General features: G+C 62.9%; 113 protein-coding genes, 2 pseudogenes and 1 riboswitch (1 of these 116 running past the window's edge). Of the genes and pseudogenes, 53 read left to right on the plus strand and 62 right to left on the minus strand.

Annotation, left to right across the window (positions count from 1 at the left end; all coding sequences use genetic code 11):
• The first annotated feature begins 733 nt into the window (after window positions 1-733).
• Window positions 734-1,051 (plus strand): hypothetical protein, encoded by a 318-nt coding sequence (locus AC0QUY_RS15000; protein ID WP_475387401.1) that lies wholly within the window; start codon window positions 734-736, stop codon window positions 1,049-1,051.
• Between the two features lie 370 nt (window positions 1,052-1,421).
• On the opposite strand, the gene AC0QUY_RS15005 is transcribed toward AC0QUY_RS15000, so the two are convergent.
• Entirely contained in the window at window positions 1,422-1,682 is a 261-nt protein-coding gene (locus AC0QUY_RS15005; protein ID WP_161850546.1) for a DUF1488 family protein, read from the minus strand.
• A gap of 491 nt (window positions 1,683-2,173) precedes the next feature.
• Here AC0QUY_RS15005 and AC0QUY_RS15010 point away from each other — a divergent pair, with 491 nt between their 5' ends.
• From AC0QUY_RS15010 to AC0QUY_RS15025, 4 genes are all read left to right on the plus strand, one after another.
• Entirely contained in the window at window positions 2,174-2,407 is a 234-nt protein-coding gene (locus tag AC0QUY_RS15010; RefSeq protein ID WP_475387402.1) for a hypothetical protein, read from the plus strand.
• Window positions 2,408-2,485: 78 nt separating this feature from the next.
• The gene (locus AC0QUY_RS15015; RefSeq protein WP_371419375.1) at window positions 2,486-2,872 is read left to right on the plus strand and encodes a response regulator; all 387 of its coding nucleotides are present in this window, start codon (window positions 2,486-2,488) and stop codon (window positions 2,870-2,872) included.
• 87 nt (window positions 2,873-2,959) lie between these two features.
• On the plus strand, window positions 2,960-3,748 hold the full coding sequence (locus tag AC0QUY_RS15020; protein WP_475387403.1) for a sensor histidine kinase: 789 nt from the start codon (window positions 2,960-2,962) through the stop codon (window positions 3,746-3,748).
• 259 nt (window positions 3,749-4,007) lie between these two features.
• Window positions 4,008-4,607, plus strand: coding sequence for a hypothetical protein (locus AC0QUY_RS15025; RefSeq protein WP_475387535.1), 600 nt, complete (start codon window positions 4,008-4,010; stop codon window positions 4,605-4,607).
• A gap of 257 nt (window positions 4,608-4,864) precedes the next feature.
• Here the strand turns inward: AC0QUY_RS15025 and AC0QUY_RS15030 are convergent, their stop codons facing one another.
• On the minus strand, window positions 4,865-5,065 hold the full coding sequence (locus AC0QUY_RS15030; protein WP_161850548.1) for a hypothetical protein: 201 nt from the start codon (window positions 5,063-5,065) through the stop codon (window positions 4,865-4,867).
• Window positions 5,066-5,201: 136 nt separating this feature from the next.
• Window positions 5,202-5,333 carry a hypothetical protein gene (locus tag AC0QUY_RS15035; protein WP_475387404.1) on the minus strand — a complete coding sequence of 44 codons (132 nt, stop codon included), beginning with the start codon at window positions 5,331-5,333 and terminating at the stop codon, window positions 5,202-5,204.
• Between the two features lie 423 nt (window positions 5,334-5,756).
• On the opposite strand from AC0QUY_RS15035, the gene AC0QUY_RS15040 reads away from it, so the two are divergent.
• Window positions 5,757-6,437, plus strand: a complete 681-nt coding sequence (locus AC0QUY_RS15040) for a Crp/Fnr family transcriptional regulator (protein WP_475387405.1) — start codon at window positions 5,757-5,759, stop codon at window positions 6,435-6,437.
• A gap of 76 nt (window positions 6,438-6,513) precedes the next feature.
• On the opposite strand, the gene AC0QUY_RS15045 is transcribed toward AC0QUY_RS15040, so the two are convergent.
• Window positions 6,514-6,807 (minus strand): GlsB/YeaQ/YmgE family stress response membrane protein, encoded by a 294-nt coding sequence (locus tag AC0QUY_RS15045; RefSeq protein WP_475387406.1) that lies wholly within the window; start codon window positions 6,805-6,807, stop codon window positions 6,514-6,516.
• A 282-nt stretch (window positions 6,808-7,089) separates the two neighbouring features.
• Here AC0QUY_RS15045 and AC0QUY_RS15050 point away from each other — a divergent pair, with 282 nt between their 5' ends.
• On the plus strand, window positions 7,090-7,230 hold the full coding sequence (locus AC0QUY_RS15050; protein WP_246738468.1) for a hypothetical protein: 141 nt from the start codon (window positions 7,090-7,092) through the stop codon (window positions 7,228-7,230).
• Window positions 7,231-7,240: 10 nt separating this feature from the next.
• Here AC0QUY_RS15050 and AC0QUY_RS15055 read toward each other — a convergent pair whose 3' ends face one another.
• The gene (locus AC0QUY_RS15055) at window positions 7,241-7,387 is read right to left on the minus strand and encodes a hypothetical protein (protein WP_475387407.1); all 147 of its coding nucleotides are present in this window, start codon (window positions 7,385-7,387) and stop codon (window positions 7,241-7,243) included.
• A 719-nt stretch (window positions 7,388-8,106) separates the two neighbouring features.
• Here AC0QUY_RS15055 and AC0QUY_RS15060 point away from each other — a divergent pair.
• Window positions 8,107-8,478, plus strand: a complete 372-nt coding sequence (locus AC0QUY_RS15060; RefSeq protein ID WP_161856270.1) for a signal transduction histidine kinase — start codon at window positions 8,107-8,109, stop codon at window positions 8,476-8,478.
• A gap of 136 nt (window positions 8,479-8,614) precedes the next feature.
• Complete coding sequence (locus tag AC0QUY_RS15065) at window positions 8,615-8,842, plus strand: hypothetical protein (protein ID WP_161850552.1); 228 nt, start codon at window positions 8,615-8,617, stop codon at window positions 8,840-8,842.
• 47 nt (window positions 8,843-8,889) lie between these two features.
• Here AC0QUY_RS15065 and AC0QUY_RS15070 read toward each other — a convergent pair whose 3' ends face one another.
• The 3 genes from AC0QUY_RS15070 to AC0QUY_RS15080 all read right to left on the minus strand — a co-directional run bounded on the left by AC0QUY_RS15070 (window position 8,890) and on the right by AC0QUY_RS15080 (window position 12,235).
• On the minus strand, window positions 8,890-9,885 hold the full coding sequence (locus AC0QUY_RS15070; protein ID WP_475387408.1) for an Hsp33 family molecular chaperone: 996 nt from the start codon (window positions 9,883-9,885) through the stop codon (window positions 8,890-8,892).
• 215 nt (window positions 9,886-10,100) lie between these two features.
• A complete protein-coding gene (gene argF, locus AC0QUY_RS15075) occupies window positions 10,101-11,027 on the minus strand; it encodes an ornithine carbamoyltransferase (RefSeq protein WP_161850554.1) in 927 nt (308 codons plus the stop codon).
• Entirely contained in the window at window positions 11,027-12,235 is a 1,209-nt protein-coding gene (locus AC0QUY_RS15080) for an acetylornithine transaminase (RefSeq protein WP_475387409.1), read from the minus strand. Before AC0QUY_RS15080 ends, argF begins: the two co-directional genes overlap by 1 nt.
• Window positions 12,236-12,734: 499 nt before the next feature.
• Here AC0QUY_RS15080 and AC0QUY_RS15085 point away from each other — a divergent pair, with 499 nt between their 5' ends.
• Window positions 12,735-13,247 (plus strand): GcrA family cell cycle regulator, encoded by a 513-nt coding sequence (locus tag AC0QUY_RS15085; RefSeq protein ID WP_161850556.1) that lies wholly within the window; start codon window positions 12,735-12,737, stop codon window positions 13,245-13,247.
• Window positions 13,248-13,601: 354 nt separating this feature from the next.
• On the opposite strand, the gene phoB is transcribed toward AC0QUY_RS15085, so the two are convergent.
• The 10 genes from phoB to AC0QUY_RS15135 all read right to left on the minus strand — a co-directional run bounded on the left by phoB (window position 13,602) and on the right by AC0QUY_RS15135 (window position 23,447).
• The gene (gene phoB, locus AC0QUY_RS15090; protein WP_028351834.1) at window positions 13,602-14,306 is read right to left on the minus strand and encodes a phosphate regulon transcriptional regulator PhoB; all 705 of its coding nucleotides are present in this window, start codon (window positions 14,304-14,306) and stop codon (window positions 13,602-13,604) included.
• 73 nt (window positions 14,307-14,379) lie between these two features.
• The gene (phoU, locus tag AC0QUY_RS15095; RefSeq protein ID WP_161850557.1) at window positions 14,380-15,096 is read right to left on the minus strand and encodes a phosphate signaling complex protein PhoU; all 717 of its coding nucleotides are present in this window, start codon (window positions 15,094-15,096) and stop codon (window positions 14,380-14,382) included.
• Window positions 15,097-15,107: 11 nt separating this feature from the next.
• Entirely contained in the window at window positions 15,108-15,929 is an 822-nt protein-coding gene (gene pstB / locus AC0QUY_RS15100; protein ID WP_161850558.1) for a phosphate ABC transporter ATP-binding protein PstB, read from the minus strand.
• Window positions 15,926-16,771 (minus strand): phosphate ABC transporter permease PstA, encoded by an 846-nt coding sequence (gene pstA, locus AC0QUY_RS15105; protein ID WP_475387410.1) that lies wholly within the window; start codon window positions 16,769-16,771, stop codon window positions 15,926-15,928. The genes pstB and pstA overlap by 4 nt, the downstream gene beginning before the upstream one ends.
• A 4-nt stretch (window positions 16,772-16,775) precedes the next feature.
• On the minus strand, window positions 16,776-17,765 hold the full coding sequence (gene pstC, locus AC0QUY_RS15110; RefSeq protein ID WP_475387411.1) for a phosphate ABC transporter permease subunit PstC: 990 nt from the start codon (window positions 17,763-17,765) through the stop codon (window positions 16,776-16,778).
• A 159-nt stretch (window positions 17,766-17,924) separates the two neighbouring features.
• Window positions 17,925-18,935 (minus strand): phosphate ABC transporter substrate-binding protein PstS, encoded by a 1,011-nt coding sequence (gene pstS, locus AC0QUY_RS15115; protein ID WP_161850561.1) that lies wholly within the window; start codon window positions 18,933-18,935, stop codon window positions 17,925-17,927.
• 141 nt (window positions 18,936-19,076) lie between these two features.
• Window positions 19,077-20,375, minus strand: coding sequence for an ATP-binding protein (locus AC0QUY_RS15120; RefSeq protein ID WP_475387412.1), 1,299 nt, complete (start codon window positions 20,373-20,375; stop codon window positions 19,077-19,079).
• A 42-nt stretch (window positions 20,376-20,417) separates the two neighbouring features.
• Window positions 20,418-21,476 carry a lysylphosphatidylglycerol synthase domain-containing protein gene (locus tag AC0QUY_RS15125; protein WP_475387413.1) on the minus strand — a complete coding sequence of 353 codons (1,059 nt, stop codon included), beginning with the start codon at window positions 21,474-21,476 and terminating at the stop codon, window positions 20,418-20,420.
• A gap of 277 nt (window positions 21,477-21,753) precedes the next feature.
• Window positions 21,754-22,050 carry a hypothetical protein gene (locus AC0QUY_RS15130; RefSeq protein ID WP_161850564.1) on the minus strand — a complete coding sequence of 99 codons (297 nt, stop codon included), beginning with the start codon at window positions 22,048-22,050 and terminating at the stop codon, window positions 21,754-21,756.
• A gap of 2 nt (window positions 22,051-22,052) precedes the next feature.
• Window positions 22,053-23,447, minus strand: coding sequence for an OmpA family protein (locus tag AC0QUY_RS15135; RefSeq protein WP_475387414.1), 1,395 nt, complete (start codon window positions 23,445-23,447; stop codon window positions 22,053-22,055).
• A 173-nt stretch (window positions 23,448-23,620) separates the two neighbouring features.
• Here AC0QUY_RS15135 and AC0QUY_RS15140 point away from each other — a divergent pair, with 173 nt between their 5' ends.
• Together AC0QUY_RS15140 and AC0QUY_RS15145 are read left to right on the plus strand one after the other, a co-directional pair.
• The gene (locus AC0QUY_RS15140) at window positions 23,621-24,679 is read left to right on the plus strand and encodes a polysaccharide deacetylase family protein (protein ID WP_475387415.1); all 1,059 of its coding nucleotides are present in this window, start codon (window positions 23,621-23,623) and stop codon (window positions 24,677-24,679) included.
• Window positions 24,680-24,854: 175 nt separating this feature from the next.
• Window positions 24,855-25,655, plus strand: a complete 801-nt coding sequence (locus tag AC0QUY_RS15145) for an SDR family NAD(P)-dependent oxidoreductase (protein WP_475387416.1) — start codon at window positions 24,855-24,857, stop codon at window positions 25,653-25,655.
• Window positions 25,656-25,837: 182 nt separating this feature from the next.
• Here the strand turns inward: AC0QUY_RS15145 and AC0QUY_RS15150 are convergent, their stop codons facing one another.
• The 6 genes from AC0QUY_RS15150 to AC0QUY_RS15175 all read right to left on the minus strand — a co-directional run bounded on the left by AC0QUY_RS15150 (window position 25,838) and on the right by AC0QUY_RS15175 (window position 32,572).
• Complete coding sequence (locus tag AC0QUY_RS15150) at window positions 25,838-26,125, minus strand: hypothetical protein (RefSeq protein WP_161850568.1); 288 nt, start codon at window positions 26,123-26,125, stop codon at window positions 25,838-25,840.
• Between the two features lie 29 nt (window positions 26,126-26,154).
• Entirely contained in the window at window positions 26,155-27,591 is a 1,437-nt protein-coding gene (boxB, locus tag AC0QUY_RS15155) for a benzoyl-CoA 2,3-epoxidase subunit BoxB (RefSeq protein ID WP_161856271.1), read from the minus strand.
• Between the two features lie 139 nt (window positions 27,592-27,730).
• Window positions 27,731-29,419 carry a 2,3-epoxybenzoyl-CoA dihydrolase gene (gene boxC / locus AC0QUY_RS15160; protein WP_475387417.1) on the minus strand — a complete coding sequence of 563 codons (1,689 nt, stop codon included), beginning with the start codon at window positions 29,417-29,419 and terminating at the stop codon, window positions 27,731-27,733.
• A 107-nt stretch (window positions 29,420-29,526) separates the two neighbouring features.
• Window positions 29,527-30,042, minus strand: coding sequence for a DUF309 domain-containing protein (locus AC0QUY_RS15165; protein WP_475387418.1), 516 nt, complete (start codon window positions 30,040-30,042; stop codon window positions 29,527-29,529).
• A 36-nt stretch (window positions 30,043-30,078) separates the two neighbouring features.
• Window positions 30,079-30,897: an alpha/beta fold hydrolase gene (locus AC0QUY_RS15170; protein ID WP_475387419.1), complete on the minus strand. Its 819-nt coding sequence runs from the start codon at window positions 30,895-30,897 to the stop codon at window positions 30,079-30,081.
• A 130-nt stretch (window positions 30,898-31,027) separates the two neighbouring features.
• Window positions 31,028-32,572 carry a benzoate-CoA ligase family protein gene (locus AC0QUY_RS15175; RefSeq protein WP_475387420.1) on the minus strand — a complete coding sequence of 515 codons (1,545 nt, stop codon included), beginning with the start codon at window positions 32,570-32,572 and terminating at the stop codon, window positions 31,028-31,030.
• Window positions 32,573-32,653: 81 nt separating this feature from the next.
• On the opposite strand from AC0QUY_RS15175, the gene AC0QUY_RS15180 reads away from it, so the two are divergent.
• The 3 genes from AC0QUY_RS15180 (at window position 32,654) to AC0QUY_RS15190 (ending at window position 34,378) form a co-directional block, all read left to right on the plus strand.
• Window positions 32,654-33,604 (plus strand): helix-turn-helix transcriptional regulator, encoded by a 951-nt coding sequence (locus tag AC0QUY_RS15180; protein ID WP_475387536.1) that lies wholly within the window; start codon window positions 32,654-32,656, stop codon window positions 33,602-33,604.
• Window positions 33,605-33,785: 181 nt separating this feature from the next.
• Window positions 33,786-34,145 (plus strand): PilZ domain-containing protein, encoded by a 360-nt coding sequence (locus tag AC0QUY_RS15185; RefSeq protein ID WP_475387421.1) that lies wholly within the window; start codon window positions 33,786-33,788, stop codon window positions 34,143-34,145.
• A gap of 5 nt (window positions 34,146-34,150) precedes the next feature.
• Window positions 34,151-34,378 carry a hypothetical protein gene (locus tag AC0QUY_RS15190; RefSeq protein ID WP_475387422.1) on the plus strand — a complete coding sequence of 76 codons (228 nt, stop codon included), beginning with the start codon at window positions 34,151-34,153 and terminating at the stop codon, window positions 34,376-34,378.
• A gap of 100 nt (window positions 34,379-34,478) precedes the next feature.
• Here AC0QUY_RS15190 and AC0QUY_RS15195 read toward each other — a convergent pair whose 3' ends face one another.
• Both AC0QUY_RS15195 and AC0QUY_RS15200 read right to left on the minus strand, forming a co-directional pair.
• A complete protein-coding gene (locus AC0QUY_RS15195; RefSeq protein WP_475387423.1) occupies window positions 34,479-34,973 on the minus strand; it encodes a GNAT family N-acetyltransferase in 495 nt (164 codons plus the stop codon).
• Window positions 34,970-35,761 (minus strand): IclR family transcriptional regulator domain-containing protein, encoded by a 792-nt coding sequence (locus tag AC0QUY_RS15200; protein ID WP_475387424.1) that lies wholly within the window; start codon window positions 35,759-35,761, stop codon window positions 34,970-34,972. Before AC0QUY_RS15200 ends, AC0QUY_RS15195 begins: the two co-directional genes overlap by 4 nt.
• A gap of 96 nt (window positions 35,762-35,857) precedes the next feature.
• Between AC0QUY_RS15200 and AC0QUY_RS15205 the strand changes: the two genes are divergently transcribed.
• Both AC0QUY_RS15205 and AC0QUY_RS15210 read left to right on the plus strand, forming a co-directional pair.
• Complete coding sequence (locus AC0QUY_RS15205) at window positions 35,858-37,216, plus strand: aromatic ring-hydroxylating dioxygenase subunit alpha (RefSeq protein WP_475387425.1); 1,359 nt, start codon at window positions 35,858-35,860, stop codon at window positions 37,214-37,216.
• Between the two features lie 113 nt (window positions 37,217-37,329).
• Complete coding sequence (locus tag AC0QUY_RS15210) at window positions 37,330-38,766, plus strand: glutamine synthetase family protein (RefSeq protein WP_475387426.1); 1,437 nt, start codon at window positions 37,330-37,332, stop codon at window positions 38,764-38,766.
• Between the two features lie 259 nt (window positions 38,767-39,025).
• Here AC0QUY_RS15210 and AC0QUY_RS15215 read toward each other — a convergent pair whose 3' ends face one another.
• From AC0QUY_RS15215 to AC0QUY_RS15235, 5 genes are all read right to left on the minus strand, one after another.
• Window positions 39,026-39,739 carry an ABC transporter ATP-binding protein gene (locus AC0QUY_RS15215; RefSeq protein ID WP_161850578.1) on the minus strand — a complete coding sequence of 238 codons (714 nt, stop codon included), beginning with the start codon at window positions 39,737-39,739 and terminating at the stop codon, window positions 39,026-39,028.
• Window positions 39,732-40,499, minus strand: a complete 768-nt coding sequence (locus tag AC0QUY_RS15220; protein WP_475387537.1) for an ABC transporter ATP-binding protein — start codon at window positions 40,497-40,499, stop codon at window positions 39,732-39,734. Before AC0QUY_RS15220 ends, AC0QUY_RS15215 begins: the two co-directional genes overlap by 8 nt.
• 4 nt (window positions 40,500-40,503) lie before the next feature.
• The gene (locus tag AC0QUY_RS15225) at window positions 40,504-41,451 is read right to left on the minus strand and encodes a branched-chain amino acid ABC transporter permease (RefSeq protein ID WP_475387427.1); all 948 of its coding nucleotides are present in this window, start codon (window positions 41,449-41,451) and stop codon (window positions 40,504-40,506) included.
• Window positions 41,448-42,365 carry a branched-chain amino acid ABC transporter permease gene (locus tag AC0QUY_RS15230; RefSeq protein ID WP_161850580.1) on the minus strand — a complete coding sequence of 306 codons (918 nt, stop codon included), beginning with the start codon at window positions 42,363-42,365 and terminating at the stop codon, window positions 41,448-41,450. The genes AC0QUY_RS15225 and AC0QUY_RS15230 overlap by 4 nt, the downstream gene beginning before the upstream one ends.
• A gap of 144 nt (window positions 42,366-42,509) precedes the next feature.
• Complete coding sequence (locus AC0QUY_RS15235) at window positions 42,510-43,682, minus strand: ABC transporter substrate-binding protein (protein WP_161850581.1); 1,173 nt, start codon at window positions 43,680-43,682, stop codon at window positions 42,510-42,512.
• Window positions 43,683-44,048: 366 nt separating this feature from the next.
• Here AC0QUY_RS15235 and AC0QUY_RS15240 point away from each other — a divergent pair, with 366 nt between their 5' ends.
• On the plus strand, window positions 44,049-44,585 hold the full coding sequence (locus AC0QUY_RS15240) for a DUF805 domain-containing protein (protein ID WP_475387428.1): 537 nt from the start codon (window positions 44,049-44,051) through the stop codon (window positions 44,583-44,585).
• 2 nt (window positions 44,586-44,587) lie between these two features.
• Here the strand turns inward: AC0QUY_RS15240 and AC0QUY_RS15245 are convergent, their stop codons facing one another.
• Both AC0QUY_RS15245 and AC0QUY_RS15250 read right to left on the minus strand, forming a co-directional pair.
• Entirely contained in the window at window positions 44,588-45,475 is an 888-nt protein-coding gene (locus tag AC0QUY_RS15245; protein ID WP_475387429.1) for a sigma-70 family RNA polymerase sigma factor, read from the minus strand.
• A 20-nt stretch (window positions 45,476-45,495) separates the two neighbouring features.
• Window positions 45,496-45,804 (minus strand): hypothetical protein, encoded by a 309-nt coding sequence (locus AC0QUY_RS15250; protein ID WP_161850584.1) that lies wholly within the window; start codon window positions 45,802-45,804, stop codon window positions 45,496-45,498.
• 222 nt (window positions 45,805-46,026) lie between these two features.
• On the opposite strand from AC0QUY_RS15250, the gene AC0QUY_RS15255 reads away from it, so the two are divergent.
• Window positions 46,027-47,301, plus strand: coding sequence for an NAD(P)/FAD-dependent oxidoreductase (locus AC0QUY_RS15255; RefSeq protein ID WP_475387430.1), 1,275 nt, complete (start codon window positions 46,027-46,029; stop codon window positions 47,299-47,301).
• A 6-nt stretch (window positions 47,302-47,307) separates the two neighbouring features.
• Here AC0QUY_RS15255 and AC0QUY_RS15260 read toward each other — a convergent pair whose 3' ends face one another.
• The 4 genes and pseudogenes from AC0QUY_RS15260 to AC0QUY_RS15275 all read right to left on the minus strand — a co-directional run bounded on the left by AC0QUY_RS15260 (window position 47,308) and on the right by AC0QUY_RS15275 (window position 52,031).
• The gene (locus AC0QUY_RS15260) at window positions 47,308-48,984 is read right to left on the minus strand and encodes a tannase/feruloyl esterase family alpha/beta hydrolase (protein WP_475387431.1); all 1,677 of its coding nucleotides are present in this window, start codon (window positions 48,982-48,984) and stop codon (window positions 47,308-47,310) included.
• A 175-nt stretch (window positions 48,985-49,159) separates the two neighbouring features.
• Complete coding sequence (locus AC0QUY_RS15265; RefSeq protein ID WP_475387538.1) at window positions 49,160-50,374, minus strand: ABC transporter substrate-binding protein; 1,215 nt, start codon at window positions 50,372-50,374, stop codon at window positions 49,160-49,162.
• A 153-nt stretch (window positions 50,375-50,527) separates the two neighbouring features.
• Window positions 50,528-50,785, minus strand: a pseudogene (locus tag AC0QUY_RS15270) (2Fe-2S iron-sulfur cluster-binding protein); the annotation flags it as partial.
• A gap of 10 nt (window positions 50,786-50,795) precedes the next feature.
• Complete coding sequence (locus tag AC0QUY_RS15275; RefSeq protein WP_475387432.1) at window positions 50,796-52,031, minus strand: cytochrome P450; 1,236 nt, start codon at window positions 52,029-52,031, stop codon at window positions 50,796-50,798.
• Window positions 52,032-52,111: 80 nt separating this feature from the next.
• On the opposite strand from AC0QUY_RS15275, the gene AC0QUY_RS15280 reads away from it, so the two are divergent.
• Window positions 52,112-52,642, plus strand: a complete 531-nt coding sequence (locus AC0QUY_RS15280; RefSeq protein ID WP_475387433.1) for a MarR family winged helix-turn-helix transcriptional regulator — start codon at window positions 52,112-52,114, stop codon at window positions 52,640-52,642.
• Window positions 52,643-52,883: 241 nt separating this feature from the next.
• On the opposite strand, the gene AC0QUY_RS15285 is transcribed toward AC0QUY_RS15280, so the two are convergent.
• Complete coding sequence (locus AC0QUY_RS15285; protein WP_475387434.1) at window positions 52,884-54,095, minus strand: ABC transporter substrate-binding protein; 1,212 nt, start codon at window positions 54,093-54,095, stop codon at window positions 52,884-52,886.
• A gap of 112 nt (window positions 54,096-54,207) precedes the next feature.
• On the opposite strand from AC0QUY_RS15285, the gene AC0QUY_RS15290 reads away from it, so the two are divergent.
• On the plus strand, window positions 54,208-54,723 hold the full coding sequence (locus AC0QUY_RS15290; protein ID WP_475387435.1) for a MarR family winged helix-turn-helix transcriptional regulator: 516 nt from the start codon (window positions 54,208-54,210) through the stop codon (window positions 54,721-54,723).
• A 15-nt stretch (window positions 54,724-54,738) separates the two neighbouring features.
• Here AC0QUY_RS15290 and AC0QUY_RS15295 read toward each other — a convergent pair whose 3' ends face one another.
• The gene (locus AC0QUY_RS15295; protein ID WP_475387436.1) at window positions 54,739-56,601 is read right to left on the minus strand and encodes a feruloyl-CoA synthase; all 1,863 of its coding nucleotides are present in this window, start codon (window positions 56,599-56,601) and stop codon (window positions 54,739-54,741) included.
• A gap of 233 nt (window positions 56,602-56,834) precedes the next feature.
• Between AC0QUY_RS15295 and AC0QUY_RS15300 the strand changes: the two genes are divergently transcribed.
• Window positions 56,835-57,263 carry a MarR family winged helix-turn-helix transcriptional regulator gene (locus AC0QUY_RS15300; RefSeq protein WP_475387437.1) on the plus strand — a complete coding sequence of 143 codons (429 nt, stop codon included), beginning with the start codon at window positions 56,835-56,837 and terminating at the stop codon, window positions 57,261-57,263.
• A gap of 209 nt (window positions 57,264-57,472) precedes the next feature.
• Window positions 57,473-59,281 (plus strand): allophanate hydrolase, encoded by a 1,809-nt coding sequence (atzF, locus tag AC0QUY_RS15305; RefSeq protein ID WP_475387438.1) that lies wholly within the window; start codon window positions 57,473-57,475, stop codon window positions 59,279-59,281.
• Between the two features lie 91 nt (window positions 59,282-59,372).
• Here atzF and AC0QUY_RS15310 read toward each other — a convergent pair whose 3' ends face one another.
• The 10 genes from AC0QUY_RS15310 to ugpB all read right to left on the minus strand — a co-directional run bounded on the left by AC0QUY_RS15310 (window position 59,373) and on the right by ugpB (window position 70,363).
• Window positions 59,373-60,107: a GntR family transcriptional regulator gene (locus AC0QUY_RS15310; protein ID WP_475387439.1), complete on the minus strand. Its 735-nt coding sequence runs from the start codon at window positions 60,105-60,107 to the stop codon at window positions 59,373-59,375.
• Between the two features lie 2 nt (window positions 60,108-60,109).
• A complete protein-coding gene (hpxZ, locus tag AC0QUY_RS15315; RefSeq protein WP_475387440.1) occupies window positions 60,110-60,502 on the minus strand; it encodes an oxalurate catabolism protein HpxZ in 393 nt (130 codons plus the stop codon).
• 2 nt (window positions 60,503-60,504) lie between these two features.
• Window positions 60,505-61,902, minus strand: coding sequence for an AtzE family amidohydrolase (locus AC0QUY_RS15320; protein ID WP_475387441.1), 1,398 nt, complete (start codon window positions 61,900-61,902; stop codon window positions 60,505-60,507).
• Between the two features lie 7 nt (window positions 61,903-61,909).
• Window positions 61,910-62,092 (minus strand): DUF4089 domain-containing protein, encoded by a 183-nt coding sequence (locus tag AC0QUY_RS15325; RefSeq protein ID WP_161850598.1) that lies wholly within the window; start codon window positions 62,090-62,092, stop codon window positions 61,910-61,912.
• A 70-nt stretch (window positions 62,093-62,162) separates the two neighbouring features.
• Window positions 62,163-63,995, minus strand: coding sequence for a dipeptide ABC transporter ATP-binding protein (locus AC0QUY_RS15330; protein WP_475387442.1), 1,833 nt, complete (start codon window positions 63,993-63,995; stop codon window positions 62,163-62,165).
• 115 nt (window positions 63,996-64,110) lie between these two features.
• Window positions 64,111-65,010 carry an ABC transporter permease gene (locus AC0QUY_RS15335; RefSeq protein WP_475387443.1) on the minus strand — a complete coding sequence of 300 codons (900 nt, stop codon included), beginning with the start codon at window positions 65,008-65,010 and terminating at the stop codon, window positions 64,111-64,113.
• 9 nt (window positions 65,011-65,019) lie between these two features.
• On the minus strand, window positions 65,020-66,033 hold the full coding sequence (locus AC0QUY_RS15340) for an ABC transporter permease (RefSeq protein ID WP_475387444.1): 1,014 nt from the start codon (window positions 66,031-66,033) through the stop codon (window positions 65,020-65,022).
• 114 nt (window positions 66,034-66,147) lie between these two features.
• Entirely contained in the window at window positions 66,148-67,770 is a 1,623-nt protein-coding gene (locus AC0QUY_RS15345; RefSeq protein WP_475387445.1) for an ABC transporter substrate-binding protein, read from the minus strand.
• A gap of 227 nt (window positions 67,771-67,997) precedes the next feature.
• Complete coding sequence (locus AC0QUY_RS15350; protein ID WP_475387446.1) at window positions 67,998-68,951, minus strand: aminoglycoside phosphotransferase family protein; 954 nt, start codon at window positions 68,949-68,951, stop codon at window positions 67,998-68,000.
• Window positions 68,952-69,052: 101 nt separating this feature from the next.
• A complete protein-coding gene (gene ugpB / locus AC0QUY_RS15355; RefSeq protein WP_475387447.1) occupies window positions 69,053-70,363 on the minus strand; it encodes a sn-glycerol-3-phosphate ABC transporter substrate-binding protein UgpB in 1,311 nt (436 codons plus the stop codon).
• 264 nt (window positions 70,364-70,627) lie between these two features.
• Here ugpB and AC0QUY_RS15360 point away from each other — a divergent pair, with 264 nt between their 5' ends.
• The 12 genes from AC0QUY_RS15360 to AC0QUY_RS15415 all read left to right on the plus strand — a co-directional run bounded on the left by AC0QUY_RS15360 (window position 70,628) and on the right by AC0QUY_RS15415 (window position 82,564).
• Complete coding sequence (locus tag AC0QUY_RS15360; protein WP_475387448.1) at window positions 70,628-70,909, plus strand: hypothetical protein; 282 nt, start codon at window positions 70,628-70,630, stop codon at window positions 70,907-70,909.
• A gap of 89 nt (window positions 70,910-70,998) precedes the next feature.
• Window positions 70,999-72,993, plus strand: a complete 1,995-nt coding sequence (locus AC0QUY_RS15365; RefSeq protein WP_161856276.1) for a sensor histidine kinase — start codon at window positions 70,999-71,001, stop codon at window positions 72,991-72,993.
• Window positions 72,963-74,708, plus strand: coding sequence for an ATP-binding response regulator (locus tag AC0QUY_RS15370; protein WP_161850606.1), 1,746 nt, complete (start codon window positions 72,963-72,965; stop codon window positions 74,706-74,708). Before AC0QUY_RS15365 ends, AC0QUY_RS15370 begins: the two co-directional genes overlap by 31 nt.
• Window positions 74,705-75,445, plus strand: coding sequence for a response regulator (locus AC0QUY_RS15375; protein WP_475387449.1), 741 nt, complete (start codon window positions 74,705-74,707; stop codon window positions 75,443-75,445). The genes AC0QUY_RS15370 and AC0QUY_RS15375 overlap by 4 nt, the downstream gene beginning before the upstream one ends.
• Before the next feature lie 359 nt (window positions 75,446-75,804).
• A complete protein-coding gene (locus tag AC0QUY_RS15380; protein WP_161850608.1) occupies window positions 75,805-76,416 on the plus strand; it encodes a sigma-70 family RNA polymerase sigma factor in 612 nt (203 codons plus the stop codon).
• Window positions 76,417-76,590: 174 nt separating this feature from the next.
• Window positions 76,591-76,791, plus strand: a complete 201-nt coding sequence (locus AC0QUY_RS15385) for a hypothetical protein (protein WP_475387450.1) — start codon at window positions 76,591-76,593, stop codon at window positions 76,789-76,791.
• A 232-nt stretch (window positions 76,792-77,023) separates the two neighbouring features.
• Window positions 77,024-78,001, plus strand: a complete 978-nt coding sequence (locus tag AC0QUY_RS15390; protein ID WP_475387451.1) for a hypothetical protein — start codon at window positions 77,024-77,026, stop codon at window positions 77,999-78,001.
• Between the two features lie 165 nt (window positions 78,002-78,166).
• The gene (locus tag AC0QUY_RS15395; RefSeq protein WP_475387452.1) at window positions 78,167-79,576 is read left to right on the plus strand and encodes a cytochrome ubiquinol oxidase subunit I; all 1,410 of its coding nucleotides are present in this window, start codon (window positions 78,167-78,169) and stop codon (window positions 79,574-79,576) included.
• Complete coding sequence (gene cydB / locus AC0QUY_RS15400; protein WP_161850613.1) at window positions 79,573-80,580, plus strand: cytochrome d ubiquinol oxidase subunit II; 1,008 nt, start codon at window positions 79,573-79,575, stop codon at window positions 80,578-80,580. Before AC0QUY_RS15395 ends, cydB begins: the two co-directional genes overlap by 4 nt.
• Window positions 80,577-80,708 (plus strand): DUF2474 domain-containing protein, encoded by a 132-nt coding sequence (locus AC0QUY_RS15405; protein ID WP_161850614.1) that lies wholly within the window; start codon window positions 80,577-80,579, stop codon window positions 80,706-80,708. The genes cydB and AC0QUY_RS15405 overlap by 4 nt, the downstream gene beginning before the upstream one ends.
• Window positions 80,709-80,865: 157 nt before the next feature.
• Window positions 80,866-81,465 carry a L,D-transpeptidase gene (locus tag AC0QUY_RS15410; RefSeq protein ID WP_475387453.1) on the plus strand — a complete coding sequence of 200 codons (600 nt, stop codon included), beginning with the start codon at window positions 80,866-80,868 and terminating at the stop codon, window positions 81,463-81,465.
• A gap of 58 nt (window positions 81,466-81,523) precedes the next feature.
• A complete protein-coding gene (locus tag AC0QUY_RS15415) occupies window positions 81,524-82,564 on the plus strand; it encodes an amino acid ABC transporter substrate-binding protein (RefSeq protein ID WP_161850616.1) in 1,041 nt (346 codons plus the stop codon).
• A 102-nt stretch (window positions 82,565-82,666) separates the two neighbouring features.
• Here AC0QUY_RS15415 and AC0QUY_RS15420 read toward each other — a convergent pair whose 3' ends face one another.
• Window positions 82,667-83,806 carry an acyl-CoA dehydrogenase family protein gene (locus AC0QUY_RS15420; RefSeq protein WP_475387454.1) on the minus strand — a complete coding sequence of 380 codons (1,140 nt, stop codon included), beginning with the start codon at window positions 83,804-83,806 and terminating at the stop codon, window positions 82,667-82,669.
• A gap of 136 nt (window positions 83,807-83,942) precedes the next feature.
• Window positions 83,943-85,127: an acyl-CoA dehydrogenase family protein gene (locus AC0QUY_RS15425; protein WP_475387455.1), complete on the minus strand. Its 1,185-nt coding sequence runs from the start codon at window positions 85,125-85,127 to the stop codon at window positions 83,943-83,945.
• Window positions 85,128-85,288: 161 nt separating this feature from the next.
• On the opposite strand from AC0QUY_RS15425, the gene AC0QUY_RS15430 reads away from it, so the two are divergent.
• Window positions 85,289-85,834, plus strand: coding sequence for a carboxymuconolactone decarboxylase family protein (locus AC0QUY_RS15430; RefSeq protein ID WP_475387456.1), 546 nt, complete (start codon window positions 85,289-85,291; stop codon window positions 85,832-85,834).
• A gap of 195 nt (window positions 85,835-86,029) precedes the next feature.
• A complete protein-coding gene (locus AC0QUY_RS15435; protein ID WP_475387457.1) occupies window positions 86,030-86,524 on the plus strand; it encodes a VOC family protein in 495 nt (164 codons plus the stop codon).
• 101 nt (window positions 86,525-86,625) lie between these two features.
• On the opposite strand, the gene AC0QUY_RS15440 is transcribed toward AC0QUY_RS15435, so the two are convergent.
• From AC0QUY_RS15440 to AC0QUY_RS15450, 3 genes are all read right to left on the minus strand, one after another.
• Window positions 86,626-87,891, minus strand: a complete 1,266-nt coding sequence (locus tag AC0QUY_RS15440; protein ID WP_475387458.1) for an MFS transporter — start codon at window positions 87,889-87,891, stop codon at window positions 86,626-86,628.
• Between the two features lie 146 nt (window positions 87,892-88,037).
• A complete protein-coding gene (locus tag AC0QUY_RS15445; RefSeq protein WP_161850622.1) occupies window positions 88,038-88,400 on the minus strand; it encodes a nuclear transport factor 2 family protein in 363 nt (120 codons plus the stop codon).
• 27 nt (window positions 88,401-88,427) lie between these two features.
• Complete coding sequence (locus AC0QUY_RS15450; RefSeq protein ID WP_475387459.1) at window positions 88,428-89,672, minus strand: MFS transporter; 1,245 nt, start codon at window positions 89,670-89,672, stop codon at window positions 88,428-88,430.
• Window positions 89,673-89,880: 208 nt separating this feature from the next.
• Between AC0QUY_RS15450 and AC0QUY_RS15455 the strand changes: the two are divergent.
• A pseudogene (locus tag AC0QUY_RS15455) lies at window positions 89,881-91,949 on the plus strand (prolyl oligopeptidase family serine peptidase).
• A 153-nt stretch (window positions 91,950-92,102) separates the two neighbouring features.
• On the opposite strand, the gene AC0QUY_RS15460 reads toward AC0QUY_RS15455, so the two are convergent.
• A complete protein-coding gene (locus AC0QUY_RS15460; RefSeq protein ID WP_475387460.1) occupies window positions 92,103-92,597 on the minus strand; it encodes a type II toxin-antitoxin system HicB family antitoxin in 495 nt (164 codons plus the stop codon).
• A gap of 93 nt (window positions 92,598-92,690) precedes the next feature.
• Between AC0QUY_RS15460 and AC0QUY_RS15465 the strand changes: the two genes are divergently transcribed.
• Complete coding sequence (locus AC0QUY_RS15465; RefSeq protein WP_475387461.1) at window positions 92,691-93,560, plus strand: protein-L-isoaspartate O-methyltransferase family protein; 870 nt, start codon at window positions 92,691-92,693, stop codon at window positions 93,558-93,560.
• A 15-nt stretch (window positions 93,561-93,575) separates the two neighbouring features.
• On the opposite strand, the gene AC0QUY_RS15470 is transcribed toward AC0QUY_RS15465, so the two are convergent.
• Complete coding sequence (locus AC0QUY_RS15470) at window positions 93,576-94,262, minus strand: DUF938 domain-containing protein (RefSeq protein WP_475387462.1); 687 nt, start codon at window positions 94,260-94,262, stop codon at window positions 93,576-93,578.
• A 33-nt stretch (window positions 94,263-94,295) separates the two neighbouring features.
• A complete protein-coding gene (locus tag AC0QUY_RS15475; protein WP_475387463.1) occupies window positions 94,296-94,685 on the minus strand; it encodes an ArsR/SmtB family transcription factor in 390 nt (129 codons plus the stop codon).
• Window positions 94,686-94,903: 218 nt separating this feature from the next.
• Between AC0QUY_RS15475 and soxC the strand changes: the two genes are divergently transcribed.
• The 10 genes from soxC to AC0QUY_RS15525 all read left to right on the plus strand — a co-directional run bounded on the left by soxC (window position 94,904) and on the right by AC0QUY_RS15525 (window position 102,891).
• Complete coding sequence (gene soxC / locus AC0QUY_RS15480) at window positions 94,904-96,148, plus strand: sulfite dehydrogenase (RefSeq protein WP_475387464.1); 1,245 nt, start codon at window positions 94,904-94,906, stop codon at window positions 96,146-96,148.
• Complete coding sequence (locus AC0QUY_RS15485) at window positions 96,132-96,806, plus strand: c-type cytochrome (protein ID WP_475387465.1); 675 nt, start codon at window positions 96,132-96,134, stop codon at window positions 96,804-96,806. Before soxC ends, AC0QUY_RS15485 begins: the two co-directional genes overlap by 17 nt.
• Window positions 96,807-96,856: 50 nt before the next feature.
• Window positions 96,857-97,210 carry a sulfur oxidation c-type cytochrome SoxX gene (soxX, locus tag AC0QUY_RS15490; protein ID WP_161856277.1) on the plus strand — a complete coding sequence of 118 codons (354 nt, stop codon included), beginning with the start codon at window positions 96,857-96,859 and terminating at the stop codon, window positions 97,208-97,210.
• A 38-nt stretch (window positions 97,211-97,248) separates the two neighbouring features.
• Complete coding sequence (soxY, locus tag AC0QUY_RS15495) at window positions 97,249-97,734, plus strand: thiosulfate oxidation carrier protein SoxY (protein ID WP_475387539.1); 486 nt, start codon at window positions 97,249-97,251, stop codon at window positions 97,732-97,734.
• An 81-nt stretch (window positions 97,735-97,815) separates the two neighbouring features.
• Window positions 97,816-98,127, plus strand: coding sequence for a thiosulfate oxidation carrier complex protein SoxZ (gene soxZ / locus AC0QUY_RS15500; protein ID WP_161850632.1), 312 nt, complete (start codon window positions 97,816-97,818; stop codon window positions 98,125-98,127).
• On the plus strand, window positions 98,124-98,990 hold the full coding sequence (soxA, locus tag AC0QUY_RS15505) for a sulfur oxidation c-type cytochrome SoxA (protein WP_475387466.1): 867 nt from the start codon (window positions 98,124-98,126) through the stop codon (window positions 98,988-98,990). Before soxZ ends, soxA begins: the two co-directional genes overlap by 4 nt.
• Window positions 98,987-99,316, plus strand: coding sequence for a hypothetical protein (locus AC0QUY_RS15510; RefSeq protein WP_475387467.1), 330 nt, complete (start codon window positions 98,987-98,989; stop codon window positions 99,314-99,316). The genes soxA and AC0QUY_RS15510 overlap by 4 nt, the downstream gene beginning before the upstream one ends.
• An 84-nt stretch (window positions 99,317-99,400) precedes the next feature.
• Entirely contained in the window at window positions 99,401-101,149 is a 1,749-nt protein-coding gene (soxB, locus tag AC0QUY_RS15515; RefSeq protein ID WP_475387468.1) for a thiosulfohydrolase SoxB, read from the plus strand.
• Window positions 101,146-101,607, plus strand: a complete 462-nt coding sequence (locus AC0QUY_RS15520) for a DsrE family protein (RefSeq protein WP_475387469.1) — start codon at window positions 101,146-101,148, stop codon at window positions 101,605-101,607. Before soxB ends, AC0QUY_RS15520 begins: the two co-directional genes overlap by 4 nt.
• Window positions 101,608-101,850: 243 nt before the next feature.
• Window positions 101,851-102,891 carry an MBL fold metallo-hydrolase gene (locus AC0QUY_RS15525; protein ID WP_161850635.1) on the plus strand — a complete coding sequence of 347 codons (1,041 nt, stop codon included), beginning with the start codon at window positions 101,851-101,853 and terminating at the stop codon, window positions 102,889-102,891.
• A 91-nt stretch (window positions 102,892-102,982) separates the two neighbouring features.
• Here AC0QUY_RS15525 and AC0QUY_RS15530 read toward each other — a convergent pair whose 3' ends face one another.
• From AC0QUY_RS15530 to AC0QUY_RS15540, 3 genes are read right to left on the minus strand one after another with little or no spacing between them, the layout of a single operon-like run.
• A complete protein-coding gene (locus tag AC0QUY_RS15530; protein ID WP_475387470.1) occupies window positions 102,983-103,813 on the minus strand; it encodes an ABC transporter substrate-binding protein in 831 nt (276 codons plus the stop codon).
• Window positions 103,813-104,595, minus strand: a complete 783-nt coding sequence (locus tag AC0QUY_RS15535; protein ID WP_475387471.1) for an ABC transporter ATP-binding protein — start codon at window positions 104,593-104,595, stop codon at window positions 103,813-103,815. Before AC0QUY_RS15535 ends, AC0QUY_RS15530 begins: the two co-directional genes overlap by 1 nt.
• Window positions 104,592-105,635, minus strand: a complete 1,044-nt coding sequence (locus AC0QUY_RS15540; RefSeq protein ID WP_161850638.1) for a FecCD family ABC transporter permease — start codon at window positions 105,633-105,635, stop codon at window positions 104,592-104,594. The genes AC0QUY_RS15535 and AC0QUY_RS15540 overlap by 4 nt, the downstream gene beginning before the upstream one ends.
• 135 nt (window positions 105,636-105,770) lie before the next feature.
• A riboswitch (cobalamin riboswitch) is annotated at window positions 105,771-105,970 on the plus strand.
• Window positions 105,971-106,082: 112 nt separating this feature from the next.
• Here AC0QUY_RS15540 and AC0QUY_RS15545 point away from each other — a divergent pair.
• From AC0QUY_RS15545 to AC0QUY_RS15555, 3 genes are all read left to right on the plus strand, one after another.
• Window positions 106,083-108,359 (plus strand): TonB-dependent receptor, encoded by a 2,277-nt coding sequence (locus tag AC0QUY_RS15545; RefSeq protein WP_475387472.1) that lies wholly within the window; start codon window positions 106,083-106,085, stop codon window positions 108,357-108,359.
• A 70-nt stretch (window positions 108,360-108,429) separates the two neighbouring features.
• Complete coding sequence (locus AC0QUY_RS15550) at window positions 108,430-108,810, plus strand: DUF6925 family protein (RefSeq protein WP_475387540.1); 381 nt, start codon at window positions 108,430-108,432, stop codon at window positions 108,808-108,810.
• A 208-nt stretch (window positions 108,811-109,018) separates the two neighbouring features.
• Window positions 109,019-109,291: a hypothetical protein gene (locus AC0QUY_RS15555; RefSeq protein ID WP_161850641.1), complete on the plus strand. Its 273-nt coding sequence runs from the start codon at window positions 109,019-109,021 to the stop codon at window positions 109,289-109,291.
• 25 nt (window positions 109,292-109,316) lie between these two features.
• Here AC0QUY_RS15555 and AC0QUY_RS15560 read toward each other — a convergent pair whose 3' ends face one another.
• Window positions 109,317-109,559 carry a hypothetical protein gene (locus AC0QUY_RS15560; protein ID WP_057860418.1) on the minus strand — a complete coding sequence of 81 codons (243 nt, stop codon included), beginning with the start codon at window positions 109,557-109,559 and terminating at the stop codon, window positions 109,317-109,319.
• Between the two features lie 162 nt (window positions 109,560-109,721).
• Between AC0QUY_RS15560 and AC0QUY_RS15565 the strand changes: the two genes are divergently transcribed.
• A complete protein-coding gene (locus AC0QUY_RS15565; RefSeq protein ID WP_475387473.1) occupies window positions 109,722-109,877 on the plus strand; it encodes a hypothetical protein in 156 nt (51 codons plus the stop codon).
• 116 nt (window positions 109,878-109,993) lie between these two features.
• On the opposite strand, the gene AC0QUY_RS15570 is transcribed toward AC0QUY_RS15565, so the two are convergent.
• A protein-coding gene (locus tag AC0QUY_RS15570; protein ID WP_475387474.1) for a hypothetical protein crosses the window boundary here: on the minus strand, window positions 109,994-110,621 show its 3' portion. Its footprint extends 620 nt past the window's final position; 628 of the gene's 1,248 nt are visible here — the last part of the coding sequence; its start codon lies off the right edge, out of view; it ends in the stop codon at window positions 109,994-109,996.

The raw sequence follows: 110,621 nt of genomic DNA on the forward strand, positions 1-110,621 counted from the left end.
GCTCAGTTCCAGCAACGGGCGGTTGGTGCGCAACCGCCCGTTCGCACATTCTGACAGATTTCCTGGACACAAGGGCGCAGGGAAGACCGGGTGCTTGCTGCACCCGAGGTCTCGTGTGCAATTGCGCATAGCAAAAAGCGCACACGAGCATACAGGTACAGCGGAAACACTCCGGCCTTCCCTGCGCAATGGCTTTACGGCTTATAACGTGCTCTCCCCGGCGAACGGCTCTTTTGCCACCGTCGCTGCGCGGAAAACTCCACGCAACTTCATGCCAGCACCGCGACATCAGGACCACACGACTTCGCCGTACGCGTACCGCGCGCAACGTCCAGCGCGCCATCTGCGTCCATCGCATCTCACCGCGCGTTCGTGACGATCGCGAAGCGCCCCTCATCTTGCGGTGAGACGAGCCGAGTTATGCGACTGATTTGGGCGAGAACGGAAGCGGAATATTTTGGTTTCGGGGACTTGACATGATTTCTGAAAATCAGAACTGATTTGCCCGTCGCGCCAGTTTGTCCCAGCAGCCAGATGAAATTGCGCTTGCGCGCGGGGCAAATCAGTTCGCTGAAGCCGCTGCCGGTGCGGCCCGGTCCTTCGGTGCAAAGCCCTTCAGCATCGACGAGATCATATCTCGTGCGATCGGTGACATTTAGTCTCCGGCTGCAGGAACCATTGCCCTACCAACCAATTGGCTTCATGACACAGCTACTTTTGGAAAGAGAACAACATGAAAAATCTCGCGATCTATCTGGCGGCCGGAGCAAGTGCGCTTCTCGTGACCGCTGCTTCCGCTGCTCCGCTTGCCGCCGATCTATCAATCGTACCGGAAAGCAATATTCAAAACGTCCGCATGGTGTGCAACGAGGCGGGCCAATGCCGGCGCGAGCGAGGTCAGCGTCGCGTCATCATCCGTGAGCACAGCGATTCATACGGATATGCTCCGCGCCGCGAGCGCTATATCGAGCGTCGTGGCTACGGGGAAGGTGGCGGAGTCGGCATCCGCGCCCCCGGCGTCAGCGTCGGAATCGGCACCGATCGCTACTGAGAAAGCCGACAACAGTCTGAATATGAGCAAAGCCGCGGATTTATCCGCGGCTTTTTTCGGGTGCAAACTCGAATAGCTCGGAGCGAATGGTCAGCCCATCGAGCCGGTGCTCCGACATGCGACGCGCAGCTCGGGCCGGTTTTCACACGTGAGGGGCGTTTGCTCCCCGCAGCCGTTCCGCCAACCAAAAAGCCCCGATCGTAACGAACGCGAGAACGAAGAATGCTCCGCAGGCAAGGAAGGTCGGCACTGAACTGATATCCATGGCATCCTCCAGGAGGTTGAGCGCTTGCAGTTTTTTGTTCGCGACTAACGGAGCGCCCGCCCGGTCTGCCACGTCGTCTTCGACTAATCAGATCAATCGTTCACTTCAAAAATCTGCAGCGACCAGATCGTAAGATCCCCGGCTTCCACGGACGTAAACCTTCGCAGCCGCCGCGCATATCACATCGCGGTTGCAATCGAACGCTTTCAGGAAACCGGCCTCGTCGAGGTGAGCATCTGGTTGAATGCGCCTCAACGCGCCCTCTTCTATGAAGAATGTCGTTTCCAGCGCGCTATCGTGTCCCCAAAAACGCACGGCTCGCCGCGTTTGATCATATGAACGACTATGATTTGGAAACTCAATCATGGATGGGCACCGCCAGATTCTCCGCAAACGAATCACGGACCCAGCCGGCTCTCGCGCGACCAGGGTCGAAATCACTCGATAGCCACGGGTTGACCTCACCGATGAACCGCACACCAAACCGGCGCGCAATGGGTCAAGGTTGTTGACAAGAGTCGCCGTGGTTAAGCTTCGCACTGCCAGGCGATGCTGAAGTAATATGACGGCGCTTGCATTGAAGTGGCTACTCAATGCCGCATTACAAGCCTCGTCAGGGCCTACGCGCTAAACAAACTGCAATTCTTCTCGCTAATCCGTAGATAGTCACTATATGTAAGATATCACCGCGCGCCTCGGGCTGTTATCGGTGACTGAGAGCGTTGCGCTCCCGCCCTCAACCCAAAGGGCGATCATATGCCAAAACTCCCCGCATTCAATTTTCGTGAGTGGCTGGTACCCCCGGTATTGATGCCGATCTTTCTTGTGATGCTGGTCGCCGCTGCGATGGTCATTCAATGGTGATCGAGCGTAGTGCGGCTTCACTGCAGGGCGGCCTATCTCCGATCAAACAAACCCAATCGTCGCTAGAACACGATCTGGACGCCAGGGCGGTAATCGCCCTGGACGAGGCTCGCGAGATGCCAGCGGGGCATGAGCGCACCGAGGCGATCCACAAAGCGATCGTCCTTCGAAATGCAGCGGATCTTCACAAACTTCTCTCCGGCAAGCGCGGCGCGCCCGGCATATGACTGTGCGGCTTATCCCCGCAGGGTTGTCCCGGATCGAACGCCTGTCCCGATCGACAGCCGTTGCCCGCGAGCGCCTTCATGATGGTACTTGACCATTCATGCATTCCCGCTGTCGTTCTCATTGTCGAGGACGAGATGGTGCTCCGCATGCGCGTGGTCGACATGGTGGAAGACGCCGGATACACGCCACTCGAGGCGCTGAACGCCGCCGAAGCCGTCGCCATCCTGGAATCCCGATCCGACGTCGTGCTGATGTGCACCGATATCCAGATGCCAGGCCAAATGGATGGCGTCGGACTTGCGCATGCCGTGCATGATCGTTGGCCGACCATCAGGATCATCGTGGTATCGGGGCAATTGGACCTGCCGCACCTCGATCTTCCTCCCCGTAGCAGGTTTCTCGGCAAGCCGCTCAATGCCGGGGAAGTAATAGCCGAAATGCGCGACATGATCGGCTACGCCTGAGACGCCAGCAATTTGACGCCGAATACGGCCCAGATCACGTGATTGCACACAAACCGAGTCACTGAAGATCAGCGCGGTACCCAGCTCATGATGATACGATCAACGATATCTGAAGGTGATCTCCGGACGGAACCGCGTCCCGCAGCCCAACATCAAGACGAACTGGCAGCAGAAAATGTCAGCCTGCGGCTTCTGCTCGCGCAGGCTGAGATCAATGCGCAGAATTTGCTTGCCACGGCCGGCATCGACGCCAGAGAGCGCGAGGCGGCCGACAAGCTGCAGAAGCTAATCCTCGAGGAGTTGCACCACCGCATCAAGAATACGCTCGCAACCGTCGGCGCCATCGTTTCGCAGAGCCTGCGCGACCTGCCCGAAGCCAGGCACGCGCAGCACGCCATTGAGGGCCGGCTGCTGGCGCTCGGGCGTGCGCACGACCTGCTTTTGCAGGCAAGATGGACCAGCGCGAACCTTGGCACGATCGTCCGCAGCGCTACCGAAGCCTTCGATAATCCCCACGAGCCGAAGTTCACGAGTTCGGGGCCCGATATCCGGATGACGTCTGGTGCCCTCATCGCCGTCGCGATGACACTGAACGAGCTTTGCACCAACACCACGAAATTTGGCGCCTTGTCGGTCCCGCAAGGGCGAGTCGACATTAACTGGACGCTGGATGAACAGGCGCAGCGCCTCCACCTCACATGGACCGAGAAGAACGGTGCGGCAGTGCACCCGCCCAAACAGCGTAGCTTTGGGACACGGCTGATCGAGACGCTCGGCAGGCAGCTCCGCGGCGAGGTGCGACTGACCTATGCGCCGACCGGTTTCGTCTACGCACTCGACGTGCCGATGGCTTCTCTGACTTCAGCGGCCGCATAAGCTCGGATTCGGGTATTGCGGAAGCCAAATCGTATTTGGGAAGAACGGCCCCAGCACGGGTGCGCACTGAGGCCGTCATTCATCGGATGCCAGGGGCATAGCATCCGGTCGCCCCCAATCAATCGATCTCGGCGACAACAGTTCCAAACCGTATTCGTGTCAGGAACGGTTGCCAGCGATGAAGCCCGTCACGCGGCGCCACACCCACGCGCGCTAATGGGATCGTGTCCGTGACATATGATGTGGTGATTTGTCACCGGTGCTCGTTATTCGACCCTCCGATCCCCATATAAAGCCTATCCTCGTCAACCATCGAGCTTGGTCAGAATGCGCGGAGACTCCAACGAAAGGACCCGGCATGTTCAGATCTCAGCAGCATCGTGAAAAGGCAGCCGCATACGGCGAATTGATCAAGCGTTCGAGCGATCAGCGCGAAAACGACGAACTTCACAAACTAAGGGATCGCCACTCAGCGCTCGCGGATAACGAGCAGGGACTCGCCGATGACTACGACAGCGCCGTAAACGCAACCGGACAGAATCGCGCTCGCGGCCTGGCCCTTGCGGCCGAAGAGGAGCACATCTTGCGATGTCTCGGCGCAGCCATCATCATGCAATGGAACGCGCTGCCAAAGTCCATGCAACGGGAGATCTTTGACACCGCCGCATCGGTCGGCGAGGTATTGGAGACGGCGGCGCTTCGCGGGCAGATCGCCCGTTTTCTGCACAAGCATAAGGATTGTGCCGATCGCAAGAAGGCTTCGACGGAGGATGCGCATGGCGACGCGAAATCGCGCGCCGCGGCGCTGTCGCGATGGGACGATGAGGGAGGCGCAGTCCCCGACGGACTGCCGAGGTGACCCCATTTCGGCAACGGAAGGATAGCCATGTCACTTACAAAAAAGCAGAGAACATGTGTTGGCCCGATGAGCACTCAGACGAGTCAGCACCTCACGATTTGTGCGGCGCTTCCTCTAATGCCCAAATCAGGAGAGCATTGCGACACTTCAACAATCCGAAAACAAACAAATAGAAATGACGCCGTGCGCGCTGCGAAAGCAGAGATAAGTCGGCGCCGATCACTCAAGAAACAGCGCGAAGAGCAAACGGCTCATCTCTATTTTCGAGAATCGAGTTCACGATAAAGGGTTCGCAAATATGATAGGCCTTCCACGGTCAGACGGTGCTCGTCTCGTTCTCCTTCGATATACCTTTTCATAAGATGCTTGGACAGCTGCTCCCGCACACCTTGCAGCTCGGCGCGATCGGCGAGGGCCCCATAAATATTCAGCGCGCGGTCAACTGGCAGTATGTTCATCGGATTCCTCTAGGATATTTGGGCATTCAAGTAACGGGATGCTCAATCGTTCCCAAAATAGACGCTTAACGCCGCAACTTCTGTTGTCCTGATGTGACCTTAACGCGGCATGGATCGCCTTCGCCCAAGGCATCCTTCAATAGTGGTCAATATTGACCAGCCCCGCATTGGTGTTTGGGGTAAGGCAGGCTCCGCCCGAATGGGCAATCGGCGACAGAGAGATCGATAATGCTCCCGCCCAATACGAGGGAAGCATGATGTCATCCATCCAACCAAATCCATTGTACAGCCGCGCGGAAATCGGAATTCTTCCGTGTTCCAAGTGTGGCAAGCCTATGCGGTTGGCTTGCATCGAGCCTGCTCGACCCGGTCATGAAGTCCGCACCTTCGAGTGCCCGGAATGCAAGACGACGGGGAGTTTTGCGGTCGCGATCTAGCCGCGACTAGTCCAGTTTTGCCACCTGTTGGGTCCGGATCTGGCCTCGCTTTGCTGACCGCTCCATTGGTTATCCGCACCGAATGCTCTTCGGCCGCTTGATCTCACATGCCATTTCCATGAAGCGCGAGATTGCTCAGGGCGGGGCTCCCTGTTCCATGCTGCTGCGAAAAGCCCCGGCGTGCGGCACTTTTACTTCAAACGCCGCCGGCGTGAATGGTAAGGTAGACATCCCACTGCGGGACGAAACGGGACATGCCAAACAATACCAACCAAGCAATATTTGATCCCAAGGAATTTCTCGCCAAGGTCGGCGAAGGGAAGACCATCCTTGAATTTCGCAAGGACGAGATCGTCTTTGCGCAGGGCGACGCGGCAGACACGGTCTTCTACATTCAAAAAGGCCGGGTCAAGGTTGTCGTCATATCCGAGCAGGGCAAGGAAGCCGTGGTCGGCATTTTGGAGCCGGGCCAGTTCTTTGGCGAAGGCTGCATGAACGGCCATTCGCTGCGTATCGCCACGGCGACGGCGATGGAGGAGTGCCTGGTCACCGCGATAACGAAGACGGCCATGCTTGCGGCACTACACGATCAACCAAAGTTTTCCGAGTTGTTCATGACTTATCTGCTGACCCGCAATAGCCGGATCGAAGAGGATCTGATCGACCAGCTCTTCAACTCCAGTGAGAAACGGCTGGCGCGCCTGCTGCTCCTGCTGGCGAATTTCGGCAAGGAGGGCAGCCCTCAGCCAATCAGTCCGAGTATTAGCCAGGAAACATTGGCCGAAATGATTGGAACGACGCGATCCCGCGTCAGCTTCTTCATGAACAAATTCCGCAAGCTTGGCTTCATCAGCTACAACGGGAAAATCGAGGTCAACAGTTCATTGCTGAACGCGGTCTTGTACGACAAGCCCGAGATCAAGCGCGAGCCCTGAGCTGATATCTGGTCGCGTCATTGATCGCCACTTTTGTTGCGGAACCAGACCTCGCCCGGCGCGAGCGGCGTGGTATCTATCGACGCCACCAGCTCCTTTGCCACCCCCATCCGCCGCCTCGAACGAGGCGCACGATGAACAGGAGCAGTACGGCACCGATTGTGGCGTTGACGATTGCGCTGATCAATCCGGTCCCGACATGGATCCCGAGTTGTGGCAGCAACCAGCTTCCAATAAAGGCACCCAGGATTCCGACGATAAGGTCGCCGATGAGTCCGAAGCCGGTCCCTTGCACGATCTGGCCGGCGAGCCAGCCGGCAACGAGGCCAACAAACAATATGACCAACAGGCTTTCGCTCGACATGTGCATTTGGTGACCTCGCGGTTTGCCCGAGAGGAAGCATCACTAACTGGCTTGCTGCTGTCTGTATCAAATTGACCAGTCGGCTGCGCCACGGCGCCTAAATTTTTGGGAATGAGCAAAATTGAACAGTGGAGTCAGTCCGACTCGCGCCATGCTGGTTCGATCACCGCATGTCAACGGCGTCCACCGGAAATCGCAAGGGAATGCATCATGCCAGAACTACATACGCGCCCCGAGCCTTGCCTGCTTCCGATCCGCCGGCCCGGATGTCCGAAATGCGAAAGCCGCATGATGCTGGCGGCGATTATGCCTGGCCTGGAAGGCTTTGAGCTGCGCACCTTTGAATGCAGGAAATGCGACCACAGCTTCACCGACGCGGTCGCCAAGGACCCGATGAGATCTCAGCCCGCTGCATTGCCGGCGGGTTGAAGCCGCCGACCTAGACGCCGTCCACTGGGGGCGCTTTGCAGTGCCCACTCATCTCGCGGCGTGCGCTCCGGTTCATTAACTTTTCGAAAGTGAGCAGAATTGACCAGCGGCGGGAGAGCAGAAGGTCGATGGTGTTCAGAAGGTCGATGGTGTTCATCGCGACGTGCCAGAGAACCTTGCCGAAACGGCTGTGGCCGAGGAGTTATAATTCGAAGCCATTTGGCTTCGTACCTGCACGATCATCCTAAACGGCACACCCGGCAAAGCCGATCCAGTTACGGGCCAACCGCTTGCGGATCTCGGCAGATGTCCAAGTCCTCGAATTAAACTCAGACTGTATGCACTAGTGCTCTTATATTCGATGGACAGGATACCCATCTTCATATCATCGCCGCCCCTTACGTGGTATCTATCGGCGACTGAGAGACCAGTTGCGCTCCCGCCTTACGCGAAAGAGGGCGCAGAGCGATGCAGAACCGACGACACCGGTCCACACAGTACCGACACCGTTTCGCAAAGACGCAGCCTCTTGAAGAGCGGCTAATTGAACACGCAACGCGGCTGCGTGATGAAGCCAAATCGCTTCCGCCTGGTGTCGTGCGCGAGGCTATTCTAAGGCGGGCTGGGCAGGCGGAAGCTGGCGCGCACATGAGCCAGTGGCTACGCTCGCCTGATTCAAAGAGTAACGCGTAATCTGCAAAGCATTAAGAACCATGCCGGCCCACAAGACGGCTTCGAGTGAGGATGCGCATGGCGACGCCAAATCGCGCGCCGCGGCTCTGTCGCGATGGCACGACGAGGGAGGCGCAGACCCCGACGGACTGCCGCGGTGAACCAACGCCTGCAACAGGAGGATTCCCGATGTCACGTAAAAATATGTCACTGACAAAATTCGCCATCGATGACGGCCCGCACAACATGGACGGGCTGCGGCTTCTCGCGCGGGACGGAGCTGAGCGGATCGAAGCTTTCATAGGCCGGAAGGTGATGGACGTCTGGGTCGAATCCATCGAGCACCGGGGAAGCCGGCAGAGTCTGTTCCGCGATCAGTACAACGCGTTGGGCAAGCGCAATCTTACGGCTATCGAGCGGATCGTGACCGCGAAATACCAGCGCGGCGCCGCTCACAACCGTCAGCATCCCTATGTCGAGGTGCTGTTCTCGGATATCACTGAAAGCGGCGAGGAACTGGATCTCGGCGGCCTTATACGCCTGCCCTTGCCGCCGGAATTTGTCAGGCTGGGTTGAGCCCAGTCGAACGTACGACACTCCGACGATGTCTGGAAGTATCCGCCGGATTTTCCGCGATGCCGCGCCTCAGCACGGCCGACGCCCTCTCACCGTCCGGACCGACCAAACATCACAACCAGCAAAAGGACCGCAGATGAAAAAGCCCATTCTCTCGATTGAAGAACCGGAGCCGAAAAAAGCAGCGCGAGCCGACCGGCCTCCTACCGAAGGTTTCGTGACGGTTGTCGACGGCCATTTCAAGTCAGAATTCAATACAGCGGAGGCTGCCGAAGCAGCGGGCAGAAAACTGAAGACGGCTTATCCGATGCTCCAGATTGAAATCTACGATGCCGCCACCCAAGTCCGCACGTTGTTGAGTTAGCCTCTGGCCGCGTGCGGCGATCCGTTCACGCCTGCAGTCGAGCCACCCTATTCCACGCCCGCCTCATGCGGAGTGAACTGGTAGACCGAGGAGCAGAACTCGCAGGTCACCACCACCTTGTCGTTCTTGACCATCTCGGCGCGGTCCTTGGGCGCGAAGCTTTTCAGCATCGCGGAGACCGCATCGCGCGAGCACGAGCATTGCGCGCGCAGGGGCAGCGGCGTGAACACGCGCACGCCGCGCTCGTGAAACAGGCGATATAGCAGCCGCTCGCCCGACAGATCGGGATCGATCAGTTCGACATCCTCGACGGTGCCGATCAGCGACTGGCCCTCGACCCAGGCATCGTCCTCGGCAACGGTGTGCGTCACCGTACCGTCAGGCGCATCACCCGGATGCAGATCGGCCCGCCGCGCCCGCTCGGGCGACTTCGGCAGGAATTGCAGCAGCATGCCGCCGGCGCGCCAGCGATGCTTGCCGCCGCCGCGCCATTCCTCGCCGACCGCGAGCCGCACGCGGGTCGGGATCTGTTCGGAGCGCAGGAAATATTCATGCGCCGCGTCTTCCAGGCTGCCGCCGTCGAGCGCGACGAGACCCTGATAGCGGCTCATGTCCGCGCCCTGGTCGATGGTCATGGCGAGATGGCCCTTGCCGAGCAGCGCGCCCGAACTCTGGCCGTCCTTCAGCCGCCGCGTGTCATAGCGCGCATAGGCGCGCAGCCGATCCGGCGACTGGAAATCCACGATCAGGAACGACACCGGGCCGTCGGTCTGCGTCTGCAGGATGAAGCGGCCTTCGAATTTCAACGCCGTGCCGAGCAGCGTCGCCAGCACGATCGCCTCGCCGAGCAGTTTGCCGACCGGCGCCGGATAATCGTGCTTGGTCAGGATGTCGTCGAGCGCCGGGCCGAGCCGGGTCAGCCGTCCGCGCAGATCGAGCGAGGCGACCTCGAACGGCAGCACCGCGTCATCGACGGGAACGGACGAGGGCGCGCGAACGGGCGCCTCGGGTGTGATTTTGATGTCGGGGGAATCTGAAACCATGGCGCTCTATCTGGGGTCGGCAAGAGAAAAGTGAAGGGGGTGAAGAGCGGCGAAACTTTCTCCACGCGTCGTCCCTGCGAAAGCAGGGACCCATAACCACAGGCGTTTATCGTCACGAACGATGTCTGCCATACCGCGCAAAGAACGCGAGATCACGCGGTATGGGTCCCTGCTCCCGTGCGCAATCGCGCACTAGGCAGGGACGACATCAAGGCCTACGCCACTTCGTTGAAACACCAGGCCAGAATGCCCTTTTGCGCGTGCAGGCGATTTTCGGCCTCGTCGAACACCACCGATTGCGGGCCGTCGATCACCTCATCGGTGACCTCCTCGCCGCGATGGGCGGGCAGGCAGTGCATGAAGATCGCGTCCTTGCTGGCCAGCGACATCAGCTTCTCATTGACCTGATAGGGCTTCAGCACGTTGTGGCGGTGCTCGCCCTCCTTGTCGCCCATCGAGACCCAGGTGTCGGTGACGACGCAATCGGCGCCGCGCACGGCGGCTTCCGGATCGGTACCAAGCACGATCGGCGCGCCGGTCGCCTTGATCCAGTCGCGCATCACCTTTTTCGGCGCAAGCTCCGGCGGGGTCGCGACATTGAGCTGGAACTTGAAACGCTCGGCCGCGTGCGCCCAGGACGCCAGCACGTTGTTGTCGTCGCCGGTCCAGGCCACGGTCTTGCCCTCGATCGGCCCGCGATGCTCTTCGAAGGTCATCAGGTCGGCCATCACCTGGCAGGGGTGCGAGCGCCGCGTCAGGCCGTTGATCACGGGCACGGTGGCGTGCGCGGCAAGCTCGAGCAGCGCATCGTGGTTGAGGATGCGGATCATGATCGCATCGACATAGCGCGACAGCACGCGCGCGGTGTCGGCGATGGTCTCGCCGCGGCCGAGCTGCATCTCCGCGCCCGTCAGCATGATCGACTCGCCGCCGAGCTGGCGCATGCCGACGTCGAACGAGACGCGCGTGCGGGTCGAGGGACGTTCGAAGATCATCGCCAGCGTCTTGCCTTCGAGCGGCTTCTTGCCCTTTTCATGAGCCTTGAGCTTCGCCTTCATGTCGGCGCCCAGCGCCAGCATGTTGCGCAGCTCCTTTGGCGGCAACTCGTTGATGTCGAGGAAATGGCGGACGGACTTGCTCATCATCCCGCCGCCTTCTTCAACTGCGTAGCCGACAGCGCGCCGCAGGCGCGCTCCAGCATCTGGATGGACTGATCGATCTCGGCCTCGGTCACGATCAAGGGCGCGAGGAAACGCACCACATTGTCGCCGGCGCCGACGGTGAGCAATTTCTGGTCACGCAACGCATTGACAAGATCGCCCGAGGGCACCACGGCCTTGACGCCGACCAAGAGTCCCTCGCCGCGCACTTCCGAGAGCACGGCGGGATAGCGGTCGACCACCGAGGCGAGTTTCTGTTTCAACAGCAGCGACATCTTCTGCACGTGTTCGAAGAAGCCGGGCTTCAGCATCACGTCGAGCACGGCGTTGGCGGCTGCGATCGCCAGCGGATTGCCGCCGAAGGTCGAGCCGTGCGAGCCGGGCGTCATGCCGCTCGCGGCCTCCGCCGTCGCCAGCACCGCACCGATCGGAAAACCGCCGCCGAGCGCTTTCGCCAGCGACATCACATCCGGCGTGACGCCGACGCGCTTGTAGGCAAAGAGATCGCCGGTGCGGCCCATGCCGGTCTGCACCTCGTCGAACGCGAGCAACAGGCCCTTCTCGTCGCAGAGCTGGCGCAACGCCTTGAAGAAGGATTGCGGCGCGGAGCGCACACCGCCTTCGCCCTGCACCGGCTCGATCAGGATGCCCGCGGTATTGGGACCGATCGCCTTCTTCACGGCTTCCAAATCGCCATGCGGCACCTGGTCAAAACCGTCCATCGGCGGGCCAAAGCCTTCGAGATATTTGGCGGAGCCGGTGGCCGCGAGCGTGCCCAGCGTGCGGCCGTGGAAGGCGCCCTCGAAGGTGACGAGGCGATAGCGCTCGGGATGGCCCTTGGAGAATTGATAGCGGCGCACGAGCTTGATCACGCCCTCCATTGCTTCCGCGCCCGAATTGCAGAAAAACACCAGGTCGGCAAAGCTCTGCTCGCACAGCCGCGCGGCCAGCTTCTCGCCATCGGGCGACTTGAACAGGTTCGACATGTGCCAGAGTTTCGTCGCCTGTTCCTGCAGCGCCTTGATCAGATGCGGATGGCAGTGACCCAGCGCATTCACCGCGACGCCCGAGGTGAAATCGAGATAGCGCTCGCCATTGGTTGCGGTCAGCCAGCAGCCCTCGCCGCTTTCGAAGCCGAGATCGACCCTGGCGAAGACGGGAAGCAGATGCGACGTGGCGCTATTGGTCATGGCAATCACAAAAGGTTTGCACTGAAGGTTGACCGGCCGGGGACACGCAGGCAGTGGCGCGAACGCGGCAGCAGCCGGTCTGGCGAAAACGAAACGTGCCGCCTCTTAAGGGCGGCACGTGAGAGGTATTCTATGTCGGCCGGGAGCGCTGTCAACACGCCACGGAACGGCCTTTCCTGCAGTGCAAGATGCCAAAATCCGTAGGATTGCGGTGTGGTGGAAAACACGCAGTGAAACGCCTAGATGTCAGAAGATGTGGACGTTGGGGCGCGGACTCTTGCGCCCGAGTCACGCCATATTGTAGCGTTTGGGCTGTCGGGTACGACATCTCGTGCGGCAGTTCTGATCCCTAAGAGTCCATTTGTGCAGGCGTAAACGTTCGGGCGCGGTTAACGCGCCCGGCGAGGGCTAAGGGATTCTGACCGCAGGGATTTTTGAGACGAATGACATCGCCCGCGCTGCCCTCGATTGGCCGGCGCGATGCGAAGGGAAGATTACGATGACGGTTTTGACCTGGTCCGACGATCGCGTCGAGCAGCTGAAGAAGCTCTGGGAAGCCGGATTGTCCGCGAGCCAGATTGCCGCGGAACTCGGAAATGTGACGCGAAACGCCGTAATCGGCAAAGTGCACCGGCTGGGCCTGTCCGGCCGAGCCAAGAGTCCCTCCTCGGCCGCTCCGCGGCAGCGCAAGGCACGCCCCGCCGCCCAGCAGATGATGCGGGTGTCGCGCCCGGTCTCGCGCGGCAACACCGCGCTGGCGCACGCTTTCGAGGTGGAGATCGAGGCCGATCCGGTCGCCTTCGACAATGTAGTGCCGATGAGCCAGCGGCTGTCGCTGCTCGAACTGAACGAGGCGACCTGCCACTGGCCGGTCGGCGATCCTTCGAGCCCGGAATTCTTCTTCTGCGGCGGCAAGGCGCTCAGCGGCCTGCCCTACTGCGCGCATCACTCGCGCGTGGCGTATCAACCGGCCGCCGATCGGCGGCGGCAGCAGCCGAAGCAGACGAGGTAAGGCGCGCTCATTTGCGCGAGACGTAAGCGCTCCGCGCAAGGTGCGCTCCCTCGCCCCGCTTTTGCGGGGCCACGACGAGCGAAGCTCGCGCTGAGAGGGTTGGGGTGAGGGGCTCTCTCCGCGATTGCGGTCTATCGATAGACCTGTACCCCCGCATCCGGATCGCCGATGCGGCAACCACTGTCATTGCCAGCGACAAACGCCGAAGCGTTTGCGCAAGGGAGCGAAAGCGACGAAGCAATCCATACTTGCCGCGTGGCACTATGGATTGCTTCGCTTCGCTCGCAATGACGATGAGAGAGCTGCCGCTTTCGCGGGGACGACGGTGGAGTTTGCGCGGATGATAGCGAAGCCTTACGGCTCCACCTTGGCAAACCGGTCATCCAGCGCATAACCGGCGCCGCGCACGGTACGGATCGGGTCCTGCTCGCGGCCGGGGTTGAGCAGCTTGCGCAGGCGGCCGATGTGGACGTCGACGGTGCGTTCGTCGATATAGATGTCGCGGCCCCAGACGCTGTCGAGCAATTGCTCGCGGCTGAAGACGCGGCCGGGATGTTCGAGGAAAAATTCCAGCAGGCGATATTCGGTCGGGCCGAGGTCGATCTGGCGGCCGGAGCGCGCGACGCGGCGTTTCTCGCGGTCGAGTTCGATGTCGCCATAGGTCAGGACGGTAGCGAGCCGCTCCGGGCTTGCCCGACGCAACAGGCCTTTCACCCGCGCCAGGAGTTCCGGCACCGAGAACGGCTTGACGATGTAGTCGTCGGCACCGGTCGCAAGCCCCCGCACCCGCTCGCTCTCCTCGCCGCGCGCGGTCAGCATGATGATCGGCAACTGCTTGGTTTCGGGCCGGGCGCGCAGGCGGCGGCAGAGCTCGATGCCGGACAAGCCCGGAAGCATCCAGTCGAGCACGACGAGGTCGGGCACGCGCTCCTTCAGCCGCGTATCGGCGTCGTCGCCGCGGCCTACGGTCTCCACTTCGTAGCCTTCAGCGTCGAGGTTGTAGCGCAACAGCGTGGTCAGCGCTTCCTCGTCCTCGACCACCATAATGCGTGCGCTCATCCTTTTCTTGCCTCTTCTGTCTGACGCGTTTTCTTCACGCGAACCGGCCTCCACTTCGCTCGAAAACGCTACGTCAACTATTCGGCACGGTCGTAGCAAACGTCGTCATGTCGCCCTTCGGGCGCTTGTCGAGCATCTGCTGTCCCTCGATCATGTAGAACACGGTTTCGGCGATGTTGGTCGCGTGGTCGCCGATCCGCTCAATATTCTTGGCGCAGAACATCAAATGAATGCAGAACGAGATGTTGCGCGGGTCTTCCATCATGTAGGTGAGAAGTTCGCGGAACAGCGAGGTGCAGATGGCGTCGACTTCCTCGTCGCCTTTCCAGACCGCCATTGCCGCCGGCAGGTCGTGCGCGGCATAGGCGTCCAGCACCGACTTGACCTGCGTTTGCACCAGATCGGTCATGTGTTCGAGGCCGCGCATCAGCTTCAGCGGCTGGAAATCGTTCTCCAGGGCCGCGACCCGCTTGCCCATGTTCTTGGCGAGATCGCCGATCCGCTCCAGATCGGTGGCGACGCGCATGGCGCCGACGATTTCGCGCAAGTCGATCGCCATCGGCTGGCGGCGGGCGATGGTCAATACCGCTCGCTCCTCGATCAAATGCTGCAGGCGGTCGATCTCGACATCGGTTGCGACGACGCGCTTGCCGAGTGCGACGTCGCGGCGGACCAGCGCGTCGACGGATTCGGTGATCATGCGTTCGGCCAGGCCGCCCATCTCCGCGACTAGGCGGGTGAGTTCCTGAAGGTCGCTGTCGAACGCCTTGGCGGTGTGCTCGGAAGCCATGTCTTGTCTCCTCAGCCGAACCGGCCGGTGATGTAATCCTGGGTGCGTCGGTCGCTCGGCGAAGTGAAGATCTTGTTGGTGTCGTCGAATTCGATCAGCTCGCCGAGATACATGAAGGCGGTCTTGTCGGAGACGCGCGCCGCCTGCTGCATATTATGGGTGACGATGGCGATGGTGTAGTCCTCCGCCAGTTCCTGAATCAGTTCCTCGATCTTGGCGGTCGAGATCGGGTCGAGCGCCGAACAGGGTTCGTCAAACAGGATTACCTCGGGCCTGACAGCGACCGTGCGGGCGATGCAGAGCCGCTGCTGCTGGCCGCCGGACAGCGAGAGGCCGGAGGCGTTCAGCTTGTCCTTGACCTCGTTCCACAGCGCGCCGCCGCGCAGCGCCTTCTCCACCCGGCCGTCCATTTCCGACTTCGAGATCTTCTCATAGAGACGGATGCCGAAGGCGATGTTTTCGTAGATCGTCATCGGGAACGGCGTCGGCTTCTGGAACACCATGCCGACGCGGGCCCGCAGCAAATTGAGGTCGAGCTTGGGGTCAAGGATGTTGGTCTGGTCGAGCATAAGCTGACCGGTCGCCTTCTGGCCGGGATAAAGGTCGTACATCCGGTTGAAGATCCGCAGCAGCGTGGACTTGCCGCAGCCGGACGGGCCGATGAAGGCGGTGACGCGGTGGGTGCCGAGCGTCAGGTTGATGTTCTTCAGCGCGTGGTGTTCGCCATAGTAGAAGTTCAGGCCGCGCGCGGTCACCTTCGGCGCGGCCTCGGGCAGCGCTACCTGCGGAACGGGCCCGCTCGCGGAACTCACGGATACGGAGAGATCGGTCATTTGGATGTCCTCTCGGCGCCAAGAATGCGCGCGCCAATATTCAGGGCAAGTACGGTGAGCGTGATCAGCAGGGCCCCGGCCCAGGCGAGCTGCTTCCAGTAGGCATAGGGGCTCTGGACGAAGTTGTTGATGGTGACCGGCAGGTTCGCCATCGTCTTGGTCATATCCAGGCTGAAGAACTGGTTGGACAGCGCGGTGAACAGCAGCGGCGCGGTTTCGCCGGCGACGCGGGCGGTGGCCAGCAGGACGCCGGTGATCAGGCCGGCGCGCGCGGCGCGGTAGGCGATCCGCCGGATCACCAGCGAGCGCGGCATGCCGAGCGCGGACGCCGCCTCGCGCAAAGGATTGGGCACCAGCCCGAGCATGTCCTCGGTGGTGCGGACCACCACCGGGATCACGATCACGGCGAGCGCCAGACAGCCGGCGAAGGCTGAGAAGCCGCCCATCGGCGCGACGATGGCGCCGTAGATGAACAGGCCGATGATGATCGAGGGCGCGCTTAACAGGATGTCGTTGATGAAGCGGATCACCGAGGTGAGCTTGTCGTGCTTGCCGTATTCGGCGAGATACGTACCTGCGAACAGGCCGAGCGGCGCGCCGATGCCGACCCCGATCACGGTCATCATGATCGAGCCGATGATGGCGTTGCGCAGGCCGCCATCGGTCGAACCCGGCGGCGGCGTATCCTGGGTGAAGACGGCGAGATTGAGCCCGGTGACGCCGTTGTAGAACAGCGTGAACAGGATCAGCGCCAGCCAGGTCACGCCGAACAAGGCGGCGCCCAGACACAGGAACTTGACGATGATGTTGTTGCGGCGGCGGGATACGTAAATCGGATTCATGATCTCAGTTCCCCGCCTTCTTTTCCAGCCGCATCAGCATCAGCCTTGCGGCAGCAAGAACGAAGAACGTCAGCACGAACAGCAGCAAGCCAAGCAGGATCAGGCCGGATTGATGTAGCCCGTCGCTCTCGGCGAATTCGGAAGCGATGGCGGCGGATATCGTGGTGCCCGGCGCGAAGATCGAGGACTGGATCTTGAACGAATTGCCGATGATGAAGGTCACCGCCATGGTTTCGCCGAGCGCGCGGCCGAGCGCCAGCATGATGCCACCGATCACTCCGACTCGGGTGTAGGGGATCACCACGTTGCGAACGACTTCCCAGTTGGTACACCCCACCCCGTAGGCGGCCTCTTTGAGCACCGGCGGGACCGTCTTGAAGACGTCGACCGAGATCGCGGTGATGAAGGGCAATACCATGATCGCCAGAATCAATGACGCGTTGAACAAGCTGAGATAGGACGGCGGACCAGCGAAGATCGTCCCCAGTACGGGAACGCCGTCGAACACGCTGATCATGAACGGCTGGAAGGTGTTGGCCAGGAACGGGCCCAGCACGAAGAAACCCCACATGCCGTAGATGATGGAGGGAATGCCGGCCAGCAGTTCGATGGCAAGTCCGATCGGACGGCGCAGCCAGATCGGACAGATCTCGGTGAGGAAAATCGCGATGCCGAGGCCGACGGGAATGGCGATCATCATCGCGATCACGGAGGTGATCAGCGTGCCATAGATCGGGCCGAGCGCGCCCAGCACCGGCGGATCGGCCGACGGCGCCCAGCGCTGCGTCCACAGGAAGGCCGCGCCATATTCGCGGATCGCGGGCCAGGCGCCAACAATGAGCGAAATGATGATGCCGCCGAGGATGAGCAGAACCGAGATCGCGCAGGCACGCGTGATCCAGTAGAAGGTGACGTCGCCGAGCTTGAACGCGCTGAGAGCCTTTGCGCGATCATAGGGCCCAGCAGCATCCATTACGTCGCTATCAACCGTCATTTCTGCCACGCCAATCCCCTGTACTTATAGCCCAATGACCCGGACTTCGGTGCACGGCTTTTTCGGCTCGCGCTTTGTTCTTGCCTCTCCTGTCCCGAGAGGGGTGCTCAACCCGGGGCATCCCGGGTTGAGCGATCGTGTAGCGAAGTGCTGGACCGATCAGCTCTTGATCTCGGACGACCAGGTCTTTTCGATCTGCTTGACCACCGAGTCCGGCATCGGGATGTAGTCGAGCTCTTCGGCCATCTTGTCGCCCTTCTCAAACGCCCATTTGAAGAACTTGATGGCCTCCTGGGACGCCGCCTTGTCGGTCGCATCCTTGTGCATCAGGATGAAGGTCGCGCCGGTGATCGGCCACGACGCATCGCCGGGCTGGTCGGTCAGGATGACGAAGTAGTTCTTGGCGCCGGCCCAATCGGCATTGGCGGCCGCGGCCTGGAATGCGCCAATCGTCGGCTGCACGGTCTTGCCGGCCTTGTTGATGACAGCACCGTAGGTCAGCTTGTTCTGCTTGGCATAGGCGTACTCGACATAGCCAATCGAGTTCTTGGTCTGACTGACATTGCCGGCGACGCCTTCGTTACCCTTGGCGCCAACGCCCGTCGGCCACTCAACCGCGGTACCGGCACCGGCCTTCGCCTTCCACTCGGCATTGGTCTTCGAGAGATAGTCGGTCCAGATGAACGTGGTGCCGGAGCCGTCCGAACGGCGCACCACCGTGATCGCGTCGGAGGGCAGCTTGACCTTAGGATTGAGCTTAGCGATCGCGGGATCGTCCCACTTCTTGATCTTGCCGAGATAGATGTCGCCGAGCAGCTCGCCGGAGAACACCAACTCACCCGGCTTGATGCCCTCGAGGTTCACGACCGGCACCAGCGCGCCCATCGCCTGCGGCCACTGAATCATGCCGTCCTTTTCAAGCTGCTCCGGCTTCAGCGGCATATCGCTGGCGCCGAAGGTCACGGTCTTGGCCTGGATCTGCTTAATGCCGGCGCCAGAGCCGATCGACTGATAGTTCAGACCGTTGCCGGTCTCCTTCTTGTAGGCATCAGCCCACTTCGAATAGAGCGGGAAGGGGAAGGTCGCGCCCGCGCCGGTGATATCGGCAGCGAAGGCCGACGTCGAAGCGGCGACCAGGCCGGCAGCGACGATAGCTTTCATGAAATTCATGGTTGGTCTCCATCTGGTGAGCGAAGCGCCAATGCGCCCGATCGCGCTCACGCACCGTCCATCTAGGGGCGGTCGATAGAGCTTTTACGAAGGTTCGATGACAGTTGGATGACAATCCTAAGCGATTGAAATCGCTTAGATTCAATGCGCTACAGGGGTTTTCGCCTGGGGAAAACAGGCGGTAAAGGTGGCCCCGTTCTTGGGCACGCTTTCGATCAAAAGCCGGCCGCGATGGCGGTTAAGAATATGTTTCACCAGGGATAAACCGAGCCCGGTTCCACCCTGGGCGCGGCTGTCGCCGACATCGACCCGGTAGAACCGTTCAGTGAGCCGCGGCAGATGTTCCGGGGCGATGCCGGGGCCGAAATCGCGGACCATGACGCGGAGTTCCGGCGCACCCTCAGCAGATGTCGCCTGCCTCAGCGAGACGACCACCCGCTCGCCGGACGCGCCATATTTGAGCGCGTTTTCGATCAGGTTTTCGAACAGCCGCAGCAGTTCCTCGCGGTCGCCCGCAATCGTCGCCGATGCGGGCAGATCGATTTCGATCGCAACCTGGCGCTCGCGCGCCAGCGGCTCCAGCCCGTCGGCCACCTGGCGGATGATCGGCACGATATCGACGGAGGCGTCGGGCCGGACATGGGCCGACAATTCGACCCGCGACAGCGACAGGAGATCGTCGATCAGCCGCGCCATCCGCGTCGCCTGCGTATGCATGATCGACAGAAAGCGCTCGCGCGCCTTGGCGTCGTCCTTGGCGGGACCCTGCAGCGTATCGATGAAACCCGACAACGCCGCGAGCGGCGTCCGCAGTTCATGGCTGGCATTGGCGACGAAGTCGGCGCGCATCTCCTCGACCCGCCGCAGCGGCGTCTGGTCGTGGAAGGTCAGCAGCATGCATTTCTCGGTGCCGCCGAACAGGGTGGGGACCGGCACCGGCGTGATGATCAGTTCCATCCAACGGTCGACCGGCACCTGGTCCAGATAGGTCGCCCGGCGCGGCTCGGTGGTCGCGATCGCCTCGCGCAGCGCGGTGATGATTTCCGGCGAGCGCAGCGCGAACTGCGCCAGTTCGTTCTTGCGCAGCGCGGGCGCAAGCTGGGCAGCAGCCGCATTGAGATGAATGACGCGCCCGGCGCGGTCGAGCAGCACGGCCGGATCCGGCATGCCGGCAACGACCGCGCTGACGGCAGCGGACTCGACCGGGCTGACGGCCCGGACATCGTCTCGCGAGGCCGCCACATGATGCAGCCGCCACGGCACCAGCGCTGCGGCGGCGATACAGATGAAAACGGCCACGGCGCGGGCCAGCGAGAGATCGGCCAATACCACGAGCGCGCAAAGCGCGAGGCCGGCGGCCAGCAGGATGATGGCCGAGTGCCGCAACCGGTCCGGCCACGGTGCGAAGAAGGAGGAAGAGTGGGAATCGTCGATCGCCATGGCGCAGGCTTTTCCTCTAATCGCGAAGCCCCCGCCGCGTCATCAGGTGCCCGTGTCTCCACGCTCGCGCACATAGACGGGGGCTTCATGCCTCGGCTCGGGATCGGCGGCAGACGCCAGTTGGCGCAGGCGCTTCGATCGCGCGCCGATGATAATCTCCCGAAGCGTCAGCAAGATTACAGATATGACAAAGGGCCCGATATAATAGAGGACGCGGAACAGCAGCATGCCGGCCAGCAGTTCCTCCCGGTCCATCTGCCAGAGGCCGACCAGCATGGCGGCATCGAACACGCCGAGCCCGCCCGGGGAATGACTGGCAAAGCCCAGCAGGGTCGCGGAGACGAAGATCACGGCGACGACGACGAAGCCGATCTGGGGCTCGTCCGGCACCAGCATGTACATCGCCAGCGCGCAGAAGCCGAGATCGACGATGCCAATGGCGATCTGCAGCAGCGTCAGTGGGCCGCCCGGCAGCGTGACCGTCCACGGCCCGCGGCCGACGCTGCGGGGCTGGGCCCAGACCCAGGCGACATATCCGACCAGTCCGATGATGATGGCGAACGCCGCGATGCGGTTGAGCCAGGCGGGCAGTTGATCGATCGAGGCGGCGGCTTCCGGGTGGTAGGCGATGCCCAGTCCCAGGACCGCGGCATTGCCGAGCCAGAAGGTGAGCCCGGCGAGAAAGCAGATCTTGGCGACGTCGATCGCGTTCAGCCCCCAGGCCGAATAGATCCGGTAGCGCACCGCGCCGCCGGTGAAGACACTGGCGCCGACATTGTGTCCGATCGAATAGGAGGTGAAGGCGGCCAGCGCGTTGACGCGATAGGGCACATGGTGCTGGCCGATCGCGCGGACCGCGAACCAATCATAGAAGGTGAGCGTAAAATAGCCCGCCGCCACGAACAGGGCCGCCAGCGCGATCTGGCTCGGTTCGGTGCCCTTGATGGCGTCGATCACCTCGTTGGTGTCGATGCCACGGAGCATGTGATAGAGCACGTAGCACGCAACGGCGATGACCGTGATGCTGATGACGACCCCGAGCTTATGCAGGACCTGTTTCTGGCGCAGAAACGAAGTTGCCCTGCGTATTGCTTCCAGCATCTACACCTCGAATTGCGCTTCTGCGACGACGGCAATGGCGCGAACCCCGCCGACGCTACGCTGCTCCCTCGCCCCTCTGGTAGCGCGTTTTGAGCCGGAGTGGAATTCGCCTGACGACAATAAAACGCGCCTCTTCAACATATTAGGCGAGGTCCATGACAGCACTGGCACGGTTTTACTGAAATCCCGCCGCCCTATAGGGGTTCCGGACCATAGAAGGGACTGGTCAACAACCCGTGACAATGACAGCGGTAAAGTTGACCGGCGCATGAGGCAATCAGGCCGGCGGCGCGGTGCGCGAGACCACCCAGTCGCGCAACCACGATCCGACCGCACAACCGCAGAGATAAAGGCCGAACATGATCAGGCCGAGATCGAGCCAGTAGCCGAAACGGCCCGGCACGACACGCGCGACCGCGGCTGCGACCAGTGCCGCGACCAGCGCCGAGAGCCACCACTGCCATTTCCGCGGGACACCGTCGCCGTGCTGGACCACGGATATCCAGCCCATGGCGAAGCCGAGCAGCACCGATCCCAACAGCCAGCCCCAGTAAAATGTGGTCAAATAGCCCATGCTCACTTCACCACGAAATCGATGCGACGATTTTGCGCCTTGCCCTGGTCGGTATCGTTACCGGCAATCGGCTGCGTCGAACCATAGCCGACCGCGCTGAACCGGCTGGCCGGCAATCCCGCCCTGACCAGATAGTCGGCAACCGCCTGCGCCCGCTTCTCGGACAGCGCCTGGTTGGCCCCCTCGTCGCCGTCGGCATCGGTATGGCCTGATATCTCGATATTGGCGGTCGGGCAGCGCAGCGCGGTTTCGATCAGGCGGTCGAGCAGGCCGGCGGAATCAGCGACAATCTCGGCCTTGCCGGGTTCGAAGCGGATCCGGGCCTTGCCGAGCAGATCAGTGAATAGCTGCTGGCACACCGTCGCATCGACCGGCGCGGCGGGCGGCTTTACCGAGATTTCCGGCTTGAACTGCCAGCCCTGCGGAAAGTCCTTGCCGAGGCCGGCGCGGATCTGGCTGGCGGCCGTCTCATACAGCGCATCGCCCGACAGCTTCACCTCGCGGTCGGAGACGACGAGCGTGCCGGTCGACAGCCGCGACAGCGCGCCGAGCGCCGGCACCACCGCGCTGGCAAAGCCCGACGGCGCGCCGATGCTCGCCTTCAGATTGTCGACGACTTTTTCGCTGAAGAACTTGCGTCCCGCCGCCGCCACCAGCGCGGCGTGGACATTGCTGTCGGGCACATTGCCGGTCAGCGTCAGCGTCACCGCGACCGGATCCTTGTAGGCCTGGAAGACATAAGGCGGCGCCTTGACCTCATTGGCTGCGACCGAAAAACCTTCGGGCAGATTTTTCAGCGCGGCGGCGATGGCTTCCCGGCCGCCGAGCTCGCGCGCCATGCCGGACAGGCTGACCTGGTTATCCGACAGCGTGATCTTGCCTTCCTTCAGCTTGCCGATCTGATCGAGCAGCAACAGCGCCGCATTGTCGAAACGCGGCGGCGCGCCGCGCGACAGATCCATCCGGTCGACCACTTCGACGCCGCCGAGATTGGCGCGCGCCGCCTCCATCAACCTGCTCTTGCTTGCCGGCAGCGGCGAACTTCCCGACAGGGTCACCCGAACGACATCGCGTTCGGCCGACCAGAGGAACGGCTTGGCCTCGGGAACGAGCCGGGTTTCATCGTTAACCAGCCGCACCCCCAGCACCGTCTCCACCGACGCCACAGCGCTCTGCCGGCCGTCTTCCGAAAACGCATCTGCGGCCAGGGTCACGTCGCGGCCGGCGACCGAAATTCGCGTTTTATTGAGGACGGTGTCCTTGAGCGCGGCGGCCGAACGCTGCGCCAGATCGGCTTCCAGCGGTTCTGTGCTCGTCCAGGCCGCGATCGCCCAAAAGATGACCAGAGGAATAACGCCCGGCCACCATTTGCTACTCCACTTGAAAAGTCCGCGCATTCGAGTTCCTGCCGGGTCCGGAAGGCAGAGAAAACAAACCCTTGCGAGGCTGTCAAACCCGAAATGTCGCAGGCGCGAAAGGGGTGCGGAATCGGTCCGGCTAACTGTTTGTTCAGCGGTCTGTCGCTAATTTCAGCCCCTGTAATACAACCGGGCATCCCCCCAACCACAAAATGAAACTGCTTCGCAACACCGTTATTCGCGCCGGGCTGGAAGCGCTGTACTTCTCCGGAGCGCATTACCTGCTGCGACCAATCTTCGCAGGTGTCGGTGTCATTTTCATGCTGCACCATGTCCGTCCTCGCCGCGACGGCGCATTTCAGCCCAATCACCATCTCGAGGTCGAGCCGGAATTCTTGCGGGCGATGCTGGCGCATCTTCGTAACCTTGACGTCGACATCGTCACCATGGATGAAGCGCATCAGCGTCTCCAGCAGCGCAATTTTGCGCGGCGCTTCGCCTGCTTCACCCTCGATGACGGCTATCGCGACAACCGCGATTACGCTTTGCCGGTGATGCGCGAATTTGACGCGCCGATGACCGTCTACGTCACGAGCGATTTCGCCGAAGGCACCGGAAGGTTGTGGTGGGTTGCGCTCGAGAGGGCAATCGCCAAAGCGTCCTCGATCGAAGTACCGATCGGTGACACAGCGACCCGCCTCGACACCTCGACGCCGGCGGCCAAACAGGCCGCCTTCGACAGGCTGCACGACTGGCTGCGTACGCTGCCGGGTGAGCACGACCTGCTGCGCGAAATCTCCGCGCTATGCACGCGCCACGAGGTGGACGAAATTCCGATCGCACGCGAGTTCTGCATGTCCTGGGAAGAATTGAAGGCGTTCGCGGACGATCCCCTGGTGACGATCGGCGCGCATACGATCACGCATTGCAATCTGGCGCGGCAGAGCGAGGATACCGCCTCGTTCGAACTGGCGGAGAGCCGCGCGCGGATCGAAGCGGCATTGCAGCGGCCGGTGCTGCATCTCGCCTATCCCTATGGCGACCGGATCGCGGCCGGGCAGCGCGAATTCGCCCTGGCGAAGGCTGTAGGATTCAAGACGGCGGTCACGACGCGGCTGGGCATGCTGTTCCCGGAAAGCGCCGACCACATGACCGCGCTGCAGCGGGTCTCGCTCAACGGCAACTACCAGGACGCGCGCATCCTCCCAGTCCTGACATCAGGCGCGGCCACGGCGATGTGGAACGGTTTTCGACGCGTTGATGCGGCGTAGGGACTATCCGTAGTTCGTAGCCCGGATGAAGCGGAGCGTAAAATCCGGGGCCTCTCACAAGCCGGCAGATTTTCCCCGGATTGCGCTTCGCTCCATCCGGGCTACGGGTCCATTCCCTTCCTTGACTCGCACTCCTCCTCCCCCCAAAACCAAGACAAAGTTAATGGAGGATCGCATGTTCAAGGATCTGTTTTCACTCAATGGCCGCGTCGCGCTGGTGACGGGCGGTTCGCGCGGCATCGGCAAGATGATCGCGGCGGGTTTTCTCGCGCAGGGCGCGGCGAAGGTTTACATCACCGCGCGCAAGGCGGGTCCCTGCGAAGCCACCGCGAAAGAACTCACCGCCGCCTACAGCGGCGAATGCATCGCGCTGCCGATCGATATCTCCACCGTCGCGGGCTGTGAAAAACTCGCTTCGGAAATCATCAAGCTGGAGCCGAAGCTCGACATTCTCGTCAACAATGCAGGCGCGGCCTGGGGCGCGGAGTTCGACGAATTTCCGGAAAGCGGCTGGGACAAGGTGATGGACCTCAACGTCAAGTCGCTGTTCTTCCTGACCAAGGCGTTGGCAAAACCGCTACGCGCGGCGGCCTCGGCTGAACGCCCCGCCAAAGTGATCAACGTCGCTTCGATCGACGGCATCTTCGTCAATCCGATGGAGACTTACTCCTACGCCGCGAGCAAGGCCGCAGTGATCCACCTGACGCGGCGCATGGCGACCAAGCTGATCAAGGACAATATCAATGTCACCGCGATCGCGCCGGGCGCGTTCGCATCGGATATGAACCGCGCCGCGCGCGATCAGTCCGACGCGGTGGCAAAGCGCGTTCCGGCGCGGCGCATCGGTACCGATGAGGATATGGCGGGTGTCGCGATCTATCTTGCCTCGCGGGCGGGCGACTATGTCGTCGGCAACACCATCGCGGTCGACGGCGGCGTGGTGTATGCGAGCGCGGGGAGCGAGATTGCGGGGTAGGCGAGCGGCAACGGCGGTGCACTCCCTCGCCCCGTCCTTCACGGGGTCGAGACGAGCGAAGCTCGCTCTTAGAGGGTCGGAGTGAGGGGCTCTCTCCGCGAGCTGTGATCTATCGATAGACCTGTACCCCCCTCACCCGCCGCGCAAGCGCGCAGCGACCTCTCCCCGCAAGCGGGGAGAGGTTAGATCCCCTCACCTTCATCGTATTCGAAATCAGCCTTCGGCGCGTCGGGCAGCTCGCGCTCCAGCGCTTCGCGGTATCGCAGACAGCCGCGCAAGAATTTCGGCCAGGGCGGGACGGCCACTTCGGGCGTGATCCGTTCGGGCAACAGGCCCCAGAGATCGGGGTGGTGCCAGCACAAGTCGTGACCGGTGCTGTCGCGATGCGCGCGGATGCCCGCCCTCAGGCGCTTCACCTCCGCGACCAGTTGGTCGCGGTTCAGTTTTTCGAGGTCGCGATCGGGGTCCATGTTTACGGCTCCCCGATTTGCGGGGTGGTTCAGGTTTCGATCTTCACGTACTCGAAATCGCCGGGCTTGTTGTCGATGCCGACCTTCGGCGGCGAGATCCAGGAGGCGTACTGCCCGGCTTCGGTCACCGGCTTCATCAGCGAGGCGATGAAGTCGCCGTCCTGCGACGAAGGCAACCATTCGCCCTTGCGTTGGTTCCAGGTGGCGTCGTCGATCAGCACGCCGTCGGGCGTGGCGTTGATATCCTTGAACTCGCCGATCTGGCGGTGGAACGCGACGTTGGGCAGCGTCAGCTTGTACTGATAGCCGGCGGTCGAAATCACCTTGTTCCAGCGCAGCATGCCCTTGACGCAATCCTGCGTGTAGTCGTCGCGCAGGCGCATGTTGAGCGCGGTCAACGCCGGCTCGTCGACCCGCTTGATCACGCCGTCGACCAGCTTCAGCACCGGATAGGTGGCGTTCTTGAGCTGGTGGTCGTCGTCGATCTGGGTTTCCTTGTAGCGGCCCTTGATGCCGGCGTTGAAGGCATTCGCCGCGTTGGTCGAGACTTCCGAACCAAACAGATCGAGCGACAGCGAATAGTGCAGGTTCAGCTTCTTCTGGATGGTCGGCAGGTCGATCACCCCGAGCGCCCGCACCTTGGCGATGTCGGTCGGATCGGTGATGCCGGCTTCCTTCATCGCCTCGCAGGTGCGCTGCACGACGCGGCTGATGCCCGTCTCGCCGACAAACATGTGATGCGCCTCTTCGGTCAGCATGAAGCGGCAGGTGCGCGACAGCGGGTCGAAGCCGGACTGCGCCAGCGAATGCAGCTGCATCTTGCCGTCGCGGTCGGTGAAGTAGGTGAACATGAAGAACGACAGCCAGTCCGGCGTCGCCTCGTTGAAGGCGCCGAGCATGCGCGGGGAGTCAGCGTCGCCCGAGCGACGGCGCAACAAATCGTCCGCCTCCTCGCGGCCGTCGCGGCCGAAATATTTCTGCAGGAGATAGACCATCGCCCAGAGGTGACGGCCTTCCTCGACATTAACCTGGAACAGGTTGCGCAGGTCATAGAGCGAGGGCGCGGTCTTACCGAGATGGCGCTGCTGTTCGACGGAAGCGGGCTCGGTGTCGCCCTGGATCACGATCAGGCGGCGCAGCGTGGCGCGGTGCTCGCCCGGGACTTCCTGCCAGGCCGGCTTGCCGTAATTCTCGCCGAACGGAATGACGCGGTTCTCTTCCTGCGGCGCCAGCAAAATGCCCCAGCGGTATTCCGGCATCTTGACGTAATCGAACTTGGCCCAGCCGCGCGGATCGACCGAATAGGCGGTGCGCAGATAGACCAGCGACTGCTGAAAGCCTTCCGGCCCCATGTCGCCCCACCAGTCCATGTAGCCGGGATGCCAGCCCTCCAGCGCCTTGAGCACCTGGCGGTCTTCGCTGAGATTCACGTTGTTGGGAATCTTGGTCGAATAGTCGACGTTCATGTAATTCATAGCCGTGCTCCTTTAAGGCTCTCGTGTCCCGGGGCGTAAGTGCGAGGCGAAACGATGCGCCGCAGATCTGGGACCTGTTAAGGTTCTGCGGGCCGCGCCACCTGCGCCGCACGGCGCCCGGGACACGAAATCAAACCCGCGTCATGTCGAATTGCGCCTTCTGACCGGTGCCGTAACGGCGCAGCGCACCGTCTTCACCCACCGCGTTGGGGCGCTGGAAGATCCAGTTCTGCCACGCCGTGAGGCGCGAGAAGATTTTCGATTCCATGGTCTCTGGCCCGACGAAGCGCAAATTGGCTTCCATGCCGGTGAGGCCGTCGGGCGAAAACGACGTGCGCTCCTCCAGGAACACCCGCACCTCGTCGTCCCAATCGATATCGTCGAGCGCGAAAGTGACGAGGCCGAGTTCTTCGGCGGCCTCCGCATCGAGCGTCGTGCCGATGGTCGATTCCGCGCGTTCCAGATCGGACGGATCGGCCTGGAAGCGCGATTGCAGGCGGGTCAGGCCGTGGCTCATCGGATAGGGGCCGAAATTCATCGAGGTCAACTGGATCGCGGGCGGCTGGCGATTGTCGCCCTGCCGCGAGCCGATCAGCATGTAGGAGCGGTCGGCGGCGAACACGAGTTCGGCCAGCGTGCCGGCGAAGCAGGAGCCGGGCTCGACCAGCGTCACCAGCGTGCGCGAGGTAACGTCGATGCGCTTGAGCACGCGCTTCCAGTAGTGCCTGATCTCGTTGACCAGCCAATGCGCCTTGTTGGCTTCGAGGAAGGTGTCGCAGGCGACGATATTGGCGGGATCGCCGTGGCTCTTGAACACCAGCATCGCGATTTCAAGTTCGTTGATGCGCAAATGCAGGATCGCGTCATCCAGCTCGCGCGCCACCTGCAGCGGCCAGAACGACGCGCCCTGCCCGATCAGGCCGTCGATATCGGCCGGTGGCGCGGCTTCCGGCGCCTTGATTGAGATGGTCGCAATCCGCGCGGGGCGATCGATGTCGACGCTGACGAAGCCATAGCGGATGCCGGCTTCGTCGATGGTGCGGTTGAGCGGCTCGAGCGTGATGCCCTTGCCGGTACCGTTGCGCTTCGAGGCGACGGCGAACTCTTTCGCCCGCTCGGCGACCTTGGCTTCGAGCTTGCTGTTCGGCGCGATCTCGTCGACCAGCCGCCATGCGACGGCGCGCTTGCCCTTGATGCCTTCCTCGATGGTGCAGAAGAAGTCGGCATGGTCGCGGCGCACCTTGCGCTTGTCGACCACGCGCGTCAGCCCGCCGGTGCCCGGCAGCACCGCGAGCAACGGCACTTCCGGCAGCGCGACGGCGGCGGCGCCATCGTCGGCCATGATGATGTGATCGGTTGCGAGCGCCAGCTCGTAGCCGCCGCCAGCCGCGGTGCCGTTGACGACGGTGATGAAGCGCTGCCCGGAATTTTCAGATGAATCTTCCAGGCCGTTGCGGGTCTCGTTGGTGAATTTGCAGAAGTTGACCTTGTGCGCGTGGGTCGCGCCCGCCAGCATGCGGATGTTGGCGCCGGCGCAGAACACGCGGTTCTTAGCCGAACGCATCACCACCACTTTCACTTCGGGATGTTCGAAGCGCAGCCGCTGCACCGCGTCCGCGAGTTCGATGTCGACGCCGAGATCGTAGGAATTCAGCTTGAGCTGATAGCCCTCGAACAGCCCGGCGTTCTCGTCGACATCCATGGTGAGCGTCGCGACATCGCCCTCCACCGCCAGCTTCCAATGGCGATAGCGCGACGGATCGGTTTGAAAATCGATGTATTTCGCGCCGCCTGCGAGGACGCGATCTTCACCGGCCATGAGCCACCCTCTGTCGTTTTCTCGAAATGTTGCTTGGTTCGTTGCATGCACAATAGTGCATGTTTTTTGTTTAGTCTAGCCTAAAACGCCAGAACATGCATTTTGTTTCATGTTCGGCTCGCGGCCGCAATGGTCACCCAATCGGTCTTGGCAAGCTGCGGCCGCTCCAATTTGTCCTTGATGACGGCCGCCAGGGCCGCGGCCGGAAAACAATCGGCAAAGCCGTCGCCGCCGGCATGGCGCAGGCCCAGCGCCTCGAGCTCGCCGAGCGCCTCGCCCAGCATTCGTGCCGCGACGTGCGGCTTCTGCATGCGCAGCCGCAAGTTCGCGGTCGCGATCAGGATGCAGGCGCGGAGCAGAATCCGTTCGCGGCCGCCCTGCGGCGCTGCCGCCCACACCGCTTCCAGGATCTCCTGCGCCTCCCAGAAATAGCCGTGGTCGTTGAGCGCGATGCCGTAACGCAGCGCCGGGTGCCGTGCCGGCACGTAACCGCCGAAGCGCGGCGGCACGAGAGCTACGATCTGGCTCAGCGTTTCGTAGTCGGCGTTCGCCGTGCCGGGGTCGCCCGGTACATAGGCCCAGCGCGGCAATGGAAGATGACCGGCGGCTGGGGACTGTGTCATCGGGGCGCGGCCCCGGAACGCGCATGCGGAAATGCGTTACGCGGCCCGTCCCTGCGAGCCGCTACCTGTGTGCAACACCGCCTTTGCGAATTCCGAAATCGCATCCAGCGTCGCCTCCGGCGCTTCGCGATGCGGCTGATGTCCCGCGCCCGGGATCACAGTCACATCGACCGGACAGTAGCACTCTTCCGTGGCGATCTCGACCTGGCGCATGGTTCCATACTGATCGTCGACGCCCTGCAGGATCGCCACCGGTACGCGGATATAGGCGAGGTATTCAGAAATATCCCAGTTGCGGAAATCCGGATCGAGCCAGGCGCCGTTCCAGCCGTAGAAGGCATTGTCGACGTCCCGGTGCCAGCGCGCCAGCTTCTCTTTCAGGTTCGTGGTCTCGTAGGCGTTCCTGATCTCGGCAATCGAGGCCACCGAAATATCCTCGACGATGAAATGCGGCGCGATCAGCGCCAGGCCCTGCACGCGGTGGTCCTGATGCGAGCCGGTATAGATCGCCGCGATCGAGGCGCCGTCGGAATGGCCGAGTAAAAGGCCGCGGCGGAAGCCGATCTTGTCGAGCAGTTTCGGCAGCACGTCGAGCGCCTCGACATGCATGTAGTCGAGCGGCCTCGGCAGTTTTACGGGCGTCGACGCGCCATAGCCTGCGCGCGAATAGGCGAACACGCCGGCGCCCGTCGCGGCCTGAAGCTTTTCGGGAAAGTCGCCCCACAGGCCGGCCGAGCCGAGTCCTTCATGCAGCATCACGATCGTTGGCGCGCTCTCGGGCGACGGGCCGATCATGCGGTATTCGAGATGCGAGGCGCCGACTGTGAGGAAGCCCGAGGAGGTAAGGGTTGTCATATTTTGTGCTTTCCACTCATTCCGTCATTCCGGACGGATCGCGAAGCGAGCCGATCCGGAATCTCGAGATTCTCGCGATGTGCAATTGCACATCGTAGTTCGCGCTGTCGCGCGCCCCGGAATGACGACGTCAGGTGTGTTCGCGCAGCTTGAACCGCTGAATCTTACCCGTCGCCGTCTTCGGCAGGCTGTCCACCACGTCGATCCAGCGCGGATATTTCCAGGCGCCGATCTTCTGCTTGACGTGCTCCTTCAGCACTTCGTGCAGATCATCGGTGTTGGCGCCGGGCCGCAATACGACAAAGGCCTTCGGCTTCAACAATCCTTCCGGATCGGATTCGGGCACGACGGCGGCTTCGAGCACCGCCGGATGGGTGATCAGCGCGCTCTCGACCTCGAACGGCGAGACCCAGATGCCGGAGACCTTGAACATATCGTCCGAGCGGCCGCAGAAAGTGTAGCGCCCGTCGGCATCGCGAATGTACTTGTCGCCGGTGCGGGTCCAGTGGCCTTCGAAGGTCGAGCGGCTCTTGGCGCGCTGCTTCCAGTAGCCCTCGCCGGCGGACGGCGCATCGACCAGCAATTCGCCGACTTCGCCGTCGGGCACCTCGGCGCCTGCTTCATTGACCAGCCGCACCTTGTAGCCGGGCACGGGACGCCCCGATGAGCCGTATTTGATGTCGCCGGGCGCGTTGGACAGGAAGATATGCAACAGTTCGGTCGAGCCGACGCCGTCGAGAATGTCGACGCCGAACCGCGCCTTCCAGGCATTGCCGACCGATTCCGGCAACGCTTCGCCGGCCGAGGTGCAGATGCGCAGGCGCGTGCCGGCGCGGGCATCCTTCACCGTCTCGTCGTTGAGCATCGCCGCAAACAACGTCGGCACGCCGTAGAAGATGGTCGGATTGAATTTGTTCATCAGCGCAAACATCGCCGCCGGCGTCGGCCGGTCCGTGTGCAGCACCGTAGAGGCGCCGACCGACATCGGAAACGTCAGCGCATTGCCGAGGCCATAGGCGAAGAACAGCTTTGCCGCCGAGAGACAAACATCGTCCTCGCGAATGCCGAGCACCTGTTTGGCGTAGGTATCGGCCGTGGCGGCGAGATTGGCATGCAGGTGCCGCACGCCCTTGGGCATGCCGGTCGAGCCAGACGAATAGAGCCAGAACGCGGGCTCGTCCGGATGCGTCGCGGCGGTCGCGAACGTATCGCTCTCGCGTGCGAGTTCGTCGGACAGTTTCTTGTGGCCGTGGGCGTCCTTGCCCGACACGACGACGTACTCAAGGTCGGGCATCCGAGCGACGATGTCGTTGACGACCGGCAGCAGCGCTTCGGAGACGAACAGTACGCGCGCGCGGCAATCCCCGAGAATGTAGGCGTATTGCTCCGAGGTCAGCAGCGTGTTGAGCGGCACCGGTACGATGCCGGCACGGATCGCGCCGAGGAACACGCACGGGAAGTCCACCGTATCCAGCATGATCATCGCCACGCGCTCTTCGCGGCGGACGCCGAGCCGGCGCAGCATGTTGGCTGCGCGGCGGGTCTGGCGCTGCAGATCGCCATAGGTGAGTTCAGTGACGGTGTCGGTAAAGGCGAGCTTGGCCCCGCGCCCCTCCTCGACATTGCGGTCGAGCAGCCAGGTCACCGCATTGTACGAACCGGACGTGCCGCTCACGACGCTTCTCTCCTCAGTTTTTAAGAATTATAATTCATACAAAGACACCGGCCGCGCTTGCTGTCAATCCTCATCGGCATTATGTTTCCGAAATCCGTTCAACCGCAGGTAAAGCCGAACGAGGAAATGACCGAGGCCAGCGACCCCGAATCCGGCTTTCTCGAGCAGCTCGGCCAGCGTGTGCGCACCATGCGCGCCCTTCGCGGCATGTCGCGCAAAGTGCTCGCCAAGGTTTCCGGAATTTCCGAGCGCTACATAGCGCAGCTCGAAAGCGGCAAGGGCAATGTTTCGATCGTGCTGCTCAGGCGTGTGTCGAACGCGATGGGCGCGCATCTCGAAGACATGATTCCTTCAGCCGAACCGGCGCCGGACTGGGCGATCATTCGCGATCTCCTGCGCAAGGCGACGCCGGCCCAGATCGCGCACGCGAAGGATGCGCTGGCCGGCGGCGGCCCATCGGCGCAGCGTCGGATCAGCTTTGCCGGTATCGCGCTGATCGGCCTGCGCGGCGCCGGCAAATCCACCCTTGGCAGGATGCTGGCGAAGAAGATCGGCTGGAAATTCGTCGAGCTCAACAAGGAGGTCGAGGCGCAGAACGGATTATCCGTCGCCGAGATCATTGCGCTCTACGGCCAGGAAGGCTTTCGCCGCATGGAGCAGGCGGCGCTGTCGCAATTGCTCGCGCGCAAGGAATTGATGGTGCTGGCGACCGGCGGCGGCATCGTCTCCGAGCCGCTCACCTTCGACCTGATCCTGTCGTCGTTCTACACGATCTGGCTCAAGGCCGAGCCGGAAGAGCACATGGCCCGCGTGCGCGGCCAGGGCGATCTGCGCCCGATGGCGGACGATCGCTCGGCGATGGCGGAATTGCGCAACATCCTGATCAGCCGCGAGCCGCTCTATGCGCGCGCGTCGGCAGTGGTCGACACCGCAGGGCTTTCCGTCGATGCGGCGGCGGCGCGGCTGAGCGATGCGGTGGCGCCGGTACTGCACGACAAGCACGCGTTCGGGCTGCGCAGCGCGGTCTCCTGACCTTTCTGTGAAAGTGCAAGCTGCAGAGGCCTGATTTCCGGCCGCGCGGAAGGCATGCGCTCGACGGTTGCAACCCGAACCGGGCGCCACTATTAACCACCGCACAAGTTCCATGCGAGCGGTGGCTGCAATACACTCTAAAGGAGTGTTACTAAAGCGTTAAGCGCATGGAGGACAAATCGTGCTGGAGCGCCGTCAACACCCGAGAGGCCGCGTCTATTACGGCGGAATGATCGCGTTCAACGCGCGCAACTCGACGCTTGACTGCATCGTGCGCAATTTCAGCCAGGGCGGCGCCAAAATCGAATTCGAGAATTCGGCCATCCTGCCCGACCGGATCGATTTCGAAGTCGTGCGCCGGGGGCTTTCCTGTCTGGCCCGCCCGGTCTGGCGCGATCACAACACAGCGGGCCTGATGTTCTGCGGCGAGCACGACATGAGCAGCGTTGTTCCGCTGGAATGGGCGCGCAAGCTCCGCGCCAGCGAGCGGTCCAACCGGCGGCTGAAGTCGCGTCTCAATCAGCTTCTGAACGAGTTCTAGATCGCATGAGCACGGTTGAAGGCGACGACGGCCTTCCCGCTGCGGCCAAGCTGCCGAAAGCCCGACGGCGCCGGCTGCGTGCGATATTGCTGGCGTTGGTGACGCAGTACGCGATTATCGCGACGATTGTCGGCCTGTCGCTCGCGGCGATGCTGCGCTACCTGGTTACGCCGCAGATCGTCGCCAAGTTCGAAGCGATCGAAGCCGCGCTCAAGCGCTTGCCCGCGCCATAGCGCGCCTTGCCAAACCTCAGCAAGCGATGGAACGGATTGCTTCACTTCGCTCCCAATGACGGTGGAAACTCTTTACCAACCAGGCGCCATTCCGCCTAGCCTATCCAAGCTTTGCGAAAGCGGGCGCATGTTCAATGAGTCCCGCGGTGACCGGAAGTTCGTTTCGTCCAACAGGCAGCACCATCAGATGCGGTCCGGCATAGGGCGAGATGAAGCCGCTCGCCTTGCCGGCATCGAAGCCGAAACGCCGGTAAAAGGCTGGATCGCCGAGGACGAAAATGCCGAGCCAGCCGGCGGCCTCGCTGCGGGCGATGCCCTGGCGGATCAACCGGCTGGCAAAACCTGTCCGCCGGTATTCGGGCAGCACCGCGACAGGGGCGAGCGCCAGCGCGGGAAACGGCGCTTTCATCCGCGAGAACAGGACATGGCCAACGACCGTTCCGTCATCGACGGCAACCAGCGAGAAAATCGCATCGCCTGCCGTGCGCAGATCGTCGACCAGCTGCGCTTCGGCCGGCTGGCCGAACGCTACTTCCTGGACGGTACGGATCGCCGCAATATCCTCGGGCGTTTCAGACCGGACAATCAACTTCACACCAGCATCGATTTGACCGAGGCCGCCGTCTCCTGCAATCGCGGCAGGAAGCGTTCGACCATCTCGGCTGACGATACACGATCGACATGTGCGCCCATGTTGATGGCGGCGACGATCGCGCCGTCGTAGCGGCGGACCGGCACCGAGATCGAGCGGAAGCCCGGCTCGGCCTCGCGATCGACCAGCGAATAGCCTGCCGCGCGATCTCTGATGACCGTCTTCAAGAGCAGCTTCCTGTCGGTGACGGTGAACGGCGTCAGCGGCGTGAGGTCCATGGCGTCGAGCGCTTTTGCCAGTTCCTCATCGGTCAGCCGCGACAGCAGCACGCGGCCGACCGAGGTGCAGAACGCCGGCAGGCGGTAGCCGATATCGATGCCGGCGGCGAATATCCGCGTCGGGCTGGCGCGCGCGATGAAGACGACGTCGTTGCGATCAAGGATCGCCATCGACGAGATTTCCTGCGCCTCGCTCGACAATCGATCCAGCGCCGGCTGCAGCACCGAGACGACGTGGTTGGAAGCGAGATAGCTTGATGCCAGCACCAGCACGCGCGGCATCAGGCGAAACAGCTTGCCGTCGGTGGTAACGAAGCCGGCGCGCTCCAGCGTGAAGAGGATGCGCCGAGCAGTGGCGCGCGGCAGGTCGGCCGCCTTGGCGAGGTCGCTCAGCGTCATCGGCTGCCCGCTGCCGCCGAACACCTCCAGCACGCGCAGACCGCGGTCGAGGCTCTCGATGAAATCGGTGGCGCCGCGGTTGTCAGCGTCGCCCGCGCGCTTAAGCTTCGGCATCGCTGCCTCCATAATCCGCTTGCCTAACGCACAGCCTACGCTAAGATCGCACAAAAGTTCAATAGGCGAACAAATCCAGCAACGGAGATCCTCGCCATGATGAGCCAGGAAGCGAACGACCTGATTACCCGCACCGGGCGCAAGGACCCCTGCGGCAAGCTGATGCGGATGTACTGGCAGCCGGCAGCGCTGGTGGATGAGCTGGTGGGACCGCGGCCGGTTCGGCCCGTAAAATTGCTCGGCGAAAACCTGGTGCTGTTTCGCGACGAGGAAGGCCGTTACGGCCTGATCGACCGCCACTGCGCGCATCGCGGCGCCGATCTCGCTTTTGGTCGTCTCGAAAATGGCGGGCTGCGCTGCGCCTTCCATGGCTGGCTGTTCGATATCTCCGGCCAATGCCTGGAGACGCCCGCGGAGCCGAAGGACTCAAAGCTCTGCCAGGGCATCAGGCAGCGCTCCTATCCCGTGGTCGAGAAGAGCGGCATCCTCTGGGCCTATCTCGGTGAAGGCGAGCCGCCGGCGTTTCCGGAGATCGACTGTTTTGTCGCGCCCGACAGCCATACCTTTGCGTTCAAGGGCCACATCAATTGCAACTGGCTGCAGGCGCTGGAAGTCGGCATCGATCCGGCGCACGCCTCCTTTTTGCACCGCTTCTTCGAGGATGAGGACACGTCCGCAGCCTACGGCAAGCAGTTCCGCGGCGCATCCGCCGGAAGCGACATGCCGATGACCAAGATTTTGCGCGAATACGACAACCCGATCATCAATGTCGAGCACACCGAATACGGCCTGCGCCTGATCGCGCTGCGCGAGCTGGATGAAGAGCGCACCCATGTGCGCGTCACCAACCAGCTTTTCCCGCACGGCTTCGTCATCCCGATGAGTCAGGAGATGACGATCACGCAGTGGCACGTGCCCATCGATGACGAGAACTGCTACTGGTACGCGATCTTCACGAGCTACACGACGCCGGTCGACAAGAAGAAGATGCGCGACCAGCGCCTCGAACTCTACGAGCTGCCGGACTACAAGTCGCGCAAGAACAAGAGCAACGATTACGGCTTCGATCCGCACGAGCAGGCAACCGCGACCTATACCGGCATGGGGGCCGACATCAACGTCCACGACCAGTGGGCGGTGGAATCGATGGGCCCGATTCAGGATCGCACCAACGAGCATCTTGGGCAATCAGACAAGGCGATCGTGCAGTATCGCCGCCTGTTGCGGCAGGAGATCGAGAAGGTTTCCGGCGGCGAGAAGCCAATGCTTTTCCTGGACGCGGCGCACGCGCGGAGCATCCAGGGCCCGGCGACGATGGACGGCATCGGCCCGACGTTAGGCTGGGAAATCTACTGGATGGAAGTCGACGTGAAGCGCCGCCGCGGCGCGCCGTGGGCGGCGCCAGTGCCGAGCGAGATCGCCGGCAAGGTTCCCCACCTCACGGCGGCGGAGTGAGATTTGTGGCACCGTCATTCCGGGATGGTCCGAAGGACCAGACCCGGAATCTCGAGATTCCGGGTTCGATGCTCCGCATCGCCCCGGAATGACGGAAGATGGGGAGTGACGCGTTGAGTTTTGTGGAACGTCACGGGCTATGGTCGAAAGAGCAGAGAGAGGCGGCGACCCGCCTCGCCCGCATCGTCGACGAGCAAAACCTCGAAGTCATCCGCCTGTCGTTCCCCGACCAGCACGGAATCCTCCGCGGCAAGACGCTGATCGCGAGCGAGGCGATCGCCTCGCTGGAAAGCGGCTGCTCCATCACCACGACGATGCTCGCCAAGGACACCTCGCACAAGACGGTGTTTCCGGTGTTCACATCAGGCGGCGGTTTTGGCATGAAGGAGATGGAAGGCGCCGCCGATGTGTTTATGGTGGCAGATCCCACCACTTTTCGCGTGCTGCCGTGGGCAACGACCACCGGCTGGCTGCTCTGCGACCTCTATTTCAACGACGGCCGTCCGGTGCCGTTCGCCACACGCCATCTCTATCGCAAGGTAATCGATCAGCTCGGAGCGCGCGGCTACGACTTCGTGGCCGGTCTCGAAGTCGAATTCCATCTCTTCAAGCTCGATGACGCGCACATGGCGCCGGAGGATGCCGGCCAGCCCGGGCGGCCGCCATCGGTCAGCCTGCTGTCGCACGGCTATCAATATCTGACCGAGCAGCGCTACGACCAGATGGAGCCGGCGCTGGAGATCATCCGCCGCGACGTGCTGGCGCTCGGGCTTCCCTTGCGATCGGTCGAGGTCGAGTTCGGCCCGAGCCAGTGCGAATTCACCTTCCAGCCGACCAAGGGCCTCGTGCCCGCCGACAACATGGTGCTATTCCGCTCGGCCGTAAAACAGATCGCGCGCCGCCACGGCTATCACGCGACCTTCATGTGCCGGCCGAAACTGCCCAATGTGTTCGCATCGGGCTGGCACTTGCATCAATCGCTGGTGTCGCGCGCAAGCGGCGAGAATGCATTCATGGCCGGTGACAAGGGCGAGGTGCTGAGCCCGTTCGCAAAACACTATCTCGCCGGGCTGCTGGAGCATGCCCGCGCATCGACCGTGTTCACCACGCCGACCATCAACGGCTACAAGCGCTACCGCTCGTATTCGTTAGCACCGGACCGCGCGATCTGGGGCCGCGATAACAGAGGCGTCATGATCCGCGTGCTCGGCGGTCCGGGCGATGCCGCGACGCGGCTGGAAAACCGCATCGGCGAGCCTGCGGCGAACCCCTATCTCTACATGGCCTCGCAGATTCTCTCCGGCCTCGACGGTGTCGACCGCAAGCTCGATCCTGGGCTGTCCGCGGATACGCCGTACGAGACCAAGGCGGCGCTATTGCCAAAGAGTCTTCGCGAGGCGGTATTTGCGCTACAGGACGATCCGTTCTTCCGTCAGGCACTGGGCGCGGAGTTCGTGGACTACTACGTCCACATCAAGAATGCGGAGATCGAGCGGTTTCAGGCCGAAGTGTCGGACTGGGAGCACCGCGAATATTTCGAGATGTTTTGAGCGGGGTTAGCCTCTCCGCTTGCTCCGTTTGCGAGCGCAGCGAAGCAATCCATTTCTCCGCTTGCGGCAGCAAGGTTGCTTCGTCGCCTCGCTCCTCGCAATGACTGCGGATAGAGCGCCTCTCCATGCCGGAAATCGTAGGATGGGCAAAGCGACTTGTCCGCCGTAGCTCGAGAGCGAAGGCGGAAGCGTGTCCACCATTAGGCGTGCGAGGATAGATGGTGGGCACGGCGCTGACGCGCCCTTGCCCACGGCGCCCTCAAATGCCGAGATACCGGTGCTGCAGATCCGGCTCCGCAATCAACTGCTCACTCGTCCCCGTCCACACGGTGCGGCCGCGCTCGATGATGTAGTGGCGGTCAGCGATCTTGGAGAGGTTGGCGACGTTCTTGTCGATGACCAGTACGGATTGCCCACGGCCCTTAAGCATCGACAGGCAATTCCAGATTTCCTCGCGGATCAGCGGTGCGAGGCCTTCGGTGGCTTCATCGAGGATCAAGAGCTTTGGATTGGTCATCAGCGCGCGGCCGATCGCCAGCATCTGCTGTTCGCCGCCCGAGAGCGTCACGCCCATGTTGTTGCCGCGCTCGGCGAGGCGCGGAAACAGCGCGTGGATCTTGTCGATGGTCCACGGATCGGAATTGCCAGCGCGGTTTCCCGAGGCTGCGACCAGATTTTCGTACACGGTGAGATTGGGAAAGATCTGCCGTCCCTCGGGCACGAGGCCGATGCCAAGCTTTGCAATCTTGTACGACGGCAGGCTGCGCACCTGCTCGCCCGCGAAGCGGATCGTACCGGCGCGCGCGCCCGTCATGCCCATGATGGAACGGACGGTCGTGGTCTTGCCCATGCCGTTGCGGCCCATCAGGGCGACCATTTCGCCCGATTGAACCTTCAGCGACAGGCCGAACAGCACTTGGCTGAGGCCGTAGCAGGTCTCGATCCCGTCGATTTCCAGCAATGTTTCAGCCATGACGGGTCACCGCATGCTGGTCGCCGAGATAGGCGCGCTTGACTTCCTCGTTGTTGCGAATGGCGTCGGGATCGCCGGAGGCGATGACGCGGCCATAGACCAGCACGGTGATGCGGTCAGCGAGCGCGAATACGGCTTCCATGTCGTGCTCGACCAGCACGATGGTGACTTCCTTCCGCAATTCCTTCAGTAGCGCCACCATGCGCGCGGATTCGGTGACGCCGAGGCCGGCCATCGGCTCGTCGAGCAGCAGCAATTGCGGTTTGGTCGCAAGCGCGACCGCAAGCTCGAGCTCGCGCTGTTCGCCGTGGCTCAATTCGGAAACCAGCACATTGGCGCGTTGCCCGAGTCCCACTCGCGTCAGTGCGGCCTGCGCCGCGTCGCGCAGATGCTTCTCCTTGCGGGCAGCGCCCCAGAAGCGGAACGAGTGGCCGTCATGCGCCTGCGCTGCGATCGCGACGTTATCGATCGCGCTAAAATCCTTCAGCAGCGACGTGATCTGGAACGATCGCGCCAACCCAAGCCGGCTGCGCTGATAGGCCGGCACCCCGGTGACGTCGCGACCGGCGAAGTGAATCGCGCCGGAATTCGGCATCAACTGCCCGGTCAACTGGCTGATCAGCGTGGTCTTGCCGGCGCCGTTGGGGCCGATGATGGCATGCAGCTCGCCCGGCAGGACGTCCAGCGACAGATTGTCGGTGGCTTTGATGCCACCGAAGCTGCGGACCAGGTTTTCAACGCGGAGCAAGGGATCAGCCAAAGAACTAACCACGGCTCAACCTCCCGAGCAGCCCCATGATGCCGCCACGCGCGAACAGCACGAGCAGCAGCAACAGCGGGCCCATGATCAACGCCCAGTATTCGGTGAATTGCGACAGGACTTCTTCCAGCAGGAGGAACACGATGGTGCCCAGGACGGGACCGAACAGCGAGCCCATGCCACCAAAGACCACCATCACCATGAGTTCGCCGGAGCGGGTCCAGTACATCCCGGCCGGGCTGATGAAGTCGGTATTGTTGGCGAGAAGTGCGCCGGCGAGGCCGCAAATGGTGCCCGAGATGACGAAGCAGACGAGACGATAGCGGTTGGCATGATAGCCGATTGCCTGCATGCGCTGCTCGTTGGAACGAACGCCCTGCACCACCATGCCGAAGCGCGAGTTGACGATGCGCCAGATCAGATAGACGCCGCCGAACAGGCAGGCGAGGCAGAGGTAATAGAACTGCGTGCGGTTCGACAGATCGATCAGGCCGCCGAACGTGCTGCGCTTGTAGATGGTGAGGCCGTCGTCGCCGCCATAGCGAGAAAGACCCGAGGCGATGTAATAGGCCATCTGCGCGAAGGCCAGCGTGATCATGATGAAGTAGACGCCGCGGGTGCGCAGCGAGAGCGCGCCGATGACGAGCGCATAGAGCGCCGATGCCGCCAGCGCCACCGGCCACTGGATAAATCCGGAGCCGATGCCTTCATGGGCGAGGATGCCCACCGCATAGCCGCCGATGCCGAGATAGGCGGCATGACCAAAACTCATCATGCCGCCATAGCCCATGATGAGGTTGAGGCTGGCGGCGGCGAGCGCGAAGATGATGATGCGCGTGAACAGCGTCAGGATGAAGATGTTGCCGGTCAGCGCCGAATAAACCGGCAGCAATGTGAGGCCAAGCGCGACGAGCGCCACGACGACGTTGCGGGCGTTGATGGCAGATTTCATCGCTTGGCAGCCGGAAACAGTCCCTCCGGACGAACGACAAGGACGATCGCCATCAGGAGATAGATCAGCATCGACGACAGCGCGGGCGCGGCGGTCGAGGCGGCGGCGGAACTCAGCACGGTGCGCAACAGATCGGGCAGGAAGGCGCGGCCGAGCGTATCGATCATACCGACGAAGATCGCGGCCAGGAACGCGCCGCGGATCGAGCCGATGCCACCAATCACGATGATGACGAAGGCGAGAATCAGGATGTTCTCGCCCATACCGATCTGCACGGTGAGGATCGGCGCCTGCATCAGCCCGGCCAGCCCGGCGAGCGCGGCGCCCAGCCCAAACACCAGCGTGAACAGCAGCTTGATGTTGATGCCGAGCGCGCCGATCATCTCGCGGTTGGAGGCGCCTGCGCGGATCAGCATGCCGATCTTGGTTCGCATCACCACGACATAAAGCATTGCCGCAACCGCCAGCGCGACCACGATGATCGACAGCCGGTAGGCCGGATAGAACACGCCGGGGACGATCTGCACCGGCACGGTCAGCCAGGCCGGCAGCGGCAGCGACAGGCCGGCCGGGCCCCAGATCAGCCGCACCGCGTCGTTGAAGAACAGTATCAGGCCGAAGGTCGCGAGCACCTGGTCGAGATGGTCGCGGCCGTAGAGATGCCGCAGCGCCACGAACTCCAGGAGAATGCCGAGCAGCAGCGTGGCGCCGAGCGCCATCAGGATGCCCAGTATGAAACTGTTGGTCCACGCCACGAAGGTCGCCGCGAAATAGGCGCCCATCATGTAGAGCGAGCCGTGCGCCAGATTGACGAAGTCCATGATGCCGAACACCAGCGTCAAGCCGGCTGCCAGCAGGAACAGCAGCAGGCCGAACTGCAAGCCGTTCAGCGATTGTTCTACGAGGACGAGCATAGATCCCTAAACTCTAGGCCTGAAAAAACAGCGGCAGCACATCTGCGCCGCCGCCATTTTCTTGTTGGGCGGATGATCGGCCGCTAAACGCCCCCGGGTCAAGCCCGAGGGCGCGCTCCGGCGATCATGCACCGGTCATGCCAATCACTTCATCGGGCACTTGTCGACGAAGCGGTCCTGGTCGTCCTTGACGATGGTCGCCACCGTCTTGAGCGAAAGCTGGCCGTCGGCGTCCTTGACCACGTCCTGCAGGTAGAAGTTCTGGATCGGGATGTGGTTCTTGCCGTATTTGAACGGCCCGCGCACGGACTTGAAGTTGGCCTTCTCCATCTCAGCCTTCATCTCGTCCTTCTTCGAGGTGTCGCCCTTCACGGCGACGACCGCGCTGTTGATCAGGTTGGCGGCATCATAGGACTGCGCGCCATAGAAGGTCGGGCGCAGCCCGGGATATTTCTTGCGATAGTCCTCGACGAACTTCTTGTTCTCGGCGTTGGGCAGATCGTTGACCCATTGCTGCGCCCCGGGCACGCCGATCGCGTTGTCCTTCTGCAGCGGCAGTGACAATTCGTCGATCGTAAACGCGGTATAGAGCGGGATCTGCCCCTTGATGCCAGCCTGGGCATATTGATTGAGGAACTGGACGCCGGCCGCGCCCGGATAGAACACGAAAATCGACTCGGCCTTGGAGTTCTTGGCCTTGGTGAGCTCCGCGGAGAAGTCGAGCTGGCTCGGCCACACCGTGTATTCCTCGCCCACGACCTGGCCCTTGAAGGTGCTCTTCACGCCGGCCAGCATGTCCTTTCCGGCGGCGTAGTTCGGGCCGATCAGGAACACTGATTTCACGCCCTTCTGGTTCATGTAGGTGCCGACCGCCTGCGGGGTCTGGTCGTTCTGCCAGGAGGTCGAGAACACGTAAGGCGAACAGAGCTCGCCGGCGAGCTGCGAGGGACCGGCATTGGCCGAGATCAGGAAGGTTTTTGAATCGACCGCGGTCTTCAGCGATGCCAGCAGCACGTTCGACCAGATATAGCCGGCGATGAAATCGACCTTGTCGGACTGGATTAGTTTTTCGGTCTTCTGTTTACCGACATCGGGCTTCTGGCCGTCGTCCTCATAGATCACCTCGACCGGCTTCCCGCCCATCTTGCGGCCGAGATGATCAAGCGCCAGCTCGAACGAGTTGCGCATGTCGTTGCCGATCACAGCGGTCGGGCCGCTGAAGGTCGAGACAAAGCCGATCTTGATGGTGTCGCCAGCAACTGCGGTCTGCGTCAGCGCCAGAATGGCCGCGCCAGCCAGCCAGAATGCCTTTTTCATAATCACTCCCCTCCTCGTTATCGAACCAGACCCGCCTTTTGGCGGGCAACGCTTGTTTCCGCGCGCCTCTTATCATGTGAGGTATTTTGTGCGCGAAATTGCCAGCCAGCGGCAAGCATGAACCGCCGGCCCGGCTTTGGACCTTCGGCGCATGCTTAAAGCCACCTGCACCATAATTCGCGGACCGTGGGGATGGCAAGAACTATAGTTCCGGTTGCTGGGGCAACAATTGTCGCACCGCTGCGAGCGGCCGCTCGGATTTTAGGAATTTCCTAAAGCGGCCGGAAGCCAAGCTCCGCCTGCAACCTCCGCGGTTCACAGCTCCGAAAGCAATCTGCAGCCAACTGCTCCGAAGAGGATGGATCCATGCTGGGTTTCCTGTTCGGCTTCAATGCGCGCATCGGCCGACTGCATTTTTTCTGCAGCACGCTCGTGGTCACCGTCATGATGGTCGCGGTCCACGCCGCCGCCATCGCTTACGCTTTTCAGACCACCCCCAAGGGAACGGTCCCAAGCTCGACCTCGGGGCCGATCTTCGCCGCCGCCATCTTCTACGCGTGGCTCACTGTCACGCTGCAGTCGATGCGGTTCAGGGATATCGGATGGGATCCGGTTTGCGTGATGCCGGCGTGGATCGCGGTTGTGATCGTCGACGGGATCGTCGCCACCAAATTCCCGGCCATGTCGCTGGGCCATGAGCGCGGAACGATGGTCGGCGCACTCATTAATCTCTCGCTCATTCTTGCCTTGCTGTTTTGTCCCAGCGGGGCGCATGACAGTCCGGTGCCGACCCTTGACGAGCGGTTTCCCGATCCGCCGCCGCCCCGCCCGGTCGCGGAGACGCCGGCCGTGCCGCAAATTACGCGGCCTGCCAACGGCGGATTCGGCCGCCGCGGGCTTTAGCTTCAGATCAGATACTCCGCGCCATCAACGACGTAAGGCGCGTGGCGGAAATCCCTGATGGTTGCGACCCGGCCGGCCGACCAATCCAGCAACATGAAATATTTCGGCCCTGCATCGCGCTTGCCCGGATCGAATACCAGGATGGCGGGACGCCCTTCGACCAGGCCGGGCACCAGATGCCAGTCGTTGACCTTGGCGTAGTTGCCGAAATATCGGGACACCTCGGCCTTGCCACGCATATGGGTCTTGTTGACGAGATCGAGCTTGACGTCATCAGCAATCATGGTGCGGATCGCGTCGAAATCGCGCGCGTTGAAATGCGCGACATAGGCGCCGAGGCGCGCACGATCCGCATCCGGCAATCTCTGTTGCGGCGTATCGTCCGGCTCAGCGGCGAATTCGCGCAACTGCGCGCGGCCGCGATGCAGCGCGGCCTTGGCCGCGGGCAGGCTGCAACCCATCGCCTCGCAGATTTCCTTCAGCGAGCAGCCGAGCACGTCCATCAGGATCACGCTTCCGCGCTGCGCTACCGGCAGGCGCATGAACGTGCGCAAGGATGTGGCGGCGATCTGGCGGCTTTCCACGGCATCGAGCTGGTCAACGATCATATCCGCCTCCTCCGTCGAGCGAAGCGTCTCCTGGCGGTTGCGCCGGCGCAGGAAATCCAGCGCGGTGTTGTGCGCGATCCGGAACAGCCAGCCTTCGGGATTGCCGATGGCGCCGGCGGTAGCGCGCGCCTCCACCGCCTTGATCAGCGCGTCCTGCAGCACGTCCTCCCCGTCGATGACCGAGCCGACCATGCGCGCGCAGTAGCGATGCAGCCGCGGCCGCATCGCGACAAGCAGGCGTTCGATGTCGGAGGCTGTGGACGTCTCGGGCACCACGGTCATTCTGTCTCCGGCAATCGGGTTCAGTTCTCGCCCAGCATGCGATAATTGCCGACGATGGCGGCGCCCTTGGCGAGCGGCGGCTCGGCGCAACGCTCCCGAATGCCGTTCTGGAACGCGGCGAAGGACGCCAGCTTCGGCAAGGCGCTGGCGCCGTCATCGGCCGCACTCTCGACGACATGAATGAAGGTATCGTCCTCCAACCGCAGCGATAGATAGCGCAGACCCTGCGGCTGCCCCGCCTTCAGTTCCGCAAACACCGCTGCGATCAGTTCCGCGTTCCTGTCGGCCATTTCCGGCTTTGTCTTGTACCTTATCACGGTCCGTCTCATGGCTTTCTCCTTGTTGCAGCCATCTCGCCCCAAGGACGTTTGAGTTCGGGCAAAGGATGCGGTGGCAGGAAATTTATTTTGCCGTCGTTCCTGCGCTTGGCCGGGACGACAGCGATCATACGCTTTCGCTATCGCCCGATTGGCAAAGACGTCTTGGACCGCTGGCGCAGATGGCTACATAATCCAATGCGTTGAGACATCTGAAACCGGGGCCGCATTCCCATGACGACAGTGCCGAAAGAACCCCATCACGTGGTAATCGTCGGCGCCGGTTTCGGCGGGCTGGAAGCAGCCTTTGGCCTTGCCGGGGCGCCGGTCAAGATCACGCTGATCGATCGCCGCAACCATCACCTGTTCCAGCCGCTGCTCTACCAGGTCGCGACCGCCTCGCTGGCGACGTCGGAAATCGCCTGGCCGATCCGTTACCTGCTGCGCCACCGTCCCGAAGTGACGACGCTGTTCGCCAATGTGAACGGCGTCGACGCCGCCGGAAAACGCGTGCTGCTCGAAGACGGCGATACCATTGCCTACGACACGCTGATCCTCGCCACCGGCGCCCGCCACGCCTATTTCGGTCACGACGAGTGGGAGCCGTTCGCGCCGGGCCTGAAGACGCTGGAAGATGCGACCACGCTGCGGCGGCGCATCCTCGTCGCCTTCGAGCGCGCCGAGCGCGAGACCGATCCTGTCAGGCGCGCGGCGCTACTCACCTTCGTTATCATCGGCGCCGGCCCGACCGGCGTCGAAATGGCCGGCACCATCGCCGACCTCGCCAAGGACACGCTGCCGCCGGACTTTCGCAACATCGACACCCACAAGACCCGCGTTGTGCTGGTCGAGGCCGGCCCGCGCGTGCTCGCCGGCTTCCCCGAAGATCTCTCCGCCTATGCGCAGCGCTCGCTGGAAGAGATCGGCGTCGAGGTAGTGCTGGGGCAACCCGTCACCGAATGCGCCATCGACGGCGTCGTCTATGGCGGCAACAAGCTCGAGGCCCGAACCATCGTCTGGGCCGCCGGTGTGCGCGCCTCGCGCGCGGCGGAGTGGCTGAACGCACCTGCCGACCGCGCCTACCGCCTGAAGGTCGAGCCTGATCTGACCGTGCCCGGCCATCCCGACGTGTTTGCCATTGGCGACACCGTGACGATCGCAGGCCCCGACGGCAATCCCGTGCCGGGCATTGCGCCGGCGGCCAAGCAGCAGGGGCGCTACGTGGCGGCGCTGATCAAGGCGCGCTTGAACGGCAGCACGCTGCCGCCGTTCCGCTACAAGCACGCCGGCAGCCTGGCACAGATCGGCAAGAAGAAGGCCGTGATCGACTTCGGCCGCATCAAGCTGCGCGGCAACCTCGCCTGGTGGATCTGGGGCATCGCCCACATCTACTTCCTGATCGGCCTGCGCAACCGCCTCAGCGTGGCGTTGAGTTGGCTGTGGATTCACGCCCGCGACCAGCGCGCGGCGCGGCTGATCACGCAGGGGTCGAGCAAGGTCACGGGATAAGTTTCTTCACGGCGCGCAGGCAAAACTGGCTGCGCTACTTGTCGGCCCCGATTTGTAATGCGGCCATGCCGGCCACTGGCACAAGGGCAGCGCGCGCGTCGTCTCGAACGCCGGCGCCTCGACCTTCTGCTCGATCACCTGGAGATCGCCGGGCGCCTTGCCGTTCTCGACCCAGTCGACCAGCACCGCCAGCATGTCGACATTGGCGGGCGCGCCCGAGCCGACGTGATCGACGCCGGGCGCCGTGTATAGGCGGGCGAATTCCGCGGTCTTCTCGCGGCCAAGCGCACGCTGCACGTTTTCGAAGTAACGGATCCCCGCGTAGGGGCTCTGGGCATAGTCGGCCATGTTCTCCAGGATCACCAGCTTGCCGCCGCGCGCCGCAAAGCGGCTTAGATCCGGATTGGTCGAATCCATCAACCGCGACACCTGCAGCAGACGCTCCTTGTGATCCTCGGGCTTGTAGGTCGTGACGTCGAGCTTCGGGTCGCGCGCGAAGACATATCGTATGCCGCCCGCGCCATAGATCCAGGCGATGCCGTTGGCAGGCTGCGGCGGCTGCGCCGGGGCCGCCTTGCCGAGCCACCAGGAAATCCACCCGCCGGTCGGACCGAAGGCAGGCGTGTTTTCGCCCGAGACGCCCCAGCCCGGATAGTCGTCAAGGCCGTTCTCCAGCGGGAATGAGAACTTGTAGGTCGAGTGAAGTGTCTTGATCGCGGCGATCTGCGGGTCGGTCAGGCAATGGTCGCCGTTTTGGGCCTCCGCACAGCGCAACGACTCCGGCTGGAATTTCGCCTTGCAGCCGACCGGATCCAGAACCAAAGAGTCCTCGACGCCGTCGGCCTTGTCGCAAGCAGCAAGCACCGCCTTCGCCACCAGTTCGACTTGCGCCGGGCGAATCCAACCCTCGCCCATGGTGGCGAGGCCCGACCGCGTTCCGGCATGCTGCAACCCGACCCAGTTGATGACGGGCACGCGGGCAAAAATGCCGTCAAAATCCTCAGGGTAGCGCTGCGCCATCGTCAGCGCCTCGCGGCCGCCTTCGGACGATCCCATGAAGTACAGTTTTGTTGGCGGGTTGCCGTAGGCGCGCACCATCAGCGCGACGGCGGCATCGCGCACGCGCTTGTAGGAGCGATGGGCGAAATTCTCGAACGCCTCGTCGTTGAGCGCGAATAATTGCGGCGGCTCGCCCGGCTTGGTCTCATGGCCGGAATCCGTGCCATAGGTGACGAAGCCGCGCGCCAGCGGCGAAGGCGCGCCGAACGGAAAGGCGGGCGGCAAGGCGAGCCCGGTAATCAGCACGCCGTTGAAGCCGCCGCCGCCGTACTGCAGCGAGCGGCCGTTCCACTCGACCGGGAGATTGACCTGGAATTTGATCGGCGGCGCATTGGGATCTGATGGCGCGATCTGGCCGAGCACCTTGCAGAATTCCGGATTCGCTGGCGTGACGCGCGCCGCCGGGGTTGGCCCTCGTTCGGCGACGGCGAGTGGCGCAGGCGCGATCATGGAGGCGGAATCGATCCGGACGGCATTATCGGTGGGTCGGATGAGGCCGCTGCAGGTCGCCGCAGGATCGCCGGTCATTTTTGCAGCCATCGCATCTGCGCTAACGAGCGAGATCGCGGCGACAAGGCACGCCAGCGGCACCCACGCGCGCGCATCGAACTTGGGACGTTGCATTATTTCCCCCACCGTCTTGCAGCCGCATTTTCCGGGCCGTCGGGCTTACAATGGTTCGCGTGGCGCCGACGTCAATCAAAATAAGAACAAGCGGCGTCGACGTCTGATATCCGTTATGCGGAGACACCCCCACCCCGGCCCTCCCCCGCAAGCGGGAGAGGGAGGGCAGCGTCTTTCACTTCACCAAGGAGCAGCCACCTTCGGCTAGCGGGCGGAAGGCCTGGTCGGCGGGGATGGTCGAGACCAGCTTGTAGTAGTCGTAGGGATATTTCGATTCTTCAGGCTTCTTCACCTCGAGCAGGTACATCGGGTGAATGACGCGGCCGTCCTGGCGGATGGTGACGTCGCCGAACAGCTTGTCCTTGCCCTTGAACTTCTTCATCTGCGGCACCGCGTCCTTGGCGTGATCGCTGCCGGTGGCCGCCACCGCATTGAGATAGGCGAGCGTAGAGGCATAGACGCCGGCCTGGTTGCCGCTCGGCATCTTGCCGTTCACGCCCGGCCGCGCCGCGAAGCGCTTTGCAAACGCGCGGGTATCGTCGTCCATGTCCCAGTAAAACGCCTCGAACAATTGCAGGCCCTGCCCCACTTTCAGCCCCATGCCGTGGACGTCGTTGATGAAGAGCAGGAAGGCCACCATGGTCTGCCCGCTCTGCTGGAGACCGAACTCGGCGGCCTGCTTCACGGCATTGACGGTGTCGCCACCGGCATTGGCAAGCCCGATCACCTTGGCCTTGGAATTCTGCGCCTGCAGCAACAGCGAGGCGAAGTCCGCCGTGTTGAGCGGGTGCTTGGCCGAGCCCAGCACCTTGCCGCCGTGCTTCTCGATGTAATTGGTGGCTTCGGCCTCGATGCCCTGGCCGAGGGCAAAGTTCACCGTGATGAAGTACCATTCCTTGCCGCCGCGCGCCATCATCGCCGCCGCGGTGGAGTTGCCGGTAGCCCAGGCATCGTTGACCCACTGGATGGTATTCGGCGAGCAGGCCTTGCCGGTCAGGTCGGAACTCGCGGTCGACGATGCGAGAAACGTCATGCGGCTGTCGCGCAAGAGCGAATTGATGGTGAGACCGACGGCGGAATTCGGCACGTCGACCACGGCATCGACGCCGTCGACGTCAAGCCATTTGCGCACGATGGCGGAGCCGACGTCGGCCTTGTTCTGGTGATCGGCATAGACGATCTCGACCTTGATCCCCTTGCCTCCGCCATTGAAATCTTCCGCCGCCATGCGCGCGGCTTCCACCGAGCCCATGCCGTTGGTGTCCTGGAAGATGCCGGAAATGTCGTTGAGCACGCCGACACGCACGACGTTGTCGGAAATTTCCGCGCGTGCCGTCGGCGCAAGCGCGCAAGACAAGGCAAACGCCAGACCGAACCTGAAAGCCCTCATCGTTCTCTCCCTCTGTATCTGATCTCTGATGTTCCCGAACTTCGCCGGGTTCAAAATTCGATGCAGGCGGTGGCCGCCGGTCACGCCATCACGTCTGGCGGTCCGGCAGGCGCAGCAGCGGCCGTCAAGGTCCGCAGCAAACTTGATCTGGCAGGACAGGCGGCTGTTGGCCTGCCGTTCGGCGGCGGCGCCGTCCAGCAGCGCGTCCTCGTCGTCACCCATCGCCGGCAGGCGGGCGAGCCAGACCTCGTCGACATAGACATGGCAGGTGGCGCACATGGCATTGCCGCCGCATTCGGCCAGAATTCCACTGACGTCCTGGCGCGTCGCGGCCTGCATGGCGCTTTCGCCATCGCTGGCCTCGATACGTTGCGCGCGGCCGTCCGGGTGAACAAACGTGATGCTGGGCATGGGCGGTCCGTCAGGCCGGAGAAATCGTGATCGGGAGACTTTCGAGGCCGCGCAGCGTGTTGTTGTAGCGGCGCTTCACTGGCCCTGATATCTCGATCTTTCCAACCTTGCGGGCAATCGCCGCCAGCATCACCTCACCTTCGAGGCGCGCGACAAGCTGGCCGACGCACATGTGAATGCCGGAGCCAAAGCCGACATGGCCCGAAGTGCGGCGAGTGATGTCGTAACGGTCAGGGTTTTCCCAGCGCCGCGGATCGCGGTTGGCGGCGCCGAGGAACATCAGGACCTTCTCGCCTTCCCCGATGCGCTGGCCCGATAGTTCGACCTCCCGCGTCGTGGTGCGGAAGAAGATCTGCACCGGGCTTTCGAAGCGGATTGCCTCCTCGAAAGCGTTGCGCGCCAGCGTCGGATCGCTGCGCAGCTTTGCCAGTTGATCGGGAAAGCGCGCCAGGCAATAAACGGCGGCGCCAATACCGTAGACGGTGGTATCGAGTCCCGCCGACAACAGCGAGCGCACCAATAAAGGCGCTTCCTCATGGGTGATGTCACCGGCATCGGCGCGGGCGTGAATGCAGGCGCCGAGGCCGCCGGGGGCGAGATTTTCGCGTTGGCATTGTTCGGCGACATAGGCCTGATGCGGCGCCGAGCGCTCGATTGCTTCCTGACGCAGCTGGTTGGGCGGCCCGAAGGCGTTGAACACGAGGCTCGCATAGGGCAGCAGGTTCTCCCGCCCCTCCTGCTTTAGTCCCAACGCGTCCGGGAAAACCGACAATGGATAGGCTTCCGCAAGATCGGTGATCGCATCAAAGCTTCCGCGCGCCAGCAATTCGTCGGCCTTGGCTTCGGCCAGCGCGGTGAAATGGCTGCGCAGCGGCTTCATCGCGGTCGCCGACAGGACCTGGTTCAGCACGGCGCGGGTACGCGTATGCGCCGGGGGATCCGCCTCGAGAATGATGCTTTGCGGGCGCCAGGCCTTTTCCTTGGCGAAATCGCTGAGGCCCACGCCACGGCTGGAACAGAAGGTCATGGGATCGTTGAGGACGGCGTGCACTTCCGCGTAGCGCGCCACGCCATAGACGCCCCATTTGTCGAGCCACACCACCGGCCCGGCCTCACGCAGCGCTTCGTGGATCGGGTGTGGATCCTCGAAGAACTCGGTCGAAAACGGGTCCACATCGAGATGGGGCACGCCGGCCGGCGCACCACGTTCCGGGGTGACAGATCCGGTCCGGGAGGTCGCGCTCATGTGGGTCTCCTGCATAATGTTCTTGCAGAGCGGTATGCGCTGTCTCTATGTCTGGAACGCTGAAGCGGCTTCGGAAGAGCATGAGCAGGAACAGACAGGCGCGCGTCCCTCGCGCGGGCGCGGTAAGCAGGAGCGGACGGGCCGAACAGGTGCTCGACCTCGACCGCTACGTTCCGGCGCTCATCACCTTCATTGCCAACAAATTGTCGCGCAGTGCGACCGTGGTCTATCAGAAGCGCTTTGGGGTCAACGTCACGGAATGGCGCATCCTGTCGCTGCTGGCGATCGAGCCGGAAATTTCGGCGGCGCGGATCTGCCATGTCATCGGTTTCGACAAGGGGCCGGTCAGCCGGACCCTGGCCGGCATGGAGGAGCGTGGGCTGGTCAGCATCCGGGCCGACCGGGAAGACGGGCGCACCCATTCGATCTCGCTGACCGCGAAGGGATATACCACCCACGATCAAGTCATCGCAGTCGCGCTCGAACGTGAGCGCCGCCTGCTTTCCTGCCTGAGCAAACCGGAGCGCGAGACCCTGATCGCGCTGCTGCTGCGGGTGCACGGCAATCTCGACGCCGTGAAAGGCGCCGGCGAAGTCGATACGCGGAGCTGAACGGCGCGTATTAGCCACGCCGCGACCACCCCACTGCATACGCGACATCGCATTGCGTCGAGACGATCCGACACGCCCGAACATCCGTTTCTCCCTGTGCGGCCCGGCACTCTGTGCTCTGCGGTCGGCCGCATTGTGAAAACACGGTCGCACAAATTAGTTGCCTTGGCAACATATACGACAAGCCTCGACGGTCGATTTTTAGGCGGCGGCCGGCTCCTGCCGGCCGCCGTCGGTCAGATCATCTCTTGACCAGCGGGCAGTTGCCTTCGCTCTCAGGCCGAAACGCTTGATCGCCGGGAATGGTTGCAACGACCTTCAAGAGATCCCACTTCGACGTGGACTCGTCGGGCTTCTTCACCTCGAGCAGAAACAGCGGATGGATCTTGCGTCCATCAGCGCGGATGGTTCCCTTGCCGAACAGCGGGTCCTCGGTCGGCATTGCCTTCATTGCCGCAACCACCGCCTTGCCATCCACGGCGCCGCCGGCCTTGTCGACGGCTTTCAGGTAATGCAGCACGGATGCGTAGACGCCGGCCTGCATGTCGTTCGGATAATTCTTCTGCGGATGACGTTCGGCGAAGCGCTTGGCAAAGGCGCGCGTGCCGTCGTTCAAATCCCAGTAGAACGGATTCATGATCTGCGCGCCCTGCGCGGCCTTCAGGCCGAGCGCGGGAATGCCGTTCATGCCGAGGATCAAGCCGACCAGCCGCTGTTTCTGCGTCAGCCCGAACTCCGCCGCCTGCTTGATCGAAGTGATGGTGTCGTCGCCGGCATTCGCCACACCCACGATATCGGCGCCCGAGGCCTGCGCCTGCAGCAGGAACGAGGCGTAATCGGCGGTGCCGAGCGGATGGCGCACGGCGCCGAGAACTTCGCCGCCGGATGCCTTGACGCCTTCCATGGCCTGCTTTTCCAGATCATGGCCGAAGGCGTAGTCGGCGGTCAGGAAGAACCATTTCTTGCCGCCCTGGGCTACCACGGCTTTGCCGAGGCCGCGGCCATAGGCGTAGGTATCGTAGGTCCAGTGCACGGTATTCGGCGTGCACTTCTCGCCGGTGAGCAGCGCGGTGCCGGCGCCGGAGCCGATGAAGACCTTGTTCTTCTGCTCGCTCATGGCGGCGACCGCCAGCGCAATCGCCGAGTTCGGCAGGTCGAAGATGGCGTCGATGCTCTCGGTGTCGTACCAGCGCCGCGCGATGCCGACGCCGACGTCGGTCTTGTTCTGGTGATCGGCGGTAATGACGTCGACCGGCTTGCCGGCAGCCTTGCCGCCATAGTCCTCCACCGCCATCTGCGCGGCGATTACCGAGCCTATGCCCTGATAGGTCGAGAACACGCCCGACTGGTCGTTGAGCACGCCGATGCGGACGCGTTCCTGGCCGTGTGCCGGACTGACGAGCAGTGCGCCGAGCGCGGCAACGAATATCCCTTCGCGAAAAAACTGTCGCATGCATTCCCTCCTGTGCGGAAAAGGCGGCCTTCGCGACCACTTCTAAATTGCTTATAACTTATAAGCATTTTGAGGATTGTCAATTCACGTAATGCCGTGCGAGCTATTGCCTATGGCGAGAATCGGAAAAGTTTCGACGCGCAAGACCAACGGGGGAGCCAGGCCGGCTGAACCGGACCCGGGGCGCGAACTCGATCTGACCGCGCTGCAGCGCACCCCCGGTTTCATGATCCGCATTCTGCAGTTGCAGAATTTCGAGGCGTTTTACCCCTATTTCGAATCGCTAAAGCTTTCGCCGCTCGAATACGCCATTCTCGTCGCCGTCCGCGACAACAAGACGGTGACGCAGAGCGAGCTTGCCGCCGTGCTGAAAATGCAATTGCCCAACCTCGTGAAGATCCTGTCGCGGATGGAGGAGACCGGAGTTCTCAAGCGCAAGCGGTCGGCGCGGGACCGGCGGGCGGTCGAGCTCAGCCTCAGCGCGGCGGGCGAGCGGCGCGCCGACGAAGCCAGCCGGCTCGGCGAGAGTTTTAACGCGCAGACGCTTTCCGCGCTCAGCAAATCAGAACAATCCGCCTTTCTCCAGATGCTGGTGCGGCTGGTGGACGCGCACAAGAACGGGTTTTGAGGGCTCGAACTCATCTCAACCGGCACAGCCGATCCATTCGGCCGAGGTATCATCGTCCAGCGTTGCCACCGCGCTTGCGCGCCGCGTCAGCACCGCGCGCTGGTTGATGTAGCCCTTGTCGGTGATTTCGCCGCCATCAACCGACGGCGGCTCAGCCAGCAGCAGCGCCCGCGTCGCGTGCCCTGACGAGTTGCCGCTCTGCGCCTTCAGCTTCGCAAGGCCCTGTGCGACGGCGGTACGAACCTTGTCGTGGCCGATCACGTCCCTCACATCGGCATTGTCTGATAGCCCGGCATGCGCCCGGCAGGCTGCGATGTTCGGGAATACCAGGAAGCGAACCTCGTCGCCGCCGTGGCCGGTGACCACGATATCCTGCGCCAGCGGCGCCAGCGCTGCGATGCCCGCAACGCGCAAGGTGCCGACGCTGACCCAAGTGCCGGAATCGAGTTTGAAATCTTCGGCGACACGGCCGTCGAAGAACAATCCGAGTTCGGGACGCGCCGGATCGGCAAAAGTCACGGCGTCGCCGATCAGATAGAAGCCCTCCGCATCGAACGCCTGTGCGGTCAGTTCGGGCGCCTTCCAGTAGCCGGGCGTGACGTTCGGGCCGCGCACCCGCACCTCAAGCTTGTCGCCCGAGGGCACCAGCTTCAGCTCGGTGCCGGGAATCGGCACGCCGATATTGCCGGAACGTTTTGCCTGGAAATGGCAATCGGTGGCGAGCGGCGAGGTCTCGGTCGAACCCCAGGCCGACACCATCGGCAGCGCGCGGCCGACCGTCTTGATCGAAAGCTCTTCCAGCGCATCCCAGAGATTCTGCGGCAAGGCAGCGCCGGCATAGAAGGCGAACTTCACCTCGCTGAAGAATTTCGTCCGCAACGCCTCGTCGCCTCGCAGCGCCGCGATCAGCATGTCGAAACCGCGCGGAACGTTGAAATAAACCGTCGGCATCACGCTGCGCAGATTGGCGAGCGATGTTGCAAACAATCCGGGCGCCGGCTTGCCGCCGTCGACATAGAGCGTGCCACCGTTGCGCAGCACCAGGTTGAAATTGTGGTTGGCGCCGAAGGTATGGCTCCAGGGCAGCCAATCGAGGATAACGAGATCCTCGCCGCTATTCTCAAGGAAAGTCCAGGTTTGCGCCTTGGCCTGCTGGCTCGAGGTCAGCATGCGCTGGGTGTTGATCACGGCCTTCGGCGTGCCGGTCGAGCCCGAGGTGAACAGGAACTTTGCAATCGTATCCGGCGTAATCGCGGCAAAGGCCTTTTCGACATCGGGCGTCTCCGGCGTTGCCGCGATGGCGCGGAAGGAGATCGCGTTATCATCGTCTGCACTGCCACTGACGACGGTGGCCGAATGCAGCGGCGCGATCGCAGCCAGCGCCGCCGCGAAAGGTTTTGTCGCGAATACATAGATCGCGCCCGGCCCGAGCAGCGTGATCATGCTCTTGAGCTTGTCGAAATCTCGGGACATCAACGAATAGGCCGGCGAGATCGCGGCCGAGGGCACGCCGACATGCTGGGCCGCAAGTGCAAACAGCCCATGCTCAACACTGTTGTCGGACAGGATCACCAGCGGACGCTCGGCGCTCAGGCCTTGCGCGAGAATCCACGCAGCGGCGGAGCGCACCTGCTTCAGGGCATCCTTGTAGGTGACCGTCGTCCAGGGCGCATCGGGGCTGGTGCGGTCGGCAAGAAAAATCCGGTCTGGCGCCTGCCGCGCCCAATGCTCCAGCCAGTCACCGATGCAACGCGCGCTGTCCCGCAGCGGCGTCGTGGATTTCAGGATGATGCTGCCATCGGCCCGGCGATCGCTGGCGATCGCGGGCGTCGCGAAAAGCTTCTGGGAATCGGCACCGCTGTTGGCGGCGATGGTCATGGGCTTCCTCCTGCAGCCTCGAACGGGCTGGCTTGACGCTAATGTTGAGCACAACAATTGTTGTCGTCAACAACAATCTTCCCCTTGAACTCGCGAAGCGCTAAAAGGGAAGGATGGCGAGGAACAGTCAGGCACCCAGAATTGCCAAGTCACGAACTGCCAAGCCGCGCGCCGGTATCGGGCCGCATCCCGGCCGCACGCGAAATGGAAACGGCAGCGCGCACAACGATCTCATGAATGGCGAGATCGGCCTCGACGCGCTGGCCGGTCACGCCGGCTATGCGGTGCGCCGCTTCCAGATCTGGATTTTTCAGGACTTCATTCGCACGCTCGGCGCTGTCGACATCCGCCCGACGCAGTATTCGGTGATGACGGTGATCGGCGCCAACCCGGGCCTGAGCCAGATGGCGGTGGCAAAACGGCTCGGGATCGAGCGGGCCCGGCTGGTGCACCTGCTGGACAGCCTCGAACATCGCGATCTCGTCAGCCGGATCAAATCGGCCACCGACCGGCGCTCCCACGCGCTGCACCTGACCGCGCGGGGCCGGACGGCGCTGACGCAATTCAAACGGCTCGCCGCAGAGCACGAGCGCCATGTGGCCGAGAAGATCGGCAAGGAGAACCGGGAGCGACTGCTGCAGATTCTGTCTGCGTTCACGTGATCGCGGCCAGCGCCTCGACCAAGGCCGCATTCGCCTAAATTTTAAGCATGCACCACTTCAGCCATGCTCGCCGAGTGAGCCCAACTACATAATAAGCGTCTGATACTACGTATCTATCCTTCAGGATCGACTTGACGGAGCCATTGTACACAATGGCACATCGCTTGCTTCACTCCCGGTAACTATTGCTCGCTGGAGTTTTGCTCGCCATGGGGTCCGACACGCCTGAAACCATTGCCGACATCGTCGCCGCGCATCGCGCCGGCGCCATGACCCCAGCGCAAACCATTGCCCGCTCCTATCAGCGCATCCGCGCCCATAACGATCCCGCCGTTTTCATCAGCCTGCGCGACGAGCAGGATGCGCTCAAGGAGGCCGAGTCGCTGGCGGGCAAGGACGCCGCAGCGCTACCGCTGTTCGGCGTCCCCGTCGCGGTGAAGGACAATATCGATGCGCTGGGCTTAGCGACCACGGCCGCCTGCCCGGCCTTCTCCTATTCGCCGGCGCAGGATTCGACGGCGGTGGCAAAGCTGCGCGCGGCCGGCGCCATCGTCATCGGCAAGACCAATCTCGATCAGTTCGCGACCGGTCTCGTCGGTGTCCGCTCGCCCTACGGCATTCCCGTCAATCCGATCCGCGCCGATCTCGTTCCGGGCGGATCGAGTTCGGGCTCGGCGGTGGCGGTGTCCGCCGGCCTCGTGCCGCTGGCGCTCGGCACCGACACCGCGGGCAGCGGCCGGGTGCCGGCGATGCTCAACAACATCGTTGGCCTGAAGCCGAGCCTCGGGCTGATCTCCAATGCCGGACTGGTGCCGGCGTGCCGCACGCTGGACTGTATTTCGGTATTCTCGCTCACGGTCGACGATGCCATGACCGCTCTTTCGGCGATGGTCGGACCTGACGGCGCCGATCCGTTCTCGCGCGACCGGCCGCTTGCGCCGATGTCGGCATTTCCAGGCACGCTCCGGCTCGGGGTGCCGCGCAACGGCCAATTGATCTTCTTCGGCGACCGCGCCGCCGAGAAAGCCTATAACGAGGCGCTCAAGCGCTGGACACAACTCGGCACCACGCTGGTCGAATTCGACCTCGAACCGTTTTATGAGACCGCACGGCTGCTGTATGAGGGCCCCTGGGTCGCCGAGCGTTATCTCGTGATCCGCGATCTGCTGGCCTCGTCACCCGACGCCATTCATCCGGTGACACGCGAGATCACGGCGGCCGGGGCGCGGCTGACCGCCGCCGACACGTTTGCTTCGCTCTATCGCCTGCAGGCGCTGCGGCGCGCGGCCGAACGAACGTTTGCCCATTTCGACGCGATGGTGCTGCCGACGGCGCCGACCGCCTATTCGACCGCGCAGGTGCTGGCCAACCCGGTCGAGCTCAACAGCCGGCTCGGTACCTACACCAATTTTGTGAATTTGCTCGACCTCAGCGGCCTTGCACTGCCGGCCGCGATGCGGGGCGACGGCATTCCGTTCGGCATCACGCTGCTGGCGCCTGCCGGGCGCGACGCGCAGCTTGCCAGCATCGGGCGGGTGTTTCACGCCGATACAAAACTGACGATGGGCGCCAGGGGCGTGACGCAGCCCGCGCTCGCCGCATTGCCGGCTAGTGCGAGTGGTGACGAGATCACCATCGCCGTGGTCGGCGCGCATCTCTCGGGCATGGCGCTCAACGGCGAACTGCAGGCGCTCGGCGCCCGCCTGCTCGAGGCGACCGCGACCGCGCCGGACTACAAGCTCTATGCGCTCGACACGGTGCCGCCGAAGCCCGGCATGCTGCGCGTGGATGCGGGCGAGGGACATTCGATCAAGCTGGAGCTATGGGCATTGTCGGCGGCAGCCTTCGGCAAATTCGTCGCCGCGATTCAGCCGCCGCTCGGGATCGGCACGATACGGCTGGCCGACGGCAGGGGCGTGAAGGGTTTTGTGGTGGAGCCCGTGGCGATCGACGGCGCGCGTGATATTTCCGCTTACGGCGGCTGGCGCGCGTTCATGGCTGACAAGGCGGCGGTTTAGCCGTCATTGCGAGCGAAGCGAAGCAATCCATCTCTCCACACCGCGGAAAGATGGATTGCTTCGTCGCTTCGCTCCTCGCAATGACGGAGGCCTACACCGACACCGCGTAAATCTCATACTCCCCGCGCACCAACTCGATGTGCGCCCGCATCGCGGCCGCAGCGCCCGCCTTGTCGCCGCGCATGATCGCGACGACGACGCGGTCGTGCTCGGCGTGCGATTTTGCCAGACGCCCGAGATTGCGGAACTGGGCGCGGCGAAACGGCTGCACCCGCACCCGGGTCGCCAGCGTCATCTCGGCGATGTAGCCGTTCTGCGAGCCGGCATAGATCGCGTTGTGGAAGCGCTCGTTGACCGCGTGAAAGCGCTCGGGATTGCCGGCGTGGCTAAGCACGCGCAATTCCTCATGGATCGCTTCCAGCTTCTGGCGCTCCCCCGGCGGCATCCGTTCGGCGGCCAGCCCCGCGCACAGTGCTTCCAGCTCCGCCATCGCCTCGAACATTTCGGTCAGACGGTCGAGCGACGGCTGCGCCACCACGGCGCCGCGATGGGCGCGCGCCTCGACCAGGCCGCTCGCCACCAATTGCCGCAGCGCCTCGCGCACCGGCGTGCGCGACACCGAAAAGCGCCGCGCGATGTCGGTCTCGTCGAGCGCCGATCCCGGCGGCAGCACGCCGCGCACGATCTCGTCGGCGAGTTGCAGCCGCAGTTCTTCCGCGCGGGTAGTTTTGTCCCGCAACGGCGAGGGCCGATCGACGCGGCGGACCGCTGTCTCCGGCTGGGCGGCCGCCTGCGGTCCACGTGCCGGAAGATCATCAAGGCTCATCGCTATTGCCCCTTCGGCTCGTCGATGACGCTGACATGCGCCGCGACGATCTTCCACCCGTCGGAAAACCGTATCCAGGTCTGCATTTGCCGCCCCACTTTGCCCGGCGTGCTTTCGCGGTAGAACAGCGTCGAGGCGACCGCGGTATCGCGGCCATAGGTCGTGATCACGGTCTTGTCGGTCCGCCGCATCAACCCGACCGGCGAGCGCGCGGCGCGGAACGCCATGATGGCATCGTAGCCGTAAAGATTTTCGCCGATGCCATAGCGCAGCGTGCGGGAATCGTTGCGGAACAGTTCGTCGAGCACCGCCACGTCGTTCGACACCAAAGCCTTTTCATAGCGCTGGAACTGCGCGGTCACCTCGGCCAGCACGTCGGGAAGATCGATGTCCATCGTTACAATCCTCTCGGGATCGGCGCGGTGGCGACGCCGGCGCGCTCCAGCGCCTGCGCAACGCGCAGCGCGATATCTTCTCGCCAGGGAGCGGCGATGATCTGCACGCCAATCGGCATCGGCACCAGCGGGATTGGCACCGCGACCACGGGCAGGCCGATGAACGAAATCGGCTGGGTATGGATGCCAATATTGGCGCGCACCGGCAGTTCGACGCCATCGAGCTCGAAGTTCACCTGCCCAAGCTTCGGCGCGATGCAGGGCGTGGCCGGCGCAATGATCACATCCACCGACTTGAACAGCTCCAGCACTTTTGCACGATACCAGCGGCGGAATTTTTGCGCGCGGTCGACCAGGGGCGCCGGCACCATCGCGCCCGCGATCAGGCGGTCGCGCACCGCCGGATCGAAATCGTTCGGCCGCTTGCGCAACCGGTCGAGATGCAACGAAGCTCCCTCGGTGGTGGTGATCACGTAAGCCGCGGCGCGGGCGCGCGCGGCTTCGGGAATTTCAACCGTTTGCGTCGCGTTCAGGGCCTTGGCGACGCGCGCCACGGCCTCGATGGCTTCCGGAAAGACGTTCTTCTGAAAGTATCCGCCGGCCAACGCTACCCGCAGGCCGTCGATGCCCTGGGCCAGCAGCGGCGTTACCGGCTCGACCGGCCGCGTCGTGCATGCCGCATCGTCGGCATCCGCTCCCTGCATCGCGTCATAGGCCAGCGCGAGATCGCCGACGCTGCGCGCCAACGGGCCGAGATGATCCAAGCTGGCGACAAAGGGAAACGAGCGGGCGCGTGACAGCCGGCCGTAAGTCGGCTTCAGGCCGAAGATGCCGCAGAACGATGACGGCACGCGGATCGAGCCGTTGGTATCCGACCCCAGGGCGATCGGAACGAGGCCGCCGCCGACCGCGCTGCCCGAGCCGCCGGAGGAACCGCCGGTCATCCGCGTCGGATCATGCGGATTGCGCGACGGGCCGTCATGCACGTTCTCGCCGGTGAAATCATAGGCGTATTCACCCATGTTGAGTGCGCCAACCAGCACAGCACCCTGCGCCTCCATGCGTTCAATCAGGGTGGCATCGCGCGTCGAGGGTGCAAGATCGCGGTTGATCTTCGATCCGGCGCGGGTGGCAAGACCTTTCACGTCGAACAGGTTCTTCACCGCGAACGGCACACCAGCCAGCGGCCCGACTTTTTGGCCAGCGGCGATGGCGGCATCGACCGCGCGGGCTTTTGCGCGCGCACGCTCGGCCGTGACGTCCGTGAACGAATTCAGCACGGAATCATGTTTGGCGATCCGCGCCAGCGCCGCCTCGGTCGCATCGAGCGCGGAAAGCTTGCCGTCCGTTACGGCCTGCGCGATTTGTTGGGCCGACAGCCCGTCAGTGTTTGCGGTCATGGCGCTATCAGGCGGTGTAGACACTGGCCGGCTCGGTTTCATCAGGCAGCGGGAATTCGTCGACCAGCCGCGCCAGTCTCAGCGACACTTCGAGATTGGCGCGCACCGCCGGCCGCCAGGTCTCTTCGACCGGCAGCGCCAGCGCTTTCGCAACGGCATTGATGTAATCGTCCAGGGGTTCGGCAGCCATTTCGCTCGCACTCTCTTACTTGGCATGATCTATTCGGAAAACCGGTGTCCACTTTTCCGGATCATGCTGTCTAGTGAACCGGCAACGGCGGATGCGGGATCGCCGTCAGCAATTCCTTGGTGTAGGCATCCTTGGGATCGCCGAGCACGCGTTCGGACGAGCCCTGCTCGACGATTCGTCCCGCACGCATCACGATGACACGATCGCATAGCAAACGCACCACATTCAGATCATGCGACACGAATAAATAGCTCATGCCCATGGATTGCTTGAGATCCTGCAGCAGATTGAGCACGACGGCCTGCACGGAAACATCGAGCGCCGCTGTCGGCTCGTCGAGGATCACAAGTTTGGGATGCAGCGCAATCGCTCGCGCGATGCCGACGCGGGCCTTCTGGCCGCCGGATAATTGGTGCGGGAAACGATCGAGCAGGTTGACGGGAAGACCGACCAGGCCGGCGAGTTCCTCGCAGCGGGCGCGCAGCGCGTCGCGTCCCCTGATGTCGCCAAGCTGCATAATGGGATCGGCTATCGCCCGCGCCGCGGTGAAGCGCGGGTTGAGGCTGTCGGTCGGGTCCTGGAACACCATCTGGATGCTCTTGCGCAGCGGCAGTCGCGCAAAGGCTTGCGGCATGATGGCGCCGATCTCTTCGCCGTCGAACACGATGCGGCCGGAGGTCTGGTCGAGAAGCCGCATCACCATCATCGAGGTGGTCGATTTGCCGCAGCCGGATTCGCCGACGAGACCTACGCTCTCGCCATGACCGACCGTAAAGCTGATGCCGTCGACGGCGCGGAATATTTCCGCCTGCACCGGCGGCTTGCGGGAGAACAATTTTGAGAGCACCGCGCTCGCGCCCTGGCGCGGATACTCCTTGACGAGCTTTTCGACGAGGAGGAGCGGCGGCTTCTCCCTCTCGCCGCCTGCGGGGTCGAGACGAGCGGAGCTCGCTCTTAGAGGGTCGGGGTGAGGGGCTGTTTCCGCAAGCGCGACTCGTGGAGAGAGCCCCTCACCCGCCGCGCTTTGCGCGTCGGCCTCTCCCCGCGCGCGGGGCGAGGCTAAAGAAAGCGCCGCAGCCTCATCCTCCGGCAGCAGATCGCGCAGCGACACCCCGATCCGTGGCGTCGCGCGCATCAGCTTTTTCGTGTAGGCGTGCTCGGGCTTGGCAAAAATATCCGCCGACCTCGCCGTCTCCACCACCCGGCCCTTTTCCATCACCACCACCCGGTCGCAATAGGCGGCGGCGAGGCCGAGATCGTGGGTGATCAGAATCGTCGACATGTGCCGGCGTTTTGTAAGCTCCACGATCAGATCCATCACCGCCTTCTGCGTGGTGACGTCTAGTCCCGTCGTCGGCTCGTCCGCAATCAGAAGCTGCGGATTGCAGGCCAGCGCCAGCGCGATCACGACGCGCTGGCACATGCCGCCCGATAGTTCGAACGGATAGGCGTGATAACGTTCGCGGGGACGGGCGATCTTGACCTGCTCCAGCGCCTCGATCGCTTTCTCGCCGCGGTCGCTGCCCGCGCTCTGCACGTGCTGGCGCAGCACATCCTCGATCTGGTCGCCCACTTTCCGGATCGGATTGAGCGCCGCGCGCGGATTCTGGAAGATCATCGAGATTTCGCGGCCGCGCAAATCGCGCATCTCGTTTTCGCTCGCGGCCTTGACGTCGATGCCGGAGAACATCACCGAACCCTCGGCGATTTTGCCGGCGCGGTCGAGAATCCGCATCACGGCATAGGATGTGACCGACTTGCCGGAGCCGGATTCGCCGACGATGCCGAGCGTCTCGCCCTTGGCGACGGAAATGTTGACGTGCTGCACCGCCTTGACGATGCCGCGCCGGGTGGTGAATTCAACGGTGAGGTCGTGGACGTCGAGAAGAGGCTGGGCCGTCATGATGACCTCCGCAAAAATCTCGAAAACAACCCCATGCACAGTAGGACGGTCAGCACTCCTGTCGCATTTCGTCCCCCTATGCAGGGGCCGAAACGAACAAAGCTTGAATCAGCCATCACGTCCTCCGCTGCGGATCGACGATGTCGCGCAGGCCGTCGCCGAGCAGGTTGAAGCAGAACACCGCAATCATCAGCGCAAGGCCCGGGAACAGCGCGATCCACCATTCGCCTGAGACCATGAAGGTGGCGCCTTCGGCGACCATGATGCCCCATTCCGCCGTCGGCGGCCGCACGCCAAGCCCGATGAAGGAGAGGCCGGCGGCGTTGAGGATCGCATAGCCCATGGTCAGCGACATCTGCACGATCATGATCGGCATGATGTTGGGCAGGATCTGCACCAGCAGAATGCGCAGCTCGCCATTGCCGGACAGCCGCGCCGCCTGCACGAAGCCGGCGTTGCGGCGGACATTTGCCTCGGCGCGGGCGACGCGCGCATAGAGCGGAAAATTCACGATCGCGGTGGCAATGATGATGTTCTGCACAGTATTGCCGAGCGCTGCCACGATGCCCATCGCCAGCACGAACAGCGGAAACGCCATGATGGTATCGGCGATGCGGCCGACGATACGGTCGGTCCAGCCGCCGAAATAGCCGGCGGCGATGCCGGCGAGCCCGCCCATCAGGAAGACCAGCGCCACGGAGGCTACCGCAATGAAGGTATCGAGCCGGGTGGCGACGATGACGCGGCTGAAAATGTCGCGACCCAATTGATCGGTGCCGAACCAGTGTGCCGCCGACGGCGGTTTCAGCGCCGCTGATGTATCGCTGGCGAGCGGATCATAGGGCACGATGTAGGGCCCGAAGATCGCGGCGAACAGGATGATCACCAAAAGGCCGAAGGCAAAGGCGGTGACGCGGTTTTCGCCCAGCACATAGCGGGTGTGCTCGAAGATCGCAGCAAGCCCCGAAGTACGGGCGGGACCGGAGGGTTCAACGGCAGGCAGAACAGCACTCATCTTCCAACCTCACCCTTCCAGCCGCACGCGCGGATCGATCACGCCATAGAGAATGTCGATGAAGAGATTGAGCAGCACGTACATGACCGCCATGGTCAGCACGAAACCCTGCACCGGCGCGAAATCAGACGAAATCAGCGCCTCCACCGCGTAGGAGCCGATGCCGGGCCAGGCGAACACTTTTTCGACCAGCACGTTGGCGCCCAGCAGGAACGAGAACACCATGCTGAGCGTGGTGATGACCGGCAGCATCGCGTTGCGAAACGCATAGGTGACGATCACCGTCGAGGGCGAGAGCCCGCTGGCGCGCGCGGTGCGGACGAAGTCCGACGCCAGTACCGCCAGCATCGAGGCGCGCGTCATGCGGGCGATCGGCGCCAGCGAGAAGATCGCCAGCGTCGCCGCCGGCAGGATGAGCTGGCTCAGCGCCGAGCGAAACGTCTCGAACTCGCGCGCGATCAGGCTGTCGATCAGATAAAGGCCGGTCACCGTCGGCGGCGCGCTGTAGAACACGTCGAGCCGCCCGAGCGGTGCAGGCGACCAGCCGAGCCTGAAATAGAAGAGATAGACCAGCACGAGCCCCGTAAAAAACACCGGCAGCGACACGCCTGCCGTCGTGGTGACGCGGCAGAGATGGTCGATCCAGGAGCCTGGCCGGGTCGCGGCGAGCACGCCGAGCGGGATAGCGATCGTGATCGAGACGATGAGCCCGAGCAGCGTCAGCTCGGCGGATGCCGGCAGTCGGTTGCGGATTTCGGTCGCGACCGGCTGGCCCGTCGTCAGCGAGGTGCCGAAATCGCCATGGGCGAGATCGTTGGTGTAGCGGAAGAACTGCTCGATCAGCGGCTTGTCGAAACCGAGTTTCTTGCGGATCTGCTCGATCGCTTCCTTGCTCGCCGCGGGCCCGGCGAAATAGGCGGCGGGATCGCCCGGTAGTGCGCGGGTCAGGAGAAAGGTGACGATCACGACCCCGATCAGCGAGGGAATCGCGAACATCAGCCGCTTGCCGATCATGGTCAGCATGGGGCGCGCTCCGCGCTTGCGAATGGCGAATAGCGAATGGCGAGTAGATAATTGCCGTTGTGTGAAGCCATCCGCTGCCCCCTATTCGCTACTCGTCACTCACCATTCGCCCACTTACGCCTTCACCAGCGCGCGGTAATCGAGGCGGCGGTGGAACCAGTATTGATAACCGGATACGTTCTTCTGCATCGCGACATTGACGTAGGGCTGGTACAGCGGGATGCGCGGGATGTCCTTGAAGGCGAGGTCGACGAAGCCTTTTACGTCGGCGTCGTACTTCGCGGTGTTGCCGATCGCCGCAGCGTCGACGGCGCCGGCGATGTACTCGTCCATCGCCTTCGACTGGTAGCTCATGGTGTTGAAGATCGAATTCTTGCCGTCGTAGCACCAGATGAAGAAGTATTCGGGATAGTCGAGCCAGCCGGAGAACACGTTGGTATAGAGCGGCAGCACTTTCTTGTTCAGTTCGGTACGCCAGTTGGCGCCGGGAATCTTGTTGATAGTGGTCTTGATGCCGATCTGGGCGAGAGACTCCTGCACCAGCACGCAGAGCGGCTCGTTGACGCCGGCAAAGCCGAGGTCGAACGACAGCGTCGTCTCGAAACCGTTGGGGTGGCCCGCCTCGGCCAGCAGCGCCTTGGCCTTCGCAATGTCGGTGACGTATTTGGTCGGCTGCGGCCACGCCACCTCGGTGGCCTTATCCGCAGGCGCGCCAAACATCGGCTTGGCGAGGCCGAACAGCACGGCATCCATGATCTTCTGATAGGGGATAGCGCAGGCGACGGCCTCGCGAACCTTGGGGTTGTCGAACGGCGCGATCTTGACGTTCATGCCGATATACTGGACGCCGTTGGAATAAGGCACCGAGACGATGTTGAGCTTGCCGCTGTCCTTCAGCTCGACGAAATCCTTGTTCGGCAGATCATAGGAGATGTCGGCATCGCCGCGCTCCAGCAGCGCGCGGCGGTTACCGGCCTGCGGCACCATGCGCCAGATCACGCGCTTGACCTTGGGCAAGGGACCGCCGGCCCACTCGTCGTTGCGCTCCATGACGACTTCGGTGCCCGCCGTCCATTTCGTCACCTTGTAGGCGCCGGAGCCCGCGGTCTGCTGCTTGGTGTATTCGAGGCCCCACGGATCCTTCTCGGTCGCGTTCTTCTTCACCAGCTCGGAATTGACGACGCAGGGCACGATAACAGCGAGATCGGGGAGAGTGAGACGGTCCTTCTTGGCGAAATCGATCCGCACCGTGTTGTCGTCGACGACAACGAACTGCTCGGTCTTGGTCAGCGAGCCCGCGCCCATCTGGAACGTGGGGAAGCCGCCGACGCTGACCGCGCGATCGAGCGACCATTTGACATCCTTGGCCGTGACGGGCGCTCCGTCGTGGAATTTGGCGTTCTTCTTCAGCTTGAAGGTCACCGACATGTCGCCGACCTTCATGTCCTCGGCGAGTTCGGGCTTGAACTTGTCGCGGTCGTAATACGGCACGCCGCCGGGACCGCTTTTCATCTCGTGGCTGATCAGGCGGTCGTAGCAATTCCACGACACCTCGTAGCCGGGCACATTGGTGCCGACGCCGTGAATGTCGAGATTGTTGGGGCCGCTTTCCGAGACGATCAGCAGCGTTTCCGACCGCGCTTGCGCCTTGGCGGAAGACCAGATCGCCGGCGCCGGCGTGAGCGCGCCGGCAGCCGCCAGCCCCGACACGGATTTGAGGAAATCGCGACGCTTCATGGGTGATGCTCCAAACGCCTGAGGGAAAACGGCCTGGAGCTGGAATCGCAAGGTTTGTGCCAACCGTTAAAGAAAGCTTTCCCTCGCCCTAACCGATTGATGCAGCTTGAAATTCAAAAAGAAATGGGCGCCACACCGAGGCGCGACATCCCGTCAATTGCATACAAAGCGGCAGATTTGCTCATAAAGTATGCAAGAATTTTGAGCGCTCCATTGCTGGGCGACGGTCAGATCGGCCAGAGCAGATCCTGCAATTCCCTGAGATTGGCGGCCTTCTGCTGCCAACCCTCGATGCAGAATTGCCTGACCGGATCGCTGGCCCGGTGCAGCAGCATCAGCGCCATCAATCGCCGCTTCAGATCGGGCGTGACATCCGCGGCTGAATATCCGAAGCCGGCGAACAGGCTCTGCACTCGTCGCGGCACGCCTGCGATCATGAATACGCTTGGACCTAACAGGTCGTATTCGCCCCTCCCCGTCATCACGTCGCCGAAATCGAACAGCCCCGCGAGTTGCCAGCCCGAACCGCCGCGGCTCAGCAGGAAATTCTCCGGGATGTATTCGCCGGTCAGGATCACTGGCGGCCCGTTCAGCGCCGTCAATGTGGCTGCATCGCCAAGCAGGTCGTCGAGGCCATCCAGAAATTTCTGCGGCAATCCGAGCCGCGCATGCCGCGCGCGGCATCCTTCGATCTGCCGGCGCATGAAAGCGTCCCAGCCAGGCTCGATCTGCGCAAGCGGTCCGACAGGGGCGCGCTGCACCTCGGCGATGGTCTCGCCGATCTCAGCCAGCACGCGCTCCTTGTCCGCTTCCGGCAGCGAGGGCCAGACATCCGCGCCCAACGCGCCGGTTAGCCGCGTGATGACGAGATATGGCCATCCGTCGCGCTCCCCTTTGATGACGATTTCGGGGATTGCGATACGAAGCCGCCCCTGAAGCTGCGCCAGCGCGCCCTGTTCCGAGACGAACTGGGCGCGAAGAAATGGCGGGAAGATCTTCAGGATGAGGTTTTCGTCGAGGGCAAGGACGAGATTGGTGCCGGTGGAGAACACATGCGGCGCGGCGCACGCCAAGCCATTGCTGCGGGCGATATCGCGCGCGATCGGCAGCCATTGAGCCGGATCGGCGCGCCAGGTGCGGAACGGTTCGTAGTCGGTGAATGCCGGCAGGGATGCAGTCATGGTGATGCTGAACGTTGTCTGACGTCATTGCGAGCGCAGCGAAGCAATCCATGCCTCAGCGCGGGGATAGATGGATTGCTTCGCGCTCGCAATGACGGAAACTACTGCTCCGGGTTTGCGCGTTCGAACTGGCGCAGCAGGCGGTTGCCGCGCTCAACGGCGAGATCGAGGGCGGCCTGCGCAGACTGCTTGCCGCTGAAAACCTGCTCGAGTTCTTCGTCGATCACGCTGCGGATCAGCACAAAGGAGCCAAGCCGGATCCCTTTCGAGTTCTCGGTCGGCGATTTCAAGGTCATCTGCTCGATTCCGATCGCCGCACCGGGATCGCGATCGTAGAAGCCTTGCGCGCGGGTGAGGTCGAAGGCGGCGCGGGTGATCGGCAGATAGCCGGTGTGCTGGTGCCAGGCGGCCTGCACCTCGGGCTTCGAAAGATAGGCGAAGAAGCGCGCGACGCCGGCATATTCGGCGCGCGGCCGGTCGCGCAGCACCCATAGCGTGGCGCCGCCGATGATGGAGTTTTGCGGGGCGCCGGCGATTTCGGGCCGGTGCGGAATCATGCCGTAGCCGACCTCGAATTTGGAATTGGCCTTGATGTCCGCGCGCGTTCCGGACGAGCCGATGAAGATGGCGCATTCGCCCTTCTGAAAGCGCGGCTCGGCCGATTGCCCGCGGCCGCTATAGTCGAAAGCCTTCGTCGCCTGCCATTCCGCCAATTGCGCGATGTGCCGCACCACGTCCGGATTGTTGAAGGTCAATTCGGCATCGAGACCGCCAAAGCCATTGCCCTTGCTGGCCAGCGGCAGATTGTGGAATGCGGAAAAATTCTCGACATGGATCCAGGAGGGCCAGGATGTAGTGAGCCCGCACGCCGCGCCCGCAGCGCGCAGGCGCTTCGCCGCCGCGCCGACCTCGGCCCAGGTCTTCGGCGCCACCTCCGGATCGAGGCCCGCGGCGCGGAACTGGTCCTTGTTGTAGTAAAGGATCGGCGTCGAGACGTTGAACGGAAACGAGAGCATGTTGCCCGCGACGTCCGAGTAATAGCCGGTCACTACAGGCAGATACGCCTCCGGCGCGAACGGCTCCGACTGGTCGCGCATCAGTTCGAACACCGGATAGATCGCGCCCTTGGCCGCCATCATGGTGGCGGTGGCGATCTCGTTGACCTGAACGATGGCGGGCTGGCTTCGCGAGCGGAAGGCGAAGATCGCCGCCGTCACCGTCTCGGTGTAGTTGCCCTTGTAGGTCGGCACGATCCGGTAATCGGACTGCGACGCATTGAAATCGGCCGCGAGCTTTTCGAGCTGCTTGCCGAGTTCCCCCGACATCGCGTGCCACCACATGATCTCGGTGGCGGCCTGGGCCGGAGACGCCAGCGCCACGGCGGCGAGCGTTGCGCATTGCAAGAATCTCAAGACCAGTTTCACCGGTGATTACCCCGCTCTGCCGCGCCAGCGACGTGCCCGTTCGCCGTCCTCATAGTTCCCTGCGACGGCGGTTTCAATCCGCCGACCTCACCGCAACGCACAATTCAAGATTGTAACGAAATTCTCAGGATAACCCCAGGCTAGCCTCAGCCGGCCGCGCCACCAATAGCCAAGCATCGGCAAATTCTGCTAAAATTACGTTGAACCTTTTTTCCCCGCTGCAGACTCCTTCTCTAAGGGGATTTGTCGCCTGTGTACCGCCGCGCCAACCTTTCGCGGGTCTTCGTGCTTGTTGTCGCGCTGTTGCTTACGGCGGTCTCAACGGGCGCGCTTGCGCGCGAGTCTGGCGTCGCCGGTCCCTGGGGCGAGGTATGTCGTATCGACGGGTTCCAGTCCCGTCTGTCCGGCGCGGAAAACGGAACCCTCGAACGGACCCGCACCGGCGCACCCGATCTGAACCGTACCAACGTTGCATTGATCGGGACGATGGCGCCGCTATTGGTCGGGCCCCTTCGCAACATGGAGCGAATTTGACCGGCGCACCGCAACAGCCGCGAACATCGGAACGGCCGGCGACCTTCGCCGCGCGCGGCCGGTTTCACGTGGTCCAGTGGCTACGCGCGGTGCCGATCCGCTGGCGCATTCTGTCGATCGCAGCCTTGAACTCCGCCGTCGTCGTGGTGCTTGCGGTCCTGATCTGGAACGGCGCCAACGTCCTGGGTTCGGCCTGGGACGATGTCCGGCAGGTGCGGGAGTCCGACAAGATCCTGGCGCATCTGGAGAGCGAAACCAGCCGGCTGCAGAACCTGATCCATCGCTACATCAACCAGCCGAGCCCCGAGCTGTTCGCCGAGATCCTGCTGCTGCGCGAGGCTGTGCTCGGCACGCTCACCACGCGCGCATCGAACGACCGGATTCTTTCGGGATCGGTCGAGCGGCTCGAACAGGTCACCGACCGCTTCCTCAATGGCTTCGGCGAATTGCGCGCCGTACAGGCCACCATCACCAAGACCTATGAGCAGCAGGTGCTGGGACCGGCCAGGGAAATGGCCGGGCTCTATTCGATCATCGAGGGTGCCACTGGGCATCGCGACGCGCAGATCTGGCCGTCGCTTGGAAAATCGCGCGAAGCGTTTACGGCGCTATTGGTCGCCGCCAACGCCTATTACCTGTCGCCGGGCTCGGCCACCGCCGAAGACGCCCGAAGGAATACCGAGACGATCGAGAAGACCATCCCCGCGATGGCCGACCTCGCCGACAATGATCTGCAGCGCATGGCGCTGACGCGGCTGCAGGCCCGGACGGTGGCATTGCGCGAGGGCATGGCCAAACTGACCGAGCAACTCGCTGTCAGGACCGAGCTGTTGCGCAATACCATCGACGCCAGCCAGGCCGACGCCATCGCCGTCATCGACGAGTTGTCGGTCAAGATGCGCCAGCGCGAGCAAAAGGCGCAGGAGACATTCGATAAGACGTTGTCGGCCATCTCGCGCCGGGTGCTGTCGATCGCGGTGATGTTCCTCGGCATCATCCTGTCCGCCGGCGTGCTGATTGCGCTCTCGATCCGCCTGCCGCTGCAGCAGATCCTGGCGGCGATGCATGCGATCACGTCAGGCAATTACGATCGCCGCGTGCAGGGCACCACCGCCAAGGACGAGGTCGGCGCGATGGCGCGGGCGGTCGACGTCTTCCGCGAGAACGCCATCGCCAAGCGCAAGACCGAGGACGAGCTGCGCGCCTCGAAGGAGAGAGCCGAGAGCGCACTGCTCGAGCTCAACACCGCACAGCAGAACCTGATCGACGCCGAACGGCTGGCGGCGCTCGGCGGGCTGGTGGCCGGCGTCGCCCACGAGGTGAACAACCCGATCGGCATCAGCCTGACGGTGGCGTCGAGCTTTGCGCGGCGGGCTGATACGTTCGAGGCCGAATTGCGCAGCGGGCCGCTGCGGCGTTCCAAGCTTGACGACTTCGTCAAGAGCTCGCGCGATGCCGCAGGGCAATTGGTGGCGAACCTGCACCGCGCCGCCGAGCTGATCCAGTCGTTCAAGCAGGTGGCGGTGGACCGCTCGCATGCCGAGCGACGGCAATTCAACCTGAGCGAGGCCACCGACCAGATCGTCGCGAGCCTGCGGCCGGTGTTGAAGAAGGCCGCGATCACGCTGTCGGTCGACGTGCCGGAAGGGCTCGTCATCGACGGCTATCCCGGTTCCTACGGCCAGATATTAACCAATCTTTTCCTCAACGCCGCCAACCATGCCTTTGCCGACGGCCGCTCCGGCGCGATCTCGATCTCGGCGCGGGCGCGCGGCAGCGACGATGTCGAGATCATCTTTGCCGACAACGGGGCCGGAATGACGCCGGACGTGCAAAGGCAGGCATTCGACCCCTTCTTTACGACGCGCCGCAACGAAGGCGGCACCGGACTGGGCTTGCATATCGTCTATAATCTTGTCACTCAACAGCTCGGCGGCCGGATGATGCTGGAGTCAAGGCTGGGACAAGGCACCACATTCCGCATTATCATGCCTAAAGTCGCCAAGGGCGGATCCACGAGTACAGACCAGACAGCAGCCGACGGAACTTCGCAATGGCCGAACAGGACGATGTCCTCCACCTGATCGACGATACCGGGGCCGCTCCGGAGGACTCGTCCGCCCGCAAATGGAAGATCGCCGTCATCGACGACGATGCCGCCGTGCATGAGGGCACCCGCTTTGCGCTGAGCGACTACAGCCTCAACGGCGCGACGCTGGAAATCCTCTCCGCCTATTCCGCGGCCGAAGGCCGCACCTTGATGCGTGACAATCCCGACGTCGCCGCCGTGCTGCTTGATGTCATCATGGAGACCGACGTCGCGGGGCTCGAGCTCGTGGAATACATCCGCAACGAGATCAAGAACGAAACCGTGCGCATCATCCTGCGCACCGGCCAGCCGGGACAGGCGCCCGAGCGCCGCGTCATCGTCCAGTACGACATCAACGACTACAAGGCCAAGACCGAGCTGACGGCCGACAAGCTGTTCACCTCGCTTACCGCAGCGCTGCGCAGCTACCAGCAGCTCGAACGCATGGTGCAGACGCGCCGCGGGCTTGAAATCATCATCGATGCCGCCTCGACGCTCTACGACTTCAAATCGATGCAGCGGCTGGCCGAAGGCGTGCTGACCCAGCTTGCTTCGCTGCTCAATGTCGATTGCGCCGGCATCCTGGTGCTGCGCGACGACGGCGTCGCGGGGAGCGAATTCTCGGTGCTGGCCGGCTCGGGCTGCTACAGCCGCTTCATCGGAACCACCAGCTCCAAGGCACTCGACCCGGATTTGCGGCAGATGGTGGAAGCCGCCTTCCAGCGCCGCAAGAACGAATTCGCCGACCACCGCAGCGTGCTTTATTTGCGCACCGGCTCCGGCCGCGAGGTGGTGGTGCTGCTGCAGGCCGAGCGCCAATTGTCCGACACCGACCGCGCGCTGGTCGAGATTTTCTCCAGCCGGCTGTCGATCGCGTTCGACAACGTGATTCTTTACCGGCAACTGCACGAGGCCAACACCCAACTCGAAGACCGCGTCGCCCAGCGCACCCGCGCGCTGATGCAGGCCAACCGCAGGCTCTCGGCGCAATGGCTCAGGCTGCAGCGCGCCAACGGCTTCAAGAACGAAATTCTCGGCACCGTCGCGCATGATTTGAAGAATCCGCTCGGCGTGATCCTCGGCCGCACCGAGATGCTGACCGAATTGATCGGCGCCGGCTCGCCCAAGGAGAACGTCACCGCGCAGGTCGAGCACATCAGGGACGCCACCAAGCGCCTGACCACGATGGTCGACCATCTGATTTCGGATGCGATGGCAGACGCCTTCGACATCACCATCCGCCGCGAACCGGTCGATATCGCCGCCCTCGTGTCCGAGGTCACCGAATCTAACCTGCCTTCGGCCGTCAACAAGCAGCAGGCCATCACGGTGTCGGCGCCGCCTAACATCGTCACCATGTGCGACACCGACCGGATCCGCGAGGCGATTGACAACCTCGTCAGCAACGCCATCAAATATTCGCCGATCGGCGGCAAGATCATGGTGACCGTCACCCATGAGAGCGGCGACACGGTGATCCGGATCGCCGACCAGGGTGCCGGCCTTTCGCCGGAGGATCTCGGTCGGCTATTTGGGCGTTTTCAGCGTTTATCGGCCAAGCCGACGGCCGGGGAAAGTTCGACCGGCCTCGGCCTGTCGATCGTCAAACGTATCATCGACATGCATGGCGGCCATGTGACCGCGGAAAGCGCCGGCCCCGGACAGGGATCGACATTTACGGTTACACTGCCCGCGACAGAGACGACATGACCCAGAGCCCGCACATCTTCATCGTCGACGACGAGGCACCGGCCCGCGAGATGGTCGGCGATTACCTCAAGATGCACGGATTTGGCGTCACGCTGTGCGACGGCGGCAAGAGCCTGCGCAAGGAGATCGAGTCCAACACACCCGATCTCGTGGTGCTTGACCTCAACATGCCCGAGGAAGACGGGCTCTCGATCATCCGCGACCTCAAGAGCCGCATCAACGTCCCCGTCATCATGCTGACGGCGACCGCAAGCCCGATCGACCGCGTCGTAGGCCTCGAACTCGGCGCCGACGACTACATTGCAAAGCCCTGCGAGCTGCGCGAACTGATGGCGCGCATCCGCTCGGTGCTTCGCCGCAGCACGCCGGCGAAGACGGCTGCCGCGCCTGAGGCTGCGGCTGCAAAGGCGGAGAAGGAACAGCTGGTGCGGTTCGGCACCAAATGGCTCGACCTCGAAGCCCAGGCGCTGCGCGACGACGAAGGCAACGAGCATCCGCTGACGGCGTCCGAATTCGGCCTGTTGAAAGTGTTCGCGGCGAACCCGAAGCGCGTGCTGTCGCGCGAGCGGCTTTTGGAATTGGCCAATGCGCGCGACGCCGAAGCATTCGACCGCGCCGTCGACCTGCGCATCATGCGCATCCGCCGCAAGATCGAGATCGATCCGACCAAGCCCGCCGTGATCCGCACGATTCGTGGTGGCGGCTATCTATTCTCGCCGACCGGCGAGAAGAGCTAGGCCTTTCTTCGTCGTCCCTGCGAACGCAGGGACACATACTCCGCGGCGGTTATATTGACACGCTGTGGTAGACGTCATTTCCAGACAATAACGCCCTGTGGTTATGGGTCTCTGCTTTCGCAGGGACGACGATGGGATTGCGCCTGTGCGGAACAAATCCGCATCTGAAATCTTCCAATTTTCCGCATATTGAAAATACTGGCTTTTTTGGCCCGAATGTTTCGTGGCTGGCCTCGCCACGAAACAATTCTCTCCGGCACGAAACCATTTTCCCCTTGTGGAGCAGACATCCCGAAACCGAGCCTCATTAACAATCCTCCCAACGAACGCCGCAGGGCGTGGGGAATTGGGAGCCTGTCATGTCGAACGTCATCGCCATCAACGCCGCAGCCAAGAAGTCGATTGCCGCCGCCCGCGCGACATCCGACGAGATGCTGTTGCAGAGTATTGCCAAGGGCGACCGCACGTCGATGCATGTGCTTTACTCCCGTCATAACGTCCGGGTTTACCGCTTCGTGCTGCGCATGGTGCGCGACACCACCATGGCGGAAGACCTGGTCAGCCAGGTGTTTCTCGACGTGTGGCGGACCGCCGCCCAGTTCGAGGGTCGCTCGCAGGTTTCGACCTGGCTGCTGTCGATCGCCCGCTTCAAGGCGCTGACCGCGCTGCGCCAGCGCAAGCATGAGGACATCGAGCAGGAAGACGTGCTGGAGATCGCCGATGAGGCCGATACGCCGGAAGCCTCGCTCGACCGCAGCAACACCAGCGCGATCCTGCGCGCCTGCGTCGCCAAGCTGTCGCCCGCGCATCGCGAGATCATCAACCTGGTCTATTACCACGAGAAGTCGGTGGAAGAGGCCGGCGCGATCATCGGCATTCCCCAGAGCACGGTGAAGACCCGGATGTTCTATGCCCGCAAACAATTGGCCGAGTTGCTTAAGGGCGCCGGCGTCGACAGCCTCGCGGCATAAAACACCGCCATTTCAATGAGTTAGATCAGTATCGGGGATGAGAAAACGGGTCGGTTTCGACGGACAAAGATTACCTCCGGCGAAACAAATGAAACAAAACACGACATCACCCGGAAAAACTCACCCCCTATACCAGTCATCAACGCAACGCCAACGCCGAACAGGAGAGCGAATATGCTGAAGCCGTCCTTCCGCTTTTTCATCGTCCCGCTCGGCGCCGTCGCAACCCTGGCAACGCTTTCGGCTCAGAATGTTACGCCCCGCGCCCAGCGCGACAGCGGTTCGACGTTCGTGCGCGAACAGGTGGTGGATTGCGGCACCAAGAGTCCCAAGGAGGTCTGCGTGATCTCCTACGACAGCGAGACCCCCCGCTGAATTTCTCACGTCCCAAGTTCTAGCCTTCCAAGCTCTAAACCTCCCAAGTAACCTCCAACGACCCGGCCGGGATGCCCCCCAGCCGGGTCGCTCTGTATTTGGGGCTTCGACTTCGTGAGTGTGACACGAAAAAGACGCACGTCTGACCGCAAAAGTTCGATCGTGATTGGCCGGCACAATCTATTTGATCCGCACGTTTTGCCGCTTGACGTGACCACGCCGGTCGTGGTGCTTGCCGCCGGCGATGGATGCGGCAAACGAGAATGAGGTCAGGCTACGCAAGGGCACGTCGCTCAATGAGCGGCTGGTTCTCGCAGGCATTGCCGTGGTTTTGTGTTTGATCGCCCTCCCCGGCCTTGCTCACCTCGCAAACGACCATTGGCTTGGCATCGCCGCTCTGTTTGCATTGTTGTTCGGAAGCCTCCTGCTGGGCGCGGCCCTGCTAGATCGCAACGTCGTCTGGATCATTACCCCAGGCGCAATCCTGATCGGCGAACAGCGTCCATTCGGGAAGTTGCACCGAAGATTGATCAGGGATGACGAAATATCGGGGATGCGCCTCCGAAAGAGCATCGGCAAATCAGTGGAGTTCAGCCTCGTATTCGAGACCGAAGCGGGAGATACGCTCGCCTCACCTCCGCTGCCTGATATCACCCAGGTGCAAAAAACCACTTTGCAGATTGCCTGGCTGCTTCAGTTGCCTGCTCCCGAACTAGCCGAGAACCCGTTCGACGCCGCCAATCCCAGGATACGACTAGGTAAGCCGATCAGTTCCAAACGCGTCCGGGCATACAGGGCTCTTCTCGTGCTGCTCGCCTGCTCGCTGAGCCTTCCGTTCATCTATGCGCTCTGGAGCGGCAAACTATCCGCCCTTGGAATCGCCGTCTGGTCTCTCGGCGCGATCATGGCCTTCGTGCTGATCAGATATCTCTATCGGACCAGTGCATTCTGGATTGTCCACAACGGCGCCATCAGGTTTGAACGGCTGTCGTTAAGGGGTACGACAGAGGCGGACACGGTCGGCGGTGACGATGTCGAGCGCATCGATGTCGAAAGCGGCGGCCGAAGGGGCAGCCACTACGTCATCGCGATCCGGCTCCGCACCGGGAGAAAGATCCGCAGTCCAGTCCTGGTCGGCAAGGACCAGACCCGTGCGGTGCAGGCCGAGATCGTCCGAAGACTGGGACTGAATTCATCGGATGGACGATAGGCTTGCAGACCTGTTCTACGCGGCACGCAGGCATACACGCCGGTATAGTATGATCGTCGCATCGGGCGTGGTAAGATAGACGCGTGGTTCGGACGCAATTTTCGAAAACTGTAGTTCCGTTTTTGAAAATGTCGCGGCCCGACGAAACTGCGACAGGTGGTGCCGATGTTTGAAGGCTGGGATGCGGTCGTATTGGCCCGGGCGCAGTTTGCTTTCACGATGTCGTTCCACATCATATTCCCCGCCTTCTCGATCGGGCTTGCCAGTTATCTCGCCGTGCTCGAAGCGCTGTGGCTTTGGACCGGGCGCGAAGTCTTCATCAACCTGTTCAATTACTGGCTGAAGATCTTTGCGGTCGCCTTCGGCATGGGCGTGGTGTCGGGCATCGTGATGTCCTACCAGTTCGGCACCAACTGGTCGGCATTTTCCGACAAGGTCGGACCGGTGATCGGGCCGCTGATGGCCTATGAGGTTTTGACGGCATTCTTCCTCGAAGCCGGCTTCCTCGGCGTGATGCTGTTCGGGTTGAAACGCGTCGGTCCCAAACTGCATTTTATGGCGACGCTGATGGTCGCGATCGGCACGCTGATTTCGGCGTTCTGGATTCTCTCCGCCAATTCCTGGATGCAGACGCCGACCGGCCATGCCGTCAATGAGGCAGGACAGTTCGTTGCCGCCGACTGGCTGAAGGTGATCTTCAACCCGTCATTCCCCTACCGTCTCGTGCACATGGTGCTGGCGGCGTATCTGACCACGGCGCTGGTGGTCGGCGCGGTCGGCGCCTGGCATCTGTTGCGCGACCGCCACCTCGCCGGCCCCCGAGTGATGTTTTCGATGGCGATGTGGATGGCGACGCTGGTTGCGCCGATCCAGATCCTCGCCGGCGACCAGCACGGGCTCAACACGCTGGAGCATCAGCCGGTGAAGATCATGGCGATGGAAGGCCATTTCCACAGCCACAAGGACGGCGCGCCCTTGATCCTGTTCGGCCTGCCCAACCAGATGGCCGGCAGGGTCGACTATGCAATCGAAGTACCGAAGCTGGGCTCGCTGATCCTCAAGCACTCGCCTGACGCGCCGATGGCTGGTCTCGACACCGTGCCGCGCGAAAACTGGCCGCCGGTGGCCATCACGTTCTGGTCGTTCCGGATTATGGTCGGGATGGGATTGCTCATGCTGGCGCTCGGCCTATTCAGCCTGTTGATGCGCGTGCAAGGCAAGCTCTACGATTCCCGGCTGCTGCACATGTTTGCGGTCGCGATGGCTCCCGCGGGCTTCATCGCCGTGCTCGCGGGCTGGATCACCACCGAAGTCGGACGCCAGCCGTTCACGGTTTACGGACTGTTGCGGACGGTTGACTCCGCCTCGCCGCTGGCGGCGCCCGCGGTCGCCTCCTCGCTGATCGCCTTCATCATCGTCTATTTCGTCGTGTTCACAGCCGGCATGATCTACCTGTTCCGCCTGATGGCGGCCCCGCCGCATCCGGGCGAACAGGGGCCGTCGTCCGAGGCCCCGACCCGCACCGCCGGCATTACTCCCGCCGCGGGCGCCGTTGCCGAGGGAGCCGCCCAATGATTCCGATAGACCTCGCCATCGTCTGGGCCTTCATCATCGCCTTTGCCGTGTTCGTCTATGTCGTGATGGACGGCTTCGATCTCGGCCTCGGCATCCTGTTTCCGCTATTCCCCGAGAAACGGGATCGCGACGTCATCATGAACAGTGTCGCCCCGGTGTGGGACGGCAACGAAACCTGGCTGGTGCTCGGCGGCGGCGGCCTGATGGCCGCGTTCCCGCTGGCCTATGCCGTGCTGATGCCGGCGCTCTATACGCCGATGATCGTGATGCTGCTCGGCCTCGTGTTCCGCGGCGTCGCCTTCGAATTCCGCTGGCGCACGACCAAGGAACGCAACAAGTGGGACATCGCGTTTTTCGGCGGATCGATCCTGGCGACGCTGGCGCAAGGCATCGCGCTCGGCGCTATCCTGCAGGGCGTGCATGTCGAGGGACGGCACTACGCCGGCGGCTGGTGGGACTGGCTGACGCCGTTCAGCATTCTGACCGGCGTGTCGCTGGTGATCGGCTATGCGCTGCTCGGCGCGACATGGCTGGTGATGAAGACCGAAGGCGAATTGCGTGACCGCGCCTATCATCTGAGCTGGATATTCCTGCTGGCGATGTTGGGTGCCATCGGCGCGGTCAGCATCGCAACGCCGTTCCTCCATGTGCAGTACACGCACCGCTGGTTCGCCTGGCCTAATATCCTCTTTACCGCGCCGGTGCCGATCGCGGTGGCCGCAGTCACCGTATTGCTGCTGCGCAGTCTCGCCAACAAATATGACTACCAGCCGTTCTTCCTGACGCTGGCGTTGTTCACCCTGTCCTATGCCGGGCTTGGCATCAGCATGTATCCCTACATCGTGCCGCAGAGCATCACGATCTGGCAGGCGGCGGCGCCCGCGAACAGCCAGATCTTCATGCTGTTCGGCGTCGCCGGGCTGATACCACTGATCCTCGGCTATACCGCCTGGGCCTATTGGGTATTTCGCGGCAAGGTCAAACCCGAGAGCGGCTACCATTGACCCAGATCAAGCCAAGCCAGCGTCCTCTCTCGCATCGTCTGCTCTGGTTCGCCGCGCTCTGGCTTGGCGGCGTCGGCACCGTGACGCTGATCTCGTTTTGCCTGCGGCTGTGGATCGCGCCGAAATAAGGCGGCCCGAGGTCCCATGAATATGGCGACCTACGGAAATTCAAGATATTTCAGTGGGATGTCCGTTGCATTCGCTCTAAACTTGCCATCAAGCTAGCCCTGAGATTTGATGGTTTCGATGATTTGGCCAACGCGGCCGCTAGGAGAATTCTGCGCGATGACAAAATTTCGGCACCTGATCTGGATGCTGATCGCTACTAGCGGTCTGATCCTCTCGGCCTCGCAGAGCCAGGCACAGTTGCGCCAGCCCGATGTCGGCGACCAGCCCGGGCTGCTTCCCGACGAATCCGTCGAACTCGATCCGCAGTTCAGGAAGACGGCGGTGTTCTACCGCACCAACGAAGCGCCGGGCACCATCATCGTGGTCACGGCCGAGCGGCATCTCTATCTGATCCAGGGCAACGGCCGTGCGCTGCGCTACGGCATCGGCGTCGGCCGCGAGGGATTCCAGTGGCAAGGCCTCGTGAACATCACGCGCAAGGCGGAGTGGCCGGACTGGACGCCGCCGCCGGAGATGATCGCGCGCCAGCCCTATCTGCCGCGCTTCATGGCGGGCGGCCCCGGCAATCCCCTCGGTGCACGCGCGATGTATCTCGGCACCACCGTTTACCGCATTCACGGCACCAACCGGCCCGACACGATCGGCACCGCCGTGTCTTCGGGCTGCTTCCGGCTCGTCAACGCCGACGTCACTGATCTCTATGAGCGTGTGCCTGTCGGCACCAAGGTGATTATCCGGCAGAAGCCCGAGCTCTAATTCCTCCGCTGTCTCTCCAGACGATCCATTTCCTCCCTGAAAATTGGCGAGTTGAACAATGCTACGGACATTTCGAGGCGGCCTGCTCATCGGGCTGGCGGTCGCAATCGCGGTCGCGGCCGCTGCAATCACGTATGAGCGTTACGACACCAAGACGCTGAAGCGGACGATCAAGCGCGGCGAAGTGCTGTGCGGCGTCAACAAGGGCCTGCCCGGCTTCTCGATCCCCGACGACAAGGGCGACTGGACCGGCTTCGACGTCGATTTCTGCCGCGCGGTGGCCGCGGCAATCTTCGACGATCCCAAGAAGGCGAAATTCATGCCGCTCGACGCCAGCGAGCGCTTCAAGGAGCTGCAGAGCCGCAAGGTCGACATCCTCGCGCGCAACACGACCTGGAGCATGTCGCGCGAGAGCAACTACGCGCTCTATTTCCCGGCGGTCGCCTATTATGACGGCCAGGGCTTCATGCTGCCGCGCTCGCGCAACATCGATTCCGCGCTGGACCTCAACAACAGCAAGGTCTGCGTGCAGGAAGGGACGACGACGGTGCTCAACGTCGCCGACCATTTCCGCGCCAACAACATGAAATATACGGAAATGAAGTTTCCCAAGCTGGAAGACGTTCTCAAGGCCTATGAAGGCGGCAAGTGCGACACCTTCACCGCCGACGTCTCGCAGCTCTACGCGCTCCGCCTGAACCTGATCCAGCCGAGCGACCACGTCATCCTGCCCGACGTCATTTCCAAGGAGCCGCTCGCCCCCGTGGTGCGCCAACGCGACGACGACTGGATGATGATCGTGAAGTGGACGCTGTATGCGATGATCAATGCCGAGGAGCTCGGCATCACCTCGAAGAACATCGACGAGGCACTGAAGTCGAAGAAGCCCGACGTGATGCGGCTGGTCGGCACTGAAGGCGCCTATGGCGAAGATCTCGGCCTCCCCAAGGACTGGGCCGCCCGCATCATCCGCCATGTCGGCAATTACGGCGAGGTCTACGAGCGCAATGTCGGCGAAGGATCGAAACTGAAGATCCCGCGCGGCCTGAATTCGCTGTGGAGCAACGGCGGCATCCAATACGCGCCACCGATCAGGTGACGGCCTTCTAGGCCGTCATTCCGGGATGGTCCGAAGGACCAGACCCGGAATCTCGAGATTCCGGGTTCGTGCTTCGCACGCCCCGGAATGACAGCATCGTCCTCAATAACTCTTCATCCGCGCCAACTGGTCGGCGTGGTAGTTGCTGTCGCCGAACAATTCCTGGCAGACCCGCGCGCGCTTCATGAAGAAGCCGATGTCGAACTGGTCGGTCATGCCCATGCCGCCGTGCATCTGCACCCCCTCCTGCACCGCGAGCGTCGCGGTTGTCCCCGCGCGCGCCTTGGCGACTGCGACCGCCGCACCCGCGCGATCGAAATCGCCGTCGAGCGTCTGCAGCGCCTTCAGCACGGCCGCACGGGTGATCTCGATGTCGATATAGAGCTGGGCGGCGCGGTGCTGCAGTGCCTGGAATTCGCCGATCAATTTGCCGAACTGCTTGCGCTCCTTCAGATAGGTGACGGTGCGGCCGAATACCTCTTCGCTTAGGCCCACCATTTCGGAAGCGACCGCGCCCCGGCCGATGTTGAGCACGCCTTCGAGTAGCTGATAGCCCTGATCGATCTCGCCGAGCACCTGATCGGCATCAACCTCGACATTGCTGAACTCGATTCTGGCGGCGTTGTGCGCATCGACCATCACCGTGCGCTCGATCGCGATACCCTTGGCCTTGGGATCGACCAGGAACAGCGTCAGCCCGTTGCGCTCACCGGCAGCGCCGCCGGTTCGGCCCGCGACGATCAGGAGATCGGCGGTATGGCCGTCGATCACCAGCGCCTTGGCGCCGCTGAGCTTGAATCCATTGCCGGAGCGCATCGCCTGCAGCTTGGTCTGCAGCGGGCGATGCTTTGTTCCTTCATCGATCGCGAGCGCGGCCAGGAGCGAACCGTCGGCGATGTCAGGCAGATGCGCCGATTTCTGCGCCTCGCTACCGCCGTGTGAAAGCGCTGATACGGCGAGCACCGCGGTCGACAGGAACGGTGACGGCATCAAGGTGCGGCCGATTTCCTCCATCACCACGCCGGCCTCGACATAGCCGAGCCCGCTGCCGCCAAAATTTTCCGGCACCAGTAATCCGGAAAAACCCATCTCGGCGAACGCCTTCCAGAGGTCGCGGGAGAATCCCGTGGCGTCCTTGCTGTCGCGCAACTGGCGCAGATGCGACACCGGCGCCTTGTCGCTGATAAGGCCGCGCGCGCTGTCGCGCAGCATGGATTGTTCTTCGGTGAGGACGAGTGGCATTTTTTTTCAATCCGACCTAGCTGTACGAAATAGTTTAGGGTTCGTCGTTCCGGGGCGGCGCGAAGCGGCGAACCCGGAACCTCGAGATTCCGGGTTCACGCTTCGCGTGCCCCGGAATGACGGTATCAATAGCGGCTCACGCCCCCGGCAGATCGAGGATGCGCTTGGCGACGATGCCGAGCATCACCTCCGATGTGCCGCCTTCGATCGAGTTGGCCTTGGTGCGCAGCCATGCGCGCGGGCGGGCGCCGCCTCGGGAGCGGTCGCTTTCCCATTCCAGCGCGTCGATGCCGCCGGCCGACATCAGGATTTCGTGGCGACGCTTGTTGAGCTCGGTGCCGTAATATTTCATCGCCGAGGAAAACGCCGGATGCGACTGCCCGGCTTTCGCCAGATCGATCGCGCGCTCGGCCACGGCGGCGAATGCCGCCTCGTCGATGTCGAACGCAGCGATCTGACCGCGCAGCATCGCATCATCGAGCCGGCCGGAATCATCGCTACCGACGGAATCGGCGGCGACTTGTCCGAGCGGACGGCCAACGCCGCGCTCTCCCGTGCCTGAGATCATCGCGCGCTCGTGCTGCAGCAGGTATTTCGCGACATCCCAGCCACGGTTGACGGTACCGACCACATGCGACTTCGGCACGCGCACATTGTCGAAGAAGGTTTCGCAGAACGGCGAATAACCGGAGATCAGGAGAATTGGCTTGGTCGACACGCCCTTCGAGGCCATGTCGAACAGGATAAAACTGATGCCGTCGTGCTTCTTCGCCGTGGGATCGGTGCGCACCAGGCAGAAGATCCAGTCGGCGTAGTTGGCATACGACGTCCAGATCTTCTGGCCGTTGATGATGTAGTCGTCGCCATCGCTCTCGGCGCGGGTCTGCAGTGAGGCGAGGTCCGATCCGGCGTTCGGCTCGGAATAGCCTTGGCACCAGCGGATCAGGCCGGCGGCGATTTTTGGCAAATGCTCTTTCTTCTGTGCCTCGTTGCCGTACTTCAACAGCGCAGGCCCAAGCATCCAAATGCCAAAGCTCGACAGCGGGGAGCGCGCGCCCATCGCCGCCATCTCCTCGCGCAGCACCTTGTGCTCGGCGCGATCGAGCCCGCCGCCGCCATACTCCTTCGGCCAGTCCGGCACGGTCCAGCCCTTGTCGCGCATCCGCTCGAACCAGACGCGCTGCGGCTCGGACGAGAATTTTGCGTTGCGCCCGCCCCAATAGGTGTCGTTCTCCGAAGTCATCGGACGGCGCATTTCCGGCGGGCAATTGGCCTCCAGCCAGGTGCGGGTTTCACGGCGGAATGTTTCCAGATCGGACATATCAGGCGTTTCCATGTGGGATGTTGGAGGTGACCTTAGCCGTCACATCGCGGAATTCAATATATGTCTGACGTCAGCCCATGCAGCGCTGACGGTGGTCACAATGCCCGATCAGGTGTATTCGCAGAGCCGTAACGCTTGAAAAACAAGAGGAAACGGGCATGCGGTTGAAGTTGCTTTCGCCTGGCGAAATGAATGCCGACCAGAAAGAAACCTACGACGAGGCGATATCAGGCAAGCGCGGCGCCCCGCCGGCGCCGATGATGGCCTGGCTCAACAGCCCGGAGATGGCGCGACATGCCACGCGGCTCGGCGAGCAGCTTCGTTTCAACACGATGTTTCCCGCAAAATTGTCCGAGATCGCGATCCTTGTGACCGCGCGGCACTGGACCTCGCATTACGAATGGTTTGCGCACAAGCGGCTGGCGCTGAAGGGCGGCATGGATCCGAAGATCATCGAGGATATCAGAGACCGCCGCACGCCAACCTTCGACGACCCCAAGGGCAAGATGATCTACGACCTCGCCAAGTCGCTGCATGAAGGCAAAGGCGTGTCGCAGGCGCTGTACGATGAAGCGGTCAAGGTACTCACCGAACGCGGCATCGTCGAAGTGATCGGACTGTGCGGTTACTACACGATGGTGTCGATGACGCTGAACACGTTTGAGTTCGGACTGCCGGATGGCGAGGTATCTGATCTTGCGTGATCTCTCCCTCTCCCCGTTCTTCACGGGGTCGAGACGAGCGAAGCTCGCTCTTGGAGGGTCGGGGTGAGGGGCTCCCTCCGCGAAACGTGACCTGACGATAGACCTGTACCCCCTCACCCGGATTTTCCGCTTCGCGTAAAGTCCGACCTCTCCCCGCAAGCGGGGCGAGGTTAAGAAGCAAAGCGGAAAGAACGCATGCCACAGAACCCACCCATCATCGCAGGCACCCGGATCGGGCACGTCCATCTCAAGGTCGCCGATCTCGAGCGTGCGCTTGGCTTCTATTGCGGCGTACTCGGCTTCGAGGTGATGCAGCGGATGGGCTCCGGCGCGGCGTTCATTTCGGCCGGCGGCTATCACCATCACATCGGCCTCAACACCTGGGAAAGCAAGGGCGGCCACCCGCCTGCACCCGGCACCACCGGACTGTTTCACACCGCCATTCTCTATCCCTCGCGCCCGGCGCTGGCGGATGCACTGTATCGCGTGATCCAGGCCGGCATCGAACTCGATGGCGCCAGCGACCACGGCGTCAGCGAGGCGCTCTATTTGCGCGATCCCGATCAAAACGGCGTCGAGCTCTATCGCGACCGGCCGAAGGAAGAATGGCCGCGCGCGGCCGATGGATCGCTCGCGATGTTTACGAAGCGGCTGGATCTGGAGGATCTGCTGCGGCAGCGGGAGGCGTAAGCTCCGTCGTCTTTGCCTGCGACAAACGCGAAGCGTTTGCGCAAGGGAGCGAAGCGACGAAGCAATCCATACTTCCCGCGACGGAAGCATGGATTGCTTCGCTACGCTCGCAACGACGGGGTTTTACCACGCACCATAATCAGCACCGCGGCCACCAACTCGACGCCGATGCAGGCATAAAACGGCAGCGTATAACTTCCCGACAGATCGCGCAGCAACCCCACCACGCCTGGCCCGAACGCGTAGGTGATCTGGTTGATCGCCGTGATCAGACTGATCAGCACGCCGAACGAGCGCGGGTCGAACTCGCGTTGCACGATCAGCGCCGGCAGCGTGATCAGATTGCCGACCGAGAAGCCGAATAGCGCGCAGGCGGCGATCAACGCATAATCATTATGGACGTTGATGACGATGACCAGCGCGACCGCCTGGCTGACAAAGGAGAGCGAGGACGCCAGCCGCTGGTTCATCCGGTCGATCACGAAGGAAAACAGCACGCGGCCGACCACCGCCATCGCGGTCAACAGCGCCATCGCAATCGCTGCCTGCTGCCGCCCGATCACCGAATCCAGAAAGGCGATCAGGTGCACGATGAAGCCGACCTGCGCGAACAGCACCAGCGCAAACGCGATCGAGACCGAGAAGAAACCGATATCGCGAAACGCCCGCGCGCGAATTTGCGTCGGCGACGGCGCGTCCGCGGCATCGACCGCGCCCGCACTCAGATGGAGCGGCGGCCGTCCGACCAGCAGCAGGATCACCGGAACCATCAGCGCGACCATCACCACGGCCGAGACGGTCATCGCGCCGGAAAAGCCGAAATAGCCGATCGCGGTCACCAGCAGCGGCACGCCGACGATGCCGCCAAAACTCGCGCCGTTCAGCGCCAGGCTGATCGCCATGCCGCGCTTGTCGTCGAACCACAGCCCGAGTGTCGTGGTGATGATGGCAAGGCTTGTCCCCGCCCAGCCGAACGCCAGCACGCCATTCGCAAGGAAAAGCTGCCAGGGTTCCCTGACCTGACCGATCGATATCGCCGCCGCAGCCATTGCGAACGTCCCTGCGATCAGGCAATTGCGCGGACCGAACGCCTTGATGGCCTCGCTGACGAAGGCGACCAGCGCTGCGCCGAACAGATAGAAGAACGTGGTGCCGGACGAGATCAGCGACGCCGGCCAGCCGTGCAGCCGCTGCAATTCCGCGACATAGACGCTCTGGCCGTAGAAGCCGAGCCCCCAGCCGAACGTCGCCAGCAGGAAACAGACGACGACGATGCGCCAGCCGTCGTAGCGGATCGAGGTTTCATCGCGAGACGTGTAGTTAAGCGCGTCCAAAATGGTTCTTCTTGTGTTGTCTCGCTCCGTCATGGCCGGGCTTGTCCCGGCCATCCACGTCTTGATGTCCATCAGCAAATAAAGACGTGGATGCCCCGGACAAGCCCGGGCATGACGATAACTAGCAGAGTCAGAAGGGCCATCGATTCGACCGACGCCGAACTGTCAGCAGATGGCAACTAGGCGGCCGGCTTCGACGGATCGTAGAAGAACCGCTCGCGCCAGACCTTGTCGCCGCGCCATTCCTGCAGCGCGACCTCGTCGAACCGTCCGGTCTTGCCGGATTGGAACACGAACTCGAACACCCAGTGGATCGCGACACGATCGCCCTCGACGATCGAGGTCACGCAGGTCGAGGTCACGCTCTTGACCCGCTCCAGCACCGCGCGCTCGTGCGCCACCAGGACGTCGCGGCCGACCCGCGGCGGCGCCTCGTTCTCCTGCATGCTGGCGTCCTCGGTGTAGAAGCGCTCGATCGCCCCGGCATGATCGCCGGAGACGACGGCTGCAATGAACTCATCAAGACGGGCACGCGTCGGCATGAGAGGCCTCCGGTAATTGAGTGAGAACTAAATACCCGGATCGGGAATTTCGTCCACTGGTCGCAATTTAGCCCGCCGCTTGGCAAATGACGCAAGAGCCAGGACGGCAAGGCCGAGCAGCACCGGCGGGAACACCACCATGTTGACCATGGACCAGCCGTAATGCGCCAGCAACTGGCCGGACGAGAACGACCCCAGCGCCATCATCCCGAATACCAGGAAATCATTGAAGGCCTGCACCTTGTTGCGTTCCTGCGGCCGATGCGTTTCCAGCACCAGCGCCGACGCCCCGATAAACGCAAAGTTCCAGCCGATGCCGAGCACGATCAGCGTCGCCCAGAAATGCATCGCGGTGATGCCGGCAAGGCCGATGCCCGCCGCCGCCGCTTCCAGCAGCAGGCCGACCGCCACGATGGCCGGCGCGCCGAAGCGCGCGATCAGCGAGCCTGTGAAGAAGCTCGGCCCGTACATCGCCACGATATGCCACTGAATGCCGAAATTGGAATCGCTGACGGTGAGCCCGCACATCTTCATGGCGAGCGGCGCCGAGGTCATCACGAGGTTCATCATGGGATAGGCAATCACCCCGCACAGGGCAGCGGCGATGAAGCGCGGCTGCCGCGCGATCTCGAATAGCGGCCTTCCGCCATGCATATCCGATGGCGCCGGTTTCGGCGCATCGACACCGGACAGCACCGCCATCGCCACCAGCGCGACAAACGCCTGCATCACGAAGCTGAAGGCAAACAGATAAGGCGGCCAGATATCCATGGTCCACTGCACAAGCTGCGGGCCAAGCACACCAGCGAATACGCCGCCCGCCATCACCCAGGACAAGGCTTTGGGACGGAACGCAACGCTGGCGCCGTCGGCGGCGGCAAAGCGATAGGACTGCGCCACCGCGCCATAGAGCCCGCCGAGAAAAGTCGCAAAGCAGAACAGCCAGAACGACCCGTGCAGGATCGCGACCGCGCCGAGCGCGCCGGTCAGAACGCCGCAGAAGGTGCCGATGATGAACGCGACACGGCGGCCATAGGCGCGCGAGATCGCACCTGTCGGCAGCGTACCGGCGGCAAGGCCCAGCACATACATCGAGAGCGGCACGGTGGCGAGCGAAATGGACGGCGCCAGCGTCGCGCCAACGATCGAGCCGGTGGCGAAGATGACCGCCGAATTGGCGCCGGTCAGCGCCTGCGCCGCGGCGAGCCGCAGCACGTTGACGCGCGCGCGTGCGTCATTGGCGATCTCTTCGGCAGCAGTCGTATCCAGCATCGGCCTTCCCGCCCGGCGCCCCGGGCAGGGAGCCTCATTGATTTGCGCGGCACTATGAAGACGTGAAGGGATGCGATCAACCGGCGCAAACGGGCGCGCGCTATGCGAAGCGCGCACATTGGACAGCGCAAGGAGAACAGATTACATCGAGGCCGCCCCGATCGTGCCTGGTGCAATACACGCAGCCGGCATTTCTGGAGTACAAACCATGCCAATCGACGACAGGCCGACCGTCGCCGCGCCCGACGATGATCCCTATCTCTGGCTCGAGGACATCGAAGGCCAGCGCGCACTCGATTTCGTTGACCGGCAAAGCCGGCTGACACTGGAAACCTTCGGCGGCCGGCAATTCGTGGCCGATCGCGACGCGCTTGCTGCGATCTATGACCGATCAGACAACATCCCCTATGTCACGCGCCGCGGCGGGCTCGTCTACAACCTCTGGAAGGATGCCAAGAATCCACGCGGTGTCTGGCGACGCACGACGCTTGCAGACTTTCGCAATGCGGAGCCCGCCTGGGAAACGCTGCTGGACATCGACCGCCTCGCCGCCGAGGAGGACAAGGATTGGCTACTCAACTGGACGGAGCCGCGGCCGGGCAACGATCCGCGCGTAATCGTTGCCCTTTCCCGGGGCGGCAGCGATGCGGTGACGCTGCGGGAATTCGATCTGGATGCGAAAGCCTTCGTCGCAAGCGGATTCACCCTGCCGGAAGCCAAAAGCGGCGTCCAATGGGCAGACGGCGAGACCTCTTGCTTTCGAGCGCCCTTGGCGAGGGCATGGCGACGACGTCCGGTTATGCGAGAACGGTCCGACTATGGCGCCGCGGCGGACCTGTGGAACAAGCACCAGTGCTGTTCGACGTGCCGGCAGATCGGATGGGTGCGTATTGTGGCGTTGACGACACCGGACCAACGCCGCGGGTGTGGTTCATCGATCGGATCGATTTCTTCCATCAGAATATCTGGCTCGGCACCGAGGCCGGTCCACGGTCAAGACTCGATCTGCCGACCGACGTCTGGCTCGAAGCGCATCAGGACTGGCTGGCCGTGAAACTGCGAGGAGCCTGGACGGTCGCAGGCAAGACCTATGCGCCGGACAGCGTGCTCGGCATCTCGCTGTCAGCCTTTCTGGCTGGCGACCGCCACTTCACCATCGTGTTCGAGCCGGGGCCACGGCGGGCATTACAGGGATTTTTCTGGACCGCCGGCAAGCTCGTTTTGTCTGTTCTCGACGAGCTGCAGCCGGTGTTTGAAATCTGCACGCCATCGGCAAACGGCTGGACGCACGCGCGACTGAAGGGCCTTCCCGAAATCGGCGTGGTCGATGTCTGGCGCCTCGACCGTCACGAAGCCGAAAGCAACGGCGATCTGCTCGCCAATGTGCAGGATCCGCTGACGCCGCCTTCGCTGATGCTGATCGAAGGCGTCGCCGCGCCAGCGCTATTGAAGCAGGCGCCGAAGACCTTTTCCGCCGACGGCTTCGTGACCACCCGCCACGAGGCGATTTCGGTGGATGGCGAACGCATTCCCTATGTGCAGACCGGTCCCGCTACCGAGACCGGCGATGCACCGGTCTATATCAGCGCCTATGGCGGCTTCGGCCACGCGGTAAGACCCTATTACAGCTCCGCCCTCGGCAAGCTTTGGCTGGAGCGCGGCGGCACCACGGTTCAGGCCAATATCCGCGGCGGCGGCGAGTTCGGTACGCGCTGGCATGATGCCGGCCGCTACGCCGGAAAGCGGCTGGCGCATGATGATTTCGCGGCCGTTGCAGCAGACCTCGTCAAACGCGGCGTGACGCGCGCCAACAGAATTGCCGCCGAGGGCGGATCGAACGGCGGCATCCTGATCACCAACATGCTGGTGCGCTACCCCGAAAGATTCGGCGCGCTGTTCTGCACGATCCCGCTGGTCGACATGCGCCGCTACACCAAGCTGCTCGCGGGCGCTAGCTGGATCGCGGAGTACGGCGATCCTGACAAACCCGCGGAGTGGGAGTGGCTGAAAACCTATTCCGCCTATCACACTGCAACGCCGGGGCAGAACTATCCGCCGATCCTGATCGCCACCACGCGCCGCGACGATCGCGTGCATCCCGGCCACGCCCGCAAGATGGCGGCCAAGCTGCAAGCCATGGGATACGAAGCCTATTTCTACGAGCCTGCCGCCGGCGGTCACGGCTACGGCAAGGACAATCGCGAACGCGCCGGCTTCATCGCGCTTGGATACGCGTTTCTCAGAGAGAAGATCGGCTGGACAGATGGCACCGTGTAGCTGACTTGCGCCGGTGTGTCGGGGTGGGCGAAGGCGTTTGCGCCGCACCCACCATCACACTCTGCTCGGAATGGTGGGCACGCTTCGCTTTGCCCACCCTACAACGATGCTACGCGTATTACGCTCCGCCATTCCGCCACGCGAAAACGGCTCTCACTGTCGCTTCTTGCCAGATCTCTTTTCGGCTCGCACCGCACCTGTTTTGTGGACCTTTGAGCGAGGATCGACGACGGCGGCGTGCGGGAAGCCCGGGCTCCAATCGAGCGCGATCGTGGCGGCAAAACCGAAGAAGCTGGAACGGCTCATGCCAAGCTCCGTGGCGCGCTTGTCGATCCGCGTAATCAGGCTTTTCGGCAAATAGACATTCACCCGCTCGGACGGATCGGGCGGGTCAACCCCGACAATGAAATAGGCGACGACGTCGGCGCCCTTGGGCAGGGCGATCTGCTCGATCGGCGTCGGCTCGGGCAACGGCCTGCCCTGCTCTGCCATTCCGTCCACCGCCCGCGCCAGCGCACCCTCCGCTCTCTCGATCGCCTCTTCCTGCGATCGCCCGCCGGCGACGCAGCCCGGAAAATCGGGAAACCACGCCCCGAGTGCACCGCGCGGACCGCGCTCCAGCACTGCCGGATAAAGCCGCTTCTTCAATCTGGCCTCCCCATGGTTGTTATGCTATTTAACACACACTTTGGTGTGTCAAATCACACAACACGATAACATAAAGCCAGGATGGAGGGCAAAATGGACGCGCAAGCCGAACTCCGGATCGTGCGTGCCGCATACGCCAAGCAGGTACTTGCCGCCGCCGGCGTCGAGGATGCGCGCCTCGCACACGTGTTTGCCACTATCCCCCGCGAGGATTTTCTCGGCCCGGGTCCGTGGCTGGTGCGACGCTGGCTACGCGACTATGTGTCGACGCCCGATGCCGACGCCGTCTATCTCTATACCGACGATCTGGTCGCGCTCGTGCCCGAGCGCCATGTCAACAACGGGCAACCGTCGTTGCACGCCCATCTCATTCATCAGGCCGCACCGGCCGCAGGCGAACATGTGGTGCATGTTGGAACGGGCACGGGCTATTACACCGCCATCCTCGCGCATCTCGTCGGACCGTCCGGGCGGGTAACGGGAATCGAGTATGACGGGCCCCTCGCCACGCGCGCCAGAGCCAGCCTGACGCCCTATGCGAATGTTGCCGTGATCGAGGGCGACGGCACGCAGGTGCCGTTCGACGCCGCCGATGTCATCTACGTCAATGCCGGCTGCACGCGGCCGGCTCCACGCTGGCTCGATAGCCTTGCCGATGGAGGTCGCCTGATTATGCCGATGACGTCGGATCAGGGATTTGGCGGCATTGCGCCGGAGCGCATGGCGAGCGCCGGCGCGGTGTTCCGAATTGAGCGAAGGGCAACGGACTATCATGCATACTGGATCTCGCCCGTTGCGATCTTTCCCTGCGCCGGCGGCCGCGACGAGGCGTCCGAACGAGCACTGGCCGAAGCCTTTGCCCGCGGCGGCTTGCAGAAGGTGACGCGGCTGTACCGCGACCAGGACATTCCCGATGAACGCTGCTGGCTTCGCGGGCCGGGCTGGTGCCTCGCCTACAATTGACGCGCCGAAAGGCGACTACGCCGACAGGTCCGATCGCTGGAAAGCCAGGATCATATTGTTGGCGGGCATCTGCACGGTTTCGACCAGGACGAGGCCCACGCCAGCGGCGAGCTTCTCCACTTCGGCGATATCGCGCACGCCCCACTCGGCATCCTGCTGGCGCAGGCTGGTGTCGAACACGGCGTTGCTCATCGCGGTGTGCTTGCCGTCGCGCTTGAACGGACCATAGAGAAACAGCCGTCCGTCGCTCCGCAGATAGCGCGTCGCGCCCGTGAACAGGCCTTCGGCCACGCGCCAGGGCGCGATGTGAATCACGTTGGCGCAGAACACCGCCAGCAATTCTCCCGGCCCGCTGCCATCATGCATTTGCGGACACCAGGCGGGATCGGAGAGATCGACCCGCAGCGGCGGGCGGATGTTCGGCAAGGCGGTATGCGCGCGCCATGCTTCGATGCTCTTCAGGTGCCGTTCGTTGAGATCGCTCGGCCACCAAATGATGTCGGGCGTGTGTGTTGCGAAATGCACCACATGCTGGCCGGTGCCGCTGCCGGCCTCCAGCACGTCGCCGGATTTGCCGGCGAGGAATTTCTGCAGCACCGCCCAGATCGGTGCATGGTTGCGGTGGAACGCTGCTGCATCGAGCCTGCCGTCGGCTTCGACCGGCCGGCCATCCTTGCCGAACTCAACCACAAACTCAGCCATCTCAATTCGGTCCTGCAAAAAAGTGGCGCAGCATCACTTCAGATCGCCGCAGAAAATCTCTTTCAACACCCCGAGCACACGCAATGTACGCTGGTCGGCGACCCGATAATGCAGCGTCTGCGAGGTGCGGCGGAATTCCACCAGGCCGTCGGCGCGCAGTTTCGCCAGATGCTGCGAGAGCGCGGACTGGCTCAGCTTTACGACGCCGACGAGTTCTCCGACCGTCATCTCGCCACGCACGGCAAGAAAGCAGAGGATCAGCAAACGCTTCTCGTTGGCCAGCATTTTCAGGAGCTGCGCGGCCTCGCCGGCCTGCTTCGCCAGCTTTTTCAGCGCCGCCGCGTCGTCGGCGCCGGGTGCGAAGGCGGTCTCTTGCTCGGTCGCTTGTTCAGTCTCTTGGGCGGCCGTGGCGGCTGCTCTCATCACTGCAAATCCGGTATCGTTTTCCGTGCCCGCGAAGCACAGATATCACAATAGCGCCTCGGCCTTTCTTTAGCATTGACTAAATTAGCAAGTGTGGATACTTGTTCCAAAAAGCAAGAAATGATGCGGCGATACGGCCGCCAGGGGAAGAAAACGTGCGGCCAGACCCGTTACGCAGCAAAGCTGTTCTCCTTGATCCCGCCGCCCCGGATACAACGATGGGCCGCCGCAGCTTCCTCGGCCTCGGCGCGGTCCTGACCGGCAGCCTCGCCCTTGGCGGCAAACGTGCCACCGCCAACCCCGCGCAGGAATCTCCGCCCGCCGACGCCCCATGGTCGCAATCGATCGGCGCGGGCGTGGTTGATCGGCCCTACGGCCGGCCTGCCGATACCGAAGCCTCCGTGATCCGGCGCAACGTGCCTTGGCTCACGGCCGGCACGGAATCGTCGGTGAGCTTTTCGCCGTTGCAGGAGCTGCACGGCATCATCACGCCGAACGGGCTCTTCTTCGAGCGCCACCACGCGGGATGGCCCAGCATCGATCCGGCACAGCACAAGCTCATGATCCACGGTCTCGTGGAGCGCCCGCTGCTTCTCACGATGAAGGACATCCTGCGATTCCCGCAAACCACGCGCGTCCATTTCATTGAATGCCCGGCCAATGGCGGCATGAACTGGCGCGCCGCGCAGATGAATTCACTGCAGTTCAGCCACGGCATGGTCAGTTGCGCCGAATGGACCGGGGTCAAGCTGTCGACGCTGCTGGAAGAGGTCGGCATCAAGAAGGAGGCGAAGTGGGCGATGGTCGAAGGCGCCGACGGCGCGCATATGAACCGCAGCCTGCCGCTCGACAAATGTCTCGACGATTGCCTCGTGGTCTATGCGCAGAACGGCGAGGCATTGCGGCCCGAACAGGGCTATCCGCTGCGGCTGGTGGTGCCGGGCTGGGAAGGCAATGTCAACATCAAGTGGCTGCGCCGGATCAAGCTCGGCGAAAAGCCATGGCATAGCCGCGAAGAAACTTCGAAATATACCGACCTGATGCCGGACGGCACCTCGCGCGGCTTCACCTGGCTGATGGACGCGAAATCGGTCGTCACCTTTCCCTGCCCGGAAAAACCGCTCGATGGGCCCGGCCTCTATGAGATCAGGGGACTGGCCTGGACCGGCAACGGCAAGGTCAAGCGCGTCGACGTCTCCACGGATGGCGGCGTCAACTGGCAGACCGCGCGGCTGCATGAACCGATATTGTCGAAGGCGCTGACGAAATTCACGCTGCCGTGGCGCTGGGACGGCCGTCCTGCACTGGTCGCATCCCGCGTCATCGACGAGACCGGTTACGTGCAGCCGACGATTGCACAACTGCGCGCGCAACGCGGCTCGAACTCGATCTACCACAATAATTCGATCCAGACATGGCAGGTCAAACCGGACGGAAGCGTGTTCAATGTACAGCTCGCGTAAGATTGGCCTGCTGCTCGCCGCCACCGTGCTTGCGGCCGCCGGCAATGTCGCGGGCGCGGCAGAGCCCGGTCATTTCGGCTACGGCAGCGTGGCGACGCCGGCGCAGATCGATGGATGGGACATCGACGCGCGCGGCGAGGACGGAACAGGCCTGCCTCCCGGCAAGGGCACGGTCGACCGGGGCGCCGAGGTCTACGCCGAGCAATGCGCCGCCTGTCATGGAACCTTCGGCGAAGGCGAAGGCCGCTTTCCGAAGCTGGTCGGCGGCGTCGGGTCGCTCCGGAACGAGCGCCCGGAGCCGACGGTGGGCAGCTACTGGCCGTTTGCCCCGACCCTATGGGACTATATTAACCGCGCCATGCCGATGCCCGCGCCGCACACATTGTCAGCGGATGACGTTTATGCTTTGACCGCCTATATTCTGAGCCTGAACGATCTCGTTCCCCATGATTTCGTTGCCGATCGCAACAGCTTGCCGAAAGTCAAAATGCGCAATCGCGACAATTTCATCTGGACCGACCCGCGCCCCGATACGGCGGCAGCGCCTTGCATGACCGCCTGCGTGAACGCCGCCGATGTCAGGATATTCTCGACGGCCGAGGGCAGGAATCTCACGCCGCGCACGACCGGGCCGCTCGACACGATGCAACCAAAATAGAGATTACGGAAACGCCTGTGACCGATCATTCCCCGACGAAACCCGCAAGGCTGCCCGCGTTACGGCTTCCTGCGTTCGCGCTGGCACTGGCGATCGGCGCTTTCGCATCCGCAAGCTCCGCGCAGGCGCAGTCCGCGGTGGACGAAGGCCGCAAGCTCGCCTTCGACCGCAGCAAGGGCAATTGCCTGACCTGTCATGTCATCAAGGGCGGCGACCTTCCCGGTACGATCGGGCCCGAGCTGGTCGACATCAAGAGCAAGTATCCCAAGCGCGAGGATCTCGTCGCCATTCTCCATGACGAAACCCAGCGCAATCCGCTGACCGTGATGCCGCCGTTCGGACGAAACCGGATTTTGACCGAAAAGGAAATCAACGCGGTGGTGGATTTCCTGCAGACGCTTTGAACGCGGAGCAATGCTTTAGGAGAGTTTGAATGAATACCATGGAAAATGATTTTTCAGCGACGCGCCGGCTGATCCTGAAAGGCGCCGGCGTGTTGACGCTGATCGGCCTTGGCATCGCATCCCTTGATGTCACGAAGGCATTCGCAGCCGCCAACGATAAATATCCGGAAGACGCGTTCAAGCAAAAGAGCGACGCCGACGCCATCAAGACGCTCTACGGCAAGACCGCCGAGCCCTCGGACAAGGTGAAGCTGGACGCACCCGAAATCGCCGAAAACGGTTCCGTGGTGCCGATCTCGGTCTCTACGACGCTTGGCGACGTGACCTCGATCGCGTTCCTCGTCAGCGAAAATCCAAACGTGCTGATCGCAAAGTACAACATTCCGGCAGGCACCATGCCGAACGTCGCCAACCGCATCAAGATGGCCAAGACCAGCAATGTGACGGTGCTGGTTGAGGCCGGCGGCAAGCTCTACAGCGCCAGTAAGGAAGTCAAAGTCACCGTCGGCGGCTGCGGCGGCTAACGGGCACAGCGCATGATCCGGAAAAGTGGTTACCGGTTTTTCGACAAGATCATGCGCAAAATGTGAATCAGGAGAGCATAAATGGCATCGACCATTCGCGTGCGCGCTACTTCGAGCGGCGAGACCACCGAGGTGCAGGCGCTGATCCAGCACCCGATGGATTCCGGCTTCGTCAAGGATTCCAAGGGCGAAATCATTCCGCCGCATTTCATCCAGCAACTAACCTTCGAACATGACGGCAAGAACGTGTTCGCAGCCGATTGGGGCGGCGGCATTTCGAAGGATCCCTACGTCAAATTCACCTTCAAGGGCGGCAAGAAGGGCGACGAGCTGAAGATACGCTGGGTCGACAACAAGGGCGCGACCGACACCACCACGGCGAAGATCCAATGAAGCTGCGATCCGCGATCTATCTGGCTTCCGCCGCGCTTTCGCTTGCGCTGTTGACGCTTGCCAGCACGCTGCCCTCCGATGCCGCCGACAAGGTCGATCCCGTCGCCGACGCCAAGGCGTTCAAAAAGTTCTTCACCGACAAATTCCCCAAGGTGAAGCTGGAAGACTTCGTCAACGGTCCCTACTCGATGAACGAGGACCTGTACAAGCAATGGCAGGAGAAAGAGCAGTTTCCGCCTTACGAGTTCTCGCTCGAAATGGGCAAGGAAATGTTCTCCAAGCCGTTCAAGAACGGCAAGACCTATGCCGATTGCTTCCCGAATGGCGGCATCGGCGTCCGCCAGAACTACCCTTACTTCGACGAGAAGGAAGGTAAGGTCATCACACTTGAGCTGGCGCTCAACCGCTGCCGCGAAGCCAATGGCGAAGCGCCCTATTCCTATGTCAGGGACGAAATGGCGGCGCTGACCGCCTACATGGCGTTCACCTCGCGCGGCAAGCCGATGGATATCAAGATCCCGGACGATCCGCGGGCGCTTGCAGCCTACGAGGCCGGCAAGGAATATTTCTACACGCGGCGCGGCCAGCTCAACTTCTCCTGCGCCACCTGCCATGTGCAAAGCCCGGGCGAGCGCATCCGCGCCGAAATCCTGGCGCCCGCGCTCGGCATCGTCAACGCGATGCCGATCTATCGCTCGGAATGGAGCGGCATGGGCACCACCAGCCGGCGCTTCACCACCTGCAACAGCCAGATCCGCGGTGTGCCGCTCAGCCCGCAGGACGACGAATATCGCAACGTCGAATACTACCTGTCCTATGTCAGCAACGGGCTACCGATATCGGGGCCGGGAGCGCGGCCATGAGGAACTCGATGCCGAAATCCGCATTTGTCCCGATCCTGGTCATGGCGCTGGTCGCGGCGGGCGTGACGAGTGCGCGCGCCGCAGGCTCGGAGGACGATTTCAAGGCGGCCTATGCCGCGGCTGAAGCCGCCAACAAGGAAGCCGGCAAGCTCCGCAATCAATGGACCACCACGGCGAACACGCTGGCGGCGGCGAAGAAGGCGGCCGATGCCGGCGACTTCGACAAGGCCACCGCGTCGGCCAAGGAAGCCGAGGCTTTGGCCAAGGCTTCGATCTTCCAGGCCACCAGCGAGAAGACCCGCTGGAGAGACATGGAAATTCGCTAGAGCATGATCCGGAAAAGTGGAAACCGGTTTTCTGCCAAGATCATGCCCTACAAGGAGACGCCGTTACGACGCGCGGAGACCCGCATGACCATCCGCCGCCGCGATTTCCTGACGCTCGCGGGCGCCGCCACCCTGTCGGGCAGCCTGCCACGGCTGGCACGCGGCGCCGACAATGCGGGCGTCTACGATCTCGAACGCTTCGGCAACGCCCGCATCCTGCACATCACCGACGTGCACGCACAGCTCCGGCCGGTGTTTTTCCGTGAGCCGAGCGTCAATCTCGGCGTCGGCCCGATGCACGGCAACCCGCCGCATCTGGTTGGACGCGCCTTTCTCGATCGCTTCGGCATCCGGCCCGACAGTGCCGACGCCTACGCCTTCACCTGCGTCGAGTTCGAAAAGGCCGCCGGGCGGTTCGGCAAGCTCGGCGGTTTTGCCCATCTGAAGACGCTGATCGACCGGCTGCGCGGCGAGGTCTCGTCCGGGCGTTCCCTGCTGCTCGACGGCGGCGATCTCTGGCAGGGCACCGGTCTTGCCAATACGCTGCAGGGCGCCGACATGGTGGATGCCGCCAACCTGCTCGGCATCGAGGCGATGACCGGCCATTGGGAATTCACCTATGGCGAGAAGGTGCTGCGCGCCAATCTCGAACGCTTCAAGGGCGAGTTCCTGGCGCAGAATGTCTTCCTCACCGAGGAAGCCGCCTTCAACGATGCCAAGGCGTTCGATCCGGCGTCGGGTCGCGTGTTCAAGCCATCCGTGATCAAAGAGATCGGCTCCTATCGCGTCGCCGTGATCGGACAGGCGTTCCCCTACGTGCCGATCGCTCACCCCAAGCGCTTTACGCCGGACTGGAAATTCGGCATCCGCGATGAAGAGTTGCAAAAGCTCGTCGATACGCACCGCAGCAACGACAAGGTCGACGCCGTTATTCTGCTCTCGCACAACGGCATGGACGTCGACCTCAAGCTCGCCAGCCGCGTCACCGGGATCGACGTCATCCTTGGCGGCCATACCCATGACGCCGTGCCGCAGCCGATTGCCGTGACCAACGCGGGCGGCACCACGCTCGTCACCAATGCCGGCTCGAACGGCAAGTTCCTGGCGGTACTCGATCTCGACCTCGGCAAGGGCAAGATCAAGGATGTGCGCTACCGGCTGCTGCCGGTGTTTTCGGAATTGCTGAAGCCCGATCCGGCGATGCAGGCGCTGATCGACAAGATTCGCGCGCCACATGCGGCGGCACTGGACGAAAAGATGGCATCCGCCGACCGCCTGCTCTATCGCCGCGGCAACTTCAGCGGCAGCATGGACCAATTGATCTGCGACGCGCTGCTCGGTGAATTGAATGCCGAGATCGCACTGTCGCCGGGTTTTCGCTGGGGCACCACCGCGCTGGCGGGCCAGCCGCTGACGATGGAAGACGTGATGGCGCAGACCGCCGTCACCTATCCTGAGACCTACGTCCAGACCATGACCGGCAGCCAGATCAGGGACGTGCTGGAGGACATCTGCGACAATCTCTTCAACACCGATCCCTATTACCAGCAGGGCGGCGACATGGTGCGCGTCGGCGGGCTGCATTACACCTGCAGCCCGAACGAGACGGTGGGCAAGCGGATTTCCGACGTGAAGCTCGACAACGGCCGCACGCTGGAGGCCGGCAAGCGCTACAAGGTGGCCGGCTGGGCTTCGGTCAACGAGCAGACCGGCGCACCGATCTGGGATGTGGTCGCCAGGCATCTGAGATCGGGCAAGCCGCCGAACCGGGCCGCGCCGGGCGTCACGCTGAAAGGCGTTGACGGCAATCCGGGCATTGCGGGACAGGCATGACGGCGATTTCAAACACGCTTCGCGTCGCGATCGCGGCGCTGTCAATCGCGGCTGCCACGCCTGACGCCCGCGCCCAGCAGGCGCCACTGCAGGACAAGCCGTTTGCCGAACACAAGATCGTGCTGCAGCTCTCCGATAACGACGCGCGCAAGCAGGGCCTCGTGCTCAGCGTCGCCAGCAATCTCATGAAGCACTACGACCCCGATAAGGTCGCGATCGAGATCGTTGCTTTCGGTCCCGGCATCGACCTGCTGCGCCCGGAAAATCCCAACCGCAAGATGGTCGAGAGCCTGGTCGCGCAAGGCGCGCGCTTCGATATCTGCCTCAACACCGTCGATACGCTGGAGCGCGAGAACGGCAAGCGGCCTGTATTCATTGCCGCGGCAACGCCGGTGCAGGTCGGCGTGGCGCAGATTCTGTTCCTGACGGAGAACGGATATACGCTGGTGCGGCCGTGAAGGCCTTTGTGCGCGAGCAGATCGCAATGTCGCCTCAGCGTCATTGCGAGCGAAGCGAAGCAATCCATCTCTCCCTGCGCTGCGGCATGGATTGCTTCGCTTCGCTCGCAATGACAGAGGCGAGCCCCAAGGCGTAAAACTCCTTCGACAAGGTCGCTTCTTATAGATGAAAGTTGTTTGAGAAGGCCGTCAAATTAGAATAATATCCTGCCCGAGACTCGGATTGAGAGCGCGGCAGCAACCATGATCTTTCGTCAGCTCTTCGACAGCGTTTCCGGCACCTACAGCTACCTGCTGGCGAGCCGCGCCGGCGGCGAGGCGCTGATCCTCGATCCCGTGCTGGAAAAAGCCGACCGCTACTGCCAGCTCCTGCGCGAACTCGACCTGCGGCTGGTGAAGGCGGTCGATACCCATCTGCATGCCGATCACGTCACGGGCCTTGGCGAACTGCGCGACCGCACCCAGTGCATCACCATCATGGGCGAGCAGAGCAAGGCCGACGTGGTCTCGATGCGGGTTTCCGACGGCGACAAGGTGACGATCGAGGGGCTGTGCCTCGATGTCATGTACACGCCCGGCCACACCGACGATTCCTATAGTTACCTGATGGGCGATCGCGTCTTCACCGGCGACACGCTCTTGATCCGCGGCACCGGCCGCACTGATTTCCAGAACGGCTCCTCGCGCGCGCAGTACGAGTCGATCTTCAACCGGCTGCTGAAACTGCCCGAGGAGACGCTGGTGTTCCCCGCCCATGACTACAAGGGCGATACGGTTTCCACCATCGGCGAGGAGAAGCGCTACAATCCGCGGCTGCAGGTCCGCAATGTCGACGAATATATCGAGCTGATGGCCAACCTGAAGCTGCCGAACCCGAAGATGATGGACGTCGCGGTGCCCGCCAACATGCATGTCGGCCTGCATCAGGAGGAGCTTGCCAAGCAGGGGCTCGCGCTCTCTGCTGGCGACGCCATCAACAGTCTCGGTCGGCCCGATATCCTCTTGGTCGATCTGCGCGAAGCGAGCGAGCGCGCCAAGCACGGTACGATCGCGGGCGCGCTGCATGCGCCCTACCCTGGTATCTCCGAGAGCCTCAAGCCCGGCGGCATGCTCCGCGAAGTCGCCGCCGCCACCGGCCGCCGCGTGGTGTTCTTCTGCGCCTTCGGTGAGCGCTCGGCGATGGCGGTGGCCGCCGCGAAGAATGCGGGCCTTGTTAACACCGCGCATATCGAAGGCGGCATCGACGCATGGAAGAAGATCGGCGGGCCGGTGGTGATGGGGTGAGGTTTTATCGTAGCCCGGATGGAGCGAAGCGAAATCCGGGACGCCGCCAAAAGATTCCCGGATTGCGCTTCGCTCCATCCGGGCTACGAATTTACTTTCTCACCCGCTTCAATTCCGCCGTCAGAGCGTCAAGCGCGTCCGCCAGCAACACGCCGCCGCACTCGGTCATGCGCTCCGGGATCACGATACGCTTTGCGGGCGGATAGAAGCGCTCCAACGCCGGATGCAGCAGGAAGGCCTGGCCGTCATCGCGCGCGATATCGCCGGCCTGCGAAACCACAAGGAAATCCGGCCGCAAATTCACGATCGCCTCCAGCGAGGCAAAGCCGCCGAAGGCAAAACCGAGATCGCCGGCCGCGCTGCGCAGCCCGGTTTCGGCCAGCAGCGAACCGACAAAACTGTCGCTGCCCGCCACCCAGCCTCGTCGCGACAGCGGCAGCACGCGATAATGCCGCTCCGAAACAGCCTGACGGGCGCGCGCCAGCGCCGCGTCAAGCCGCGCGATTTCCGCCGCCGCGCGATCGGGATGACCGGTGATGTCGCCGGCCTCGCGGATCTGCTGCCTCGCTTCATCGAGGGTTCGCGGCACGGCGAGTTCGGCGAGACGAAGCCCTTTCGCCTTCAACAAGTCCCGTGTCGAGCGCTTGTCGAACGCGCTGGCGACGACGATGTCGGGCTTTATCAGCAGCACGTCCTCGGCTCCGCCCGATAGCACCGGATAGCGGCTGAGGTCGCCCGCCTGCGATTGCCAGCCGTCGCGAGAGAACCGGCTCAATCCCAGGATCTGGTGGGGGTCCGCGAGCATCAGCACCAATTGATCGGTGCAGACATTCATCGATACCAGCCGCGGCAGATTGGCGGCAGGCGCTGTACCCGGCAACCCAAGCGCCATCGCCACCGCTAGAAGTGCCGGCCGCCGCATCAGACATCCGCCCACGGCACGATCACCGCCTCGCGCTGATACTCCGCGCGATAGGCCGAGATCCGGAACACATCCGCCATCACCTGTTCGGACAGCGCCTCTGCCGGGGCGCCCTGCGACACCAGCCGGCCTTCGCGCAGCACCAGCACATGGTCGGCAAATCGCGCGGCGAGCCCAAGATCGTGCGTCACCACGATGACCAGCACGCCCTTGTCGGCGGTCGCGCGCAAATTCTGCATCACGTCGATCTGGTGCCGAGGGTCGAGCGAGGCGGTCGGCTCGTCGGCCAGGATGACCGGCGCCTCCACGGCCAGCGCGCGGGCCAGCGCGACGCGGCTGCGCTCGCCGCCCGAGAGTTCGGTGACGCGGCGATCACTGAATTCGAGCACGTCGACCGCCTGCATCGCACGCAGCACGGCTTCCGCGTCCTTCGGCGACAGCCGTGCCGGATCGGTCGCGCCATGCGGATAGCGACCGAGTGCTACGATATCGCGCGCCGGCAGCGGCCAGTGCACGACATGCCCCTGCGGCAGGTAGCCAAAGCGTTTTGCGCGCTCGCGCAGCGGAAGCGTGGCCAGTGTTTGACCGCCGATCGCGATCTCGCCTTCGGACGGGATCAGCCCGGCCAACGACCGCAACAGCGTGGTCTTGCCGGCGCCGTTCGGCCCGACCAGGGCAACCAGATGTCCCGCGTCAAGCGCGAACGAAACGTCAGTCAGCACGACGCGGCCGGCGAGCCGCACGCCTAACCCCCTTGCGCTCAGCAATGCTGTCTCGCTCATGCAACGCCTCCGCTGAGCGCGCGGCGTTCGCGCATGATCAGATAGAGAAAGAACGGTACGCCGATAATCGAGGTCAGCACGCCGACCTTGATATCCGAGGTCGAGGGAATGATGCGCACCGCGATATCGGCCGCGAGCAGCAGCGCCGAGCCGGCAAGCGCGCTCGGGATCAACAGCCGCCCCGGATCGTGACCGATCACGGGCCGCATCAGATGCGGCGCGACCAGGCCGATGAAACCGATGGTGCCGGTAACCGCGACCGCACCGCCGACGCCCAGTGCGACGCCCGAAATCACGAACAGCCGGAGGCGGCCGACATCGACGCCGAGGCTTTGCGCGGTTTCCTCGCCGAGACTGAGCGCGCGAAAGGCATGGCGCTGGCTGAACAGCATGATCGCGCCGGCAATGATGAAGGGAAACGCCAGCATCACATGCTGGAAGCTGCGGTCCTCCAACGAGCCCAATAGCCAGAACGCGATCTCCAGCACCACGAAGGGATTGCTGGAGAGGTTCATCACCAGCGCGGTGGCAGCACCCGCAAAGCTGGAAATCGCGAGCCCCGAGAGGATGAGGATCAGCAGCCCGGCATTGCGGCCGGCGATGGTGAGCAGCACAAACACCGAACCGAAGGCCGCAGCGATCGCCGCAACCGGCAGCGCGTAGGAGCGCACATCGGCCAGCCCCAGCGCAATCACCAGCACGGCGCCGAAGGCGGCCGATTGCGGCGCGCCGAACAACGAAGGCGAGGCCAGTGGATTGCGGAGCAAGCCCTGCAGCGAAGCGCCCGACAGGCCAAGAATAGCGCCGATCGCGAGCGCCAGCAGCGTGCGCGGCAGGCGTATCTCCCGCACGATCACCTGCGATACGTCGCTGCCGGCGCCCAACAACGCTTGCACCACTGAAAGCGGCGACAGCCGCACCGGCCCGATCCCAAGCGAGATCAGCATCAGGAACACAACGAGGACGGAAAGCGCCGCCACCGCGCCGATCCGCCGGCGCGTGGCAATCTCGTTGGTCAGGGTTACGGCCTCAACACTCATCGATCGTCCTAAAGCAGTTTTGCCCGCTCCGGTACAGACGGTCGGGCACGCGTGCTCATGCGGCAAAAATAGCGCACTCGTCCAGTAGGCATTGCTCGGCGCGCCGGGGCGGATTGACTCGGACTTTGACGAACTTCTACCATAGTTCCCGACGGTTCCCGTTTTGGGGATCAAAAGGGAATGCGGTGCGGGGAAATTCCCCAATTCCGCGGCTGCCCCCGCAACTGTAAGCGGCGAATCCTTCGTCACACGCCACTGGGCATCTCGGTCCTGGGAAGGCGACGATGGGGTAACGACCCGCGAGCCAGGAGACCTGCCGTCAGCCGTGGTCACACGCGAAGATGTCGGTCGGGGAGTACAGGCATTAGCTTCACCTAAGCTCGGTTAGCATACGGTGAGACTTGGTTCGCTGTGACGTGCCACTGACGTCATACCGAGGTCTGAACCATGTCTTCCACCAACAGAGCCGCTACGCGCCGCCGCGTCTGGCTTGCTTCCAGCTTCCTCATACCGATCGTATCGCTCGGCATTTCCGGCGCAGCGGCGCAGACGCCGCCTGAGCAATTGCCGCCGATCGAGATAACCTCGCCCACGGACCTGAATCGGACCCGCGCCAAACCGACCTACGATGAAGGATCGACCTCGCGCCGCGTCGTGCCGGCGGCAGCGCCCCCGACCGGCACACGGCCCGCAGCCGGGACCGGTTCGGGCGCCTCATCGCAAAGTGCTTCGCAAGGCGCGGGCGGCAGCGGCGGCCGGCAGTTTTCAGGCATTGTCGGCACGGCGTCGACCGTTATTACCGCCGAAGAGATCGCGCATTCGCCCGCACAAACGTTGCAGGAAATCATCGCGCAAACGCCCGGCGTGCAACTGACGAGCCTGTATGGCGGCGTCAACGGCGCCAAGACCAGCGTCGACCTCCGCGGATTCGGCGCTTTCGCGACCTCAAATACGCTGGTGCTCATCAACGGCCGAAGGCTCAACGACATCGACATGGCCGGCGTCGATTTTTCGACCATTCCGCTCAATTCGATTGAGCGCATTGAAATCACCCGCGGCAACAGCGGCGCGGTGCTCTACGGCGACAACGCGGTCGGCGGCGTCGTCAACATCGTCCTGAAGGACGGCGTCGGCGGCCCTCCCTTTGCCATGCGCGCCGAGGCCGGCGTCGGCTCCTTCAATCAGCGGCTTGCGAATATTTCGGCCGCGACCAACTACGGACCTTGGTCGACGTCCTTCTATGGCAACGCCATCAAGTCTGACGGTTACCGGGTCAACAATGCCCTCGACCAGCGCAACGGGGTCGGCAATCTCAATTATTCCACACCGGACCTCAAGGCCTTCCTTACGGTAACCGGCGACGACCAGAAGCTCGGTTTCCCGGGCGGCCGCACCGTCGATCCCTCCATCGGACTAGATCAACTCGTCACTGATCGTAGGGGCACCAATACGCCGTTCGATTACGGCAACCAGCAAGGCGCCAGCGCCACCACCGGCTTCACCAAGACAATCATGAATGGCGTCGACCTGATTGTCGACGGCGGCGTTCGGAAGAAGGACACGCAAAGTGGTTTCTTCGGCGCCGTACCGTTTGCCTCGCCACTTCCGAGCTTCTCCTCCACCTACAACGACGCATCCTTGCTGACCTGGTCGATCACGCCGCGATTGAGCATCAAGAACTCGATCTTCGGAATTCCCTCGCAGATCCTGACCGGCATCGATTATTACGACGCGACATTCAATCAGGACCGCGGAGCGTTCAAGGGCCTTGCGCCGACCCACATCTACGACCTGTCGCAGCAGACGCTGGCCGGCTACGGGCAGCACACGGTCGGCCTATTGCCGACGACCGATTTCTCCTATGGCGCCAGGGTTCAAAATACCAGCCTGAGTGCCCGGGATCGGTTTGATCCCAATGCACCCGGTTGCGCCATGTTCTTCAATTGCAGCCCCGCGGCCTCTCCATTGGACAGCAACGAAACACAGTACGCGCTGCATGTTGGCCTCGAGCATCGCTTCAACAGCGTGTTCTCGGTATTCGGCCGCGCCGCGCGCGCATTCCGAACCCCGACCGTCGACGAGCGCGTCTCCAGCGGTCCCTTCTTCGTTCCAGGGACTTTCCAGTTGAAGACCCAGACCTCGCATGACATCGAGGGCGGATTCCGCATCAAGAGCGGTGGCTTCCAGATGCAATCGAGCATCTACAACATGGACCTCGAGAACGAGATCCATTTCATCCCGGCGCTGTTCTTCAACGTCAACCTCGATCCGACCCGCCGCTACGGCTCCGAGACCAGCGCCTCGCTGCGTGTCAGCGATACGGTGACGCTCCGCGGCGGCATGGCCTATACGCGCGCTGTCTTTCGCGAGGGGCCGTTCGCAGGTGACGACGTCCCGCTGGTATCCCGCTATACAGCCATGGGCGGCGTGACTTGGAATATCTGGCAGAACTACCTGGTGTTCGACGCCACCGTACGTGCCTGGAGCGAGCGCTTCATGGACAACGACCAAGCCAACACCCAGCGGCCCATTCCGGCCAGTGCTACCGCCGATCTGAAGCTTAGCGGACAGTACGATCGCTTCTTCTGGTCGGTGGGCGTGAACAATCTGTTCAACGCACTCTACTATGACTACGCGATCGCCAGCTCGTTTACGCCCGGCCGCTTCTCGGCCTACCCGCTCCCCGGCCGCACCTTTATGGTGAAGGCCGGCGCAACGTTCTGAGCGAATTCACCGGTCCGGTCCGCCGGACCGGCTTGTCCTGACCAGACGAGAAGGTATTCTCCTCGGGCATATTGCCGGGGAGAATACCTTTTCATGCCCGAACCGCGTCCATTCCGCTGATTGCAATGAGTCGCATCCGGCGCGCGATGGGCTGGGCGAGGCCCGGCCGTTCGACGTCACGCATCATCGCGCGTTTCAGGCGATGCTGGCTGTGTGCGGCGATCCCGAAACATTGGCGGTCAAGCAGCGTGTGATCGATGCCGTGCTTACCGGCGAGCCGCCTTCGGCGGTCGCCTCTGGTCGTCACGGTCGAACCAGCATCCGCATCGCCTTGCGGCAGATGAAATCCCAAGGATATGCATCAACGGCGCTGGACACTTGGCTTGCCAGTTTCGATCCAGGCAGCCCGAACGAGCAGAATGAAGATGCGGATCTGCACGAGCATGATTGATTTGGAAAGAAAGCGACATCATTTCGACCAAAAATAACGCTTTCTGTGATCAGATCCCGTGATAAATGAAGCCGCAAAACCTCTCGACGATTTCTGTCGCAACTCGAATGGCGTGACAGGAGAGAATGTCGAAGCTGCCGCCGATTCCTAAACAGATTCGGGTGGGCCTGGGGTCAAAAACAACATAGTAGATTGAGACAGACTTGAAATGACGAATGACGATCAAGGCCGCGACGACCGGGCGGCAAAGGCGGCCGAGGCCGCCAAGTCCGCGATGGCCGAGCGGGAAGCCGCCACGAAAGCCACGCTCGATAACATGGCGAGGTTGAGGGCATTGCGGCTGGCGCGCGAAGCTGCCGAGCCGCCGCGCGCGCCCGCGACGAAGAAGGCGCGCGCCGCCAAGGCACGGAAGCCGGCGGAGAAGGCCCCGGCCCTTTCCGACTGGCTGGCGAACCAGCAAAGCGGCGGACGGCGAATCTGAGCGAGCCGCGCAAAAGTCCGGTGCGTTACGCCGGCCCCGGCCAATCGATCAGCGATCGCGTCTTGTTCTCGGCATCGTAGACCTGCACCTGCAGCATCTGGAAGCGGTTCTTCAACGCCATACCCGCTTCCTCCGCCGCCTCAACCGTATCGTGATGCGACTTGAAGTGACCATCGACCACCAGCGAGTAACCGGAGGTTGGCGCCTTGTCGGCACGGATGGTCTTGCGCGGCTGCGGTTCATCCAGCGCAATGCGGGGCTTCTTCATACTGGCTCCATGTAAGGCCCTTCGGGCCGCAGCCGCAAAAAGGGCGGGAAGAATTGTCTGATCGGCGCTAGGATGCCGGCCAAACGCGGCAGATTGAGGTCATGCCGTTACCCTGAGTCGGCGCGCAGCGCAAACGCCGATTGATCCGGCAGGAGGCATCACATGGACGGAACGGGCAGGAAGAACGAACCTCCGAAAAAAGCGGACGACAAGCCGAAAAAGCCGGAACGCATTCCGGCCGAGGACGAGGATGACGAGGACGGCGACATCGCAACGCCGAAGCGCGACCGCACGGGTAATGACGACGAGCCGTTGTGAGCGCAGCATACCAAGGTGTCATCGCCTGCGAAGGCGGGCGATCCAGTACGCCGAGACTTTCCGTACAACGTCGGCGCCGCGGAATACCGGTCAAGCCGGGCGATGACGGGCTGTGTCTAGTCAAGCTCCTCCCCCTCGATCGCCCGGATACTTCGGAGATCAAGCATATGCGCACTAAACCCGCCCCGCGCAAGTTTGACCGCGAGCTTCGGCGAGGCCAGCAGCAATGCCGCCGTCATCGCCAGCGGCACGGCACTGAGCCAGTCTAACTGCACTGGCATGAGTTCTTCGCTGCTGCCGGCATAAGGCCCTCTCCTCGCAACGAGATACCGGCACTCCCTGACAATGTCGCGCCGCGTGCCGCCGCGCGCCCCACATCCGAGCAACGCCTGTATCGCCAGATGCGTAAGCACGCCGTTGCTACTTGCGGGCAATGCTTCCGGCGTTTCGCCGAGCGAGATCCGAAGCAGGAGCCCGACCAAATCGACACCGGATCGATACGCATTCATCGGCTCGACCAGCCGTGGATTGCAATCGATCAGCAAGGGCGGATCGTTATCGCTGCGCATGAGATAATCAACGGATAGCGCGCCATGCCAGTCGAGCGCCTGTCCGATCTTCTCGAGATAGGTCCGCACCACCGGCCGGCTCACGCTCTGCTTGATGGCCTCGCCGCCGCCGATACCCGCGGCCACCTGCCGATAGGCATGAAAGCCGATCAGTTGGCCGCGGCAGAACACCGAC

Source organism: Bradyrhizobium sp. WYCCWR15520 (assembly GCF_056174665.1).

What these genes read in the sequence shown, in the direction of transcription:
- AC0QUY_RS15055 (WP_475387407.1), bottom strand. Translation starts at nt 7,387, where the DNA reads ATGAACACCATCGACCTTCTGAACACCATCGACCTTCTGCTCTCCCGC.
- soxZ (WP_161850632.1), top strand. Translation starts at nt 97,816, where the DNA reads ATGGCATCGACCATTCGCGTGCGCGCTACTTCGAGCGGCGAGACCACC.
- AC0QUY_RS15350 (WP_475387446.1), bottom strand. Translation starts at nt 68,951, where the DNA reads ATGACTGCATCCCTGCCGGCATTCACCGACTACGAACCGTTCCGCACC.
- AC0QUY_RS15325 (WP_161850598.1), bottom strand. Translation starts at nt 62,092, where the DNA reads ATGGCTGCCGAACCCCTGGACGATTACATCAATGCCGTTGCGAAAGCG.
- AC0QUY_RS15520 (WP_475387469.1), top strand. Translation starts at nt 101,146, where the DNA reads ATGACGGCGATTTCAAACACGCTTCGCGTCGCGATCGCGGCGCTGTCA.
- AC0QUY_RS15340 (WP_475387444.1), bottom strand. Translation starts at nt 66,033, where the DNA reads ATGCTGACCATGATCGGCAAGCGGCTGATGTTCGCGATTCCCTCGCTG.
- AC0QUY_RS15085 (WP_161850556.1), top strand. Translation starts at nt 12,735, where the DNA reads ATGACGGTTTTGACCTGGTCCGACGATCGCGTCGAGCAGCTGAAGAAG.
- soxB (WP_475387468.1), top strand. Translation starts at nt 99,401, where the DNA reads ATGACCATCCGCCGCCGCGATTTCCTGACGCTCGCGGGCGCCGCCACC.
- pstB (WP_161850558.1), bottom strand. Translation starts at nt 15,929, where the DNA reads ATGACCGATCTCTCCGTATCCGTGAGTTCCGCGAGCGGGCCCGTTCCG.
- AC0QUY_RS15050 (WP_246738468.1), top strand. Translation starts at nt 7,090, where the DNA reads ATGATGCTGGCGGCGATTATGCCTGGCCTGGAAGGCTTTGAGCTGCGC.
- AC0QUY_RS15225 (WP_475387427.1), bottom strand. Translation starts at nt 41,451, where the DNA reads ATGAAATCTGCCATCAACGCCCGCAACGTCGTCGTGGCGCTCGTCGCG.
- AC0QUY_RS15485 (WP_475387465.1), top strand. Translation starts at nt 96,132, where the DNA reads ATGTACAGCTCGCGTAAGATTGGCCTGCTGCTCGCCGCCACCGTGCTT.
- AC0QUY_RS15425 (WP_475387455.1), bottom strand. Translation starts at nt 85,127, where the DNA reads ATGTCCGATCTGGAAACATTCCGCCGTGAAACCCGCACCTGGCTGGAG.
- AC0QUY_RS15560 (WP_057860418.1), bottom strand. Translation starts at nt 109,559, where the DNA reads ATGAAGAAGCCCCGCATTGCGCTGGATGAACCGCAGCCGCGCAAGACC.
- AC0QUY_RS15275 (WP_475387432.1), bottom strand. Translation starts at nt 52,031, where the DNA reads ATGAGCGCGACCTCCCGGACCGGATCTGTCACCCCGGAACGTGGTGCG.
- AC0QUY_RS15450 (WP_475387459.1), bottom strand. Translation starts at nt 89,672, where the DNA reads ATGCTGGATACGACTGCTGCCGAAGAGATCGCCAATGACGCACGCGCG.
- boxB (WP_161856271.1), bottom strand. Translation starts at nt 27,591, where the DNA reads ATGAACGTCGACTATTCGACCAAGATTCCCAACAACGTGAATCTCAGC.
- soxA (WP_475387466.1), top strand. Translation starts at nt 98,124, where the DNA reads ATGAAGCTGCGATCCGCGATCTATCTGGCTTCCGCCGCGCTTTCGCTT.
- AC0QUY_RS15345 (WP_475387445.1), bottom strand. Translation starts at nt 67,770, where the DNA reads ATGAAGCGTCGCGATTTCCTCAAATCCGTGTCGGGGCTGGCGGCTGCC.
- AC0QUY_RS15565 (WP_475387473.1), top strand. Translation starts at nt 109,722, where the DNA reads ATGGACGGAACGGGCAGGAAGAACGAACCTCCGAAAAAAGCGGACGAC.
- AC0QUY_RS15280 (WP_475387433.1), top strand. Translation starts at nt 52,112, where the DNA reads ATGAGCAGGAACAGACAGGCGCGCGTCCCTCGCGCGGGCGCGGTAAGC.
- AC0QUY_RS15145 (WP_475387416.1), top strand. Translation starts at nt 24,855, where the DNA reads ATGTTCAAGGATCTGTTTTCACTCAATGGCCGCGTCGCGCTGGTGACG.
- phoB (WP_028351834.1), bottom strand. Translation starts at nt 14,306, where the DNA reads ATGAGCGCACGCATTATGGTGGTCGAGGACGAGGAAGCGCTGACCACG.
- AC0QUY_RS15070 (WP_475387408.1), bottom strand. Translation starts at nt 9,885, where the DNA reads ATGGTTTCAGATTCCCCCGACATCAAAATCACACCCGAGGCGCCCGTT.
- AC0QUY_RS15370 (WP_161850606.1), top strand. Translation starts at nt 72,963, where the DNA reads ATGGCCGAACAGGACGATGTCCTCCACCTGATCGACGATACCGGGGCC.
- AC0QUY_RS15235 (WP_161850581.1), bottom strand. Translation starts at nt 43,682, where the DNA reads ATGAAAAAGGCATTCTGGCTGGCTGGCGCGGCCATTCTGGCGCTGACG.
- AC0QUY_RS15135 (WP_475387414.1), bottom strand. Translation starts at nt 23,447, where the DNA reads ATGCGCGGACTTTTCAAGTGGAGTAGCAAATGGTGGCCGGGCGTTATT.
- AC0QUY_RS15165 (WP_475387418.1), bottom strand. Translation starts at nt 30,042, where the DNA reads ATGACACAGTCCCCAGCCGCCGGTCATCTTCCATTGCCGCGCTGGGCC.
- AC0QUY_RS15320 (WP_475387441.1), bottom strand. Translation starts at nt 61,902, where the DNA reads ATGACCGCAAACACTGACGGGCTGTCGGCCCAACAAATCGCGCAGGCC.
- AC0QUY_RS15285 (WP_475387434.1), bottom strand. Translation starts at nt 54,095, where the DNA reads ATGCGACAGTTTTTTCGCGAAGGGATATTCGTTGCCGCGCTCGGCGCA.
- AC0QUY_RS15465 (WP_475387461.1), top strand. Translation starts at nt 92,691, where the DNA reads ATGGACGCGCAAGCCGAACTCCGGATCGTGCGTGCCGCATACGCCAAG.
- AC0QUY_RS15010 (WP_475387402.1), top strand. Translation starts at nt 2,174, where the DNA reads ATGGTGATCGAGCGTAGTGCGGCTTCACTGCAGGGCGGCCTATCTCCG.
- AC0QUY_RS15470 (WP_475387462.1), bottom strand. Translation starts at nt 94,262, where the DNA reads ATGGCTGAGTTTGTGGTTGAGTTCGGCAAGGATGGCCGGCCGGTCGAA.
- AC0QUY_RS15525 (WP_161850635.1), top strand. Translation starts at nt 101,851, where the DNA reads ATGATCTTTCGTCAGCTCTTCGACAGCGTTTCCGGCACCTACAGCTAC.
- AC0QUY_RS15205 (WP_475387425.1), top strand. Translation starts at nt 35,858, where the DNA reads ATGATGAGCCAGGAAGCGAACGACCTGATTACCCGCACCGGGCGCAAG.
- AC0QUY_RS15310 (WP_475387439.1), bottom strand. Translation starts at nt 60,107, where the DNA reads ATGAGCCTTGATGATCTTCCGGCACGTGGACCGCAGGCGGCCGCCCAG.
- atzF (WP_475387438.1), top strand. Translation starts at nt 57,473, where the DNA reads ATGGGGTCCGACACGCCTGAAACCATTGCCGACATCGTCGCCGCGCAT.
- AC0QUY_RS15415 (WP_161850616.1), top strand. Translation starts at nt 81,524, where the DNA reads ATGCTACGGACATTTCGAGGCGGCCTGCTCATCGGGCTGGCGGTCGCA.
- AC0QUY_RS15265 (WP_475387538.1), bottom strand. Translation starts at nt 50,374, where the DNA reads ATGAGGGCTTTCAGGTTCGGTCTGGCGTTTGCCTTGTCTTGCGCGCTT.
- AC0QUY_RS15430 (WP_475387456.1), top strand. Translation starts at nt 85,289, where the DNA reads ATGCGGTTGAAGTTGCTTTCGCCTGGCGAAATGAATGCCGACCAGAAA.
- AC0QUY_RS15045 (WP_475387406.1), bottom strand. Translation starts at nt 6,807, where the DNA reads ATGCACATGTCGAGCGAAAGCCTGTTGGTCATATTGTTTGTTGGCCTC.
- AC0QUY_RS15510 (WP_475387467.1), top strand. Translation starts at nt 98,987, where the DNA reads ATGAGGAACTCGATGCCGAAATCCGCATTTGTCCCGATCCTGGTCATG.
- AC0QUY_RS15035 (WP_475387404.1), bottom strand. Translation starts at nt 5,333, where the DNA reads ATGGATGACATCATGCTTCCCTCGTATTGGGCGGGAGCATTATCGATC.
- AC0QUY_RS15150 (WP_161850568.1), bottom strand. Translation starts at nt 26,125, where the DNA reads ATGGACCCCGATCGCGACCTCGAAAAACTGAACCGCGACCAACTGGTC.
- AC0QUY_RS15535 (WP_475387471.1), bottom strand. Translation starts at nt 104,595, where the DNA reads ATGAGCGAGACAGCATTGCTGAGCGCAAGGGGGTTAGGCGTGCGGCTC.
- AC0QUY_RS15180 (WP_475387536.1), top strand. Translation starts at nt 32,654, where the DNA reads ATGTTTCCGAAATCCGTTCAACCGCAGGTAAAGCCGAACGAGGAAATG.
- AC0QUY_RS15375 (WP_475387449.1), top strand. Translation starts at nt 74,705, where the DNA reads ATGACCCAGAGCCCGCACATCTTCATCGTCGACGACGAGGCACCGGCC.
- AC0QUY_RS15245 (WP_475387429.1), bottom strand. Translation starts at nt 45,475, where the DNA reads ATGACCGTGGTGCCCGAGACGTCCACAGCCTCCGACATCGAACGCCTG.
- AC0QUY_RS15030 (WP_161850548.1), bottom strand. Translation starts at nt 5,065, where the DNA reads ATGAACATACTGCCAGTTGACCGCGCGCTGAATATTTATGGGGCCCTC.
- AC0QUY_RS15015 (WP_371419375.1), top strand. Translation starts at nt 2,486, where the DNA reads ATGATGGTACTTGACCATTCATGCATTCCCGCTGTCGTTCTCATTGTC.
- AC0QUY_RS15020 (WP_475387403.1), top strand. Translation starts at nt 2,960, where the DNA reads ATGATGATACGATCAACGATATCTGAAGGTGATCTCCGGACGGAACCG.
- AC0QUY_RS15125 (WP_475387413.1), bottom strand. Translation starts at nt 21,476, where the DNA reads ATGCTGGAAGCAATACGCAGGGCAACTTCGTTTCTGCGCCAGAAACAG.
- soxY (WP_475387539.1), top strand. Translation starts at nt 97,249, where the DNA reads ATGGAAAATGATTTTTCAGCGACGCGCCGGCTGATCCTGAAAGGCGCC.
- AC0QUY_RS15300 (WP_475387437.1), top strand. Translation starts at nt 56,835, where the DNA reads ATGAATGGCGAGATCGGCCTCGACGCGCTGGCCGGTCACGCCGGCTAT.
- AC0QUY_RS15065 (WP_161850552.1), top strand. Translation starts at nt 8,615, where the DNA reads ATGAAAAAGCCCATTCTCTCGATTGAAGAACCGGAGCCGAAAAAAGCA.
- AC0QUY_RS15440 (WP_475387458.1), bottom strand. Translation starts at nt 87,891, where the DNA reads ATGACGGAGCGAGACAACACAAGAAGAACCATTTTGGACGCGCTTAAC.
- AC0QUY_RS15040 (WP_475387405.1), top strand. Translation starts at nt 5,757, where the DNA reads ATGCCAAACAATACCAACCAAGCAATATTTGATCCCAAGGAATTTCTC.
- AC0QUY_RS15170 (WP_475387419.1), bottom strand. Translation starts at nt 30,897, where the DNA reads ATGACAACCCTTACCTCCTCGGGCTTCCTCACAGTCGGCGCCTCGCAT.
- AC0QUY_RS15290 (WP_475387435.1), top strand. Translation starts at nt 54,208, where the DNA reads ATGGCGAGAATCGGAAAAGTTTCGACGCGCAAGACCAACGGGGGAGCC.
- AC0QUY_RS15130 (WP_161850564.1), bottom strand. Translation starts at nt 22,050, where the DNA reads ATGGGCTATTTGACCACATTTTACTGGGGCTGGCTGTTGGGATCGGTG.
- AC0QUY_RS15200 (WP_475387424.1), bottom strand. Translation starts at nt 35,761, where the DNA reads ATGCCGAAGCTTAAGCGCGCGGGCGACGCTGACAACCGCGGCGCCACC.
- hpxZ (WP_475387440.1), bottom strand. Translation starts at nt 60,502, where the DNA reads ATGGACATCGATCTTCCCGACGTGCTGGCCGAGGTGACCGCGCAGTTC.
- pstC (WP_475387411.1), bottom strand. Translation starts at nt 17,765, where the DNA reads ATGACGGTTGATAGCGACGTAATGGATGCTGCTGGGCCCTATGATCGC.
- AC0QUY_RS15250 (WP_161850584.1), bottom strand. Translation starts at nt 45,804, where the DNA reads ATGAGACGGACCGTGATAAGGTACAAGACAAAGCCGGAAATGGCCGAC.
- phoU (WP_161850557.1), bottom strand. Translation starts at nt 15,096, where the DNA reads ATGGCTTCCGAGCACACCGCCAAGGCGTTCGACAGCGACCTTCAGGAA.
- AC0QUY_RS15295 (WP_475387436.1), bottom strand. Translation starts at nt 56,601, where the DNA reads ATGACCATCGCCGCCAACAGCGGTGCCGATTCCCAGAAGCTTTTCGCG.
- AC0QUY_RS15410 (WP_475387453.1), top strand. Translation starts at nt 80,866, where the DNA reads ATGACAAAATTTCGGCACCTGATCTGGATGCTGATCGCTACTAGCGGT.
- AC0QUY_RS15255 (WP_475387430.1), top strand. Translation starts at nt 46,027, where the DNA reads ATGACGACAGTGCCGAAAGAACCCCATCACGTGGTAATCGTCGGCGCC.
- AC0QUY_RS15540 (WP_161850638.1), bottom strand. Translation starts at nt 105,635, where the DNA reads ATGAGTGTTGAGGCCGTAACCCTGACCAACGAGATTGCCACGCGCCGG.
- pstA (WP_475387410.1), bottom strand. Translation starts at nt 16,771, where the DNA reads ATGAATCCGATTTACGTATCCCGCCGCCGCAACAACATCATCGTCAAG.
- AC0QUY_RS15545 (WP_475387472.1), top strand. Translation starts at nt 106,083, where the DNA reads ATGTCTTCCACCAACAGAGCCGCTACGCGCCGCCGCGTCTGGCTTGCT.
- AC0QUY_RS15240 (WP_475387428.1), top strand. Translation starts at nt 44,049, where the DNA reads ATGCTGGGTTTCCTGTTCGGCTTCAATGCGCGCATCGGCCGACTGCAT.
- AC0QUY_RS15190 (WP_475387422.1), top strand. Translation starts at nt 34,151, where the DNA reads ATGAGCACGGTTGAAGGCGACGACGGCCTTCCCGCTGCGGCCAAGCTG.
- cydB (WP_161850613.1), top strand. Translation starts at nt 79,573, where the DNA reads ATGATTCCGATAGACCTCGCCATCGTCTGGGCCTTCATCATCGCCTTT.
- AC0QUY_RS15120 (WP_475387412.1), bottom strand. Translation starts at nt 20,375, where the DNA reads ATGGCGATCGACGATTCCCACTCTTCCTCCTTCTTCGCACCGTGGCCG.
- AC0QUY_RS15395 (WP_475387452.1), top strand. Translation starts at nt 78,167, where the DNA reads ATGTTTGAAGGCTGGGATGCGGTCGTATTGGCCCGGGCGCAGTTTGCT.
- pstS (WP_161850561.1), bottom strand. Translation starts at nt 18,935, where the DNA reads ATGAATTTCATGAAAGCTATCGTCGCTGCCGGCCTGGTCGCCGCTTCG.
- argF (WP_161850554.1), bottom strand. Translation starts at nt 11,027, where the DNA reads ATGAGCAAGTCCGTCCGCCATTTCCTCGACATCAACGAGTTGCCGCCA.
- AC0QUY_RS15335 (WP_475387443.1), bottom strand. Translation starts at nt 65,010, where the DNA reads ATGAGTGCTGTTCTGCCTGCCGTTGAACCCTCCGGTCCCGCCCGTACT.
- AC0QUY_RS15385 (WP_475387450.1), top strand. Translation starts at nt 76,591, where the DNA reads ATGCTGAAGCCGTCCTTCCGCTTTTTCATCGTCCCGCTCGGCGCCGTC.
- AC0QUY_RS15080 (WP_475387409.1), bottom strand. Translation starts at nt 12,235, where the DNA reads ATGACCAATAGCGCCACGTCGCATCTGCTTCCCGTCTTCGCCAGGGTC.
- AC0QUY_RS15380 (WP_161850608.1), top strand. Translation starts at nt 75,805, where the DNA reads ATGTCGAACGTCATCGCCATCAACGCCGCAGCCAAGAAGTCGATTGCC.
- AC0QUY_RS15260 (WP_475387431.1), bottom strand. Translation starts at nt 48,984, where the DNA reads ATGCAACGTCCCAAGTTCGATGCGCGCGCGTGGGTGCCGCTGGCGTGC.
- AC0QUY_RS15000 (WP_475387401.1), top strand. Translation starts at nt 734, where the DNA reads ATGAAAAATCTCGCGATCTATCTGGCGGCCGGAGCAAGTGCGCTTCTC.
- boxC (WP_475387417.1), bottom strand. Translation starts at nt 29,419, where the DNA reads ATGGCCGGTGAAGATCGCGTCCTCGCAGGCGGCGCGAAATACATCGAT.
- AC0QUY_RS15555 (WP_161850641.1), top strand. Translation starts at nt 109,019, where the DNA reads ATGACGAATGACGATCAAGGCCGCGACGACCGGGCGGCAAAGGCGGCC.
- AC0QUY_RS15435 (WP_475387457.1), top strand. Translation starts at nt 86,030, where the DNA reads ATGCCACAGAACCCACCCATCATCGCAGGCACCCGGATCGGGCACGTC.
- AC0QUY_RS15005 (WP_161850546.1), bottom strand. Translation starts at nt 1,682, where the DNA reads ATGATTGAGTTTCCAAATCATAGTCGTTCATATGATCAAACGCGGCGA.
- AC0QUY_RS15330 (WP_475387442.1), bottom strand. Translation starts at nt 63,995, where the DNA reads ATGACGGCCCAGCCTCTTCTCGACGTCCACGACCTCACCGTTGAATTC.
- AC0QUY_RS15445 (WP_161850622.1), bottom strand. Translation starts at nt 88,400, where the DNA reads ATGCCGACGCGTGCCCGTCTTGATGAGTTCATTGCAGCCGTCGTCTCC.
- AC0QUY_RS15420 (WP_475387454.1), bottom strand. Translation starts at nt 83,806, where the DNA reads ATGCCACTCGTCCTCACCGAAGAACAATCCATGCTGCGCGACAGCGCG.
- AC0QUY_RS15215 (WP_161850578.1), bottom strand. Translation starts at nt 39,739, where the DNA reads ATGGCTGAAACATTGCTGGAAATCGACGGGATCGAGACCTGCTACGGC.
- AC0QUY_RS15230 (WP_161850580.1), bottom strand. Translation starts at nt 42,365, where the DNA reads ATGCTCGTCCTCGTAGAACAATCGCTGAACGGCTTGCAGTTCGGCCTG.
- soxC (WP_475387464.1), top strand. Translation starts at nt 94,904, where the DNA reads ATGGGCCGCCGCAGCTTCCTCGGCCTCGGCGCGGTCCTGACCGGCAGC.
- AC0QUY_RS15475 (WP_475387463.1), bottom strand. Translation starts at nt 94,685, where the DNA reads ATGAGAGCAGCCGCCACGGCCGCCCAAGAGACTGAACAAGCGACCGAG.
- AC0QUY_RS15140 (WP_475387415.1), top strand. Translation starts at nt 23,621, where the DNA reads ATGAAACTGCTTCGCAACACCGTTATTCGCGCCGGGCTGGAAGCGCTG.
- AC0QUY_RS15060 (WP_161856270.1), top strand. Translation starts at nt 8,107, where the DNA reads ATGTCACTGACAAAATTCGCCATCGATGACGGCCCGCACAACATGGAC.
- AC0QUY_RS15530 (WP_475387470.1), bottom strand. Translation starts at nt 103,813, where the DNA reads ATGCGGCGGCCGGCACTTCTAGCGGTGGCGATGGCGCTTGGGTTGCCG.